The 115,343-nt window shown below is 73.4% G+C and carries 73 protein-coding genes (1 of these 73 cut by a window edge); 31 read left to right on the plus strand and 42 right to left on the minus strand.

The window, feature by feature from the left end:
* Positions 1-137: 137 nt before the first annotated feature.
* Positions 138-899, minus strand: coding sequence for a thioesterase II family protein (locus tag ACFYO5_RS08090; protein ID WP_388705568.1), 762 nt, complete (start codon positions 897-899; stop codon positions 138-140).
* A 267-nt stretch (positions 900-1,166) separates the two neighbouring features.
* On the opposite strand from ACFYO5_RS08090, the gene ACFYO5_RS08095 reads away from it, so the two are divergent.
* From ACFYO5_RS08095 to ACFYO5_RS08105, 3 genes are all read left to right on the plus strand, one after another.
* Entirely contained in the window at positions 1,167-1,847 is a 681-nt protein-coding gene (locus ACFYO5_RS08095; protein WP_388705570.1) for a DUF6875 domain-containing protein, read from the plus strand.
* Positions 1,844-2,707: a tryptophan 2,3-dioxygenase gene (locus ACFYO5_RS08100; protein ID WP_388705572.1), complete on the plus strand. Its 864-nt coding sequence runs from the start codon at positions 1,844-1,846 to the stop codon at positions 2,705-2,707. The genes ACFYO5_RS08095 and ACFYO5_RS08100 overlap by 4 nt, the downstream gene beginning before the upstream one ends.
* Positions 2,708-2,778: 71 nt before the next feature.
* Positions 2,779-3,819, plus strand: a complete 1,041-nt coding sequence (locus tag ACFYO5_RS08105) for a methyltransferase (protein ID WP_388705574.1) — start codon at positions 2,779-2,781, stop codon at positions 3,817-3,819.
* Between the two features lie 45 nt (positions 3,820-3,864).
* On the opposite strand, the gene ACFYO5_RS08110 is transcribed toward ACFYO5_RS08105, so the two are convergent.
* The 4 genes from ACFYO5_RS08110 to ACFYO5_RS08125 form a co-directional block, all read right to left on the minus strand.
* Positions 3,865-4,506, minus strand: a complete 642-nt coding sequence (locus ACFYO5_RS08110) for an LmbU family transcriptional regulator (protein ID WP_356563859.1) — start codon at positions 4,504-4,506, stop codon at positions 3,865-3,867.
* A 545-nt stretch (positions 4,507-5,051) separates the two neighbouring features.
* A complete protein-coding gene (locus ACFYO5_RS08115; RefSeq protein ID WP_388705579.1) occupies positions 5,052-5,933 on the minus strand; it encodes a siderophore-interacting protein in 882 nt (293 codons plus the stop codon).
* A 149-nt stretch (positions 5,934-6,082) separates the two neighbouring features.
* Positions 6,083-18,817, minus strand: coding sequence for an amino acid adenylation domain-containing protein (locus ACFYO5_RS08120; RefSeq protein WP_388705582.1), 12,735 nt, complete (start codon positions 18,815-18,817; stop codon positions 6,083-6,085).
* On the minus strand, positions 18,817-26,652 hold the full coding sequence (locus tag ACFYO5_RS08125; RefSeq protein WP_388705586.1) for an amino acid adenylation domain-containing protein: 7,836 nt from the start codon (positions 26,650-26,652) through the stop codon (positions 18,817-18,819). The genes ACFYO5_RS08120 and ACFYO5_RS08125 overlap by 1 nt, the downstream gene beginning before the upstream one ends.
* A 255-nt stretch (positions 26,653-26,907) precedes the next feature.
* Between ACFYO5_RS08125 and ACFYO5_RS08130 the strand changes: the two genes are divergently transcribed.
* The 5 genes from ACFYO5_RS08130 (at position 26,908) to ACFYO5_RS08150 (ending at position 31,531) form a co-directional block, all read left to right on the plus strand.
* A complete protein-coding gene (locus ACFYO5_RS08130) occupies positions 26,908-28,275 on the plus strand; it encodes a class I adenylate-forming enzyme family protein (RefSeq protein ID WP_388705589.1) in 1,368 nt (455 codons plus the stop codon).
* 135 nt (positions 28,276-28,410) lie between these two features.
* Complete coding sequence (locus tag ACFYO5_RS08135) at positions 28,411-28,656, plus strand: acyl carrier protein (protein ID WP_388705592.1); 246 nt, start codon at positions 28,411-28,413, stop codon at positions 28,654-28,656.
* Positions 28,657-28,767: 111 nt separating this feature from the next.
* A complete protein-coding gene (locus ACFYO5_RS08140; RefSeq protein WP_388705595.1) occupies positions 28,768-29,742 on the plus strand; it encodes an ABC transporter ATP-binding protein in 975 nt (324 codons plus the stop codon).
* Complete coding sequence (locus tag ACFYO5_RS08145) at positions 29,739-30,587, plus strand: ABC transporter permease (RefSeq protein WP_388705598.1); 849 nt, start codon at positions 29,739-29,741, stop codon at positions 30,585-30,587. The genes ACFYO5_RS08140 and ACFYO5_RS08145 overlap by 4 nt, the downstream gene beginning before the upstream one ends.
* 113 nt (positions 30,588-30,700) lie before the next feature.
* Positions 30,701-31,531, plus strand: a complete 831-nt coding sequence (locus ACFYO5_RS08150; protein ID WP_388705601.1) for a TetR/AcrR family transcriptional regulator — start codon at positions 30,701-30,703, stop codon at positions 31,529-31,531.
* Between the two features lie 118 nt (positions 31,532-31,649).
* Here the strand turns inward: ACFYO5_RS08150 and ACFYO5_RS08155 are convergent, their stop codons facing one another.
* The 5 genes from ACFYO5_RS08155 to ACFYO5_RS08175 form a co-directional block, all read right to left on the minus strand.
* Complete coding sequence (locus ACFYO5_RS08155; protein ID WP_388705604.1) at positions 31,650-32,054, minus strand: type II toxin-antitoxin system PemK/MazF family toxin; 405 nt, start codon at positions 32,052-32,054, stop codon at positions 31,650-31,652.
* Between the two features lie 557 nt (positions 32,055-32,611).
* Positions 32,612-33,727 carry an SIS domain-containing protein gene (locus ACFYO5_RS08160; RefSeq protein ID WP_388705607.1) on the minus strand — a complete coding sequence of 372 codons (1,116 nt, stop codon included), beginning with the start codon at positions 33,725-33,727 and terminating at the stop codon, positions 32,612-32,614.
* A 35-nt stretch (positions 33,728-33,762) separates the two neighbouring features.
* On the minus strand, positions 33,763-34,506 hold the full coding sequence (locus ACFYO5_RS08165) for an SDR family oxidoreductase (protein ID WP_356563880.1): 744 nt from the start codon (positions 34,504-34,506) through the stop codon (positions 33,763-33,765).
* A gap of 63 nt (positions 34,507-34,569) precedes the next feature.
* A complete protein-coding gene (locus ACFYO5_RS08170; protein WP_388705611.1) occupies positions 34,570-35,799 on the minus strand; it encodes a cytochrome P450 in 1,230 nt (409 codons plus the stop codon).
* A 102-nt stretch (positions 35,800-35,901) separates the two neighbouring features.
* Positions 35,902-36,855 carry a chlorinating enzyme gene (locus ACFYO5_RS08175; RefSeq protein ID WP_356563884.1) on the minus strand — a complete coding sequence of 318 codons (954 nt, stop codon included), beginning with the start codon at positions 36,853-36,855 and terminating at the stop codon, positions 35,902-35,904.
* Between the two features lie 453 nt (positions 36,856-37,308).
* Between ACFYO5_RS08175 and ACFYO5_RS08180 the strand changes: the two genes are divergently transcribed.
* From ACFYO5_RS08180 to ACFYO5_RS08210, 7 genes are all read left to right on the plus strand, one after another.
* Entirely contained in the window at positions 37,309-45,276 is a 7,968-nt protein-coding gene (locus ACFYO5_RS08180) for an amino acid adenylation domain-containing protein (RefSeq protein ID WP_388705616.1), read from the plus strand.
* Between the two features lie 2 nt (positions 45,277-45,278).
* Entirely contained in the window at positions 45,279-58,376 is a 13,098-nt protein-coding gene (locus ACFYO5_RS08185) for an amino acid adenylation domain-containing protein (protein WP_388705618.1), read from the plus strand.
* Positions 58,373-59,275: an alpha/beta hydrolase gene (locus ACFYO5_RS08190; RefSeq protein ID WP_388705621.1), complete on the plus strand. Its 903-nt coding sequence runs from the start codon at positions 58,373-58,375 to the stop codon at positions 59,273-59,275. The genes ACFYO5_RS08185 and ACFYO5_RS08190 overlap by 4 nt, the downstream gene beginning before the upstream one ends.
* Entirely contained in the window at positions 59,272-60,564 is a 1,293-nt protein-coding gene (kynU, locus tag ACFYO5_RS08195; protein ID WP_388705623.1) for a kynureninase, read from the plus strand. Before ACFYO5_RS08190 ends, kynU begins: the two co-directional genes overlap by 4 nt.
* A gap of 73 nt (positions 60,565-60,637) precedes the next feature.
* On the plus strand, positions 60,638-61,927 hold the full coding sequence (locus ACFYO5_RS08200) for a cation:proton antiporter (protein ID WP_388705626.1): 1,290 nt from the start codon (positions 60,638-60,640) through the stop codon (positions 61,925-61,927).
* A 138-nt stretch (positions 61,928-62,065) separates the two neighbouring features.
* Positions 62,066-62,278, plus strand: coding sequence for an MbtH family protein (locus ACFYO5_RS08205; RefSeq protein WP_356563896.1), 213 nt, complete (start codon positions 62,066-62,068; stop codon positions 62,276-62,278).
* On the plus strand, positions 62,278-62,841 hold the full coding sequence (locus ACFYO5_RS08210) for a hypothetical protein (protein WP_356563897.1): 564 nt from the start codon (positions 62,278-62,280) through the stop codon (positions 62,839-62,841). Before ACFYO5_RS08205 ends, ACFYO5_RS08210 begins: the two co-directional genes overlap by 1 nt.
* A gap of 120 nt (positions 62,842-62,961) precedes the next feature.
* On the opposite strand, the gene ACFYO5_RS08215 is transcribed toward ACFYO5_RS08210, so the two are convergent.
* Positions 62,962-63,597 carry a DUF6875 domain-containing protein gene (locus ACFYO5_RS08215; RefSeq protein WP_388705631.1) on the minus strand — a complete coding sequence of 212 codons (636 nt, stop codon included), beginning with the start codon at positions 63,595-63,597 and terminating at the stop codon, positions 62,962-62,964.
* Between the two features lie 207 nt (positions 63,598-63,804).
* Here ACFYO5_RS08215 and ACFYO5_RS08220 point away from each other — a divergent pair, with 207 nt between their 5' ends.
* Complete coding sequence (locus ACFYO5_RS08220; RefSeq protein ID WP_388705634.1) at positions 63,805-63,999, plus strand: ferredoxin; 195 nt, start codon at positions 63,805-63,807, stop codon at positions 63,997-63,999.
* Between the two features lie 23 nt (positions 64,000-64,022).
* On the plus strand, positions 64,023-65,333 hold the full coding sequence (locus ACFYO5_RS08225; RefSeq protein ID WP_388705637.1) for a cytochrome P450: 1,311 nt from the start codon (positions 64,023-64,025) through the stop codon (positions 65,331-65,333).
* Positions 65,334-65,368: 35 nt separating this feature from the next.
* Here ACFYO5_RS08225 and ACFYO5_RS08230 read toward each other — a convergent pair whose 3' ends face one another.
* The 6 genes from ACFYO5_RS08230 to ACFYO5_RS08255 form a co-directional block, all read right to left on the minus strand.
* Positions 65,369-67,105 carry an RICIN domain-containing protein gene (locus ACFYO5_RS08230; protein WP_388707138.1) on the minus strand — a complete coding sequence of 579 codons (1,737 nt, stop codon included), beginning with the start codon at positions 67,103-67,105 and terminating at the stop codon, positions 65,369-65,371.
* A gap of 107 nt (positions 67,106-67,212) precedes the next feature.
* Positions 67,213-69,348: a beta-galactosidase gene (locus ACFYO5_RS08235; protein WP_388705640.1), complete on the minus strand. Its 2,136-nt coding sequence runs from the start codon at positions 69,346-69,348 to the stop codon at positions 67,213-67,215.
* Positions 69,349-69,401: 53 nt separating this feature from the next.
* Positions 69,402-70,289: a carbohydrate ABC transporter permease gene (locus tag ACFYO5_RS08240; RefSeq protein WP_388707140.1), complete on the minus strand. Its 888-nt coding sequence runs from the start codon at positions 70,287-70,289 to the stop codon at positions 69,402-69,404.
* A gap of 77 nt (positions 70,290-70,366) precedes the next feature.
* Entirely contained in the window at positions 70,367-71,236 is an 870-nt protein-coding gene (locus ACFYO5_RS08245; RefSeq protein WP_388705643.1) for a carbohydrate ABC transporter permease, read from the minus strand.
* A 1-nt stretch (position 71,237) separates the two neighbouring features.
* A complete protein-coding gene (locus ACFYO5_RS08250; RefSeq protein ID WP_388705646.1) occupies positions 71,238-72,590 on the minus strand; it encodes an ABC transporter substrate-binding protein in 1,353 nt (450 codons plus the stop codon).
* Between the two features lie 375 nt (positions 72,591-72,965).
* Positions 72,966-74,108: a LacI family DNA-binding transcriptional regulator gene (locus tag ACFYO5_RS08255; protein ID WP_388705649.1), complete on the minus strand. Its 1,143-nt coding sequence runs from the start codon at positions 74,106-74,108 to the stop codon at positions 72,966-72,968.
* Between the two features lie 295 nt (positions 74,109-74,403).
* Between ACFYO5_RS08255 and ACFYO5_RS08260 the strand changes: the two genes are divergently transcribed.
* From ACFYO5_RS08260 to ACFYO5_RS08285, 6 genes are all read left to right on the plus strand, one after another.
* Complete coding sequence (locus ACFYO5_RS08260; RefSeq protein ID WP_356563913.1) at positions 74,404-75,204, plus strand: VOC family protein; 801 nt, start codon at positions 74,404-74,406, stop codon at positions 75,202-75,204.
* Between the two features lie 651 nt (positions 75,205-75,855).
* Positions 75,856-76,365: a hypothetical protein gene (locus ACFYO5_RS08265; protein WP_356563915.1), complete on the plus strand. Its 510-nt coding sequence runs from the start codon at positions 75,856-75,858 to the stop codon at positions 76,363-76,365.
* A 77-nt stretch (positions 76,366-76,442) separates the two neighbouring features.
* The gene (locus ACFYO5_RS08270; RefSeq protein ID WP_388705653.1) at positions 76,443-77,990 is read left to right on the plus strand and encodes a flotillin family protein; all 1,548 of its coding nucleotides are present in this window, start codon (positions 76,443-76,445) and stop codon (positions 77,988-77,990) included.
* A 343-nt stretch (positions 77,991-78,333) separates the two neighbouring features.
* Positions 78,334-78,471 (plus strand): hypothetical protein, encoded by a 138-nt coding sequence (locus ACFYO5_RS08275; RefSeq protein ID WP_388705655.1) that lies wholly within the window; start codon positions 78,334-78,336, stop codon positions 78,469-78,471.
* Between the two features lie 318 nt (positions 78,472-78,789).
* A complete protein-coding gene (locus ACFYO5_RS08280) occupies positions 78,790-79,869 on the plus strand; it encodes a helix-turn-helix domain-containing protein (protein WP_356563921.1) in 1,080 nt (359 codons plus the stop codon).
* A gap of 1,139 nt (positions 79,870-81,008) precedes the next feature.
* Positions 81,009-81,209, plus strand: a complete 201-nt coding sequence (locus tag ACFYO5_RS08285) for a CxxxxCH/CxxCH domain-containing protein (RefSeq protein ID WP_356564089.1) — start codon at positions 81,009-81,011, stop codon at positions 81,207-81,209.
* A 624-nt stretch (positions 81,210-81,833) separates the two neighbouring features.
* Here the strand turns inward: ACFYO5_RS08285 and ACFYO5_RS08290 are convergent.
* Both ACFYO5_RS08290 and ACFYO5_RS08295 read right to left on the minus strand, forming a co-directional pair.
* Entirely contained in the window at positions 81,834-82,088 is a 255-nt protein-coding gene (locus ACFYO5_RS08290; RefSeq protein ID WP_356563923.1) for an EF-hand domain-containing protein, read from the minus strand.
* Positions 82,089-82,217: 129 nt separating this feature from the next.
* The gene (locus ACFYO5_RS08295; protein ID WP_388705658.1) at positions 82,218-83,033 is read right to left on the minus strand and encodes an SAM-dependent methyltransferase; all 816 of its coding nucleotides are present in this window, start codon (positions 83,031-83,033) and stop codon (positions 82,218-82,220) included.
* 198 nt (positions 83,034-83,231) lie between these two features.
* Between ACFYO5_RS08295 and ACFYO5_RS08300 the strand changes: the two genes are divergently transcribed.
* The 3 genes from ACFYO5_RS08300 to ACFYO5_RS08310 all read left to right on the plus strand — a co-directional run bounded on the left by ACFYO5_RS08300 (position 83,232) and on the right by ACFYO5_RS08310 (position 87,244).
* Positions 83,232-83,915 (plus strand): hypothetical protein, encoded by a 684-nt coding sequence (locus ACFYO5_RS08300; protein ID WP_388705661.1) that lies wholly within the window; start codon positions 83,232-83,234, stop codon positions 83,913-83,915.
* A gap of 607 nt (positions 83,916-84,522) precedes the next feature.
* The gene (locus ACFYO5_RS08305) at positions 84,523-86,583 is read left to right on the plus strand and encodes a discoidin domain-containing protein (protein ID WP_388705664.1); all 2,061 of its coding nucleotides are present in this window, start codon (positions 84,523-84,525) and stop codon (positions 86,581-86,583) included.
* A 64-nt stretch (positions 86,584-86,647) separates the two neighbouring features.
* The gene (locus ACFYO5_RS08310) at positions 86,648-87,244 is read left to right on the plus strand and encodes a TetR/AcrR family transcriptional regulator (protein ID WP_388705667.1); all 597 of its coding nucleotides are present in this window, start codon (positions 86,648-86,650) and stop codon (positions 87,242-87,244) included.
* Between the two features lie 15 nt (positions 87,245-87,259).
* Here the strand turns inward: ACFYO5_RS08310 and ACFYO5_RS08315 are convergent, their stop codons facing one another.
* The 13 genes from ACFYO5_RS08315 to ACFYO5_RS08375 all read right to left on the minus strand — a co-directional run bounded on the left by ACFYO5_RS08315 (position 87,260) and on the right by ACFYO5_RS08375 (position 100,857).
* Positions 87,260-88,495, minus strand: a complete 1,236-nt coding sequence (locus tag ACFYO5_RS08315) for an ANTAR domain-containing protein (RefSeq protein WP_388705670.1) — start codon at positions 88,493-88,495, stop codon at positions 87,260-87,262.
* Between the two features lie 133 nt (positions 88,496-88,628).
* Positions 88,629-89,537, minus strand: coding sequence for a glycosyltransferase family 2 protein (locus ACFYO5_RS08320; protein WP_388705673.1), 909 nt, complete (start codon positions 89,535-89,537; stop codon positions 88,629-88,631).
* Entirely contained in the window at positions 89,534-90,442 is a 909-nt protein-coding gene (locus tag ACFYO5_RS08325; RefSeq protein WP_388705675.1) for a glycosyltransferase family 2 protein, read from the minus strand. The genes ACFYO5_RS08320 and ACFYO5_RS08325 overlap by 4 nt, the downstream gene beginning before the upstream one ends.
* Complete coding sequence (locus tag ACFYO5_RS08330) at positions 90,420-91,409, minus strand: glycosyltransferase family 9 protein (protein WP_388705678.1); 990 nt, start codon at positions 91,407-91,409, stop codon at positions 90,420-90,422. Before ACFYO5_RS08330 ends, ACFYO5_RS08325 begins: the two co-directional genes overlap by 23 nt.
* Positions 91,406-92,824, minus strand: a complete 1,419-nt coding sequence (gene rfaE2, locus ACFYO5_RS08335; RefSeq protein ID WP_388705681.1) for a D-glycero-beta-D-manno-heptose 1-phosphate adenylyltransferase — start codon at positions 92,822-92,824, stop codon at positions 91,406-91,408. The genes ACFYO5_RS08330 and rfaE2 overlap by 4 nt, the downstream gene beginning before the upstream one ends.
* The gene (locus ACFYO5_RS08340; RefSeq protein WP_356563941.1) at positions 92,821-93,462 is read right to left on the minus strand and encodes an SIS domain-containing protein; all 642 of its coding nucleotides are present in this window, start codon (positions 93,460-93,462) and stop codon (positions 92,821-92,823) included. Before ACFYO5_RS08340 ends, rfaE2 begins: the two co-directional genes overlap by 4 nt.
* Positions 93,459-94,694, minus strand: coding sequence for a glycosyltransferase (locus tag ACFYO5_RS08345; protein ID WP_388705685.1), 1,236 nt, complete (start codon positions 94,692-94,694; stop codon positions 93,459-93,461). The genes ACFYO5_RS08340 and ACFYO5_RS08345 overlap by 4 nt, the downstream gene beginning before the upstream one ends.
* The gene (locus tag ACFYO5_RS08350) at positions 94,691-95,653 is read right to left on the minus strand and encodes a glycosyltransferase (RefSeq protein ID WP_388705688.1); all 963 of its coding nucleotides are present in this window, start codon (positions 95,651-95,653) and stop codon (positions 94,691-94,693) included. Before ACFYO5_RS08350 ends, ACFYO5_RS08345 begins: the two co-directional genes overlap by 4 nt.
* Complete coding sequence (locus ACFYO5_RS08355; protein ID WP_388705691.1) at positions 95,650-96,657, minus strand: glycosyltransferase family 9 protein; 1,008 nt, start codon at positions 96,655-96,657, stop codon at positions 95,650-95,652. Before ACFYO5_RS08355 ends, ACFYO5_RS08350 begins: the two co-directional genes overlap by 4 nt.
* The gene (locus tag ACFYO5_RS08360; protein WP_356563949.1) at positions 96,654-97,211 is read right to left on the minus strand and encodes an HAD family hydrolase; all 558 of its coding nucleotides are present in this window, start codon (positions 97,209-97,211) and stop codon (positions 96,654-96,656) included. The genes ACFYO5_RS08355 and ACFYO5_RS08360 overlap by 4 nt, the downstream gene beginning before the upstream one ends.
* On the minus strand, positions 97,208-98,203 hold the full coding sequence (locus tag ACFYO5_RS08365; protein WP_388705694.1) for a glycosyltransferase family 2 protein: 996 nt from the start codon (positions 98,201-98,203) through the stop codon (positions 97,208-97,210). Before ACFYO5_RS08365 ends, ACFYO5_RS08360 begins: the two co-directional genes overlap by 4 nt.
* Entirely contained in the window at positions 98,200-99,834 is a 1,635-nt protein-coding gene (locus tag ACFYO5_RS08370) for a carbamoyltransferase (RefSeq protein WP_388705697.1), read from the minus strand. Before ACFYO5_RS08370 ends, ACFYO5_RS08365 begins: the two co-directional genes overlap by 4 nt.
* A 33-nt stretch (positions 99,835-99,867) precedes the next feature.
* Positions 99,868-100,857: an NAD-dependent epimerase/dehydratase family protein gene (locus tag ACFYO5_RS08375; RefSeq protein ID WP_388705700.1), complete on the minus strand. Its 990-nt coding sequence runs from the start codon at positions 100,855-100,857 to the stop codon at positions 99,868-99,870.
* 380 nt (positions 100,858-101,237) lie between these two features.
* On the opposite strand from ACFYO5_RS08375, the gene ACFYO5_RS08380 reads away from it, so the two are divergent.
* Positions 101,238-101,801, plus strand: a complete 564-nt coding sequence (locus ACFYO5_RS08380; protein WP_388705703.1) for a hemerythrin domain-containing protein — start codon at positions 101,238-101,240, stop codon at positions 101,799-101,801.
* Between the two features lie 417 nt (positions 101,802-102,218).
* Positions 102,219-103,463: an MFS transporter gene (locus ACFYO5_RS08385; RefSeq protein ID WP_388705706.1), complete on the plus strand. Its 1,245-nt coding sequence runs from the start codon at positions 102,219-102,221 to the stop codon at positions 103,461-103,463.
* 460 nt (positions 103,464-103,923) lie between these two features.
* On the opposite strand, the gene ACFYO5_RS08390 is transcribed toward ACFYO5_RS08385, so the two are convergent.
* From ACFYO5_RS08390 to ACFYO5_RS08400, 3 genes are all read right to left on the minus strand, one after another.
* Positions 103,924-104,466: a hypothetical protein gene (locus ACFYO5_RS08390; RefSeq protein ID WP_388705709.1), complete on the minus strand. Its 543-nt coding sequence runs from the start codon at positions 104,464-104,466 to the stop codon at positions 103,924-103,926.
* Positions 104,467-104,664: 198 nt separating this feature from the next.
* The gene (locus tag ACFYO5_RS08395; protein ID WP_388705711.1) at positions 104,665-105,399 is read right to left on the minus strand and encodes an NADPH-dependent F420 reductase; all 735 of its coding nucleotides are present in this window, start codon (positions 105,397-105,399) and stop codon (positions 104,665-104,667) included.
* Between the two features lie 135 nt (positions 105,400-105,534).
* Complete coding sequence (locus tag ACFYO5_RS08400; RefSeq protein ID WP_388705714.1) at positions 105,535-106,131, minus strand: TetR/AcrR family transcriptional regulator; 597 nt, start codon at positions 106,129-106,131, stop codon at positions 105,535-105,537.
* A gap of 490 nt (positions 106,132-106,621) precedes the next feature.
* Here ACFYO5_RS08400 and gndA point away from each other — a divergent pair, with 490 nt between their 5' ends.
* Positions 106,622-108,064, plus strand: coding sequence for an NADP-dependent phosphogluconate dehydrogenase (gene gndA / locus ACFYO5_RS08405; RefSeq protein ID WP_388705716.1), 1,443 nt, complete (start codon positions 106,622-106,624; stop codon positions 108,062-108,064).
* 125 nt (positions 108,065-108,189) lie between these two features.
* Here the strand turns inward: gndA and ACFYO5_RS08410 are convergent, their stop codons facing one another.
* The 3 genes from ACFYO5_RS08410 to ACFYO5_RS08420 form a co-directional block, all read right to left on the minus strand.
* Positions 108,190-109,635, minus strand: coding sequence for a glyceraldehyde-3-phosphate dehydrogenase (locus ACFYO5_RS08410; protein ID WP_356563968.1), 1,446 nt, complete (start codon positions 109,633-109,635; stop codon positions 108,190-108,192).
* Positions 109,636-109,709: 74 nt separating this feature from the next.
* Complete coding sequence (locus ACFYO5_RS08415) at positions 109,710-111,113, minus strand: MFS transporter (RefSeq protein WP_388707144.1); 1,404 nt, start codon at positions 111,111-111,113, stop codon at positions 109,710-109,712.
* Between the two features lie 145 nt (positions 111,114-111,258).
* The gene (locus ACFYO5_RS08420) at positions 111,259-111,660 is read right to left on the minus strand and encodes a DUF3291 domain-containing protein (RefSeq protein WP_388705719.1); all 402 of its coding nucleotides are present in this window, start codon (positions 111,658-111,660) and stop codon (positions 111,259-111,261) included.
* Between the two features lie 122 nt (positions 111,661-111,782).
* On the opposite strand from ACFYO5_RS08420, the gene ACFYO5_RS08425 reads away from it, so the two are divergent.
* The gene (locus ACFYO5_RS08425) at positions 111,783-112,400 is read left to right on the plus strand and encodes a MerR family transcriptional regulator (protein ID WP_388705722.1); all 618 of its coding nucleotides are present in this window, start codon (positions 111,783-111,785) and stop codon (positions 112,398-112,400) included.
* A 196-nt stretch (positions 112,401-112,596) separates the two neighbouring features.
* The gene (locus ACFYO5_RS08430) at positions 112,597-112,989 is read left to right on the plus strand and encodes an SseB family protein (RefSeq protein WP_356563976.1); all 393 of its coding nucleotides are present in this window, start codon (positions 112,597-112,599) and stop codon (positions 112,987-112,989) included.
* A 60-nt stretch (positions 112,990-113,049) separates the two neighbouring features.
* On the opposite strand, the gene ACFYO5_RS08435 is transcribed toward ACFYO5_RS08430, so the two are convergent.
* From ACFYO5_RS08435 to ACFYO5_RS08450, 4 genes are all read right to left on the minus strand, one after another.
* On the minus strand, positions 113,050-113,439 hold the full coding sequence (locus ACFYO5_RS08435) for a MarR family winged helix-turn-helix transcriptional regulator (protein ID WP_388705725.1): 390 nt from the start codon (positions 113,437-113,439) through the stop codon (positions 113,050-113,052).
* A gap of 142 nt (positions 113,440-113,581) precedes the next feature.
* A complete protein-coding gene (locus ACFYO5_RS08440; protein WP_356563980.1) occupies positions 113,582-113,935 on the minus strand; it encodes a VOC family protein in 354 nt (117 codons plus the stop codon).
* Between the two features lie 171 nt (positions 113,936-114,106).
* Entirely contained in the window at positions 114,107-115,138 is a 1,032-nt protein-coding gene (locus ACFYO5_RS08445) for a LacI family DNA-binding transcriptional regulator (RefSeq protein WP_356563982.1), read from the minus strand.
* A protein-coding gene (locus tag ACFYO5_RS08450) for a carbohydrate ABC transporter permease (protein ID WP_388705729.1) crosses the window boundary here: on the minus strand, positions 115,135-115,343 show its final stretch. 697 nt of this gene lie beyond the right edge of the window; the window shows 209 of its 906 coding nt (coding positions 698-906); its start codon lies beyond the right edge, outside the window; the stop codon is at positions 115,135-115,137. Before ACFYO5_RS08450 ends, ACFYO5_RS08445 begins: the two co-directional genes overlap by 4 nt.

Consider the following 115,343-nt stretch of genomic DNA (forward strand, 5'->3'; position numbering starts at 1 on the left):
GGCGCCCACGGCGCCCACGGCGCCCACGGCGCCCACGGCGCCCACGGCGCCCACGGCGCCCACGGCGCCCACGGCGCCCACGGCGCCCACGGCGCCCACGGCGCCCCCCGCCCAGCTCCCGCGGTCCGCCGGAGTCGTCAGCGAGGGTCCGCCGTGGGGGACAGCGTGAGGTGGCTGCGCAGGATCTCGCACACCCGGTCGCGTCGGGCGTCCAGGAAGAAGTGGTCGCCGGGCAGTTCGTGGAGCGCGAAGTCGTGGCGGGTGAGGCCCGACCAGGCGGCGACCTCCGACACCCGCACATACGGATCGGCCGTACCGGTCAGCGCCGCGATCGGGCAGTCGAGGGCGGGCTCGTCGCCGCGACGGTACCCCTCGATGGCCCGGTAGTCGGCCCGGATGGCGGGCAGCAGGACGCCGAGCAGCTCACGATCGGCGAGGATGGCCGGGTCGGTGGCGCCCAGGCGTTCCAGCTCCGCGGCCAGCAGGTCGTCGGGGAGGGAGTGGATGCCGCGGTCGCGCCGGGCCGAGGGAGTGCTCTGGCCGGAGACGAAGAGGCTCCGCAACCGGTGGCCCCGGGCCTCCAGCCGTAGCGCCGCCTCGTAGGCGACGGCGGCCCCCATGCTGTGGCCGAAGAAGGACAGGGGCCGGTCCAGGAGCGGGAGCACCGCGTCGGTCACGCTGTCGGCCAGCTCGCCGACACCGTCGACGAGCGGCTCCTGGAAGCGGTCTTGCCGCCCCGGATACTGGACGGCGAGGATGTCGACGTCGGGTGCCAGCGCCGCCGCCATCGGCCGGTAGTACGCCGCGATGCCCCCGGCGTGGGGGAAGCAGAGGAGCCGCACCGGCGCGTCCGGCGCGAGACCGAAGCCGCGGATCCAGGGATTCACCGGGATGAGCACGTGTTCTCCGAGGTGTTTCGGGGAATGGTGGGCGCCGCTATTCCATGATTGCCGCCGGATGCATTCTGTGTCCCGCCGGCGGGACACACGCAAAAATTCTGCCCCGCGCGGGGCCCGTACCGACGTGCGCTTCGCTTGATGCGTCTTTCCGGCCGCCGATATGGTTTTGCGAGCCAATAGGTCGGCGCGGAGTACGTCGGTGAACACCTGCGCTCATTTCTTCATGATGCCGTCGGAGGGAAATCGACAGTAATGTCAATCGATGTGTTGGCAGTCGACGTCGGGAAAGCCCTCGACAGCGTCGACGAATGGCTCGGTTCCTATGTCACCCAGCCGCACGAGCAACTCGGCCGGTCCGGCGCGGTGTGTCCGTTCGTGGCGCCCGCCCGACGGGTCGACGCGGTCGAGACGGCGGTGCGGCTGGTGGGCCCCGCCGCCAGTCTCTCGCTGGTCAAAGAGGTCATCCGATGCGGTCTGGACGAGTTCGAACAGCTCGAATGGCGGACGTCGAACCGGTCGCTGCGGTCGCTGCTCATCGTGCTGCCGGACCTGCCGCCCGAGGCGTTCGGGCTGCTCGACGAGGCGCACGCGCAGGTCAAGACCGAGAGCGTCGAACGCGGCCTGATGATAGGCCAGTTCCATCCGGAGTGTGACGAGCCCGCGGCCCGCAACCCGGCCTTCCAGGTGAGCCGGTCACCGGTCCCGCTGGTCGCGGTGCGGGCGATGGCGGTGCACGACATCCTGTTCCTGGGGGCGAGGGCGGACTGGTTCGCCCAGTACCACCGGCGTTTCGGCCCGCGGTACAGGTCCCGGCCGGACGGCATCGGCCCGCTGCTGACGACGATGTACCACAAGGCGCTCGCCCTGCACGGCCCCGGTGAGGGCCCGCGCCCGGCGGACACCGCCCATCCCGGTGCGCGGCCGCGGACCCGGAGGGACGCCGGATGACCGCCGCGCGACCGGGTGAGGACGTGCACGGCGCGGCGGGAACGACACGCTGCCCCTACGGCGGTGAGGCGGAGGCGCCCCCCACGGCATACGCCGAGTACGCGGGGATGGACGCCCTGCTCGCGTTGCAGCACCCCCGTACGTCGGCGGCCACCGAGCCCGGCTTCATCATCATGAGCCAGGTCATGGAACTCCTCTTCAAGCTTCTGCGCATCGAATTCACGACGGCCCGCGACCGGCTGGCCGACGACGACGTGGACGCGGCGTTGTGGACGTTGCGCCGGGCCGGTTCGGTGCAACGGGTCGCACTGTCGTCGTGGGACTTCTTCAGTGCGATGACCCCCGTCGAATTCGCCGAGTTCCGCGATGTGCTGGGCACGGCCTCGGGTTTCCAGTCCGCCTCGTACAGGCGCCTCGAATTCCTGCTCGGCAACAAGAACGCCCGGCTGGTGCTGCCGCATCGCGACGCGTCGAGTCACGAGGCGGTGCACCGGCAGTTGTACGAGCCCAGCCTGTACGACGCCGTGCTGGCCCTGCTGCGCCGTCGCGGCCTTCCTGTCGCGGACGCCGCTCTGGCGCGTCCGTGCGAGGCGCCGTACGAGCCTCACGACAGTGTCGAGCGGGCCTGGCGCGAGGTGTACGGGAACAGCGCCGAGCACCACACGCTGTTCCTCCTCGGAGAGGCGCTGACCGATGTCGCCGAGTCCTTCGCCCGGTGGCGCTACACGCACCTGACGGTGGTGCAACGCATGCTCGGGGCCAAACCCGGCACGGGCGGCACCGAAGGCGTGCCGTGGCTGGAGCGCATCAGCGGCCACCGGTTCTTCCCCGAGCTGTGGTCCGTACGGTCGCTCCTGTAGCGCCGGCCGTCGGCTGCCCGCGGATCCTCGCCGTCACCTCATCGACCACCGACCCCACGAGGGAGCCCATCATGGCCAAGGCCGGCCCCGTCGACCACGAGGACCTGACCCGGATCCTCTTCGGCGCCTCCGCCTTCCACCTTCTGCACGCCGGCTGCGAACTCGGCCTGTTCACCCTGCTGCACGAGGAGGGACCGCTGACCACGGAACAGGTGTGCGCCGGGCTGAAGCTGGAACCGCGGGCGGCGCAGATCCTGTTGCTGGGCACCACCTCGCTCGGCCTGACCGTCCGCCACAGCCGGCGCTACCTGAACGCCGAGCTGATCGACTCGATGATCACCGACGGCACGTGGACCATCATCGGGGACATCGTCCGGTTCGAGGACCGGATCGCGATGCCGGCCGCCGCCGACCTGGTGGAGGCGCTGCGACAGAACACCAACGTGGGTCTGCGCCGTATTCCGGGCGAGGGTGGCGACCTGTACCACCGGCTGGCGTCCCAGCCGGAACTGGAGGCGCTGTTCTACCGCTGCATGCGCTCCTGGTCGCGGCTGTCCAACCCGATCCTGGTGGACCGGGCCGATCTCGGCGGAGTGTCCAGGGTGCTGGACGTGGGCGGGGGCGACGGGGTCAACGCGATCGCCCTCGCGGAGGCCAATCCGGGGACGTCCTTCACGGTGGTCGATCTGCCCGGCGCACTCGACATCGCGAGCCGCAGGATCGCCGAGCGCGGCCTGGACGGCCGTGTCGCGGTGCGGGCCGGCGACATCTTCGCGGACGACTTCCCGGCGGGCCACGACTGCGTGCTGTTCGCCAACCAGCTGGTCATCTGGTCGCCCGAGCAGAACGCGGCCCTGCTGCGCAAGGCGTTCGACTGCCTGCCGCCGGGCGGCCAGGTGCTCATCTTCAACGCGTTCTCCGACGACACGGGGGACGGGCCCCTGTACGCCGCGCTCGACAACGTCTACTTCGCCACCCTGCCGGCGTCGGACAGCACCCTCTACCACTGGGGGCAGTACGAGGAATGGCTGCGCGACGCCGGCTTCCAGCGCGTCGAGCGGCTGCCCGGCAGGACGTGGACGCCCCACGGTGTGCTGCGCGCGTGGAAGTAGGGAGACGAAGGGGCGGGACGCGGAGGGCGGGTGCTCCCGTCGTGGCTACCCGGGAAGGCTGGCCAGCGCCGCCTCGTCCAGGGCCCGGAGCACCCACTGCTCGAACTCGTCACCGGAGAGTTCGGCCGCCTTGCGCCACCGCTGCACCCGCTCGGCCGGGGCGCTGAGCTTGGGCAGGAAGTCCTTCGGCGGATCGCTCTTGCCGTCACCCTGACGGTGGGAGCGGATGTTGCGGCGCAGTTCGTTGCGCGACCAGTTGAACTCGTCGGCCAGGTCGAGCCACTTGTCCTGCTGATCGGGGGGGAGGGAACTCACCTCGGCGTGATGCTGGAAGCTCAACGTCTCGCGGCGGCGGCCCAGTTCGAACTTGCGGGAGACCCAGGCGTAGTTGCGCAGGGTCTGGTAGTCGAGTCCGCAGGCCTCGATCGCGCGCAGATACCGGTCGGAGAACTCCTCCTGTCCGTACACCAGCCAGTCGCCGAGGCACCAGGACGAGGAGTCGACGATGCGTGAGATCTGGGAACCGACGTGCTGCCATCTCTCGAAGGTGAGGGCGGCGGGGATCCTCAGCCCGACGCGTGTGGTGAGGATGTCCTTGCCTGGACGCCCTCCCTCGGTTCCGTTCCTCCGAAGGGGCGCGCTGGTACGCGGACGGTTCCGCTGAGCGCGGTCCACGGAGTGCTGCATACGAACCTCTCTTCCGGCGTTGGTCATGCCTCTGGTGGTGCAGAAGCCGCGTGGTTGAGGTGATTCGGGCGACGGTCGTTTGGAGGCGTCGGCTGGGCGCCGGATGCCGACCGCGGCCGTGCGCTGGAGCGGCCGAGCGCCGGGGAGGGCGTTCGGCGCGCATGGGTGTCGTTCTCGGCGATGGCAGCCGAGTGAGGGGCTGCGAAAAGGGAAGCCCGTCGCCGTGAATTCTTCGCTAATGGACGCGAAATTGCGGACGGGTCGGATCGCCCAGGTTGATCGACGTCAAAGGAGACACCCCCGTGAAAATGCCGCCGACCGAACGATGCCGAGGAAACGTATCGCCGAGCGGCGGAACCGAGTGGTTATGCCATGTACATATTATCGGATCCCTGTGGACGGTGGGTTGAGCGTAGCAAGAAATTCCGATTACCCACACGGGGCGATGATCGATTGGCTTGATTCCTCTCCGCGGGGTTGACGGCGCCGGAATGCGAACGACCGGGAGGCGCGGGCGCTGCGCCTCCCGGTCGGGGAGGGGTGGGTCAGGAGGACTGGGCCTGCGCCTCCGCCAGGCGCTCCTGCGCCTCGGCGAGATCCTCCGGGGTGGGGGCGTCGTCCTGGGTCAGCTTCAGGCGCCAGTAACCGGAGAACTCGATCCGGCTCTTGGGCAGGCCGCGATCGTCCACCAGGTGCCGTCGGATCCGGCGCACCAGACCGGCCTCGCCGGCGATCCAGGCGAAGCCCTCGCCGTCGGGCAGGGTGGCGGCCCGAACCGTTTCGGCCAGTGCCTCGCTGTGTCCGGGCTCGGCCGCGCCACGGTGCAGCCACGTCGTGGTCAGGTCGGCCCCGGTGGTGAAGGGCTGCTCGTCGGCCGCGTCCTGGACCTCGACGAACGCGAACGCCCGCTTGCCGGGCGGCAGGCTCTCGATGATGGTCGCCATCCCGGGGACGGCGGCGTCGTCACCGGCCAGCAGGACCCAGTCGGCCTCCTCGACGGAGGAGGACAAGGGCTTGGGGCGGGCGAAGTAGTCGGTGGGCCCGAACACCCCCAGGCAGTCGCCCTCCCGCGCGTTCATCGCCCAGCGCGTGGCCGGTCCGGCGTGCCGGTGCAGGACGAAGTCGAAGGTGAGGGAGTTCGTGGCCGGGTCGTGCGCGCGGATCGTGTAGCTCCGCATCCACGGCCGCTCGTCCTCCGGGATGGCGCCGTACGCCTGGTACCACGTCGTGAGATCGGTGGTCGCGGTGACCTCCGGCAGTACCGGCCGGGATTGTCCGGGACGGGGAAAGTAGAGCTTGACCTGTTGGTCGGCCTCTTCGAGGGAAAAGCCCCGCACATCGTCGCCGGTGAGAGTGATGCGTGCCATGTGCGGGGTGATCTGCTCTGTCCGGCTGACGTGCAGGAGCCAGATCGGCAAGCTGTTCATGGATTCCTTCGCGCGATCGGGGCGGATGGCGAGGGGGCCGTCGCCCGGCCGGTGACGCCGCCCCGGCCGTGACGTCTCCCCCGACCCTCTTGCCCGCAACACTTTACGCCATAAGGAGCTGCGGGCGCAGGCCCGCGCGGCGGCAGCGGTCAGTCCCGGCCGTCGGCGTGGGCGGCGATACTCTCCCCGACCAGCCGGCCGATCGCCTCCAGGGAGACCTCCCGGTTCAGCAGGGTGCCGTGCTCGCCCGGCAGATCGTGCCGCTCGACGCGCCCCTCCACATGGGGCAGCCACGCCCGGTACGTCTGCGCCGGCTCCTGCTGGTCGGCGGCGGTCAGCAGCAGGAGGTCGCCGCTCAGACGCTCGGGAACGTAATCGATGAGCAGACGCGTGTTGTTGGCGGAGATGTCCATGATCGCCCGCAGCTGCTCCTCGCCGAGGTTCGCCAGCGCGCTGCCCCGCTGCCGCAGGATCTCCCTGGTGCGCTCGAACGTCAGCCGTTCCCCCTCGCCGAGGGCGAACGACTCGTCGACGAGCCCCACGAGATAGCTGAGATGGTCGTGCAGATCGTCCTCGTACAGCTCCGGGACGTCGTCATGGGTGAGCCCCTTCCAGCCCGGGCAGACGTCCAGGACGGCGAGCACGCCCACGCGCTCCCCGCGCCGCTGCAACTCCACGGCCACCGCGTAGGCCGCCAGCCCGCCGAAGGACCAGCCGAGCAGGTGATAGGGGCCCGACGGCTGCACCCGCTGGATCTCGTCGGCGTAGTCGACCGCCATCGCCTCCAGCGTGTCCGGACGGGGCTCCGGCCGGCCCAGACCGCGCGCCTGGAGCCCGTAGACCGGCCGCTCGGGGTCGAGATGCTTCAGCAGACCGGCGTACGACCAGCTGATTCCGCCGCCGGGATGGACGCAGAACAGCGCCTCGCGCCGACCCCGCGGGCGCAGCGGCAGCATCACCTCGTAGCCGTCGCCCGCGTCACCGGCCTGGAGGCGGCCCGCCATGCCGGCCGGAGTCGGCGTCTCGAACAGCGCCCGCAGTCCGACCTCGACGCCGAAGGCCGCGCGGATGCGGGCCTTGAGCCGGGCCGCCAGCAGCGAGTGGCCGCCCAACTGGAAGAAGTCGTCGTCGACCCGGACCCGGGGCAGGCCGAGCACCTCGGCGAACAACGCGCACATCAGCTCCTCCTGCGGCAGCCGGGGAGCGCGGCCGTCGGAGCCCGCGTCGAGGTCCGGCGCGGGCAGCGCCGAACGGTCCAGCTTGCCGTTCCCCGTCAGCGGCAGCCGGCTGAGCGGCACCACCGCGCTGGGCACCATGTACTCCGGCAGGTGCCGACGGGCATGATCGAGCACACTCCCCACCAGCGCGCCCGCCGCTCGCGCCGTCAGTGGCGCCCGCACCCAGCGGGTCAGCGGAGCGCCGGCGTCCGGCGGGGACCCGGGCCGGTGCAGGTCGACCACCGGGCCGGGGACGTCCGGCTCGGTGAACACCACGTCCAGACGGCAGGGATCGGCCGACCACGTCACGTGCGCGGCGAGCCCGAGCCGGCCGGCCAGGTCGTGCACGGCCGTGAGCGGCGGTGCGTCCGCCGGCACCTCGGGATCGTGTTCGTGGATCGCCGCCGCGACGGCCGCGTCCTCGACGAGCCGCTCGTTCGGCACCCCGGTGACCCGCAGCGGCGACCGCGACCGGCGGAGCGATTCCTCCAGCCCGGCCAGCCCCGTCGCGTCGTCCCACCCGACGACGGGCACATCGCGCGCCGAGGTGAGCGGCGTACCGCCGTGCTTGAAGAGCGTGACGTCGTAGCGGTACCGCGTCAGCTCGTTGGCCGAAGCGCCCTCCTTCACCTCGACCCGGGCACTCCCGAGCGCGTCCAGGTGCTCGCCCAGCACGGTGAACAGCTCCGGTGCGACGAGGAGTTCCTTCTCCATCACCAGAGCGCGTTCGACGGCCCGGCGCAGACTGGCGCGGTCGTGCCGGTCGTGCACCCTGCGGGCCAGCGCCGCGGAGGTGAGCATGCGGTGCAGACGCAGGTTGCGCACATCGCCGACGAACAGCGCGCCCCCCGGGGCCAGCAGCCGCAGGGCGGACTCGACGACTCCCACCAGGTACTCGGCGCTCGGGAAGTACTGCACGATCGAGTTGAGCACCACGGTGTCGAAGTGCCCTTCCGGCAGCTCCCCGGTGTCGTGCGCGGCCAGGACCCGCAGCCGCACCCGGTCCCGCAGCTCCGGATCGCGCCCCACATGGGCGCGCAGCGTCTCGACGACCGACGGCGAGAAGTCCGTCGCCCAGTACTCCTGCGTGTCCCGGGCGAGCCGCGACAGCAGCAGGCCGGTACCGGCGCCGATCTCCAGCACCCGGCGCGGCCGCAGCCGCCGGATCCGGGCGACCGTCTCCCGACGCCATTCACGCATCTGCTCCAGCGCGATGGGCGCGGAGTCGTAGCTGCTGTTCCAGCCCGAGAAGTCCTCGCCGAACGCGGCCGTCGGCGCGGCGTACAGGGACTCGTAGATTCCCCGCCACGCCTGGACCTGGTCCTGCTCGGCCGTCTCGTCGTGGCCCGCGGCCTCCGGGTCGGCGACCACGTAGGCCACCAGGCGCGGGTCGGCCGGCCGGTCCTCGCGGACCAGCACCGCCGCCTGCCCCACCCCCGGATGGCGCAGCAGCACGCTCTCCACCTCGCCCGGCTCCACGCGGAATCCGCGCAGCTTGACCTGGTCGTCCCCGCGCCCGACGTAGTCCAGCGCGCCCTGCGCCGTCCACCGCACCAGGTCCCCGGTCCGGTACATGCGCGCGCCCGGCTTGCCGAACGGGTCGGCGACGAACCGCCACGCGGTCATGCCGGGCCGGCCCGCATAGCCGCGCGCGAGACCGGTGCCGGCGATGTACAGCTCGCCGACCACCCCGGGCGGGACCGGGCGCAGATCGGTGTCCAGCACGTACAGCCGGGTGTTGGCCATCGGGCGTCCGATCGGCACGGACGTGGCGTCGGCGGGCAGCGCGTCGACCGGCCAGCTCGCGGCGAAGGTGGTCGTCTCGGTCGGCCCGTACCCGTTGACGACGACCAGGCCGGGGCAGCTCGCCCGCACCGTGCGCACCGCGTGCGGGGACACCGCCTCACCGCCCGTCCACACCTGCCGGACCCCGGCCAGGCACTCGGGCATGGTCTCCGCGACCAGGGTGAACAGGGAACTCGTCAGCCACAGGCCGGTGACCCGCTGCCGCACGATCGTGTCGGCGAGCGCGTGCAGGTCGAGATCGCCGTCCGGGCCGATCACGAGCGTGCCGCCGGTGAGCAACGGCACCCACAGCTCGTACGTCGACGCGTCGAACGCCGGCGAGGAGTGCACCGCCACCCGCAGCTGGGCCCCGGTGCGCCAGCGCGGGTCGGCCGCCAGCTCGGCCACGTTCCGGTGGGTGACGGCGATGCCCTTGGGGCTGCCGGTGGAGCCGGAGGTGTACATGATGTACGCCAGATCGTCCGGACCCGGTCGCTCGGCCGGGGCCGGCAGGCCCGCGTCCCGCTCCGGGACGAAACCCTCTCCGAGGTCGGTGCCGACGCGGACGACCACGGTGCCCTCGGGAAGCGACTCCGGTGCCGGAGCCCGGTCGGTGATCAGAACCCGGGCCCCCGTCTCGGCCATCACCGTCCGCGCCCGCGCCGCCGGATAGCGCGGGTCGAGCGGCACGTAGGCGGCGCCCGCCCGCAGGATGCCGAGGACGGCGGCGACCATGCCGGGAGAGCGCGGCATGAGCAGCGCCACCGTGCTCGCCCGGCGCACACCGCGGCGCGCCAGCGCCGCCGCCACCTCCTCGGCGGCGTCGCGCAGCGTCCCGTAACCGATCTCCCGCTCGCCGTGCACCAGGGCCGGTGCGTCCGGATGCTCGGCCGCCCGGGCGTCGAACAGCTCCGGCAGACCGGCCTCGACCGTCGGCCGGTCGGTGTCGTTGTGCCGCTCCAGCAGCAGGCTCTCCCGCGCGGTGAGCAGATCGACCGAACCGATCGCCCGGTGCGGCGCCGCCACCAGGGACGTCAGCAGCCGTACCCAGCGGTCGAACAGGTCGGTCACCGTGCCGGCGTCGTACAGGTCGCTCGCGTACTCGACGACACCGCTGATGCCCTGTGCGCGGCCCGTGCCGTCCAGGTGCTCGGACAGGCTGAAGAACAGGTCGAACTTCGAGGAACCCGTACGCCCCGGCGCGATGTCGACGCGCAGCCCGGGCAGCTGGAAGGAGCCGGCCGGCGCGTTCTGGAGGGCCAGCATCGTCTGGAAGAGCGGGTGCCGGCCGAGCGAGCGCGGCGGGTTGACCCTCTCCACCAGGTACTCGAACGGCACGTCCTGATGGGCGTACGCGCCCAGCGCGGTGTCGCGCACCCGGGCGATCAGCTCCCGGAAGCTGGGCCGCCCCGAGGTGTCGGTGCGCAGCACCAGCGTGTTGACGAAGAAGCCCACCAGGTCGTCCAGTTCCTGATCGGTCCGCCCGGCGATCGGGCTGCCGATCGGGATGTCCGTGCTGCCGCTCAGCCGCGACAGCAGCGCCGCCAGCCCCGCCTGGAGCACTATGAACACCGTCGAGCCGGACTCCCGGGCCAGTTCCGTCATCCGCTGGTGCAGCTCCGCACCGATGCCGACCCTGACGTAGTCGCCCCGGTAGGAGGACACGGCGGGCCGCGGGCGGTCGGTGGGCAGCCGCAGCTCCTCCGGCAGGGCACGCAGCCGCCGCACCCAGTACTCCAGCTGTGTGGCGAAGAGGCTGTCCGCGTCGCCCCGGTCGCCCAGCAGGTCGTTCTGCCACAGCGTGTAGTCGGCGTACTGCACCGGCAGCGCCGCCCATGACGGGGCCTCGCCGCGGCACCGCGCCTCGTACGCCTGCGCGAGGTCGCGGGCCAGCGGGTTCAGGGACCAGCCGTCACCGGCGATGTGGTGGACCACCAGGAGCAGCACGTGCTCCTCGGCGGACAGCGCGAACAGCCTTACCCGCAGCGGCGGTTCGGCGGCCAGGTCGAAACCCTGCCGGGCGGCGGCGTCCAGCCGCGCGGACAGGCCGTCCCGGTCGGTGGTCACCACCTCCACCGCCGGCGCCGCCTCCGCCGGGTCCAGCACCCGCTGCCACGGCACCCCGGCGCTCTCCGGGAACACCGTGCGCAGGCTCTCGTGGCGGGTCACCACGTCGGCGAGGGCCGCCCGCAGCGCGGCCCGGTCCAGCGCCCCGGTCAGCCGCAGCGCGAGCGGGATGTTGTACGTCGCGCCGGGCCCCTCCATCTTGTGGATGAACCACAGCCTGCGCTGGGCGAAGGACAACGGCAGCCGCCGCGGCCGCGTGCGGCGCTCGAGCCGCAGCCGGCCCGGCGCGGCGGTGTCCAGCCGTGCGGCCACCGCCGCGGGGGTGGCGTTCTCGAACAGCGCCCGCAGGGCCAGTTCCACGCCGAACGTGGCGCGGATCGCGGCGATCAGCCGGGTGGCGAGCAGCGAGTGTCCGCCCAGCTCGAAGAAGTTGTCGTCGGCACCCACCCGGGGCAGGCCCAGAACCTGCGCGAACAGGTCGCAGACGATCTGCTCCTGCGGGGTGCGCGGATCGCGTCCGGTGCCGCCCGCGGTCAGCACCGGCGTCGGCAGCGCGGCCCGGTCCAGCTTGCCGTTGGCGGTCAGTGGCAGCGCGCTGATCGGCACGAAGGCGCTGGGCACCATCGAGGCCGGCAGGGTCCGCTCCACGTGCCGGCGCAGCCGCGTCATCAGCGCGCCGCTGGTACGCGGCACCATCGGGTCGTTGGTGAGAGCCGACAGCGCGGTGCGCGGACCGGGAGGGGACACCGGCGGACAGGTCCCGGTGAGGGGGGCGTCCCCGCGGGCCAGGACGAAGTCGACCAGGCGCGGATGCGACGACCAGGCCGCCGCCGTGCGGTAGCCCAGCTCCGCACCCAGCCGGTGCAGGTCCGCCAGATCCACGGCCGGCGCGGGCACCACCGGGCCGTCGCCGGTGCGGATCGCCTCGGCCAGGGCCAGCTCGGCCGCGACACGGTCGTGGGGGACCCCCGTCAGCCGCAGCCGCTCCGGCCGCCGCTCGCTCAGCCGGGCGCGCAGGGCCGCCAAGTTCCCGAGGCCGTCCCAGGGCACCGCGGGGGCGTCCCGGACGTCGGTCGTCCGCGCGTCACGGTGGTGCAGCGTCACGTCGTAGCGGTACCGGCTCAGCTCGTTGTCGTAGGAACCCTCCTTCAGCGACACGCCCACCGCGCCGATGTCCGGCAGGCGTTCGGCGACCGCGGCGAAGAAGTCGGGGTCGACAAGAAGTTCCTTCTCGGTCATCAGGTCGTGCTCGACCTCCCGGCGCAGCACGGCGAGGTCCGGCGGTCCGGACATCCGGTGGGCCTGTACGCCGGCCTTCAGCGCCCGCAGCAGCCGTACGTTGCGCACGTCACCGACGAACAGCGTGCCGCCGGGCGCCAGCAGGCGTGCCGCCGTGGTGAGGACCTCGGCCAGATGGTCGGCGCTGGGGAAGTACTGGACGACGGAGTTCACCACGATCGTGTCGAAGTGCCCGGTGGGCAGCCCGCTCGGATCGTGCGCCGCCTGCACCCGCAGCGTGACCCGCTCCCGCAGCGTCTCGTCGGCCGCCACGTGCCGCCCGAGTTCGCCGATGACGTGCTCGGAGAAGTCCGTGCCCCAGTACTCCGCGCAGTGCGGCGCGATCCGGGACAGCAGCAGGCCGGTGCCCACGCCGAGTTCCAGCACGCGGCGCGGCCTCAGGTCGAGAATCCGCCGCACCGTGGCCGCCCGCCACTCCCGCATCTCGGGCAGCGGCAGGGGCTCGCCGGTGTAGCTGCTGTTCCAGCTGGCGAAGTCCTCGCCGAACGGCGCCTTGGCGGCCCCGGCGTACACCGAGTCGTACAGCACCCGCCAGTCCTCCAACTGGTGCTGCTCCGCGCCCTGTTCCCGCCCGTCCGGGGCGTCGCCGGGCACGACGTAGGCCACCAGCCGCCGGTCGCCCGGCCGGTCCTCGCGCACGGCGACGGCGGCCTGCCGCACCCCGGGCTGCCCGTCGAGGGCGCGCTCGATCTCGCCCAGCTCGATCCGGAAGCCGCGGAGCTTGACCTGGTCGTCGGCGCGGCCGAGGAACTCCAGCTGCCCGGCCCCGGTCCACCGGGCCAGATCACCGGTGCGGTACATCCGCTCGCCCGGCGCCCCGTGCCGGCAGGCCACGAAACGGGAGGCCGTCAGACCGGCCCGGCGCAGGTAGCCGTGGGCCAGACCGGTCCCGGCGAGATACAGGTCGCCGACGACACCGGGCGGCACGGGCCGCAGCCGCGCGTCGAGCACGAACGCCCGCGTGTTGTCGATCGGCGTGCCGATCAGCGGGGGCCGCCCGCCCGTCTCCCGGCTCGCGGTCGACCAGATCGTCGTCTCGGTCGGCCCGTACAGGTTCAGCACCTCGCCCAGCCCGGCCAGGGTCGCGGCGAGCCGCTCGGGCAGCGCCTCGCCACCGGTGAGGACACGCAGCCCGCGCAGCGGCGCCGGATCGTGCGCCACCAGCGTCTGCCACAGCGACGGAGTCGCCTGCATGACGGTGACGCCCTGCGCGGACACCCACTCCAACAGCGCCGACGGCTGCCGCACCACGTCGGGCGGGGCGAGGACGACCCGGGCGCCCCGCAGCAGCGGCAGCCAGATCTCCAGGGCCGCGATGTCGAACGACACCGTGGTGACGGCCAACAGCCGGTCCTCGGGGGTGAGGGGTACCAGCCGGCCCATCGCGTGCAGGAAGTTGACCAGCGCCTCGTGTGGCACGACCACACCCTTGGGGACGCCGGTCGACCCGGAGGTGTACAGGACGTACGCGGGTTGCTGGGGCACGATCCGCACCTGCGGCGGGGCCTCCGCCCCCGCCCACGATGCGTCCTCGGCCGGCGGGTCGTCCAGCGTGATCCGCGGCAGCTCCCCGACGTCGGGCACCAGCTTGCCGGTGGACCCGGTGGTCAGCAGCACCGCGGGCCGGGCGTCGCGCAGCATGAACTCCAGCCGGGACGCCGGGTAGGCGGTGTCCAGGGGCAGATAGGCCGCGCCGGTCTTCAGCACCGCCAGCAGTGCGACGGGCAGGAGCCGCGTGCGCGGCAGCGCGAGGGCGACCACCGTGCCCGGCCCGCCGCCGTGCGCCAGGATCCGAGCGGCCAGCCGGTTCGCCCGCTCGTCCAGCTCGCGGTAGGTCAGCTCGGCGCCGTCGGCCACCACGGCGACGGCGTCGGGCGTCGCCGCCGCCCGCTCCTCCAGCAGCCGCGGCAGCGGCTCCGGCGCGACCGGCACCGCGGTGTCGTTCCACGCGCGCAGGACCCGCTCCCGTTCGGCGGGCGTCAGCACGTCGACGTCCGCGATCGGCCGGTCCGGGGTGTCCACGACGGCGGTCAGCAGCCGCCGCCAGCGTGCGAACAGGGCCCGGACCGTGGCCGGTTCGTACAGGTCGCTCGAGTACTCCACCGCGCCCTGGATGCCGTCCGGTGTCCCGTCGTCCGTCCTGCGCTCCACGAGGCTGAAGAACAGGTCGAACTTCGCGGTGCCGGTCCGCGCCTGGGAGACGGCCACCTCCAGGCCGGGCAGCGCGAACCGGCCCTCCGGGGCGTTCTGCAGCGCCAGCATCACCTGGAACAGCGGATGATGGGCCAGCGAGCGGGCCGGATTGAGCACCTCCACCAGGTACTCGAACGGCACGTCCTGGTGGGCGTACGCGTTCAGGGCCGTCTCCCGCACCCGCCTCAGCACCTGTGTGAACGTCGGGTCGCCGGAGGTGTCGGTGCGCAGCACCAGGGTGTTGACGAAGAACCCGACGAGATCGTCCATGGCCTGGTCGGTGCGCCCGGCGATCGGGCTGCCGATCGGGATGTCCGTGCCGCACCCCATCCGCGTCATCAACGCGGCGAGACCGGCCTGGAGCACCATGAACACCGTGGTGCCGTTGCGCCGGGCCAGCTCGGCGAGGGCGCGGTGCAGGTCCGCGTCCAGCTCCACCTCTACGTAGTCGCCGGCGTAGGACGCGGCCACCGGGCGCGGCCGGTCGCCCGGCAGGGTCACCTGCTCGGGCAGCCCCTCCAGCGTGGTCCGCCAGTGGGCGACCTGCCGGGCCAGGAGACTGTCGTCGTCGTCCTGCTCGCCGAGCAGGTCGTTCTGCCAGAGGGTGTAGTCGGCGTACTGCACGGGCAGAGCGCGCCAGCCGGGTTCCCTCCCCTCGGCGCGGGCCGCGTAGGCCCGGGTCAGGTCGGCCGCCAGCGGGCTCAGCGACCACCCGTCGCCGGCGATGTGGTGCAGGACGAGCAGCAGGACGTGTTCGTCGGGCGCGAGCGCGAACAGCTCGGCCCGCAGCGGGCCCTCGGAGTCCAGCAGGAAAGCGTGCCGGGCCGCCGCCGTGAGCAGGCCGGACAGGTCCTCCTCGGCGGCCCGGGTGACGGGCAGCGGCGGGACGGCCCGCTCGGGGGCGAGGACGCGCTGGGTGGGGACGCCGCCGGCCTCCGGGAACACGGTGCGCAGGCTCTCGTGGCGGGCGACGACGTCACCGAGGGCCGCCCGCAGGGCCGCGTGGTCGAGGGCGCCGGTGAAGCGCAGCGCGAGCGGGATGTTGTACGTGGCGCTGGGCCCCTCCAGCTGGTGCAGGAACCACAGGCGCCGCTGGGCGAACGACAGCGGCAGCGCCTCCGGGCGGTCCCGCCGGGTCAGTGCCGGGCGGGCCGGGCCGCCGTCGTCCAGCCGCTGCGCCAGCGCGGCCGGGGTGCGGGCCTCGAAGACGGCGCGGACGTCGGTCCTGGCGCCGAAGGTGGCCCGGACGCGGGCGGCGAGCCGGGTGGCGAGCAGGGAGTGGCCGCCGAGGTCGAAGAAGTCGTCGTCGGCTCCGACCCGGGGCAGACCCAGGACCTGCGCGAACAGATCGCACAGGATCTGCTCCTGGGGGGTGTGCGGGTCCCGGCCGGTTCCGGCGCGGGTGAGGTCGGGCGCGGGCAGGGCGGCGCGGTCGAGCTTGCCGTTGGGGGTGAGGGGGAGGGCGGCCAGGGGCACGACGGCAGCGGGGACCATGTAGTCGGGCAGCCGGTCCCGCAGGAAGCCGCGCAGGTCGTGCGGGTCCGGAGCGCGGTCCGCGACCGGCACCACGTAGGCGACCAGCCGCCGGTCGCCGGGCTGGTCCTGCCGGGCGAGCACGGTGGCCTGCGCCACGTCGGCGTGTTCGGTCAGCGCCGACTCGATCTCGCCGGGCTCGATGCGGAACCCGCGGATCTTCAGCTGGTCGTCGGCGCGGCCCAGGAACTCCAGGTGCCCGTCCGGCGTCCAGCGGGCGAGGTCGCCGGTGCGGTACATGCGCTCCCCGGGCCGGCCGTAGGGGTCGGCGACGAACCGCTGGGCGGTCAGCGCGGGCCGGTTGAGGTAACCGCGGGCCAGGCCGACCGTGTTGGTGTACAGCTCGCCGGTGGCGCCGGGCGGCACCGGGCGCAGGGCGTCGTCCAGGAGGTAGACGCGCACGTTGTCGATGGGCCGGCCCAGGGGCGCGGTGGCGGGCCAGCCGGCGGGGTCGGCGGGCAGGGTGTGGGCGGTGAGGACCTGTGCCTCGGTGGGCCCGTAGTGGTTGTGCAGGCGGCGGGGGGCGTGCTCGTGGAAGTCGCGCAGCCGCCGGCTGAGGGTGAGCGCCTCGCCGGCCTGCGCGATCTGCCGCAGGGACGCCACGGGCAGGCCCGCCTCGGTGGCCGCCTCGGCGACGGACTCCAGGACGGTGCTGGGGGCGAAGATCTCGTCCACCCGGTGGTCGGTGAGCCAGGCAGCGAAGCGCCCGGGGTCGCGGCGCGTGTCCTCGTCGGGCACCACCAGCGTCTTGCCGAACAGCAGCGCGGAGAGGACCTCCTGCACGGACACGTCGAAACTGATCGCGGTGAACTGCGCGGTGCGGGTGCCGGGGCCGCCGCCGAGCTGGTCGTGGTGCCAGCGCAGCATGTTCGCCACGCCCAGCCCGGTCATCTGCACCGCCTTGGGCCGGCCCGTCGACCCCGACGTGTAGATGACGTACGCCGGGCTCGCGAGCGTCAGCGGGTTCGTCCGCCCGGCGGGGGAGGGGTCGGTGTCCGGGCCGTCCTCGATGACGGCGGCGGTGCGCGGATCGTCCAGGACCAGTACGGGCGTCGGATCGTCCTCGGGTATCGCGGCCCTGGTTCGCGCAGTGGTGAGCAGGACGGCCGGGCGGGCGTCCGCGAGCATGTACCGGATGCGTGCGGCCGGGTGGTCGGGGTCGAGCGGCAGATGGGCGGCACCGGCCTTGACGACGGCCAGGATGGCGACGATGTGGGTGGGCGAGCGGTGCAGGGCGAGCGCGACGACGCTCTCCGGTCCGACACCGCGCCGGATCAGGGTGTGCGCGAGCCGGTTGGCGCGGCGGTTCAGTTCCGCGTACGAGAGGGTGACGTCGCCGAAGCGGACGGCGGGCGCGTCCGGGGTGGCGGCGACCTGGGCCTGGAACCAGTCCGGCAGCAGCGGCAGCGCACCGTCGCGCCGGGTGTCGTTCCAGGTCTCCAGCAGCAGGCGGCGTTCCTCGGCGCTGGTGACGTCCACCCGGCCGGTGAGGGTGCCCGGGTCGTCGGCCACGGCGGTGAGGACCAGGCGCAGCCGGTCCAGGAGCGCCTGGGCGGTGGCCCGGTCGAAGAGGTCGTCGCGGTGGTCCAGCCGCAGGTACAGCCGCCGGCCCGGCGCGGCGACGAGGGTGAGCGGATAGTGGGTGGCGTCCCGGCCCCGTTCCAGGGCCGGAGCGACCCGCACCTCGGCGTCCAGCCCGGCGGCGACGTCCTGGGCGGGGCCGTCCCACGGATAGTTCTCGAACACCATCATGGAGTCGAACAGCTCCGGTACACCCGCCGCCCGCTGGATGTCCGACAACCCCACATGGTGGTGCGCGGTCAGCGCGGACTGGCTGCGCTGCACCTCGCCGATCAGCTCCGCCAACGACCGCTCCGGCGCGATCCGCACCCGCACCGGGACGATGTTGATGAACAGGCCCACCATCGATTCGACGCCGGGCAGCTGCGGGGTGCGGCCGGAGACGATGGCGCCGAAGACCACGTCCCGCTGTCCGGTCGTGCGGCTGAGCACCAGCCCCCACGCGGCCTGGAGCAGGGTGTTCACCGTGACCCCGAGCCGCCGCGCCCGCGCCCGCAGCGCCGAGGTCAGTTCCTCGGACGCCTCGGCCACCACCCGTTCGGGCAGCCGGGGGACACGCGCCGGATCGGCCGGGGCCAGCCGGGTCGCCTGGTCCACACCGGCCAGTTCCCGCCGCCATGCCTCCTCGGCCGCCACCCGGTCCTGCCGGCCCAGCCAGGCCAGGTAGTCCCGGAACGGCGTCACCCGCGGCAGCGCGGCGGCGTCCCCGCCACCGGCGTACAGGGTGAACAGCTCCCGCACCACGATCGGCGTCGACCAGCCGTCCAGCAGGATGTGATGGCTGGTCAGCAGCAGACAGTGCCGGTCCGCCGCCAACCGGACCAGCGTGAACCGCAGCAACGGGGGCCGCGCCAGGTCGAACCGGCGGCGGTGGTCCTCCCGCCCCAGCCGGTCCAGCTCCTCGCGCGCTCGCGCCTCCGGCAGCCGGCTCAGGTCCACCTCGGTCCACGGCACGCTCACCTCGGCCGGGATCACCTGCACCGGCTGGCCGTCCGTCACCTGCGGGAAGGCGGCGCGCAGATTGGGGTGCCGGGCCACCAGCGCCTGCGCCGCGGCGCGCAGCCGCTCCGCCTCCAGCGGACCCGTGAGGTCGAAGACCTGCTGCACCATGTACACGTCGGGGCCGTCCACGTCGTACAGGGCGTGGAAGAGCAGGCCCTCCTGCATCGGTGTCAGCGGGAGGATGTCGACCAGATCGCCGCGGGTCATTACCGAGTCCTCCACATGTCCTCGAGCTGTTCGACATCGTGCTGAGCGAGTCCGACGAGCGGGAAGTCGGACGGCGTGAAGCCGCCGACCCCTTGCCGGGAACCGTGCCGCACCAGGCCGCGCAGGGCCTGGAACCAGTACTCCGCGACGGCCCGCGCCTCGGGCTCGGGCCACATCCCGGGGGCCCGGCTCCAGGAGGCCGTCAGACGCGGCCCGTCCGGGTGGTCGCGGACCACCGCGTTGACCTCCAGGCCGTGCGCCAGGGGGAGGGCGGCGTCGGCGCCGCCGACCAGTCCGATCTCGTCCGCCACCCGCCACCCGGGGTGCTCCCGCACGATCGGGGTGCCGGGAGCCGGGAACCTGCCCACGTAGTTGAAGCCGATCTGCGGGACGGCCGCCCCGGCCAGGTCCTTCGCGGTGGCGGCGTTCAGATGACGGAGCAGACCGAAGCCCCTGCCGTGCGCGGGGACGGCGCGCATCTGCTCCTTGACCCGCTTGACCGCGGATCCGGTGCCGGGCGCACCGGCGGTCACGTCCTCCCACGCGTGGGCGCCGGGATCAAGCCGGACCGGATACAGGCTGGTGAACCAGCCCACGGTGCGGGACAGATCGAGAGCGCCGTCGTCCTCGTCGCGGCCGTGTCCCTCCACGTCGATCAGGACGGCGCTGTCCTCGCCGCGTCCGCGCTCGCGGCGGAAGTGGCCCAGCGCCAGGGACAGGGCGGCCAGCAGCACGTCCTGGACCCCGGCGTGGAACGCGGTCGGCACGCTGGTGAGCAGGGGCTCGGTGACATCGGGCGGCAGGGTGGTGGTCAGCTGCCGGGCGCCGCCGGTGACGTCCCGTACGGGGTCCAGGGCGCGCACGGTCAGCAGGGGGTCGGGTTCCCGCACCGTCCGTGTCCACCAGGCCAGTTCGCCCACCACCTCGGGCTGCCGGGCCCGCGTGTGCAGGGTGTGGGACCAGGTGCGCAGGGAGGTGCCGACGGGCTGCGGCGGGGACCCGGTGAGCGCGGCCAGCAGGTCCGGCACCAGGATGCGCCAGGACACCCCGTCGACCACGAGGTGGTGGATCACGATCAGCAGTCGGCCCTCGCGGCCGGGCCCGGTGTCGAACCAGACGAACTGGGCCATCCGCCCGTCCCGGGGGGAGAGCCGGCCCGTCGCGGCCTCGGCCTCCCGCTCGATCACGGTCCGCAGCACGTCGGCGGAGGGCTCCGGCACGTCGACCACCTCGACCAGGTCGGCCGGGTCGACGGTGTCCTCGGGGCGGATCTCCAGGGCCCAGCGCTCCGCCTCCGGGCCCTGCGTCAGGCGGGCGCGCAGCGCGGCGTGATGGCCGGTCAGCGTGGCGACGGCGGCGGTGAGGCGTTCCCGGTCCAGGCGGTCCGGTGTCCGCAGCAGCAGGGACTGGGAGAACCGGTCGATCGGGCCGCCGCGGTCCTGGAGCCAGCACATGATCGGGCTCGGCGGGACCGGCCCGTCGCCGGATCCGCCGTCCTCGGCCGGGGCCGGGGCCGTCAGGTCGCCGAGGGTCTCCGCCAGGCGCGCGGCCGTACGGTGCTCGAAGACGTCCCGCACGCCGGCGTCCAGGCCCGCGGCGCGAGCCTGGGAGACGAGCCGGATCGACAGGATGCTGTCGCCGCCGAGGGCGAAGAAGTCGTCGTCCGGGCCGACCGGGTCCAGGCCGAGCACCTGGGCGACCAGTTCGCACAGCAGCTTCTCGCGGGGCGTGCGGGGCTCCCGGCGTTCGTCGGCGACGGGCAGGGCCGGTTCGGGCAGGGCCGCCCGGTCGACCTTGCCGTTGGGAGTCAGGGGCAGTTCGGGCAGCGGGACGAAGGCGGAGGGGACCATGTAGCCGGGCAGCCGCTCGGCGGCGTATGCCCGCAGCGCGGCCGGGTCGGCGCCCGTCACCGCGTAGGCCACCAGCCGCGGACCGCCGGTGGGGTCCGGGCGGACCAGGACGGCCGAGCGGACCACGTCCGGATGCCCGGCGAGCACCGCCTCGATCTCGCCCGGCTCGATCCGGAACCCGCGGATCTTCACCTGGTCGTCCGAGCGCCCCGCGAACTCCAGGACGCCTCCCCCGCTCCAGCGCGCCAGGTCGCCGGTGCGGTACATCCGGGCGCCGGGCGGGCCGAACGGGTCGGCGACGAACCGCCGCGAGGTCAGCGCGGGCTGTCCGAGATAGCCGCGGGCCAGCCCGGAACCGGCGATGTACAGCTCGCCGACGACCCCCTCGGGCACCGGGTGCAGACCGGCGTCCAGGACGTACGTCCGGGTACCGGCCAGCGGCCGGCCGATGGGCACGGTCGGGGCGTTCGGTGCCGGGGCGCGCGTCGGCTGGCAGGTGGCGAAGGTGGTGGTCTCCGTCGGGCCGTAGCCGTTGACCACCACCGTCCCGGGGCAGGCGGCCAGCACCCGGCCGACCGCGGTCGCGGACAGCGCCTCGCCCCCCGCCCACACCTGCCGGACCCCCGCGAAGCAGCCGGGGTCGTGCTCGGCCATCACGTCGAACAGCGCGGCGGTCAGCCACAGCCCGGTCACCGCCGAGCCCGTGATCAGCCCGGCCAGCGTGGGAACGTCGAGGTCGCCGGCCGGCGCCACCACCGTCCGACCGCCGCGCAGCAGCGGCACCCACAGCTCGTAGGTGGAGGCGTCGAACGCCAGTGGCGAGTGGAGCAGCACGCGGTCGTGCGCGGCGTCCGACCAGCAGGGGTCCGAGGCGAGCGCGGCGACGTTCGCGTGGGTGACGACGATCCCCTTGGGCCGCCCCGTCGAACCCGAGGTGTACATGACGTAGGCGGCGTCGGCGGGTGACGCCGGGATGCGGAGATCCGCCGCCGGTCCGGCCGCCAGCTCGGCGACCGTGGCCGGGTCGTCGAGTGCGAGGCGGGGGACGCCGTCGAACGGGGGCGCGTCCATGCTGGTGACGAGCAGGGCGGCGCCGGTGTCGCGCAGGATCAGCCCGGTCCGCGCCGCGGGGTGCCGGAGGTCCAGCGGCACATAGGTGCCTCCCGCCTTGAGGACCGCCAGGATGGCCACCACCGCGTCGACGGACCGGTCCAGGCGCACGGCGACGGCGTCGCCCCGTCGTACGCCGCGGGCCCGCAGCGCGTGGGCGAGCCGGTTGGCCCGGGCGTTCAGGGCGGCGCGGGTCAGCTCGGTGTCTCCGGCGACCAGCGCCGTCGCGTCAGGATCGGCCGCGACGAGCGCCTCGAACAGCGCCGGCAGGGTCAGCTCCGGCACGGGATGGCCGGCACCGGTGCCCTGACGGAGCATCCGCCGCCGTTGTGCCGGGGTCAGCAGGCCGATGTCCGTGACGGGGGTGTCGGGGGCGGTGACCGCGGCGTCGAGCAGCCGTACCCAGCGGTCCCACAGCGTCCGGACCGACTCCGGGTCGAACAGGTCGTCGGCGTACTCCACGAGCCCGTGGACCCCGGCGGGCCGCCCGTCGCCGTCGTACTCCTCGGTGAGGCTGAGGAACAGGTCGAACTTGGCGGTGCCGGTGCGGCCCAGTTCCGAGCGCACCTGGAGTCCGGGCAGCTCGAAGGAGACGTCGCCGGCGTTCTGGAGCGCCAGCACGACCTGGAAGAGCGGATGGTGGGCCAGCGAACGTGAGGGGGCGAGGACGTCGACCAGATGCTCGAACGGGACGTCCTGGTGGGCGTGGGCGGCCAGCGCCGCCTCCCGCACCCTGGCCACGAGTTCGGTGAACGACGGGTTGCCGGAGGTGTCGGTGCGGATCACCTGGGTGTTGACGAAGAGGCCCACCAGGTCGTCCAGGGCCTGGTCGGTGCGGCCGGCGATCGGGGTGCCGACGGGGATGTCCTCGCCGGCACCGAGCCGTGACAGCAGGGCCGCCAGGCCTGCCACGAGCACCATGAACAGGCTGGCGTTGGCTTTCCGGGCCGTCTCCAGCAGCCGCCGGTGCAGGTCCGCGCCGAGTTCGGCGGCGAGGTGGTCGCCGCGGTGCGAAGCGATGGCGGGCCGCGGGCGGTCGGTGGGCAGGTCGAGGCGGTCCGGCAGGCCCGCCAGTTGCCGCGTCCAGTACGCGACCTGGGCGGCGAACACACTGTCGGCGTCCTCCGGGTCGCCGAGCAGGTCGCGCTGCCACAGGGTGTAGTCGGCGTACCGCACCGGCGGTTCGGGCAGGTCGGGCCGTTCACCCCGGCTGCGGGCGCCGTAGGCGGTCGCCAGGTCGCGGGAGAGCGGGCCGATGGACCAGCCGTCCGCGGCGATGTGGTGCAGGACGATCAGCAGGACGTGCTCGTCGGCCGAGAGCGAGATCAACTCGGCACGCACGGGCGGCTCGGCGGCGAGGTCGAACCGGCGGCGCGCCGCCTCGGCCACCCGGTCCGCCAGCTCCGCCGGGTCACCGTCCCGCTCGGTGAACGGTGTCCGGACCGTGGGCAGCACGACCTGGTACGGGTCGCCGTCCCGCTCGCGGATGACGGTGCGCAGGCTGTCGTGCCGGGCCACCACGTCGCCCAGGGCGGCGCGCAGCGCGGCCCGGTCCACCGTTCCGGTCAACCGCAGCACGAACGGGGTGTTGTACGTGGCGTCGGGCCCGTCCAGCTGGTGCAGGAACCACAGCCGCTTCTGCGCGAACGACAGCGGCAGCGGCACCGGGCGGGGGCGCCGGGTGAGCGGCGGCCGGGCCGGCGCAGCGCCGTCCACCAGCCGGGCGATCGCGGCCGGCGTGGCCGACTCGAACAGGGTGCGCAGGCTGAGTTCGACGCCGTACGTCGTCCTCAGCCGCGCGGTCAGCCGGGTCGCGAGCAGCGAGTGGCCGCCCAGGTCGAAGAAGTTCTCGTCGGCCCCGACCCCGTCGACGCCGAGGACCTCGGCGAACAGTGCGCACAGGACCCGCTCGCGCGGTGTCCGGGCCGGGCGCTGCGGACCGCGCGCCGACGGCCGGCCCGCGGCGGGCAGCGCGGCCCGGTCCAGCTTGCCGTTGGGCGTGAGGGGAAGCAGGTCGAGCGGGACCACCGCGGCCGGCACCATGTGCTCCGGCAGCCGCTCGCGGACGAACGCGCGCAGGTCGTCCGGCCGCACCAGGGCTCCCGCGGCCGGTACCACGTAGGCGATCAGCCGGTCGTCGTCGAGCCGGTCCCGGCGCACCAGGACGGCGACCTGGGCGACGCCTTCGTGCTCGGCGAGGGCCGCCTCGATCTCGCCGGGCTCGATGCGGAACCCGCGGACCTTCACCTGGTCGTCGGACCGGCCCAGGTACTCCAGCAGTCCGTCGGCGTTCCAGCGCGCCACGTCCCCGGTGCGGTACATGCGGCTGCCGGCCGGTCCGTAGGGGTCGGCGACGAAGCGCTGTGCGGTCAGCCCCGGGCGGCCCAGATAGCCGCGGGCCAGCCCGGCTCCGGCCACGTGGAGTTCGCCGGGGACACCGGGCGGTACGGGTTGCAGACCCGGGTCCAGGACGTAGGTGCGCAGGTCGCTCAGGCCGGTGCCGATGACGCTCGCCTCCGCCGCGGCGGCCCGGTCCCGGTCCAGGTCGAGCCGGGTGACGTGCACGGTGGTCTCCGTGATGCCGTACATGTTGACCAGCGCCGGCGCGGTGTCGGGGTGGCGTTCGTACCAGGGGCGCAGCCGGTCCGGGCGCAGCGCCTCACCGCCGAAGACGACCGTGCGCAGGGCCAGGCGGTCCCCCCGCGCGGGATCCTCCCGGTCGGCCCGCATCAGCTGGTAGAAGGCGGACGGCGTCTGGTTGAGCACCGTCACCCCCTCGTCGGCCAGCAGCCGCAGCAACCTCGCCGGTGTCCGGCTGACGTCGTACGGCACGACGACCAGGCGGCCCCCGTGCAGCAGCGCGCCCCAGATCTCCCAGGTGGAGAAGTCGAACGCGGCGGAGTGGAACAGGGTCCACACGTCCCGCTCGCCGAAGGCGAACCCTTCCCGGGTGGCGTCGAACAGGCGGACCACGTTGTGGTGGGTGACGAGGACGCCCTTGGGCCGGCCGGTGGAACCCGAGGTGTAGATGACGTACGCGGGATGGCCGGGCGTGAGGGGGTGGGTCCGGTCGGCGTCGACGGGATCGGCCGTCGGCTGGGCTCCGAGCAGGTCGGCGGTGGCGGTCTCGTCCGGCACGAGCGTGTTCGCGCCGGACGGCAGCGACGGTGCGGTGTCCCGGTCGGTGACCACCAGTACCGGCGCGGCGTCCGCCAGCATGAACGCCAGTCGCGACTCCGGGTAGGCCGGGTCCAGCGGCAGGTAGGCCGCGCCCGTCTTGGTGACGGCGAGCAGGGCGACGACCAGTTCGACGGACCGGGGCAGGGCCACCGCGACGATCCGCTCCGGCCCGGCCCCCCGGGCGGTCAGCAGGTGCGCGAGCCGGTTCGCCCGGGAGTTCAGCTCCGCGTAGGACAGCCGGGTGTCACCGAGCGAGACGGCGGGGGCGTCGGGGGTGGCACGGACCCGCGCCTCGAACGACTCCGGCAGGGTGGCGTGGCGCGCGGGGACCGCCGCGGCCGGGGGCGGCAGGAGCCGGCGGCGCTCCGCCGCGGTCAGCAGGTCGATCCGGCCGACGGGGGAGTCCGGGTCGACCTCGGTGACCGCCTCCAGCAGGGACACGAACCGGTCCTGATGGTCCGTCAGCTCCTGTGCGTCGCAGACCTCGGGGTGAGCGGTGAGGTCGACCTGGAGCCCGGAGCCGTCCCGCCGGTCCCACACGGCGATCGCCAGGTCGCCCACCAGGCCGGAGGACAGGTTGTGCACGGTCGCGGGAAGTTCGCCGAACCGCAGGTCGTAGTCGAACGACATGACGTTGACCAGCGGCGCGTACCGGGCGGCCGCCCGGTCCGGCGACGCGATGTCCCGGTGCAGGTCCTCACCCCGGTACCGCTGGTGGGCCACGACGTCACGGACCCGGTCGCTCACCTCCCGCACCAGCCCGGCGACGCTCAGGCCCGGCCGCACCGGTACCCGCAGCGGCAGGACGTTGGAGGTCATGCCCGGGGTCTGGCGCACCACGACGTCCGTGCGCGCCGCGACGGGCAGACCCACCACCACGTCACGGGCGCCCGTCATCCGGTGCGTGTACGCCGTGGCCGCGGCGATCGCGAGCTGCGACCAGGGCACCCTGGCCCGGCGCGTGATCTCCCGGATGCGCTCCAGGCGGGCCTGGCTGATCCGGGTGGTGGCGCGCAGCAGTTCCGTCGGCGTGGTCCGCGACGGCACGACCAGCCGGGACGTCTGCGGCCGGTCGGCGAACAGGTCCGTCCAGAACGCCCGGTCCCGGGTGAACTGTTCGGAGGAGCGGTAGACGGTGTCGCTGTGGACCAGCCGGCGCAGGGAACCGAAGGGCGACGCCCCGCACGGCCGCCCCTCGGCGAGCGCGGTGTAGACCGCCGCCACCCGCCGGGCGACGAGCTGCGCGCCGAAGGCGTCCATGACGATGTGGTGGTAACTGTGGTACCAGATGTGGCGGTCCGGGCCGAGACCGATCAGCGCGTGCCGGAACAGCGGCCCGCGCGCGAGCTCCATCGGCCTGCGGATGTCCCGCTCCATCCACGCCGTCGCCGCCGCCGACGCGTCGGGCCCGCCGCCCACGTCGACATACGGCAGCGGCCAGTCCGTCACGTGCCGTACGGTCTGCCGGGCGTCGTCGCCGGATTCGGCGAACCGGGCGTGCAGCGCGTCGGCCTCGCCGACCGTCTGCCGCAGCGCCCTCTCGAACAGCGCGGCATCGAGCGGGCCGTCGATCCGCACGTATTCCCCGACCCGGTAGACGCTGTTCGTCGATTCCAGGCGCTGCTCGGCGAACCAGATCTCACGCTGTGCGGCCGACAGGGGCAGAATCGCACCATCGGGCTCACGACCAGACAATCTTCAGCCTCCGGTTGCGTAGCGCCGCCTGATTTCCATATGTCGGCGGGAAGAATGCAAACGGTTGTTGTGCATACCGGTGTTCCCGCTGTCCGGGCACGGCCCGAACCTAACACGGAGGTACGCAGAGTCAATGGGGCGAGCAGGCCCGCGGGCAGTAGTGGTTGTCCCGCCGGCGGGACAGTGATTTTCCCTCTGGTCCATCAATAATCGCCCTGCTAACTTCCCGATTCTTCCAGCTGGTGAGGGAGAGGCATGGCAATCGCATCCTGGTGGGGTGAATCATTGCTGGGTGCCGGAACGGACCGGCATCCCTGGGCTATTTCTCGCACCGAGGAATCGAGGTCGGAACTGCGCTCGGCGGTGGCCGCGCTCGCTCGCGCCTTCGGCGATCACGGAATGGGCGAGGGCAGCACGGTCCTGCTCCGGATGAGACCGAGCCTCACCTATGTGCGGGTGCTGCTCGCCCTGTGGAGCCGGGGCGTCCAGGTCCTCCTGGTCGATTTCCGGTCGACGGCCGCCGAGTACGAGCCACTGGTCGAGCTGCTGCGGCCCCAGTACGTGATCGACTCGGACGGGCACGCCGGACCGGCGACCGGCTTCGAGGAGGAGGTCGCCTTCCGCGTCGGCTCCCGGCCCTCCGGGGTGCCGGCCGCGTCCGACGCCTGCCTCGTCCAGTTCAGCTCCGGCTCGACCGGCCGGCCGAAGGTGATCGGCCGCACCCCCGAGTCGCTCCTCGCCGAACTGGACCGTCACGCCGCTCTGCCGGAACTGCCCGGCGCCGGCGACCGCCTGGTGGTGCTCAACTCCCTCGTGCACACGATGGGGCTGGTCAGCGGGGTGCTGTCCGCGCTGCGTCAGGGCGCGACGGTGGTGGTGCCGCCGCTTCCGACGCCGTCCGAGATCCTGCGGGCGGCCCGGGAGACCGAGGCGATGGCGATCTACGGGGTGCCCGCCCACTTCGAACTGCTGACCAGGACCACCGAGGCGCCCCCGCTGCCCGCGCTCCGGCTGGCGGTGACCGGCGGGGAACGGCTGCCCGTCGAGGTGTACGAGGAGTTCCACCGCAGGTACGCCGTCCCCCTGAGCCAGGTGTACGGCGTGACGGAGACCGGCCTGCTCGCGGCCGGGCTGCACGGGCCGCGGCCGCCGGTGCTGGGCGCCACGGTGCCCGGCGTCGAGACGAGGATCGTCGGCCAGGAGCTGTGCGTACGCCTGGACCGGTCGCCGTATCCGCTCGACGACCAGCCGGACCGGTACGTCGACGGGTGGCTGCGCACCTTCGACCGCTTCGCCGTGAACGACGCCACCGGCGAACTGAGCATCCTCGGCCGGCTGGACTCGCTCGTCACCATCGGCGGCCTCAAGGTCGACCTCGCCGAGGTCGAGTCCGTCCTGCGGGCGCACCCCGCGGTCGCCGAGACGGTGGTGCTCCACCACGAGGTGATCGAGGCGTACGTCGGGGGCGAGGCGGCGCCGGAGGCGAGCGAGCTGATCGCCTGGTGCCGGGAGCGGCTGAGCCCCGTCAAGGCGCCCAAGCGGTTCTTCGTCGCCCGCGCCCTGCCCCGCAACAGGACCGGAAAGCTCGTCCGCGACCGGATCGCGCTCCGGTCGGCCCTGTGACCCGACCCGGATCCGCGCTGTCCCGACCCGGACCCACTCCGTGTCCCGACCTGGGTCCGCCTGTGCTCCGACCTGCGCCCGCCCTGTGACCCCACCCTGCGTCCGTCCTGTGACCCGACCCGGAGGAAATGGCCAGTGATCAGCAAGGATGAGATCAGGGAGATCCTCTCCCAGAGCCGCTCGTTGGCGCTGCCGGCCGACGTCGGCGACGACGGCGAGTTCGTCATGGACTCCTTCACGATGGTCGCCCTGCAGGCCTCCCTGGAGGACCGCTACGGCATCCGTCTCGACCCCCGGTTCGAGGAGCTGCAGACGCTGAACTCGGTCAACCAGATCCACGCGTATCTGCTCGACCGCTTCCCCGATCACCTGGCCCGCTGAGGCGGTCGCACCCCCTTCCGCCCTTCCTGGACCTGGCGCGTCGTCGGCGCCGGACAGGGAGGGCGTGCTAACGTTTTACGCTGTAATGAGATAGCGGAAGGGGGGAGTGGCATGAGTGCGGACGACGCGGACCGGGTGACGCGGCCCGCCATCGAGGTCACCGATCTGCGCATGAACTACGGGTCGACGACCGTGCTGCACGGGGTGACCTTCCAGGTCGCCCGAGGCGAGGTCGTCGCGCTGCTGGGTCCCAACGGCGCCGGGAAGACGACCACGATCGAGATCCTGGAGGGCTTCCGGATGCGCTCCGCCGGCGACGTGCGGGTCCTCGGCACCGATCCGGCGCACGGCGACGAGGCCTGGAGGGCCCGTCTGGGCGTGGTCCTCCAGTCCTGGCGGGACCACGCGAAGTGGCCGGTGCGGGAGTTCCTCGCGCACTACGGCTCCTTGTACGCGCCGTACTCCACCGAGCGGATCACCCGTCCGCGTGACGTGGACGAACTCCTCGACGCCGTCGGACTCGCCCAGCAGGCCGACCGGCGCGTCGGGCAGCTGTCCGGCGGCCAGCGGCGCCGGCTCGACGTGGCGATCGGCATCGTCGGCCGCCCCGAGGTGCTGTTCCTCGACGAGCCGACCGTGGGCTTCGACCCGGAGGCCCGACAGGAGTTCCACGAGCTGGTGCGCCGGCTCGCCGGCATCGAGGGCACCACGATCCTGCTGACCACCCACGACCTGGACGAGGCCGGGAAACTGGCCGACCGCATCGTGATCCTGGCCAAGGGGCGGATCGTGGCCGACGCCACCCCCGGGGAACTGGTCCGGCAGGTGGAGACCGGCGCCGAGGTGCGCTGGGTCCGCGAGGGCGAGAACTTCACCGCCTCGACCCGGACGCCGACCCGGTTCGTGCGTGAGCTGTTCGCCACGCACGGCGCCGGCATCGACAAGCTGGAGGTCCGCCGCGCCACCCTGGAGGACACCTACCTGGCGATGGTGCACGCCACCGAGTCGGGCCGGGACGACGCCGGGCTCCCGGTGCTGGGCGGGCCCCGTGCGGACGCGGAGCGGGTGGCGGAGGTGTCGTCATGAGCGTGACCGCGACCGCGGCCGCCGTACGCGGCGGGCTGACGGCGGGTCGGATCGAGATCCGCCAGTCGCTGGCCAACGCACAGGACGTCCTCGGCATGCTGTTCATCCCGGCTGTCCTGCTCGTCGTCGCCCTGTTCCGGCGCGGCTCCGACATCGGCGGCACGAGCTTTTCGCTCGGCTCCACGACGCTGGCCGGCCTGCTGGGCCTGACCCTCGCCTTCAACGGTTTCCAGGCCGTGGCCTTCAACCTGCTGATGGAGCGCGAGGACGGCACGCTGCTGCGGGCCAAGGCCGCCCCGAACGGCATGATCGCCTATCTGACCAGCAAGATCGTCCACTCGGCGGCGATGACGCTGATCACCACCGTCCTGCTGCTGGTGCCGGGCCTGCTGCTGTTCGACGGGGTGAGCCTGGACACCGCCGGCTCCTGGTTCACGCTGGCCGCGGTGCTGGTGCTCGGGATGCTCGCCACGATGCCGGTCGGCGCGGTCCTGGGCTCCGTGCTCACCAGCCCGCGCAACATCGGCGTCGTCATGTTCCCCCTCCTGGCGCTTTTCGGTGTCTCGGGCATTTTCTTCCCGATGACCGAGGCGCCGGAATGGCTGCAGTGGGTCGCTCAGCTGTTCCCGGTCTACTGGCTCGGGCTCGGTATGCGCGCCGCACTGCTTCCGGACGAGTTCGCCGCCGTCGAGATCGGGAATTCCTGGCGGTATCTCGAAACATTCTGCGCACTCGGCGCATGGGCCGCCATCGGTCTATTCCTGGCGCCCGTGGTACTGCGTCGAATGGCGCGCAAGGAATCCGGCTCGGCGATCGAGGAGCGCCGGAAAGCGGCCATGCAGTGAAAAACCGGTGCGGGACCGTCGCGAGTTTCGGCGGCCCCGCCCGAAGGCCGGTCACCGAGTGGCCGTACGGTAAGGTAATGACGGCCCGGTTCGGTACCAGTCAAGGGGATGTGGTGGTGGTTTTCGCCGGTCAGGGGGATCTCCGTCGCTCCTTGGTCCTGCTGTGGCGCACCCCCGGCGAGGCGGTCACCCGGAGCGGTCCGGGGCCCCGGCCCGGACTGACCGTGGACGCGATCGTGGACGCCGGTATCGCCATCGCGGACGCCTCCGGAATCTCCGCGGTCTCCATGCGCGAGGTGGGCAAGCGCGTCGGGCGCACCGGAATGGCGCTCTACACCTACGTGCCCAGCAAGGACGAGCTGGTCGACCTCATGTACGACCGCTCCCTCGCCGAACTCCCCACCGACTACGACCTCGCGGACGGCTGGCGCGCCGCGCTCTCGGCCTGGACGCACGACTACTGGGCGTTCTGCCTGCGCCACCCCTGGACCCTGCGGGTCTCCCAGGCGCGCCCCGTCCTCGGGCCCCACGAGAACGCCATGCTGGAGACAGTCCTGCGCATCCTCTTCGCGACCGGACTGGGCGCCCACGTGGTGCGGCGGGTCGTCGGCACGCTGATCAACCACGTCCGGGGCGCCGCGCAGACCGTGGTCGACTCGCGGCAGGCCGCCGCCGCGACCGGGGTGTCCGACGAGGACTGGTGGGCCGCCCGCTCCGCGGCGTTCGAGGAGGTCGTGCCCGACTTCGCCGAGCGCTTCCCGACGATCGTCCGGCTGGCCAGGGAGGCCGCGACGGCGCCGCCCGATCCGCAACAGCCGTATCTGGAGCGGGAGGCGACCGAGACGTTCGACGCCGGACTCGCCGTCCTGCTGGACGGCATCGAGGCCATCGTCCGCCGCGGCACGCGGGAGCCGCGCGAGGAGCGGGTGCCGGAGGGCGCCTAGTACGCCAGCCGTGGATCGTGATCCCGATCGTGAGGGGCGTCGAGGCGGCAGGTGGCCGGCGTGGATCGTCTCGTCCGGGATCGCCCATGCCGTCGCGGGCGTCGGGCTCCTTCTCTCCCTACCGGCGTTCACCGAGACGCAGGGCGTCCCTGGCCTCGCTGAGCTTCGCGGTCGTTGCCGGGGTCCACTCCTGCGCTTGTTCAGCGCGTCGTAGGGCATCGTCGATCTCGCTGAGCTTCCCGGCGGACAGGACGGCCGCCCGCTCCATCAAGTCGTCCCGGGACACCGTGGTCAGCCACGTGCAAGGGGTGAAGCCCGGACGCGGGAACGCCAGCCGCAGCACGCCTTCGAACGGCAGACCCTCACTGGGGCCGACCATCACTTCGATGCCCAGACCGCTCATGTCGACGCCCGCCGGAGCGACGACCTGCATCACCCGGATACCGGACGTGTCGTCTCCCGACAGCAGTACGACCAGCCTCCGCTCGTCGAACTGGACCCACCAGACCTCGCCACGTCGCACAAGTCCTCCAGACCTAGGACGGCAGGCAGACGCCGCGCGAGCCTGACGCGCCGGGGAGACGGGTGCGGCCGCTGTCGATCATCGGTGTGTGAGGACTGAAGATCATGCGGTGGCCGCAGGTCACACCCTAGACCCTGCCTGCCGGCAGGAGGAGTTCGAGGGCCTGACGAGCCGGATGGCGGGACGGTTCACGCGGGTCGAACCCCGGCGCCGGGCCCGGAAGCCACCTGGTCCACGACGACGGACGGGAACGCGACGACAAGGCCGGGAACCCGCGGTCCGGATCGCGCGCCTCACGGGCCCTGGCGGTGTTCCCCTCGGCCGCCGGGCGGCTCGTGCCTCGCGGGGCACTCGGGGCGTCTCGCCGACGGTGCGGGGACGCCGGTGCCGGGTGCCGTTCGCCGATCCGGACGTCGGGGGTGTCTCGCGGACGGTGCCGTGCCGCCGATGTCGGGTGCCGTTCGCTGATCCGCACGCCGGGAACGGCTCGCCGACGGTGCCGCGCCGGCGGCGCCCGGTGCCGCTCGCCGATCCGGGCCGGTCGACCAGAGGCCTGCCTAGCCCGATGTCTTCGCCGTCCCGGCCTCGGCCAGGATCGAGGTCGTGTGGTACCACGGGTTGCCCGCGGACTCGGAGATCAGATCGCGGGACCTGGTGTCGTAGAGACGGCCCAGATGCAGCGCCGTGTGCTGGACGAACTCCAGCGCGGTGAAGTACTTGCGCATGAACGTCGGCTGGTCGAGGGAGAACTCGGTCACCGTCACGTTGCGGTTCTGCGGGATGTCGCGGCTGAGCAGCCGGACGAGGTTGTCCGTCTTCTGCCGCGTGTAGGCGTCGTCGTCGCTGTCCCGGAAGATCAGGACGCTGTGCCGACGGTCCGGATCGGACAGCGTGGCGACCTCGCTGTGGCAGAACTCGTGGAAGAAGTTCCGCGTCGCCGGCGCCATCGCCATCTCGTTGAAGTGCATCTTGGCCAGCTTCAGCAGGCTCATGTACCACTTCGGGGACGCCAGCATGATGATGTTCGCGTCCTTCGAGCGCAACGCGGTCGCGCGGGCCTGCTCCTCCAGCGCCGGCGTGAAGTCCGTGGCCAGCTGGCCCGCCAGGGCCGCCACCTCCGCCCGGTGGTCGTCCCTGATCAGCCCCAGCCTCGGGAACATGTCGAGCAGGATCGCGAAGTACTGGCCGACGTGGAACAGCGGGTACTCCCGGTCCGGTTCGCTCAGTTCCCACCGCGCCACCGACACCCCGGCCCGCCGGCCCAGCTCGGCCAGCCGGCCGCCGGAGGTCAGCAGCAGCGTGCGGTGGTACCGGTCCGCCAACTGGTGGAAGACCCGGACCGGTTCCTCGGAGTGGCCGCTGTAGGAGCTGATGATGAACAGCGTCCCCTCGTCGTCGACCACCGAACGCGGGACCAGATAGGGGAAGTCGTAGTCGTTGAAGACCAGGACCTCCACTCCCGCACCCGAGGCGTTGAGGAAGGTTCCGATCACGTCGGAGACGATGGCGGAGCAGCCCATCCCGGAGAAGACGATGCGGTGGAACTGGCCGCTCTCGATGCGCTTGCGCAGATCGGGGGTGACCTCGGCGAGGGAGTACTCGCCGGACTTGAGGAAGTCGGAGCGGTACCTGATCTTGAGGAAGTCGGCATACCGGTCGAGGCGTGCGAACATGAAAGGCTCTTCTCTCTCGGACAGGGCGGTGACCGCTACCACATGAACTGGCCACCGTCGACGATGAGTTTCTGCCCGGTGATGTAGCGGGCCCCGTCACCGACGAGGAACTCCAGGGCGTCCGCCATCTCCTCGGGCGAGCCGATCCGCCCCTGCGGGATCTCGGCGAGCAGCTCGGCGCGCGCCGTCGGATCGGCGACCCGGTACCGGGTGCGCATCTCCTCGGTGTCGATCATTCCGGGAATCAGGCAGTTGACCCGGACCGCCGGGGCCAGCTCCAGCGCGAGGCACTTGGTCAGATGCAGCAGTCCCGCCTTGCTCGCGCAGTAGTTGACCCCGTTCAACCGGGGCCGGATCGCCGTCGTCGCCCCGATGTTGACGACACTGGCCCCGCCCTCCAGAGCGAGCATGGCCGGGGCGAACGCCTTGGTCAGATGGAACGGTCCGGACAGGTTGGTGTCGAGCACCTGCCGCCAGTCGTCGTCCGACATCTCGAGGAACGGCCCGTCGATGTTGCGGCCCGCGTTGTTGACCAGCACGCGGGGCGCGCCGTGCGCGGAGAGCACCCGCTCGGCGAAGGCGGCCACCGCGTCGGGGTCGGCCACGTCCAGCCGGACCGTCTCGACCCGGTCGCCGAGTTCCTCGCTCAGCAGGTCCGCGGCGGCCTTGTCGGCGCGGTACACCGCGACGACGTGGTGGCCCAGACGGGCCAGGCGCCGGCTGAGCGCGACCCCGATTCCCTTGGTTCCTCCGGTGACGACAGCGGTGCGGTTCGGCATGGTCCTCTCACCGTTTCCTCGGAGCGTCGGCGGACGGGTGCGCGTACGGGGCCCGCGCCCCGGTCATCCGAGGACGACCGGGAGTTCGCGGTAGCGGGTCCACAGCGGCATCGGCTCCAGGGCGAGCCGGTCGCGGTCGACGGCGAGCGAGAGGCCGGGATGCCGCTCCACCAGCACCTGGAGCGCGACCCGCGCCTCCATGCGCGCCAGGTTGGCGCCGAGACAGAAGTGCACGCCGTGGCCGAAACCCAGGTGTGGATTGGGGGAGCGGGTGATGTCGAAGCGCTCCGGCTCCTCGAAGACCGCCGGATCCCGGTTCGCGGCCGCGAGCAGCGGCAGCACCGACGCCCCCGCGGGCACGGTCTGCCCGTGCCACTCGATGTCCTCGATCGCGGTGGCCGGCCGGGTGCCGGTGATCGGCGGCAGATAGCGCGCCACCTCGTCGACCGCCGACCGCCACAGTGCCTCGTCGTCCGGCGCGGCACGCAGTAGGTCCAGCTGGTCCGGGTGGTCCAGAAGGGCGGCCACCGCGTTGGTGATCAGGTTGTAGGTGGTCTCGTAGCCCGCCGTCACCAGGCTGAACACCATGGCCACCAGCTCCGTGTCGTCCAGCCGGTCGCCCGCCTCCTCCGCCTCGATGAGGCCGGCGACGAGGTCGTCCCCCGGCTCCGCCCGCTTGCGGGCGACCAGGTCGCGGGTGACGGCGACGAGGTCGCGCACGTGCGCCTCCCAGTCCTCCCGGGAGCCGCTGAACCCGCTCATCAGGGCCGTGACACCCTGCTGGAAGCGGACGCGGTCCTGCTCGCCGACGCCGACCAGGTCGGCGATGACGGTGTAGGTCACCGGGAGCGCGAAGTCCTGGCGCAGGTCGATCGGGCCGTCCTCGGCCCGCAGCGCGTCCAGGCGCCGCTCGGCGAGCACCCGCACCTGCGCGCCGAGATGCTCGATCCGCTTCGGCGTGAAGGGCGCCGCCACCAGGGAGCGCAGCCTGCGGTGTTCGTCCCCGTCCTTCATGTCCAGCGTCGAGCTGACCAGTCGGATGTGCTCGGGGATCTCCACGCCCGGCGGAGCCCCGTAGGGGGACCGCAGCAGACGGGGATCGGTGAGCATCGCCTTGCAGTCGGCGTAGCGGGAGACCACCCAGACGTCCTGAGCGAACGCGCCGAAGTCCAGTCGGACCTGCCCCAGCGGGGCGTTCTCCCGCAGCCAGGCGTAGTGGGCGGGCTGGTCGGCGGCGAACTCCGCACCCCCCATGACGATCGGCAGGGTGACGGTGCTTGGTGTGACGGTCATGCAGGTGCCCTCCTCCAGGCAGTGGTGCGCGGCACGGGCCGGCCGGCGGCGCACCCGCGGGGCGCTCCCTCCGGTCGGCCGGGTGGTGCGGGGTCCGCCGGCTCAGCCCAGGAACTCCGAGACCGGGGTGCCGCGCAGCGACTCGCGCAGGATCTTGTTGTGACCCGTGTCGTCCTCGCCGCTGACCAGGACCGCGCCCCACTTGTCGAGCGGGATGCTGCCGCCGTACTCCTCGACCCGGTCGGTGTCCGGGTAGACGCGCACGCTGGTGGGGACGTAGCGGGTGGCGAAGCCCATCCGGTGGCTCTTCGTCGTGACGTTGGGCAGTGACGCGTGCATCAGGGTGGACCAGAAGATCACGCACTGGCCGCGCTCCATCACCAGGTGGAAGGCGTCCTCCTCGGAGGGCCTCCAGTCCGGGTCGATCTGGAGCTGGCGGTAGTCGTAGCCGAAGAAGCCGCGCGGAACGCCGTCCTTGACCTTGGAGTTGATCTGCGACGTGTCGTAGGTCATCCGCTTGGTCTCGTCGTAGTTCATGCGGTGGTGCGAGCCGGGGATGACCTCGAGGCAGCCGTTCTCCCGGGTGGCGTCGGTGAACGCCGTCCACACCGTGATGGTGCCCTTGCCGAACTCGGTCTCGGTCTCGCCGGGCCACAGGATCTGCGGCTTGCCGCTGGCGTTGGCGAAGGTGTCCGCCTGGTGCCAGTCGGTTCCCTCGTCGCCCGGGTACTTCGGGAAGAACTCCGTCCGCCAGCACAGCACGTTGGGGCCCAGGATGGACGCGACCCGTTCGGTGATCCTCCGGTTGCACACGTGCCGCATGAGCAGGTCGACGTCGAGGTGGCGGTCGTAGTTCGCGATGTTGGTCGCGCCCGACATCGCCTCGTCGACCGGGTACGCGGCGTGCGAGCGGTCGAGGACCTCACGACGGGCCTGGCGCCACAGCGCGTCCATCTCCTCCGGGGTGTAGATCGTCAGCGGGCCGATGTAGCCATGTTCCCGGAAGAACTCCAGCTCGGTTTCGGAAAGCTGCCACTGCTGAGTGTCAAAGGTCATTCTGAATACTCTCCGGATACGTCCTCGAATTGCTGGCGGACGATGAGCGGGACGCGTCGGTCAAGACCGTGGCGGAGGGGTGACGAATTCTCGACGTCCCGGTGCGCTCGGTATCGGCGTGATCGGAACCTAGCCGAGCACCCGAATCATTGTCGACGCGGCCGCCGACCGGCAAGAGCGTCATCCTGTCCCGCCGGCGGGACATCGCGGACACGTCCACGCACCACGCATGACCTGCTCGGCGGGCCCCGGCGCGGCAGTCGAGACCCGTTTCCCGCCGCGTTCCCCGGGCTTGTGACGGGGGCCGAAGCGCAGTTACGTTCGGCCGGAGCGAATTAGCTGTACCGCTTATTCATTCCCCGGCCGCCCGTACCGGCCTCTATTCGCCGGCTGATTCGGTTACCGGGTGGTTCCGCGCTTCCAGTAGGAAAATCTCGGAGGTCGTCGATCTTGTTGAACGCCGACACAATGCTGCCCCTGCTGGCAGCGCAGCGTGAGATCTGGTTCGCCGAACAGAGGCTGAGCGACGGCAACTCGGTGTATCAGGTCGGCGAGTACGTCGATGTGCAGGGTGAGTTCGACACGGGGACCTTCGAGCGGGCGCTGCGGTCGGTCGTCGCCGGCCTGGACACCGTGCACAGCCGCTTCCACCAGGAGCGCGGCAGGGTCGGGCAGACCATCGACCCGGACCGTCCGTGGGAGTTGCGCACCGTCGACCTGTCCGACGCCGCCGATCCGCCGGCCGAGGCCGACGCGTGGATGCGAGCGGAGCTGGCCCGGCCGACCGATCTCGACGGCGGCCCGCTGTTCCACTTCGCGCTGCTGCGCCTCGGCCCCGAGCGGCACCTGTGGTATCAGAACTACCACCACATCGCCATGGACGCGTACGGTTCCTCCCTGGTCTCACGCCGCGTGGCCGAGGTGTACACGGCGCTCACCGAAGGGCGCGAGCCCGGACCGGACCCGTTCGGCTCACTGCGCGAACTGGCCGACGAGGACGCCGCCTACCGGTCCGCGCCGGCCTTCCAGCAGGACCGCGACTTCTGGCTCGGGCAGTTGGGCGGCCGGGCGGCACCCTCCCCGCTCGTCAGCCGGTCCCGAGGGGCGTCCGCCGAGTTCCGCGGCGCGACGCGCTGGCTGCCGGAGGAGCGGTTCGAGGCCGTTCGTCGGACCGCCCGCACCGTCCGGGTGCCCTGGCCGGTGGTCGTCACGGCCGCCGTGGCGCTCCATGTCCAGCGGCTGACCGGGGACGAGAACGTCCTCATCGCGTTCCCGCTGTCCGCCCGGGCGAGCCAGCTCGCCCGGCAGACCCCCGCGAACCTCGCCAACGTCCTGCCACTGCCGCTCACCGTCCGCCCGGACATGACCGTCACCGCCCTGCTGGAGCACGTCGCCGAGCAGATGGCCGCGGCCGTGGCCCACCAGCGCTACCGGGGCGTGGACCTCCAGCGGGACCTCGGCATGGCCGCGGCCACCTCCCTGCTGCCGGTCGTCAACGTCATGTCGCACCCGTACGACCTGCGGTTCGGCGCGGCCCGCGGCACGATGCGCAACCTCTCCTCCGGCCTGGTGGGCAACCTGCTGTTCATGATCTGGGACCGCCAGGACGGGCAGGGCCTCCAGATCGACGTCAACGGCCGCGACGACCTGGGACTGGCCGACCACCGCGACGCGTTCACCGCGACGCTGGAGGCGCTGACCGCCACGGACCCGGCCCAGCCGCTGAGCGGCGTCGGCGGCTCCGCCCCGGTGTCCGAAGCTCCGGTGTCCGAAGCCGCGGTGTCCGCGGTCCCGGTGTCCGAAGCCGCGGCGTCCGAAGCCGCGTCCGCCCCGGCGTCCGCGGCCCCGGCGTCGCAGGCCACGGCTCCGGCGTCCGCGGCGGCCACCGCCGTTCCCGCCGCGGCCACCGTGCCCGACCTGTTCGCCGCGCGGGCCGCCGCCACCCCGGACGCCCCCGCGCTCACGGCGGACGGCACGACCTGGTCCTACCGGGAACTCGACGAGCGGTCGAACCGGGTCGCCCGCGCCCTCATCGCACGGGGCGTCGGTCCCGAGGACGTCGTCGCGGTCGCGCTGCCCCGGTCCGCGGACCTCGTCCTCGCGCTCCTGGGCGTGCTCAAGTCCGGCGCCGCCTACGCCGCCGTCGACCCCGACTATCCGCCCGCCCGCATCGCGTACATGCTCCAGGACGCGGCACCCAAGCTGCTGATCACTTCCTCGACGGCCGGGATCACCACCGACACGGACCATCTGCTCATCGACGCCCCGGAGTTCCTCGCCGATGCCGATGCCGATGCCGATGCCGCCGCCGATCCCGATCCCGATCCCGATCCCGCCGCCGACGACCGCCGGCCGGTGGGCGCGGACGAACGGCTCCGGCCGCTGGAGCCCGGCTGCCCCGCGTACCTCACCTACACCTCCGGGTCCACGGGCCGCCCGAAGGGCGTGATCACCTCCCACGAGAACGTCGTCCGCCTCTTCACCGCCACCCGCGACCAGCTCGGCCACGGCCCCGACGACGTGTGGACGCTGTTCCACTCGGCCGCCTTCGACTTCTCCGTCTGGGAGATCTGGGGCGCCCTGCTGCACGGCGGCCGGCTGGTCGTCGTCCCCTTCGAGGTGAGCCGCGCGCCCCAACGGTTCCTGCGGCTGCTCGCCGACGAGCGGGTGACCGTGCTCAGCCAGACGCCGTCGGCGTTCTACCAGCTGATGGCCGCAGACCAGGAACTGCCCGAGGTCGGCCGCCGGCTGCGGCTGCGCACGGTGGTCTTCGGCGGCGAGGCCCTCCAGCCCGCCCGCCTCGACGACTGGCGCCGCCGCCACGGCACCACCGGACCCGCGCTGGTGAACATGTACGGCATCACCGAGACCACCGTGCACGTCACCCACGTCGAGCTGGGTCCCGAACACGGCCCCGACAGCGTGATCGGCGTCCCGCTCGCCGATCTGACGGTCCATCTGCTCGACGAGCGGCTCCGGCCGGTGCCGGTCGGCGCGATCGGCGAGATGTACGTCCACGGCCCCGGTCTGGCCCGCGGCTACCTCGGACGGCCGGGACTCACCGCACACCGGTTCGTCGCCGACCCGCACGGGCGGCCCGGCCTGCGCATGTACCGCACCGGCGACCTGGCCCGCCGCGACCCGGCCGGCCGCCTCACCTTCGTCGGACGCGCGGACGACCAGATCAAGGTCCGCGGTTTCCGCATCGAGCCCGGCGAGATCGAGGCCGCGCTGGCCGAGTGCCCCGGAGTGGCGCTCGCCGCGGTCGCCCGCACCGAGGAACGGGAGGACGACCAGCGCCTGGTCGCCTTCGTCGTCGCCGAGGACGGCGCCGACCCCGGGCCGGAGGAGATCAAGGAGGCGGTCCGCGCCCGCCTGCCCGAGTACATGGTGCCCGGCCGGATCGTCCGGCTCGACGCGCTGCCGCTGACGGCCAACGGCAAACTCGACCGCGCCGCCCTCACCGCGGCCACGAACCCCGCGCCGGCGCCCGCCGACGGCGCACTCTCCTCCCGGCTCGACATCATGCGCGCGCTCTTCGCGCTCGTGCTGGACGAGCCGGAGGTCGGCCCGGACGACGACTTCTTCGACCTCGGCGGCCACTCGGTGCTCGCCACCGCGCTGATCACTCGCATCCGGTCGACGTTCTCCGCCGAGATCGACCTGCGCGTCCTGTTCGACGACCCGACCCCGCGCGCCGTGGCCGCGGCTCTCGACGACGCCGGCCTGGGCCGCCCGCCCCTGGTCGCACGGGAGCGGCCCGCCGATCTCGATGCGTCGTTCGCGCAGCGCCGCATGTGGTTCCTCCAGCAGATGGACGGCCCCGGCTGCGCCTACAACATCCCGTCGGTCCTGCGGATCGACGGACCGCTGGACGCCGCCGCCCTGAGCGCGGCCCTCGGCGACGTCGTCGCCCGCCACGAGAGCCTGCGGACCGTACTGCCCTACGTCGACGGCCGCCTCCTCCAGCGGGTCCTGCCGACCGTCGCGCCCGCCCTGCACGCCACCCCCGTCACCGAGGCCGAACTGGAAGAGCGCCTCGCCGCCGGCGCCCGCCGCGCTTTCGACCTCGCCGTCGAACCGCCGCTGCGCGCCGAACTGTTCACCACCGGCGCCGGTGCCCATGTCCTGCTGCTCGTCCTGCACCACTCGGCGTGCGACGCGACGTCGATGCGGCTGCTCGCCCGCGACCTCGAGCGCGCCTACGCCGCCCGGGTCACCGGCCGCGCCCCCCGGCTCGACCCGGTGCCGGTGCGCTACGGCGACTACACGCTGTGGCAGAACGACCTGCTCACCGCGGACGGTGCCGGCGGCGGCCTCCTGGACACGCAGGTGGCGTACTGGCGCGAGCAGCTGGCCGGACTGCCCGAGCAGACCGAACTGCCCACGGACCGACCGCGGCCCGCCGTCGCCTCCTACACCGGCGACCACATCGCCGTCTCCCTCGACGCGGGGCTGCACCGCCGGCTCGTCGACCTGGGCCGGGCCTCGGGCGCCAGCCTCTTCATGGTGCTGCACGCCGGTCTCGCCGCTCTGCTGTCCCGGCTCGGCGCCGGTGACGACATCGCCGTGGGCAGTCCCGTCGCGGGCCGTCCGGACGAGGCGCTGGAGGACGTGGTCGGCGCCTTCGTGAACACCCTCGTCCTGCGCACCGACCTGTCCGGCCGGCCCGCCTTCGCCGACCTGCTCCAGCGGGTGCGGGAGACGGCCCTGGCCGCCTACGCCCACCAGGACGTCCCCTTCGAGTACCTCACGGACGTCCTCGCGCCGGAGCGTTCGCCGGCCCGCCACCCCCTGTTCCAGGTGATGCTCGGCCTCCAGGACACGGCGCCCGCGGGGGAGTTCACCCTGCCCGGCCTCACCGTCTCCACCGAGCTGGGCCGCACCGGGACCGCCAAGTTCGACCTCTTTTTCTGCCTGGTCGAACGGCACACGGAGGACGGCGCCCCGGCCGGCCTGGAAGGCTACGTCGAGTACGCCTCCGACCTGTTCGAACCGGGGACCGCGCGCACCCTGTTCGACCGGTTCGCACGGCTGCTCGCCGAGGCCGCGGCCGACCCGGCCCGCCCCGTCGACCGGTTCGACCTGCTCACGGCCGAGGAACGCACCCGTCTGCTCGCCCTGCCGGCCCCCGGCGCGGCGGACCTGCCCGAGGCAACCGTCACCGGCCTCTTCGAGCGGCAGGCCGCCGCGACCCCGGCCGCGCTCGCGGTGTCGGCGGACGGCCGCGACCTCACCTACGCCGACCTGGACACGCGCGCCAACCAGTGGGCCCGCGCCCTGGCCGGGCACGGCGTCCGCGTCGGCGACACCGTCGCCGTGGCGCTGCCACGCTCACCCGAGTCCGTGGTCGCGCTGCTCGCCGTACTCAAGGCCGGCGCGGCCTACGTACCGATCGACCCCCGGTACCCGGCCGCCCAGGTCGCCACGATGGTCGAGGAGACCCGGCCGAGGATCGTGCTCACCTCCCGTGACTTCGACGCGGCCAGGCTGCCGGACACCGCGGTGCCCCGCCTCCTGCTGGACGAACCGGACACGGCCGCCGCACTCGCGGCACAGGACACGGCCCCACCCGATCCCGCCACGCGCGGCCCGCTGCACCCCCTCTCCGCCGCTTACGTCATGTACACCTCCGGCTCGTCGGGCCGGCCCAAGGGCATCGTGGTGACCCACCGCGACGTCGCCGCCCTGGCCACCGACCCGCGCTTCGGCGACGGGGTCTGCGCCGACGTCCTCGCGCACTCGCCGGCGGCCTTCGACGCGTCGACGTTCGAGACCTGGGCGCCGCTGCTCCGAGGCGGCCGGCTGATCCTCGCACCGCCGCACGAGCTGGACGCCGAGGAGTACGCGGAGCTGATAACCCGTCACCGGCCCAGCGCCCTCTGGCTCACCGCCGCACTGTTCGCCGTGGTCGCCGAGTACCGGCCCGACTGCTTCGCGGGCGTCCGCCAGGTGTGGGCCGGCGGGGAGGAGATCGCGCCGTCGATGGTCCGGCGGGTGCTCGACGCCTGTCCGGACACCACCGTCGTCAACGGCTACGGCCCCACGGAGACCACCACCTTCGCCACCAGCCACGCCGTGCGCGCCCTCGCGCCGGACGCCCGCACCGTGCCGATCGGCCGGCCCCTCGCCGGCATGCGCGCCTATGTCCTCGACGCCGGTCTGCAACCGCTGCCGCCGGGCTCCACGGGCGAGCTGTACCTGGCCGGCGCCGGGGTCGCCCGCGGCTACCTCGGCCGGCCCGCGGGGACCGCCGAGCGGTTCGTCGCCGACCCGTACGGTCCGGCGGGGGACCGCATGTACCGCACCGGTGACCTCGCCCGCTGGACGCCGGACGGAGTCCTGGAGTACCGGGGGCGCACCGACCGTCAGGTCAAGCTCCGCGGCTTCCGCGTCGAACCCGGCCAGGTCGAGGCGGTCCTGCTGGAGCACCCGGCCGTCGCCCAGGCCGTGGCGGAGGTCCGCCGCGAGGGCGAGGGGGAGGCGCGGCTCGTCGCCTACGTCGTACCGGCGGAGGGCGCGCGGCCCACCGTCGAGGCGCTGCGCGCCTTCGCCGGGCGGCTCGTGCCGCAGTACCTGGTGCCCCACCGGATCGTCGTGCTCGACGCCCTGCCGGTGACCGCGCACGGCAAGCTGGACCGTGCGGCCCTGCCCGCGGTCGCCGCCGAGCCGGGCGGACGCGCCCCCGCCGGACCGGCCGAGCACCTGCTCTGCGCCCTCATGGCCCGGGTCCTCGGGCGCGACGAGGTCGGCGCCGACGACGACTTCTTCGCCCTCGGCGGTGACAGCATCTCCGCGATCCGGCTGGTGAGCGCCGCCCGCGGCGAAGGACTGACCTTCACCGTGCGGGACGTGTTCGCGCACCGGAGCGCGGCGGAACTGAGCCGGGCCGCCGCGGCGCCGGGCGCCACCCCGGACGGCGAACCCGCCGAGACCGGGACCGGCCCGGTGCCGGCCACCCCCATCGTCCACTGGCTGCGCGAACGCGGAGCACCGGTGCACCGCTTCGCCCAGTCCCTGCTGCTGTCCTGCCCGCCCGGCCTCTCCCGGGACGCCCTGCGGGCCGCCGTCCGCGCGCTGACCGACACCCACGACGCGCTGCGCCTGAGGCTGGCGGACCAGGACGGCTCCTGGACCCTGGAGATCCGGCCACCCGGTCAGGATCCCGACGCCGACCTCGTGCACCGCGTCGACGCGTCCGGTCTGGACGCCGCCGGCCTCGCCGACCGGGCCCGCGCCGAGGTCTCGGCCGCGGCGGACCGGCTCGACCCGTACGCCGGACGGATCGCGCGGCTCGTCTGGTTCGACCAGGGGCCCCGGACACCCGGACGCCTCCTCCTCGTCGTCCACCACCTGGCGGTCGACGGAGTCTCCTGGCGCGTCCTCGTCGACGACCTGGTCCAGGCGTACACGCAGGCGGCCGCCGGCCGCGCACCGGTGCTGCCGCCCGTCGCCACCTCGCTGCGCCACTGGGCGCGGCGTCTCACCGCGCAGGCCACGGAGCCCCAGCGGCTGGCGGAACTGCCCCGGTGGATCGATGTCCTCGACGGCCCCGACCCGCTGCTGACGGCGAAGCCGGCCGACCCCCGGATCGATCTCGCCTCCGACACCGTCGACATCGTCACCACCCTCCCGGAGGAGCTCGTAGGCCCCCTGCTGACGAGCGTCCCCGCCGCCTTCCACTGCGGCGTCGAGGACGTGCTGCTGACGGCGCTCGGACTGGCCGTGGCCGCGTGGCGCCGCGACCGCGGCGACGAGCCGGCCGACGGCGTGCTCGTCGACGTGGAGGGCCACGGCCGCGAGGACGTGGTGGCGGGCGCCGACGTGACGCGGACGCTGGGCTGGTTCACCACCATCCACCCGGTCAGGGTCGACCCCGGCCGGATCGGCTGGACCGAGGTGACCGCCGGCGACCCGCGGCTGGGAGCCGCCGTCAAGCGGGTCAAGGAGCAGGCGTGCGCGGCGCCCGACGGCGGCATCGGCTTCGGACTGCTGCGCCACCTCACACCCGGCTGCCGCGAGGTGCTCGCCCGCCTCGGCATACCGCAGATCGGGTTCAACTACCTCGGACGGTTCGCCGCCCCGGGCGCCCCGCTGGGCGGTGAGCCGGGCTGGGGCATGGCCCCCGAGGGGGTCATGGTGACGACCACCGACCCCGGCCTGCCCGTCGCGCACGGCCTGGAGGTGCACGCCGTCGTGCGGGACGCCCCCGCCGGCCCCCGGCTGACCGTCACCTGGACCGGAGCGGGGCGGCTGTGGTCCGACGCCGACCTCACCGACCTCGGCGGGCGGTGGACGACCGCCCTCGAAGGCATCGTCCGGCACGCCCTCGCCCCGGACGCGGGCGGCCACACCCCCTCCGACTTTCCGCTGGCCGACCTGACCCAGAACGACATCGACGACGTCGAAGCCGCGTGGTGACCATGGTGAAACCGTCCCGCCTGGAAGACATCCTGCCGCTCAGCCCCATGCAGGAAGGGCTGCTGTTCCAGACCGAGTACGACCGCTCAGGTCCGGACGTGTACGCCGTGCAGCACACCATCGAGGTCGAGGGCCCCCTCGACGCCTCGCTGCTGCGCGGCTGCGCCGGGGCCCTGATCGGCCGGCACGCCGTCCTGCGCGCCGGCTTCCGCCGGGCCCGCTCGGGGCGCTCCCTCCAGGTCGTGGCGCGCTCCGTGCCACTCCCGTGGACCGAGTCCGACCTCGGCGGCCTGCCGGCCGCGCGGGCGGCAGCGGAGGGCGAGCGCCTGGCGGCGGCGGACTTCGCCGAACGGTTCGACCTGTCGAAGCCGCCGCTGATCCGCTTCCGGCTGCTGAGACTCGGCCCCCTCCGCCACCGGCTCGTGGTGACCAGCCATCACCTGGTCCTCGACGGCTGGTCGACCCCCGTCCTGCTGCGCGAACTGTTCACCCTCTACGCCGACGGCGGCGCCCCGCGCTCCCTGCCGCCCGTCACGCCGTACAAGGCGTACCTCGACTGGCTGGGCCGGCAGGACCGGCGCGCGGCCGGGCGGGCGTGGCGCACGGCGCTGGCCGGAGTGGACACGGCGACCCGCGTCGCGGCGGCCGACCCCCGCTCCCCGCAGCTCCCGGACCGCCTCGTCCGGCCCGCCGGCGTCCGGCTCACCGCGGCCCTGGAGGAGACCGCCCGCCACCTGGGCGTCACCCTCAACACCGTCCTCCAGGCCGCCTGGGGGATCGTGCTGGCCCGGGCGACCGGGCGCCAGGACGTCGTCTTCGGCGCGATCGCCTCCGGCCGGCCTCCGGAGCTGCCCGGCGTCGAGTCGATGGTCGGCCTGTTCATCGCGATGCTCCCGGTACGGGTGCGCTGGGCGCCGGCCGAGTCGCTGCGCGACCTGCTGACCCGGTTGCAGGCCGAGCAGTCCGCGCTCGCCGACCACCACCACCTCGGACTGACCGGCATCCAGGAGGAGGCACCGGTCGCCGACCTCTTCGACACCGCCGTGGTGTTCGAGAACTACCCCTTCGCCGACCGCGCGTTCGACGCGGGCGACGTCCGGTTCCGGCTGACGCTCGGCGCGAGCCGCGACGCCACGCACTACCCGCTCACCCTGCTCGCCGCCCCGGGCGAACGGCTCTACCTGCGGCTCGACCACCGCGCCGACGCCGTCGACCGGAGCGCCGCGCAGACCCTGATGGACCGGCTGCACCAGGTGCTGCGCGCCCTCGCCGACGACCCGGACCGCCCGGTCCGCGCGGTGGACGGGCTGCTCGGGCGCGAGCGGCGACTGGTCCTCGACCGGTGGAACGCGCCGGACGACGCCCCGGAGGCTGCCGGAAACGGCGGTCCGGGCGACGCCTGGCAGGCTGCCGGGAACGGCGGGCTCGATCACGCGTGGGAGGCTGCCGGGAAGCGTGCGCCGGACGATGCCCCGGAGGCTGCCGGGAACGGTGGTTCGGGCGAGGCCTGGCAGGCTGCCGGGAACGGCGGGCTCGATCACGCGTGGGAGGCTGCCGGGAAGCGTGCGCCGGACGACGCCCCGGAGGCTGCCGGGAACGGTGGTTCGGGCGACGCCTGGCAGGCTGCCGGAAACGGCGGGCCCGATCACGCCTGGGAGGCTGCCGGAAACCGCGCGCCCGACGATGTCCCGCAGGCCGCCGCGCACGAAGCGGAGGCGCACGTCCCCGAGCTGTTCGAGCGACAGGCCGCCGCCCACCCGGACACCGTCGCGGTGATCGGCGACGGCCGGCAGCTCACCTACGCCGAACTGAACGCCTCGGCCAACCGGCTGGCCCGCGAACTCGTGGCGCACGCCGCCGGCCCGGAGACCGTCGTCGCGCTCGTCCTCCCCCGCTCCCCGGAACTCGTGGCGGCGGTGCTCGCCGTGCTGAAGGCGGGTGCCGCCTACCTGCCGGTCGACCCCGAACAGCCCACGGCCCGCGTGGAGTTCCTCCTGAAGGACGCCCGACCGCACCTGGTGCTCACCCACGCCCGCCTCGCCGAGCAGCTGCCCGCCGGACCGCCGCCGCTGGTCCTCGACGACCCGGACACCCGGGCGCGCGTCGCCGCCCGCGAGCCCGGCGACCTGTCCGCCGCCGACCGCATCGCCCCGCTGACCGTGGACTGCCCGGTCTACGTCATGTACACCTCCGGCTCCACCGGGACGCCGAAGGCCGTCGTCATGCCCGGCGCGCCCCTGGTCAACCTGATGCGCTGGCACCACCGCCGGATCGGCGCGGAGGCCGGAGCCCGGGTCGCGCAGTTCACCGCGATCGGTTTCGACGTGTCGGCGCAGGAGATCCTCTCGGCGCTGCTGGCCGGCAAGACGCTGGTGATGCCGGACGACGAGACCCGACGGGACGCCGCGCGCCTCGCCGCCTGGCTCGGCACGATGGAGATCACCGAGCTGTACGCGCCCAACCTCGTCCTCGACGCGGTCGCCCAGGCCGCCCTGGAGCAGGGCCTGGACCTGCCGTCGCTGCGCCACGTCGCCCAGGCCGGAGAGGCGCTGACCCCGTCGGCCGCCCTGCGCGCGTTCTTCGCCCGCGTCCCCGGCCGGCGCCTGCACAACCACTACGGGCCCACCGAGACCCACGTCGTCACCGGTACGACGCTGGCGCCCGAACCCGCGGACTGGCCCACGGCGCCCCCGCTCGGCCGCCCGGTCACGCGCACGCGCTGCTACGTCCTCACCGCCGACCTGCGGCCCGCCCCGCCCGGCGTGCCGGGCGAGCTGTACGTCGGCGGCGCGGCCCCGGCCCGCGGGTACCTGCGCCGACCGGGTCTGACGGCCCGACGGTTCGTCGCCGACCCGTTCGGTGAGCCCGGCGCGCGCGTGTACCGCACGGGCGACCTCGCCCGGTGGACCGAGGACGGCGAGCTGGAGTACCTGGGCCGCGCGGACCACCAGGTCAAGATCCGCGGCTTCCGGGTGGAGCCGGGCGAGATCGAGGCGGTCCTGACCCGCCATCCCGGCGTCGGCGCCGTGGCCGTCGTCCCCTCGACGGACGGCGGCCACCAGCGGCTCGTCGGCTACGTCGTACCGGCTCCCGGGTCCGCCGTGGCGGTGGAGGAACTGCGCCGCCTCGCGCAGGACCAGCTCCCCGAGTACATGGTGCCGTCGGCTTTCGTGCCGCTGGACGCGCTGCCGCTGACCCCGAACGGCAAACTCGACCGCGCAGCCCTGCCCGCACCGCAGCGGAGCGCCCCGGCCCGTGCCGGGCGCACACCGCAGGAGCAGATCGTCTGCGACCTGTTCGCGCAGGTGCTCGGGCTGCCCCGGGTAGGCGTGACGGAGAGCTTCTTCGACCTGGGCGGGCACTCGTTGACCGCCACCCGGCTGGCCGCCCGCCTGCGCCACACCTTCGGCGTCGAGCTGGGACTGCGCGACCTGTTCGAGTCGTCCACCCCCGCGGCGGTGGCCGCCCTGCTCGGCACGGCGGGCCCGGCCCGGCCCGCGCTGACGCGCCGGCCGCGCCCCGGAGCGCTGCCGCTCTCCTACGCCCAGCGCCGGCTGTGGTTCCTGCACAAGATGGAGGGGCCCAGCCCCACGTACAACATCCCGATGCAGCTGCGTCTGACCGGCGACCTCGACCACGCGGCCCTGGAAGAGGCGCTGGCCGACCTGGTGGGCCGCCACGAGAGCCTGCGGACCGTCTTCCCGGAGGTCGGCGGAGTCCCGTGCCAGCGGATCCTGCCGCCGGAGGAGGCGGCACCACGGCTGGACACGAAGGCCGTCGGCGAGGACGAACTGCCCGACGCGCTGCGCCACGGCGCCCGCTGCGCCATCGACCTGATGACCCAACCGCCGCTGAGGGCCCACCTGTTCCGCACCGGCCCGCGCGCGCACGTGCTCCAGCTGGTCATCCACCACATCGCCGGGGACGGCTGGTCGCTCGCCCCGGTGGCGTCCGACCTGGCCCGCGCCTACGCCGCCCGCACCGCCGGGGCCGGCCCGGACTGGGACGAACTGCCGGTCCAGTACGCCGACTACACCCTGTGGCAGAACGAGATCCTGGGCGAGCAGCGGGACCCCGGCAGCCTCCTCGCCCAGCAGGTCCGCCACTGGAGCGACCGGCTCGCCGACCTCCCGCACGAGCTGGCGATGCCCACCGACCGGCCCCGCCCAGACGTCGCCTCCTACCGGGGCGACTACCTGACGGTGGAGTGGGACGCCGACCTGCACCGGGCGCTGGACGCCCTGGCCCGGCGCTGTGGCGCGACCCTCTTCATGGTGCTCCAGGCGGGCCTCGCGGCCCTGCTGTCCCGGCTCGGCACGGGCCACGACATCCCGATCGGCAGCCCGATCGCCGGCCGCGCCGACCAGGCCCTGGACGACCTCGCGGGCTTCTTCGTCAACACCCTGGTGCTGCGTACCGACACCTCCGGCGAGCCGACCTTCGAGGACCTGGTCCGCCGGGTCCGCTCCACCGCACTGGACGCGTACGCCCACCAGGACGTGCCGTTCGAATACCTGGTGGAGGTGCTGAACCCGCCCCGCTCCCTGGGCCGCCATCCGCTGTTCCAGATCATGTTCGCCCTCCAGAACGCGCCGGAGGCCCGGTTCCGGCTGCCCGGTCTGGAGGTCGAGGTGTCGTCCGGCCGGACCGGCACCGCCAAGTTCGACCTGTTCTTCAGCATGGCCGAGCACCGGGACGACACCGGCGCGCCGTCCGGCATCGAGGGCGCCGTCGAGTACGCCACCGACCTGTACGACCCGGACACGGTGCGGAGCCTGTTCCGCCGGTGGACGCGGCTGCTCACCCAGGTCGCCGCCGACCCCTCCCAGCGGCTCGGCCGGATCGACGTGCTGGACGCCGCCGAGCGGCGGACGCTGCTCCACGACCGCAACGCCACCCGCGCGGAAGGGGAACGGCCGCCGTTCACCGAGCTGTTCGCCGCTCAGGCCGAACGGACGCCGCACAGCGTGGCGGTGGTGGCCGACGACGAGGAACTCACGTACGGCGCGCTGCACGCGCGGTCGAACCGGCTGGCCCAGGTGCTCGCCCGGCACGGAGCCGGACCGGGCCGGCTGGTCGCCGTGGCGCTGCCGCGCTCGGCCGACCTGGTCACCACGCTGCTGGCGATCGCCAAGACGGGCGCCGCCTACGTCCCCCTCGACCCGGCCCACCCCACCGCGCGGACCGCGCTGATCCTCCGCGAGGCGCGGCCCGCGCTGGTCGTGGGCACCGGGGCGTCACTGGCCGACCTGCCCGGTGGGGGCACGACCTCGCTCCCCCTCGACGACCCGCTGCTGCGGGCCGCCGTCGCCGAGGCGCCCGACGAGGCGCCGGGTGCGCGCCCCGGACCGCTGGACGCCGCGTACGTCATCTTCACGTCCGGCTCCACCGGCCGCCCCAAGGGCGTCGTCGTGGAGCACGGCGCGCTGACCAACCTCCTGCTCGGCATGGGGGACCTCGTGCCGATGGGGCCCGAGGACGCGCTGCTCGCGGTGACGACGATCGCCTTCGACATCGCGGCCCTGGAGATCTGGCTGCCGCTGACCGGCGGCGCGCGGGTGGTGCTCGCGGCCGAGGAGACGGTCGCCCGGCCCGCCGCCCTGGTCGAGCTGATCCGGCGGACCGGCGTGACCGTGGTCCAGGCGACGCCGTCCTGGTGGCAGATGGTCGCCGCGCACGACCTCGACGCGTTCGACGGACTGCGCGTCATGGTCGGCGGCGAGGCGCTGCCGGGGCCGCTGGCCGCCCGCCTGCGGGAGACCGGCCGCGAGGTGCTCAACGTCTACGGGCCCACCGAGACGACGATCTGGTCCACCGCCGCCTCACTGACCGACCGCACCGACACCGTCATCGGCCGCCCGATCCGCAACACCCGCGTCTACGTGCTGGACGAGTCGCTGCGCCTGGTGCCCCCCGGCACGCTCGGCGAGCTGTACATCGCCGGCGACGCACTGGCCCGCGGCTACCTCGGCAGGCCGTCCCTGACCGCCGGGCGCTTCACCGCGGACCCCTACGGCCCCGCCGGGACGCGCATGTACCGCACCGGCGACCTGGTCCGCTGGACCGCCGACGGCCACCTGGAGTTCGCGGGCCGGACGGACCACCAGGTCAAGCTCCGCGGCTTCCGCATCGAGCTGGGCGAGATCGAGTCCGCCCTCGCCGCCCACCCGGAGGTCGCCCAGGCGGCGACGGTGGTCCGCGAGGACCGGCCGGGCGACCGACGCCTGGTGGCGTACGTCGTGCCGGACGCCGGCCACGCGTCGCCGGACACCGGCCGGGAGCTGGAGCACGACCGGATCGACGCCTGGCGGGACCTGTACGACACGGTCTACGCCGCCGCCGGCCCGGTCCCCCTCGGCGAGGACTTCGCCAGCTGGAACAGCAGCTACGACGGCCGGCCGCTGCCGCTCGACGAGATGCGCGAGTGGCGCGACCGCACGGTGGAGCGCGTCCGCGAGCTGCGGCCCCGGCGCGTACTGGAGATCGGCGTCGGCACCGGCCTGCTGCTGTCCCGCCTGGCCGCCGACTGCGAGACGTACTGGGGCACCGACATCTCGCCCTCGGTGATCGACACCCTGCGCGGCCACGTGGCCGCCGACCGGGAACTCGCCGAACGGGTGCGCCTGCTCGTGCGGCCGGCGCACGACGTCGAGGGACTTCCCGAAGGGCACTTCGACGTCGTCGTGCTGAACTCGGTCATCCAGTACTTCCCGCACGCCGACTACCTCGAACGCGTGATCGGCGGCGCCCTGCGCCTGCTCGCCCCGGGCGGTGCGGTCTTCCTCGGCGACGTACGCGACCTGCGCCTGCAACGCACCTTCGTCACCGGCGTGCAGGCCGCCCGCGGGCGCGCCCACGACAACCCCGACGAGCTGCGCCGGGCCGTGGAGCACGGCGTGCTCCTCGAGCAGGAACTCCTGGTCGACCCGGACCTCTTCACCGTGCTCCAGGGCAGACTGCCCGACCTGACCGGCCACTCCGTCCAGGTACGGCGGGGCAGGGCGCACAACGAGATGACCCGCTACCGGTACGACGTCGTCCTGCGCAAGCAGGGCCGCCCGGTGCACCGGATCACCGAGGCCGGACAACGGCCCTGGCCCGCCGACGGGCCGGCCGGGCTGGCCGCGCTGCTCGGCGGCGAACGGCCCGCGGCGGTGCGCGTCACCGGCATCCCGAACGGCCGCATCGTCCACGAGGCGGCCCTGGCGCAGGCGGTGCGGGAGGGCACCCCGCTGCCCGGCACGCCGGCCGGCGGTGTCGAGCCCGAGGAGCTGTACGACCTGGCGGCCGCCCACGGCTACCGGGTGTGGGTCACCTGGTCACCGTCCGATCCCACCGCCCTGGAGGCCGTCTTCGCCGACGCCGCCGCGGCCGCGCCCGTGGACCCGGCGGCCGGGCCGCCGGCCGGCCTGTACCGCTCGGCGGTCTCCCCGTCCTCCCGGGCCCCCCTGTCGTCGTTCACCAACAGCCCGATGACCGCGCGCGACACCGGCGCCCTCGTCGGCCGGCTGCGCGAGCACCTGCGCGGGCGGCTCCCCGACTACATGGTGCCGTCGGCGTTCGTCCCGCTGAACGCCCTTCCGCTCACCCCCAACCGCAAGCTGGACCGCACCGCGCTGCCCGCGCCGGACCTCGTCGTGAGCGGCTCCTCCCGCGAGGCGCGCACACCGCAGGAGCACATCGTGTGCGACCTGTTCGCCCAGGTCCTCGGCCTGGCGCGGGTCGGCGTGCACGACGGCTTCTTCGACCTGGGCGGCCACTCGCTGCTCGCCACGCAGCTCGTCGCCCGGCTGCGGGCCATGTTCGGCGTCGAACTGCCGCTGCGGGTCCTGTTCGAGGCGTCCACCCCGGCCGGTGTGGCCGCCCGCCTCGACGAGGGCGACGCGGCCCGTCCGGCCCTGGAGCGCCGGCCGCGCCCGGAGACGCTGCCACTGTCGTACGCCCAGCGCCGGCTGTGGTTCATCCATCAGATGGAGGGCCTGGGCGGGATGTACAACATCCCGCTCGGCCTGCGGCTGACCGGCACGCTCGACAGGCAGGCCCTCCAGGCCGCGCTCACCGACGTCGTCGCCCGCCACGAGAGCCTGCGCACGGTCTTCCCGGACGACGGGGGAGTGCCGCGTCAGGTGATCCTCGCCCCCGAGTCGGCGAAGCTGGTCCTGCACGACCGGGCGGTCACCGAGCGGGAACTGCCCGCGGCGCTGGAACGGGCCGCCCGCTACCCCTTCGACCTCGCGACGCAACCGCCCATCCGCGCCGACCTGTTCCGGCTCACCCGTGACGAACACGTCCTGCTGCTGGTGGTCCACCACATCGCCGGGGACGGCTGGTCGCTCGGCCCGCTCGCCGGCGACCTGGCCCGCGCCTACGCCGCCCGCACCGCCGGGGCCGGCCCGGACTGGGACGAACTGCCGGTCCAGTACGCCGACTACACCCTGTGGCAAAACCGGCTGCTCGGCGACCACGACGACGCTGACAGCCTCCTCGCCCGCCAACTCGCCTACTGGAAACAGCAGTTGGCAGGCGCTCCGGCGGCACTGGAGCTGCCCACGGACCGGCCCCGGCCGACGGTGGCCTCCTACCGGGGCGACTACGTCACCGTACGGATCCCGGCCGCGCTCCACGAGCGGCTGGCCGACCTCGCACGGCAGAGCGGCGCGACCCTCTTCATGGTGCTCCAGGCGGGTCTGACCGCCCTGCTGCACCGACTCGGCGCCGGCACCGACATCGTCACCGGCAGCCCGATCGCCGGACGCACCGACCAGACCCTGGACGAGCTGATCGGCTTCTTCGTCAACACGCTGGTGCTGCGCACCGACCTGTCCGACGACCCCACCTTCGAGGACCTGCTGGCACGGGTCCGCGAGACCGCCCTGGCCGCCTACGCGCACCAGGACGTGCCGTTCGAGTACCTGGTGGAGAAGCTGAACCCGCCGCGCTCGCTGGGCCGGCACCCGTTCTTCGGCGTCATGTTCGCCCTCCAGAACGCCTCCGAGCGCACCTTCCAGCTCCCCGGGCTCAACGTGGAGATCGCCCAGGGGCGCACCGGCACCGCCAAGTTCGACCTGTTCTTCAGCCTCGCCGAGCGGCGCGGCACGGACGGCACGGCCGACGGCATCGCCGGTGTCGTCGAGTTCGCCGGTGACCTCTACGACGCCGCGACCGTACGCGACCTGTTCGCCCGCTGGGTGCGGCTGCTGGAGTCGGCGGTGGCCGGTCCGCGGCGGACGGTGAGCGGCCTGGACCTGCTGGCCGCCCACGAGCGGCACGAGATGCTCGCCGCCGCGTCCGGGCCCGCCGTCGCGACCCGCTCGGCCGGACTGCCCGAACTGTTCGCCGAGCGGGCCGCGGCCACCCCCGACGCCGTCGCGGTGTCCGACGGCGACAGCGCCCTCACCTACGCCGAACTCGACGCCTGGTCCGCGCGGCTCGCCGCGGTACTGGCCGACCGGGGCGTCACCCGCGGCAGCGCCGTGGCCCTGCTGATGCGGCGCTCACCCGCCCTGGTCGCCACCATCCTCGCGGTGCTGCGCGCGGGGGCGGCCTACGTCCCGCTCGACTCCCGCTACCCCGCCTCCCGGCAGCGCCTCGTCCTGGCGGAGACCGGCAGCGCCCTCCTGCTCACCGACCCCGCCTCGCGCAACGGCCTGGACGACTTCGGGACCCCGGTGCTCGTGCTCGACCCGCGGCCGGACCACCGCACGGACTCGGCGCCGCCCGCGGTGCGCACCGACGGCGACGACGCGGCCTACATCATGTACACCTCCGGTTCGACGGGACGCCCCAAGGGCGTGGTCGTCACCCACCGCAACATCGCCGACTTCGCCGCCGACCCCTGCTGGCAGGGCGGCGCCCAGCGCCGGGTGCTGCTGCACTCGCCGCTCGCCTTCGACCTGTCGACGTACGAACTGTGGGTGCCGCTGCTCACCGGCGGACGCATCGAGCTGGCCCCGCCCGGCGACCTCGACGCGCCCACCCTCGCCGATGTCATCGCACGGCGACGGATCACCTCGCTGTGGCTGACCAGCTCCCTGTTCAACCTGATGGCCGACCTGGAGCCGGGCTGCTTCGCCGAGGTCGAGCAGGTGTGGGCCGGCGGCGAGCCGGTGTCCGTCGCCTCCGTGCGGCGGCTGCTGGAGGAGCACCCGCGGCTGCTGGTGGTCGACGGCTACGGCCCCACCGAGGCGACGACCTTCGCCAGCTACCACCCCGTGCCCGCCGCCGACGCCGCCGCACTCGGCACGTCGGTGCCGATCGGGCGGCCGATGGCGAACATGGGCACCTATGTGCTCGACGCCGCGCTGCGGCCCGTCCCGCCGGGCGTGGTCGGCGAACTGTACCTGGCCGGCACCGGGGTCGCCCGCGGCTACCTGGACCGCCCCGGACTCACCGCCGAACGGTTCGTCGCCTGCCCCTACGGGCCGCCCGGCCTGCGCATGTACCGCACCGGCGACCTGGCCCGCTGGACCCCGGACCGGGTGCTGGAGTACGCCGGCCGCGTCGACCAGCAGGTGAAGCTCCGCGGCTTCCGCATCGAGCCCGGGGAGGTCGAGGCCGCCCTGCTCGACCACCCCGGAGTCGCGCAGGCCGCCGCGGTACTGCGCCGCGATCTCGCCGAGGAGGCCCAGCTGGTCGCCTACGTCGTACCCGGCACCGCCGAGCGGGACCGGCGGGTGGAGGCCGAACAGGTCGGCGAATGGCTCCAGGTGCACGACTCTCTGTACGGAGCCGGGCAGGACGCCGCCCTCGGCGAGGACTTCACCGGCTGGGTCAGCAGCTACGACGGCCGGCCCATCGCCGGGCACGCCATGCGCGAGTGGCGCGAGCGCACCGTCGAACGCGTCCGGGAGCTGAACCCCGGCCGCATCCTGGAGATCGGCGTCGGCACCGGTCTGCTGCTCGCCCGGCTGGCCCCCGACGCCCGGGAGTACGTGGCGACCGACTTCTCGCCGACGGTGGTCGAAGCGCTGCGGCGCCGGGTGGCGGCCGACCCCGCCCTGGCGGGCCGCGTCCACCTGCGCACCCAGGCCGCGCACGAACTCGCCGGCCTGCCCGAGGGCCACTTCGACACCGTCGTCGTCAACTCGGTGGTGCAGTACTTCCCGAACGCCGGCTACCTGACCGAGGTCCTCGACACGGCCATGCGGTTGCTCGCCCCCGGCGGCTCCGTGTTCGTCGGCGACGTACGCAACCTGCGGCTGCTGGACGCCTTCACCGTCGGGGTGCAGGCCGCCCGGACGGGCACGCGCGACCTGTCGGCGCTGCGTGACGCCGTCGCCCAGACGGCCCGGCTGGAGAACGAACTCCTCGTCGACCCGGACTACTTCACGACCCTGCGGGACCGGCTGCCGGACCTGGACACGGTGTCCGTACGGCTCAAGCGCGGCCGGCACGACACCGAACTGACCCGCTTCCGCTACGACGTGGTCCTGCGCAAGCGCGACGGCCGCCCCGGCCCGGCCCTGGCCCCGGAGACCGTGGACTGGGCGGCGACGGCCGGGCACGCCGCGGTGGCCGGGCGGCTGGCGTCCACCCGGCCCGCGGCCCTGGTCGTCAAGGACGTGCCCAACCCCCGCGTCGCCGCCGACGTGGCGCTCGCGGGCGCCCTGCGCTCCGGCGAGCTGTCACCCGCCCCCGACGCCGACGCCCCCGACGCCACCGTCGACGACTGGTACGAGCTGGGGGAGCGGCTGTCGTACCGGGTCGCGGTCACCTGGTCGGACACCGCCCGCGACCGCGTCGACGTGGTGTTCGCCGACGCCACCGCCCTGCGGGGCGCCCCGGACCCGCTGCCGGCCACCCTCGGCGCCGCGCCGCCCGCGCCCGGCGCACCGGAACCGGCGGCGCGCTTCACCAACGACCCGACCGCCGCCCGCGGCGACGCCGCCCTGGTGGCGTCCCTGCGCGAGTTCGCCCAGGAGCGGCTGCCCGCCTTCATGGTGCCGTCGATGTTCGTCCCGCTGGAGGCGCTGCCGCTGACCCCGAACGGAAAGCTCGACCGGGCCGCCCTGCCCCGGCACGACCCGCGCACCGGCACCACCGCCCGGTCCCCGCGCACCCCGCACGAGCAGGTCGTCTGCGAACTCTTCGCCGAACTCCTCGGCGTCCCCTCCGTCGGGCTCGACGACAACTTCTTCGACCTCGGCGGGCACTCCCTGCTCGCCACCCGGCTCATCGCCCGGATCAAGTCGGCCTTCGGCGTGGACGTCGGCCTGCGCACCCTGTTCGAGTCGCCGACCCCCGCCGGGGTGGCCGGCCGGCTCGACATGGACGACTCCGACAGCGGCTACGACGTCATCCTGCCGCTGCGCGCCACCGGCAACGAGCCGCCGCTGTTCTGCGTGCACCCCGGCGGCGGCATCGGCTGGTCCTACACGGGCCTGATCCGCCACCTCGACCCGGACGTCCCCGTCTACGCCGTGCAGGCCCGCGGGCTGGCCCGGCCGCAGGACAGGCGCCCTGCCTCCATGGCGGAGATGGCCGCCGACTACGCGGACCATCTGGAGGCCACCTGCCCCGACGGGCCGTACCGCCTCCTGGGCTGGTCGTTCGGCGGACTCGCGGCACACGCCCTCGCCACCGAACTGCAACGGCGCGGCCGGACGGTGGAGTCACTGACCGTCCTCGACGTCCACCCCGGCTGGCTCGGTCTGACCCACGACGACGTGCCACCGCTGGACGACGAGGACATGCGCCCCCACCTGGAGTACCTGATGCGGCTGGTCGGTCTCGATCCCGACCTGTTCGACGAGGAGGTGTTCGTCTTCGACGAGGTCATGAAGCTGCTGCGCGGGCGCGGCAGCGCCCTGGGAGCCCTGGACGAGGACCGGCTGCGCGCCATCGTGGCGATCTCCGCCAACAACAACCACCTGATGATCGACTACCGGCCCGCGGTGTTCGACGGGGACATCCTGCTCCTCGCCGCCACCGACCAGCACAGGCCGGAGGCCACCGCCGCCGCCTGGGGCCCGTACCTCACCGGCGAGGTGCGCACCCACGTCGTCCCCGGCGACCACGGCACGCTGCTGTCCCGCCCGGGCTCCCTCACCCGGGTCGGCGCCGTCGTCTCCGCCGCCCTGCGCGGAACGGACGCCTCATGACCGCGCCGACGCCGCTGACCGGGGCCCGGCTGGACCGGGCGTACTCGCCGAGCCACCTGGTCCCGAGCCTGCGCCACTACCTGGACGAGTACGCCGCCCGCAGCGCCGAGGCCCGCCGCGCCCCCGGTGTGCGCACCGGACTGCGCTACGGCCCGGGCTCCGCCGAGCGGCTCGACTTCTGGCCCGCGCGCCACGGACCCGCCCCGGTGCAGATCTTCGTGCACGGCGGCAACTGGCAGGCCCTCACCGAGCGCAGCTCGGCGTTCGCGGCCCCCGCCTTCCGCCGCGCGGGCGCCGCGTTCGCCGCCGTGGGATACGGTCTCGCCCCGGCCACCGAACTGGACGAGATCGTGGCCAGTGTCCGCCGGTGCGTCCGCTGGATCCACGGGCACGCCGCGGACCTCGGCGTCGACCCGCGGCGGCTGCACCTCAGCGGCACCTCGGCCGGCGCCCACCTCGCCGCCATGGCCCTGGTCCCGGCCGGGCCGGGCGAGCCCGCCGCGGGCCGACTGCTCGCCGGCGCCGCCCTGCTCAGCGGGATCTACGACCTCGAACCCGTCAGCCGCTCCTACGTCAACGAGGCGCTGCGGCTGGACGCCGACGCCGTCCGCCGCAACAGCCCGCCGGAGCTGCTGCCGGACGAGCTGCCCCCGGTCGTCCTGGCGCGCGGCGGCGTCGAGACCCAGGAGTACGCGCGCCAGCACGATCTGATGGCCGACGCCCTGCGCCGCCGGGGCGCGCTCGCGGGGAACGTCGTGGAAGCCCACCGCAACCACTTCGACCTGCCGTACGACCTCGCCGACCCGTCGACGCCGCTCGGCCGCGCGGTCCTGGCACAGATGGGGCTCCCCGACCACCGGGCCGACCCCGACGACCGATCCGCGGAGGCGACGGCATGACGACGAGCACACCCACGTCGGTGGCGAGCCGCTTCGACGGCACCCGCGAGGAAGCCGAACGCCTCGACCGCGCCGACCCGCTCGGGTTCCTGCGCGACCGGTTCGTGCACGCCGAGCCCGACCTGCTCTACCTGGACGGCAACTCGCTGGGACGTCTCCCGGCCGACACCCCGGACTTCGTCGCCGACGTGATCCGGCGCGGCTGGGGCCGCGGCCTGATCCGGTCCTGGAACGACTGGATCGACTGGAGCCGGCAGATCGGCGACCGCCTCGCGGAGCACGTCCTGGGAGCCGGGCCGGGCGAGGTGGCGCTCTCCGACTCGACCACCGTCAACCTCTACAAACTGGCCTGGGCGGCCCTCGACCTCGCCCCCGGCCGGCGCGCCCTCGTGGTGGACGCCGACGACTTCCCCACCAACCGCTACGTCGCCCAGGGCCTGGCCCGCCAGCGCGGCCTCGACCTGCGCCTCGTGCACTCCGACCCGGACCGGGGTCTCGACCTGGAACGGTTGAGGGCCGTCCTCGACGACGAGGTGGCGCTCGTCGTCCTGTCGCACGTGGCCTACCGCAGCGGGGCGCTGGCCGACATGGCCGCGGTCGACGCCCTCGCCCGCGAGGCCGGGGCACTGGTGCTGTGGGACCTGTCGCACGCCGCCGGAGCCGTGCCCGTCCGGCTCGCCGAGGACGGCGCCGACCTCGCGGTCGGCTGCACCTACAAGTACCTCAACGGCGGCCCCGGCTCGCCCGCCTTCCTCTACGTCCGCCGCGCGCTCCAGCGGCGGCTCCGGCAGCCCATCCAGGGCTGGTTCGGGCAGCGCGACCAGTTCGCGATGGCGGCGGACTTCGACCCCGTCGAAACGGTCGACCGGTTCCTGACGGGCACGCCGCCGATGCTCTCCACCGCCGCGCTCGTGCCCGCGCTCGCCCTGGTCGAGGAGGCTGGGATCGACCGGCTACGGGCCAAAGGGAAGCTGCTCGGAGAGCTGGCCGTGGACCTCGCGGCCCGCCGGCTCGCACCGCTCGGCTTCCGTCTGGCCTCTCCCCGGGACCCCGACCGGCGCGGCTCGCACCTCACGCTGTGGCACCCGGACGCCTGGCGGATCTGCCGGGCGCTGGCCGACGAGGCGGGCGTCGTCTGCGACTACCGGGAACCGGACCGGCTGCGCATCGGGCCGTCCCCCGCGTACACCCGCTTCACCGACGTGTGGGACGCGTTCGACCGGACCGCACGCCTGGTGGAGAGCGGGCTGCACACCCGGCTGCCGCGCGAGAAGGCGCGCATCACCTGACACCGCGGCCGTCCGCGAGGACGGGCATCGCGACAGCAGATCACCGAACGGCATCAACGGGAGCGTACGGCTTGTGAGTACCCAACAGGTGTCCATGCTCTTCCTCGCCCTTGCGTCGATCTCGCTGCTGGCGTTCGCCGCCGGCGGCCTGGCCCGGCGGTTACGGCAGCCGCCGGTCATCGGCGAGGTGCTCCTCGGGGTGCTGCTCGGCCCGACGCTGCTGAACGGCGCCATCTCCTCCACCCTGTTCCCCGAGGACATCCGGCCCTTCCTCACCGCCCTCGCGAACATCGGCGTGGCCCTGTTCATGTTCGCCGTCGGCGCCGAACTGGAGGCCGGTCTGATGCGCGGACGCCGGGTCGTGGCCGGCACCGTCGCCGTGGGCTCCATCGCCCTGCCCTTCCTGCTCGGCACCCTCCTCGCCCTGTACCTGTTCGACCGTCATCCCACCGACGACCGGACCGGCTTCGTGCTGTTCATGGGGGCGGCGATGTCCGTCACCGCGTTCCCGGTGCTGGCCCGCATCCTCACCGACCGCGGCATGCAGCGCACCTGGCTGGGGACGGTCGCGCTGGCCTGTGCCGCCATCGACGACGTCCTGGCCTGGACGCTGCTGGCCGTGGTGGTGGCGATGAGCGGGGCGGGCACCGGCTCCCAGTGGCTCCTGCTGCTGTTCGTGCCGTACGTCGTGCTGATGCTCACCGTCGTCCGGCCGCTCCTGCGCCGCCTCCTGGAGCACCGGCGGCTCGCCGGCCCCGGCAGCCCGGCCGCGATGGTCGTCACCCTGGCCGGCCTGCTGGGGTCGGCCGCCTTCACCGAGTGGATCGGCCTGCACTTCATCTTCGGCGCCTTCGTCTTCGGCGCGGTCATGCCGCGCGGCACCGGGCGGGGGGAGGCGCCGGACGTCACCGGCCAGGTCCGCGAGCGCATCTCCGCCCTGAACGACTTCCTGCTGCTGCCGATGTTCTTCATCGTGGCGGGACTGAAGGTGGACCTGTCCGGCATGAACGGCACGGACCTCGTGGAACTCGGCCTCATCCTCACCATCGCGGTCGGCGGCAAGTTCGTCGGCGCGTTCGTCGCGGCCCGTGCCGCCGGGATGAAGAACCGTCCGGCGAGCGCGCTCGCCGTGCTGATGAACACGCGTGGCCTGACGGAACTCATCATCCTCACCGTCGGGCTGCAACTGGGTGCCCTGGACGGCGAGCTGTACTCCGTCATGGTCGTGATGGCACTGGTCACCACGGCGATGACCGGGCCCCTGCTGCACCTCATCTACCCGGTGCCCCCGGCACCGGCCCCCAGCACCCCCGCGGCTGTCCCGCCGGCGGGACGGACGGGTGCGGGACAAGAGACTTCCTGACCTGTCCCGCGCCGGATAATGTGAATGCGGAAAACGCGCCGACCGGGTAATGGCCGGCGTTGTGCGAACCTCATTCCGCCGCCGCGGTTTTTCGCGAGAGAAATGCGTGTGTCCGCCGCTCTACTGAGGGAGCAGAGAATGTCCAATCCTTTCGACGACCCCGATGGCACGTTCCTCGTGCTCGTCAACGAGGAAGGCCAGCATTCACTCTGGCCGGCCTTCGCCGAGGTGCCGGCGGGCTGGACCGTGGCCCTCACGGAAACCGACCGGCAATCGTGCCTCGACTATGTCGAGGAGCACTGGACCGATATGCGTCCGCTCAGCCTCGTACGCCAGATGGGAGCAGCGTGATGGGCGACACCGTCGAGCGGTTCCTGCTGACCGAGGACGATCTGGAGGAGTCGTTCTTCGGCGAGGAACCCAGCGTCGCGTACGACCCCGTCTTCCTCTCCGGCGACGAGTCCGGCCGGGTTCTCATCGACCTGATCAACACGCTCACGCACGGCTCCCACCCGGAGGCGGTGGACCACGCCGCCGGCCTCTACACCAACGTCGTCGGGTCGGTGGTCTTCCACCACGTCGCCCGGTTCCGCGACGACGCCGCGCGACGGATCCTCCAGGAGTTCGTGGACGCGCTCCACAAGTGCGACGCCTACCGGATCCAGCTGAACGACGGCATGGAGTTCGACGTCACCAAGGCCGCCGTGGAGCCGCTCGACGGAAGCCCCGGCGACGGAGTCGTCACCCGGTGGGTGACGACCTCGGACGGCTACCGGATCGAGGGTTCCTGGGCGGTCGCCGTCAGCGGTGACCTCCTCTCGTTCGTCAACGTGCGCCTCCCCGACCCGACCGGGATCCACCGGCTGGCCCGCACCGCCCTGGAGCGCGCCGCGGACCCGGCGGCCTCCGCCTGAACCGCGACACCCGAGTCCACCGGCAGCGACCGGGCCCGGCGCCCGGTCGCGCGCGGAGCACGAGGCGGCGGGCCCGGACAGCGGGCCCGCCGCCTCGGCGTTCCCGCCGCCGGCCACCCGCTACGTGAGGTAGCCGTAGGTCCGGGCCGCCCGCCGGTAGTGCTCCACCCGGAACCGGTCCTCGGTCTCCATGGCCTGCGGTGTGTAGAACTGGCCGAACTTCTCCCGGTACTTCTCGAACCAGTGCCGGTGCTCCGCCAGGAAGAAGATGTCGTGCAGGGCGATCGCGCGGATCGCGAGCACCGGCACCGGCGCCCTGCTCACGGCGAAGTCCGGGTTCCTGGCCGCCGGGACCTCACAGTTCTCGTGGAACTGGCCCACCATGAGGCCCTGGGCGACGAACTCGTCCTTCACCCGTGACTGCGCCTCGTCGAGCAGCTTCGTGTCCTCGGCGCGCAGGTCGGGCAGGGCCACGACCAGCGCCCGCAGCATGGGATTGCGGCCCTGCCAGGAGATGAGCCCGTACTCGCGCAGACTGCTCCGCGCGATCTCCTCGACGAGTTCGAGGGTGGGCGAATGCCCGACGGACCGCACCCGTATCTCCATGGTCCGGTTCTTGCGCGAGGGGGCGACGAACGGGCAGATGGGGCCGATGCGGCCGATCTCCGGATGGCGGGCCGAAATGTACTCGGTCAGCCACGAGTCGACGGCGGCGAGCGTGGAGTCAATGCTGACGGCACTTTCACCGGAACTCATGAAACGCAGCCTCTCAATCAGCGCCGGCGGGCACGATGTGTCGTCGGCCTGTCCCGCTGGCGGGACAAGCCGAACTGGCCCGGAGTAAGCAGGGACAAGATTGCCCGATCGAAACTCGCTGCACTAGCGTCGGCCGTACGGTGCCGATATTGATGGCACAGAAGAATTCGTGTTCCTACTCTCCGAAGAATGAGAGGAGCCGCACACGTGCGCATCAGCATCGACCGAGAAGGCTGTATCGGCAGCGGTCAATGCACATTGACCGCTCCCGCCCTGTTCGGCCAGGACGACATGGGAATCGTGTACGTGCTGCCCGAGGGTGCGGAGGGAACGAGCGACCCCTCGGTTCGCGAGGCCGAACAGGCCTGTCCGGTGCAGGCCATCACCGTCGCCGAGGACTGAGACACGAGGAGAAGCCGAAGCCCATGTCCACGTCTCCCCCCGTTCCGCAGAAGGACCTCGACGCCGGACCGCACGCGATGCACCCGGACCTCATGGCCGACCCGTTCGGCGGCTACGGACGACTTCGGGAACGGGCGCCCGTCGTGCACGGACGCTACCTCGACGGCACCCCGGCCTGGTTCGTCACCCGCCACGACGACGTCCGCGCGCTGCTGCACGACCGCCGACTGGTCAACGCGCCGGCCTCGGTGCCCGGTGCGGGCGACGACGACCCGCGGCTGAAGATGATGGACATGCTCGCGATCCCCGACGAGCTACGTCCCTACCTGCTCGGCTCGATGCTGGACACCGATCCGCCGGAGCACACCCGGCTGCGCAAGCGGGTGCTGCGCGAGTTCACCGCGCGGCGGGTGATGGACATGCGGCCCCGGATCGAGAAGATCGCCGGCCGCCTCCTGGACGGCCTGCCGGGGCACACCGTCGACGGGGGCGCCGACCTGCTCGCGCACTACGCCTATCCGCTGTCGATCCAGGTCATCTGCGACCTGGTGGGTGTTCCGGGGGCGGACAGCGACAAGTGGCAGCAGTGGGGCGAGGACCTGATCGCCATGCGGCCGGAGCGGCTCGCGACCTCGTTCCCCGCCATGATCGAGCACACCCACCGGCTGATCGGCAGACGCCGGGCCGACCTGGGTGACGATCTGCTCAGCGGACTCATCCGGGGACAGGGCGAGTCGGAGGGCGGCATCAGCGACGTGGAGCTGGTCACGTTCGTGGTGACCCTGGTCCTCGCCGGCCATGAGACGACGGCCCACCTCATCAGCAACGGCACCGCCGCCCTGCTCTCCCACCCCGCGCAGCTCGACCACCTGCGGTCCCACCCGGAAGCCATGCCCGGTGCGGTGCACGAGCTGATGCGGTGGTGCGGTCCGGTCCAGACGAGCCGGCTGCGCTACGCCGCCGAGGACATGGAGATCGCCGGCACCCGTATCCCGCGCGGTGACGCCGTCCTCCTCGTCTTCGTCTCGGCCAACTTCGATCCGCGCCGCTACACCGACCCCGACCGACTCGACCTGACCCGCCACCCGCCCGGCCAGGCCGAGAACCACCTCGGATTCGGCCACGGAATCCACTACTGCCTGGGCGCCTCCCTCGCCAGGCTCGAAGCCGAGATCGCGTTCGGGGCGCTCCTGGACCGCTACCCGCGCATCCGGCTCGCCCTGGCGCCGGCGGAACTGGAACGGCGCGAGCGCATGCGACTCCCCGGACAATGGCGCCTGACCCGGCTGCCGGTGGTTCTCGGACCCACCGCCGGGACGGCCCCCGACCGGTGAACCGCGGCGGGCGCGCCGGGCGGGCGCCTTCCCGGCTACCCCTCGAGGTCCCAGTCCTGTGAGCCGTCCCCGGCCGCGTTCTGGAGGGTGAGCGGGGCACCGGCGGAGGCGCCGGTCAGGTACAGGCCCGTGTTCTTGACCGACTGGAACCGGTAGTGGCCGTCGTCGGTCCTGACCAGGTTCCAGCTGCCGGTGCTGCTGTCGTCGACCCACTGGCCGATCCGCTGGCCGGCCGTCGCGTCGCCGGTCCAGATGGCCGCCGCGCGGCCGCCCGACTTGTTCAGCAGGGTCACGCCGCCGTTCGGCTCGGTCACCACGTGCCAGTACTGGGTGTCCTTGTTCGCCGCCGAACCGGACGGCTCCAGGCGGACGTCGGGGACGTCCGCGTTGCCGATGTTGGCGTCGTTGGTCCGCCCGCCGGTGCCGATCACCTGGCCGGTCCTCCGGTTCACCAGCCGGTGGTAGGCGCCGGCGGAACGGCCGAGGTCGACCTCGGCGTAGGCGATCTGCGACACACCCTGGTTGTTGAGGATCGAGATACGGCCGGTGCCCCGGACGTACTGGAGATTGCGGCTGTATCCGGCCCGCGAGGTCGTCTGGTACTCCTTCCAGACGCCGTCACTGCGGCCGCTCTCGTTGACCCACACGTTGCCGCTGCCGGCGGCGTTGTAGACCAGGCGCCCGTCCGGGAGGCGGATCACGACGGGGCTGCCTCCCGTCGCGAGGGGACGCGAACCGGTGTCGACCGGCAGGGAGGTGACGGCCTCACCCGTGGCGGAGCCGCGGTAGAACCTCAGCGGGTCGTCGGCGACCACGTACCGGGTGTTGGCGCCCCCGCCCCAGTACTCGAGGGTGAGCAGCCACCTGCCGTCCGTCGTGCGGACGACGTTCGTCATGCCCGGCCGCCCGCCGCCGATCTCCGTCTTCCCGCCTCCCATGTCCTGCGTCGACCCGGCGACGTCCACCACGGGGGCGCTCCAGCGGGCGGCACGCCCGTCCCATGTCCGGTGGGCGAGGATCTGCCCGTGCGAGTCCGGGGCGGTGTCGTTCGCGGGGTCGAGCCGCGGAACGCCCGTGACCGGGTCGAAGCCGACGTAGTCGTTCTCGTCGGAGTAGAAACAGACCAGCCGGCCGTTGTGGACCATCAGGTACGGCTCCCAGAGGGGGTCCACCTGCCGGTGGGTGTTCGCCGCCGCGATGTTCTGGCCGACCGCGCCCGCGCTGCCGCCCTGCCATCCACCGGTCGCGATGACGTTGACGACCTTCCAGGTCCGGCCGTCGTCGGTGCTGGAGTACAGGGCGATCGCCATGTCCGCGCGGTCGCCGTCGTTGGACGGCGTCCAGTCCGGGTCGGCGGCCTTGTGCTCCGTGTAGTAGGCGTCGTCCCCCGACACGACACTCGCCAGGAGTAGCGTGCCGGCCTTCAGGTTCCCCACCTGCTGCGGAAGGACGTAGAGGTACGGGTTGGTCCAGTTGCTCGTGTACTTCGCGTACTGCGGGTCGCTGGAGAGGTACGCCGGTGCCTTGACCTCGGACAGCGGCTGCCACGTCGTCCCGCGGTCGTCGCTCCTGTACACCGGGAGGGTCTGTCCGTCGGCGCTGCCCGTCCGCGGCACGACCGTGGACTTCTCGAACGACGCGACCAGCCGCCCGCTCGGCAGCTGCGCCGACTTGGGGTAGACCGCGCAGTTGCCCCGCCCCTTCAGACACGGCTCGTCGCCGAGCTGGTAGACGGTCCCGCCCGTCGGGGCGTAGGCCTGCGCGGTGCCCATGGGTATCGCCAGCAATGCGGACGCCGCGACGAAAGTGCCCAGCGCTTGCCCTGCTCTTGTGCTCTTCATAGCCCCTCCTCTGGGGGTGGCCGGGTGATGCCCGGCGGTCAGGAGACGAGTACGCGTACGTCCCAGGCGCCGAGGTGCAGTGGTGTGCCCGCGGGGACGGAGGTGCCGTCGAGCGCGTCGGAGAGGTCCACCGGGGCCTGGACGCCGGCCGGTTCCCAGCTCCAGTTGTGGACGACGTGGACGCGCCTGCCGTCGGGGGAGGTGCCGGTCGTCGCGGTCACGGAGGCCGGGAGGTCCTGCCACGGACTGCGGGGGGCGGGTGCCATCCACCCGGCCAGCGCGCGGGCGAGGTCGCGGCCGGGGACGGTGCCCACGCAGGTGACGCGGCCCGCGCCGTGCGGGCGGGTGGTGACCGCGGGCCAGCGGCCGAAGTGCGGGTGGTCGTAGGACACGAGCACGTCGGCGTCGGTGACGGTCAGGCCGTCCGCCCAGAGCGTCGCCGTCGCCCCCTCGGGGAGGTCGAGCGGTCCGCCGGGCGCCGGGCGCACCGGGACCTCCCGGACGAGGTTGCTGAACTCGTCGTAGGAGACGCCCGCGGCCTCGGTGAGACGTCCGGGGGCCGCTTCCCGCCGGGCGCGGGCCTCGTGGTCGGCGTACCCGGTGCGCGGGCCGACCACCAGGTGGCCGCCCGCGTGGGCGTAGGCCGCGAGCCAGTCGAGGGTCGAGTCGGCGGCGAGGTACAGCGCCGGGACGACGAGGACGGGATGACGGCGGACGGCCTCCTCCGGGGCCGGGCCCTGCCTCTCTCCGCGCGGGTCGTGCAGCTGGCGGGCGTGCACGATGCGCACCTGGCGGCCGGTCTCGAAGGCGCCGCGGTAGAAGGGGTCGAAGATGCGGTGGTAGGCGGCCGGGTCCGGTTCGCCGTCCGGCTCGGCGAGCGGCGGATACTTCTGCATGAGCCACTTGCTGGGGGTCGAGTAGACCATCGTGATGTCGGCGTCCGGTTCGAGCCCGGCGACGAGCGCCCCGGCCGTCTCGAACTCGGCGCCCAGACGCGCGAGTTCGGCGTACGTACGCCCTGGCTGTCCGGTGTGCGGCAGGACGCCGCCCCAGTACGTCTCCGCGCCGAAGTGCAGCGTGTTCCAGTGCCAGTACTCGATCATGCGGGCGCCGCGGGCGACCAGCGCCCAGGCGGCCTGCCGCCACTGTCCGTCGTAGGCGGGACGGTTGTCCCAGGGGAAGCCGATGGAGCCCGCGTTGGTCTCGGTGACCAGGAACGGCTCCTGGCGCGAGGAGAACATCCAGTCGGCGGTCTGGTACAGCGCCGGAACCCCCGTGGTCTGCCAGATCTGCCGGTGGACGTCGGGGGTGCGGTCGGGCAGCAGCAGACTGTCCTGCATGCCGTAGTACGGGTTGCCGGAGGCGATGTCGAGGCGGTCGGTCAGCTCGTCGTCCTCCACCGCGGGCCGGGTGTAGGAGATGCAGGTGGTCACGAAGTGCTCCGGGCGGGCGTACTCCCGGACGATGTCGGCCTGCCAGCCGATGAACTCGGTGACCTGACGGGCCTGGAACGCGCGCCAGGCGACGTCGTACTGCGGCTGCGCGTTGCCGTCCGGCGTCCACAGGTCCGCCCAGGTGGACAGGCGGTGCGACCAGTAGACCAGCCCCCACTCGCGGTTGAGGGTCTCGACGTCGCCGTAGGTCTCGCGCAGGTGGTCGACGAAGCGCTGGAAGACGCCGTGGTTGTGCAGGAGTTCGTTGCCCGGCTCGTTGTCGACCTGGAAGCCGATCACCGCGGGATGGTCGGCGTACCGGGCGACGACCTCGCGGATGACCCGCTCGGCGTGGAAGCGGAACGCGGGGTGGGTGAAGTCGACCTCCTGCCGGGCACCCCACCCGATGCGTTCACCGGTGCGCCGCTCGCCCGTGATCTCCGGGTACTGGCGGGCCAGCCACGGCGGTACGGCGTACGTCGGCGTCCCGAGGACGACGGAGATGCCGCGCTCGTGGGCGCCGTCGAGGACGGGCTGGAGCCAGTCGAGGTCGAACCGCCCGTTCGAAGGCTCCCAGGTGGACCACACCGACTCGCCGACCCGGATCACGGTGACATGCGCGTCGGCCATCAGATCGAGGTCGGTCTTGAGGCGCTCGTCGGGGCGCTCGGTGCCGTACGGGGGCCGGTACTCGTGGTAGTACGCGGCACCGAAGAGCACGCGGGCGGGCAGATCCGCCATGAAGGGAACCTCCGGGAGAAGGGTGAGGGGAAGTGACGTGAGACGTGCGGGCGTTACTGCTTGACGCCGCCCGCGGCCAGCCCGCTCTGCCAGTACCGCTGGAGCAGCAGGAAGGCCACGACGAGCGGGATGATCGAGAGCATGGAGCCGGTCACGACCAGCGCGAGCATGTCGCTGCTGGAGCCGGCCCCGCCGTTCTGCGCCTGCGCGGCCCAGGACGACAGACCGACGGTGACCGGGTACAGGTCCGGGTCGTTCAGCATGATCAGCGGCAGGAAGTAGTTGTTCCAGGTCGCCACCAGGGTGAACAGCAGAACCGTCACCAGGCCGGGACCCAGCAGGCGCAACACGATGCGGAAGAAGATCCGGGCCTCGCCGGCGCCGTCGATCCGGGCGGCCTCCAGGAGACTGTCGGGGACGGCGTCCTGGGCGTAGACGCGCATGAGGTACAGGCCGAACGGGTTGACGAGCGAGGGCAGGATGACGGCCCAGGGCGTGTTGACCAGGCCCGCCTGGGCGAAGAGCAGATAGGTGGGGATCGCCAGGGCGGTGGTCGGGACCATGACGGCACCGAGGACCAGGTTGAAGGCGACCCGGTCGCCTCGGAAGCGGAACTTGGCGAACCCGTACCCGCCGGCGGCGGCCAGCAGCGCCGCTCCGAGCGAGCTGACGCCGGCGTAGATCACCGTGTTGAGCAGCCAGTGCGCGAAGACGCCGTCGTCCTGGGCGAAGGTCGCCCTGATGTTCGTCAGCAGCTGCGGTGCGTGCGAGAACCACAGGCCGAAGCTGCTGAACAGGTCCTGCGTGCTCTTGGTCGAGGCGATCAGGAGCCAGAACAGGGGGAGCAGGAAGTAGGCGAGGACGGCCAGCATGGCGATCGTCAGGGGAGTGCTGCGGCGGGCCGTGTGCTTCCCGCCGGGCGCGGCGGTCGGCGGCTCCACCGCCTTCGGAGCGAGCGTCGGCGCCGGGGTCGAGGGGGGTACCCCCTGGTCGGGTGAAGCCGAGAGCTTGGGGGAGGTCACGGGGTCCTCCTGCGGTTCGCGGTGAGCAGGACGCCGTAGGAGGCGACCACGATGACCAGGCCGAGGAGGAAGGACACCGTGGCCGCGTAGTTGACCTGCTGGCCGGTGAAGGCGAGGGAGTAGGCGTAGAGGTTGGCGGTGTAGGAGCTGCTGATGACGTCCGGGGCGACCTTCATCAGCAGGTTGGGCTCGTTGAACAACTGGAAGCTGCCGATCACCGAGAACAGCAGGGTCAGCATCAGCGCCGGGCGCAGGGCGGGCAGCTTGATCGACCAGGCGGTGCGCCAGGCGCCGGCCCCGTCCATGGCGGCGGCCTCGTACAGCTCCTCGGGGACCGTGCGCAGCGCGGCGTACAGAATGATCATGTTGTAGCCGACGAACTCCCAGGTCACGATGTTCGCCAGGCTGCCGAGCATCCAGCCCTCGCTGAGGAAGTCGGGCACCGGCAGGGACAGCTTCCGGCTCAGCTGGGCGAACGGTCCGAAGTCCGGTCCGTAGAGATAGCCCCACATGAGGGCGGCGACCACGCTCGGCACGGCGTACGGGACGAAGATGCCGAGCCGGATCACGCGCGCGAGGCGGAGCAGGCCGCTGTCGAGAGCCAGCGCGAACGCCAGCGCCAGCGCCAGCATCAGGGGGACCTGGATCACGAAGAACAGGGCGACGCGTCCGAGGCCGTGCAGGAGCTGGGGGTCGCTCAGCGCCGTGACGTAGTTGTCGAGGCCGACGAACGCCGTCCCGCCGATCAGGCGTTCCTGGAACAGACTGAGGTAGGCGGCGTAACCGAGCGGGGCGAGGAAGAGCAGGAGGAACAGCACCATGAACGGGGCGACGAACAGGGGTCCCGCCGTACGGCGACGGCTCATCTCAGCCCCCCTTCACGGTGAAGCCCTGGCCCTTGGCGTACGTGGTGAGCCGTGACTGCCAGGTGCCGAGCGCGCGGACGGTGTCGGTCCGGTCGGCGAGGGACTTGCCGACGGTCTCGGTCCAGTCGGTGGCCGCCTGGTCGAGGAACGGGGGCCATTGGAAACCGGAGTCGACCGTGGAACCGATGTCGGCGAACAGCTGGTTGACCTTCTGGCCGCCGTAGAACGACGGCGCTTGGCCGATGAACTCGGCGTCCGTGAGCAGGGCCTTGGTCGCCGGGAAGAAGAACTGCTCGGTGGCGAACATCCGGGCGCTGGCCGGGTCGCTGTTGAGGAACTGCGCGAACACGGCCGCCGCTATGGGGTTCTTGCTGGAGCGGACGACCGCGGTGGTCGAGCCGCCCCAGTTGCCCGAGCTGGGCTTGGCTGGGTCCCACTGCGGCAGCGGGGCCGCCCGCCACTTGCCCGCGGTGGCCTTGGCGGAGCCGGAGAGGAAGACCGGTCCCCAGGCGGCGGTGATCCAGGTGGCGTACTTGCCCTTGTTGAGGGCGGCGTACCAGGCGTCGGTGAAGTCCGGCTCGACGCCGATGACCCCCTCCTTCGCGAGCCCGCCCCAGTACTCGCCGAGCTTCCTCGACACGGCGTCGTCGACGCTGATGGTGATGTCGCTCTTGCCGGACGTCACGTAGGGCCTGGCGCCCGCCTGCCACTGGAGGCCGTGCCAGGCGGCGGCCTGGTTCGCCGCGAGGTTGGTGAGGTAGACGTCGGGGTCCGCCTTGTGGAGCTTGCGCGCCGCCGCCGCGAACTCGTCCCAGGTCGTGGGCACGTCGATGCCGTGCTCGTCGAAGATGTCCTGCCGGTACAGCATGCCCATCGGGCCGGTGTCCTGGGGGATCGCCCACACCTCGCCGCCCGGTCCGCCGACCTGGCTCCACGTCCAGTCGACGAACTGTCCCTTGAGCGCGTCGGCGCCGTACGGCCGCAGGTCCAGCAGGCTGTCGGTGATGGTGAACGTCGGAATGGCCTGGTACTCGATCTGGACCATGTCCGGGGCGCCGCTGCCGGCCTTCAGTGCCGTACGCAGCTTGGTGTACTGCGGGGTGCCCTGGCCGGCGTTGACCACCTTGACCTTGACGGCCGGGTACTTCTTCTCGAAGAGCGCGACCTCCTTGGCGATGTCCGGGACCCACGTCCAGAACGTCAGCTCGGTCGGCGTCCCCATCGCCTGGTCGATGTCGGCCCGACCGACCGGCTCGGTGGCGGCGGGGGATCCGCCGGAGTCGCCGCCGCACGCGGTGAGGGCGGCACCGAGCGACAGGGCGCCCGTCGTGGTGAGGAAGAGACGACGGCTCATCCGGGAAGGGCTGGGCGAAGACGCGGAAAGGGACATGGTGGACTCCCGCCGGTGGCATGGGTGACAGGCACGCCGGGCGTGGGCGTGCGCAGGAGGTGAGGGAGGGCAGCGGTCGCGACGACCGGGGCTCGAACGCCCGCCTGGTCGGGTGCGGGTCCGGGGGACCGGTGCCGACGGGCGTTCCGAGGAGAGCGAAGGGATGGGAGGGGGCAGCCGAGGCGGATGCGGAAGCCTGGCTCGGCGGGCCTGCCGGATCAGGGGCGGCAGGTGCCGCCCGGGCAGGGACCGCCCGCGGGGGTGGGACGCTGCCGGTACGGGGGCTCGGCGTGCGCGCGGGCGCCGCCGGGCTTCGCCGTCCGGGTCGGCCTGGGGTGGTCAGTGGCGGTCGGGCGGGCCTCCGTCCGGGAGCGGGGCGGAGGGCGTGCCTCCGACGACGGGGGAGGGGGTGCGCCCTCCGCCGGCCGGGGTCGTCCGGTCCGGCGGGGGCGCGGTCGAGGCGCGGACGACGAGATCGACCGGTGGGTCGCTCGACGGCAGCGGGTCCGCCGCCGGGTTCTCGACGGCGTGCACGAGACGCTTGAGCCCCTCCTGCGCCACGGTGTCGAACGGCTGCCGGACCGTGGTCAGCGGAGGGGTCACGTACGCGGCGACCGGTACGTCGTCGAAGCCGACGACGCTGATGTCCTCCGGCACCCGCCGGCCGGCCTCCGCCAGGGCACGGATCAGGCCGATCGCCATGTCGTCGTTGGCGGCGAACACCGCGGTGACGGTGGTGTCCCGGGCGAGTTCGTGTCCCGCCCGGTATCCGGACGCGGCCGACCAGTCGCCCTCGGCGACCGGTGGTACGTCCCTGCCGTGCGCGGTCAGCGTCGCGCGCCACCCGTCCAGGCGGTCGCGGGCGGCGAACCAGCGCTGCGGCCCCGCGAGGTGATGGACCGTCACGTGACCGAGGTCCAGCAGGTGCTCGGTGGCGGTGCGCGCCATCATGTCGGCACCGTCCCCCGCGGTCAGCACCGTGGGCGCGGCCACCGCGGAGGGGGCGCCGAGGACGAGGACCGGCACGTCGACGCGGAGGGACACCTCGCTGTCGGTGTCCTCCTCGTCGATCGGCTCGGAGATCACGATGCCGTCCACGCCCTGGTCGAGGAGCGAGTCCACGGCGCCCGCGATGCCCGCCGGGTCACCCTCCATCGTGTTGACCACGCGCAGGGCGTAGCCGGTGTCCCGGACGGCCCGCTCGACACCCATGAGGAGTGAGGCGGGACCGTACAGTGCCGTGCCCAGGGTCACCACGCCGATCGAGCGGGTCCGTCCGGAGGCCAGCGCGCGGGCGGCGTTGTTGCGCCGGTACCCGAGCTGTTCGGCGGCTTCGAGGACCCGTCGGCGCACGTCGGAGGAGACGTACTGCTCGTCGTTGAAGACCCGCGAGACCGTCTTCTGCGAGACCCCGGCCAGGTGGGCCACGTCCACGCTCCGCGGCGCCACGGAGCTGGTGCCCCGCCCTGTTCCTCGCGTCATGGTGTGTCTCCCGGTGGCCGCACGGTCGAGCCGATGATGTCGGACGCCGGCGTCACTGACTGCGCAGTCATGTCTGCGGTGTCATGTCTGCGCTGTCATGCCGACGGGGACATGTCTACGCAGTCATACGGGCGTCGTCAAGGGAACGGAACGTATTCGTCACGCGGTGGACACCGGGTCCGACAGCCACGCGGTGGACACCGAGGTTCCGACGGTCGCGCCGCCCGGCCGACGCGCGCTTGGCGGAGGCCGGTGTCACGCTGAAACGACACAGGATCTGCGAAAGGGACCAGCCGTGATCACCACCGACCTCACCCCCGGTTCCCCCTGCTGGCTCGACCTCGGCGCCCCCGACGTTCGGGCCGCGGCCGACTTCTACGGCGCGGTGCTCGGCTGGAGCTTCGAGCCCATGGGCGAGGGCGGGGGCATGGAGGGCGGGATGTTCCAGAAGGACGGCAGGACCGTCGCCGGGCTGGGAAAGCTCTCCGAGGAGGGTGCTCGCTCGGCCTGGATGATCTACTACACCGTCACCGACGTGGACGCCACCACCCGGGCGGTGGAGGACGCCGGTGGCACGGTCCGGGTGGCCCCGAGGGACCTCGGTGAATGGGGGCGGATGGGGCAGTACACCGACCCGTCGGGCGGCCAGTTCGCCGCCTGGCAGCCGGGGGAGCAGGCGGGCTTCGAGCTGGCGGACGACGCGGGCGCACTGTCCTGGACCGAGCTGTACACGAGCGACGCCGCCGCCGCGAGGCAGTTCTACGGGGCCGTCTTCAACTGGCGGTTCAGCGACATGGAGATGCCGGGCGGCGGGGGCACGTACACCCTCATCACGCCGGACGGGCTGTCCGAGGACCGGATGCAGGGCGGGCTGATGGAGCTCGCCGAGGAGGACCTCTCCCTGGCGGGTGGGCGGGCGTACTGGCACCCGGTCTTCGGTGTCGCCGACTGCGACGCCGCCGTGGCCGCGGTCACCGACAACGGCGGCAGCGTGCAGATGGGCCCGGTGGACGCCGAGGGTGTCGGCCGCCTCGCCGTCTGTCTCGACCCTTCGGGGGCCGATTTCGTGGTGCTCACCCCTGCCCCTCCGGCCTGAGCGCCCCGCCCCCGGGTCCACGGCGGGACGGGACGGCGGCGCGCCGGTTTCCGGTTCCGTCGTGCCGGCCGGCGGGTGTGACGGAGGGTGGTGACGGCGATCCCGACGGCGTAAGCATGGCCGCGCACCGATCCCTCGAAGCTTCCGACGGCACCGCCGCGCACCGACCCCTCTAGGTGCCCGACCGCGCGGCCGCGCACCTGCCTCCTTGGGTGTCCGGCGGTGCGGTCGTCCTCGGTCCCGTCCGCCGGGTGGTCGCCCTCAGGAACGACGGGCGCCGCGTGCGCGGAGCCGCCGACGCCCTGGGGCACGCCTGCGGCGCCATCAAGGCGCAACTGGTCCTGTCGGCGAAGGAGTTCGTGACCGCTGTGGGAGCGGCCGGGTCGACCGCCGTGGGAACACCGGTCGGACCGACGCCGAGTTGTCGCTGTCGCTGTCGCTGTCGCCGCCGTCCACGGCCACCGATTGCGCGTCAGGCGGCAGGCCGTACCCGTCGGCTTGGGGCCATGGGGTCAGGGCCCGCATCACATCCCTTCGACGGCATCGAAGCGGCGTGAAGATTGCCGGATCGCGGCAGTGAACACCGCGGCATGCCCGTGTCAGGATCTCGTCGGGCCGGAGAACGGCGACAGGGCGAAGGGGGCGGCGCGGATGACCTGGTTACTCGGACTCGGTCTCACGGGGGTCGCGCTGCTCGCCCTGGCGCTGATCTTCGACGGGGTGCTGGACGGCGTACTCGACGGTGTGCCGGGTGGTTTCCTCGACGGGTGGCTGTCACTGCCGGTCGTCGCCGGATTCGTGGCGGCCACCGGCTTCGGCGGGGTCCTCGCCACCGGGGCCACGGGCGCCGGCCCTCTGGCCGCCACCGGCTTCGGCGCCGTCCTGGGGACGGCCACGGCGTGGCTGACGTACCGTTTCAGCCGCGCCCTGATGCGTGAGCGGAGCGCCGTCACACCCCGCGGGGACGACCTCGTCGGCACCGCGGGCAGTGTGGTCACCGACATCCCCGCGGGCGGCTTCGGCGAGGTGCTGCTGCGTCGTGCCGGGCAGCCGGTGAAGTTGGCGGCGCGCAGCGCGGGGCCGGTGGCACGGGGCACCGAAGTGTGGGTGGAGGCGGCGCCGACCGCGACCTGCGTCCTGGTGCGCCCCGTGGACCGCTGAGCCGCGCCGTTCCCTCCTCCGGCCTTCGGGCTCTCCTCTCGACCTTCCTTTCTCGTACCTGATTCGGGGGCACCGCCATGAGTTCAGTCGTCCTTGCCGTCGTGGGAGTCGTCGTACTCCTCGTCCTGTCGGCGCTCTCCGTGATCACCAGGTACAAGGTGGCCGGACCGAGCGAGGCGTTCATCATCACCGGGCGGCGCGGGAAGAAGGCCACCGATCCCGAGACCGGGCGGGTGTTCACCGACAACAGCGGCCAGAAGGTCGTGGTCGGCGGCGGGGTCTTCGTCGTGCCGTTCGTGCAGCAGAAGTTCACGCTCGATCTGTCGTCCCGGCACATCCCGGTGGCGGTGCGCGGAGCGGTCACGCTGCGCGGCATCAAGGCCAACCTCGAAGGCGTCGCCATCGTCAAGGTCGGCGGCACCGAGGACTCGATCCGCGCCGCCGCCCAGCGCTTCCTGATGCAGCAGGACGGCATCGTCGGGTTCACCCAGGAGGTGCTCTCCGGTGCGCTGCGCGCGATCGTGGGCCGGATGTCGGTCGAGGACGTCATCCGCGACCGGGCCGCGTTCGCCGGCCAGGTAGCCGAGGAGGCGGAAGCCAGTCTGTCCGGGCAGGGACTCGTCCTGGACGCCTTCCAGATCCAGGACATCACCACCGAGGGTTCCTACCTGGAGGACCTCGGCCGTCCGGAGGCGGCCCGCGCCAAGCAGGAGGCCGACATCGCCGAGGCGGTCGCCCGGCGCGCCGCCGAACAGGCCCGGCTGAAGGCCGAGGAGGAGATCGCCGTGGCGCAGCGCACCTTCTCCCTCAAGCAGGCCGAGATCAAGGCCGAGACGGACGCGGCCGCCGCCCAGGCCGACGCGGCGGGACCCCTCGCGGAGGCCGCCCGGCAGCAGGACATCCTCATGGAGCAGGAGAAGGTCGCCGAGCGCCGGGCCGCGCTGAAGGACCGTCAGCTCGACACCGAGATCCGCAAGCCCGCCGACGCCCAGCGGTACGCCGCCGAACAGGAGGCCGAGGCCCGTCGGGTGTCCCGCGTCAAGCAGGCCGAGGCCGAGCGGTCGGCGGAGATCGCCGCCGCCCAGGCGGAGGCGGAGCGGTCCCGGCTCACCGGTGAGGGCGAGAAGCAGCGGCGCGGCGCGCTGGCCGAGGCGGAGGCCGTCGAGGGGCTCAGGAAGGGTGAGGGCGAGCGGTCCCGGCGGGCGGCGATCGCCGAGGCCGTACGGCTGGAGGGTGAGGCCGAGGCGGCGGCGATCGGCGCCAAGGGGGCGGCCGAGGCGGAGGCGATGCGCAAGAAGGCGGAAGCCTTCGGGCAGTACGGCGACGCGGCCGTCCTCCAGATGCTCGTCGAGGTGCTGCCCGAGGTCGTCGCCAAGGCGTCCGAGCCGCTCAGCGCCGTAGAGAGGATGACGGTGATCTCCACGGACGGGGCGGCCCGCATCCCGCGGGCGGTGGCCGACAACGTCGCCCAGGGACTGGAACTCCTCGGCTCCACCACGGGAATCGACCTCGCCGAACTGCTCAAGGGCATCACCCACCGTGGCTCCACGACGGACGAGCGCCCGACGGCGGTCCCGGCGTCGGCATCGGCCTCGCCCAACGCGAAGGTGAAGATCACCGGTTGACGGTGACACCCGTCCCACACCCCGGTCCGCGACGCACCCCGGCAGGCACCGGCAACGCCTGCCGGTTGTGGCGTTTGCCTCCCAGCCCCCGCTGGAAATAAGCCTGTTGGGCCTCGGATCGGGAGCCGCTGGTGACGTCGGCGGGCCGAGCCGATGCCCTGCGGACGACCGGATCCCGGAAGGGCCGCGCTCCGGTTCGCCCTGGGAGGGGAGGAGCGTCGTGCCGCCATCCGACGACGAGTGCCCGGGCGTTCTCGAAGGACGGCCCGCGCCCGACGATCCGTGCCCCGCACGGCCTCGCGGGCGCCGTCGCACCGGGGCCCGGTGGACGCTGGCGGCCGGCATGGCCGCCCTGGTCACCGGCGTCGTCCTGGCCCAAGGCCTGCTCATCGCCACGGGACTGGTCCTGGCCGGCATCGGTGTGCAGATGTTCGACGCCCGGGGCGTGCCTGGAGAACTCCCCGAACGGCCCACCGACTGATACCCGCCGGCCCCACGGGACGCACGGCCCCAGCGGATACACCGGCCCCACGGGACGCACGGCCCCACCGGAACCACAGCCCCACCGATCGAATCCACCGCCCGAAACCCGCCGAACTCACCGCTCGGGTCCGTCGTTCGCACCGATGGATCCTCCGACCGAGAGCGTTGCCACGTACGGGGTTCGCGCGCCGTCGGCGAGGATGGGGGAGCGTACCTGCCGCATGCCCCGGCCCGGCACCCGGACCGGCCGACCCGGTACCCGCCCTTCGTCCGCCGCCGTCCGGATGCCGCCCGACCCGGCGCCTAAGAAAGGGACTTGACCATCCACACCACATCCGCCGAGCCGTTCCTGGACGGCTTCAAGAAGATACTCGCCGAGGCCGCGACCACGGGCCGTCGTCTGACCCGTGACGAGATCGAGTCCCGCCGGGCCCTCGGCGCGAAGGCGGCGGAGGCCGGACACGGCTGGCGGACCCTGGTCCGCGCGCATCTGAGCGCGAGCCGGGAGGACTGGCCGCGAGCGGCCGACCCGGACCGTGTGCTCGCCGTCGTCGAACAGGTGGTGGACGCCTTCGCCGACGGCTACGAGCGGGCGCAGCGGCTCGTGGTGCGCAAGGAGGAGGCGGCACGCCGTGAGTTCATCGACGACCTGCTCCACGGCCGCGGCGACCCCGGCCGGCTCGCGGCCGGCTCCGAGCGGTTCGGGCTGCGGCTGTCGCGCGCGCACGCGGTCGCCGTGGCCGAGGGGCCGGAGAAGTACGACGAGACCGACCCGGTGCCCCGGCAGGTGGCCGACGAGTTGTTCGGCCGCTTCGAGAACCGGCGCATCCTGTTCACCACCAAGGACGGCCGGATGGTGTGCATCGCCCCGGGCGACCAGGACGAGGTCCTCTCCCACTTCGCCCGGTACGCACACACCGTCAGCGGTGGCGCCCAGGTCGCCGTCGGCCGGCCCAGACCGGGCCCGACCGGCATCGGACACAGCTACGAGGAGGCCCTCAACGCCCTGGACGTGGCGCAGCGCATGGGTTTCGACGAGCCCTTGCTGCGCGCAGCCGACCTGCTGGTCTTTCCCGTGCTGGCGCGGGACCGGCAGGCCCTGATGGACCTGGTGCACAGCGCCCTCGGCCCCCTGGAGCGGGCCCGAGGCGGAGCGCGCCCGCTGGTGGAGACCCTGATCGCCTACTTCGACTCCGGCTGTGTGGCGGCCGCGACGGCCCGGAGCCTTTCCCTCAGCGTGCGGGCGCTCACCTACCGGCTGGCCCGCATCCACACGCTGACCGGCGCCGATCCCACCGACCCCGCCCACCGCTACACCCTGCAGACCGCGGCCATCGGCGCCCGCCTGCTCGACTGGCCGGCGCGACCGCTGCACCCCGACCCGACCGCGCCGTAGAAGCCGTCGAAGCCGCATGTGCCGCACAAGCCAAGAGGCATAGAGTCCACGGCAGGCGGAGAAGCCATAGACGCTTGAGAAGCCGTGGACGCCGTTGAAAGGCGTAGGGACGCGGGCCGGTGCGCTCACGCCCGCCGCCTCGCCGGCCGGTGTCCGGGACGGGCCAGGTCGTGCTCCCCGGGCGGATGGAACCACTCCGTGTCCTCGGACCACGCCTCGCGGGCGGCGCGGTCGCGCAGGCGGCGCCGGCCCCGTCCGTCACCCGGTCATCCACGCCGGCACCGTGGGCCGCACCGCCTCCGCCACGCGGACCAGCGCCGCGTCGTCCCGGACCGTGCCCTCCTCGCGCGGAGATCCCCGGACCGGACCGGACCGCCCGCCTCCGCCCTCAGTCCACCGGCCAGGTGTGCACCGGGGCGTTGAGATGCATGTACTCGATGTACTGCCGCGTCATCCGCCGCAGGGCCTCATGGCGGCCGATGCCGGGGGCGGCGGCGAGACGGTGGAACATCTCCTTCTGCCAGACCGCGCCGTTACGGGCGGTGACGCACCTCTGCTCGATGACGCCGAGCAGAGGCTCCCGCCAGCCCGTGTCCATGCCGGACAGCTCGAGGCCCCGATGCGCCAGCGGCAGCAGCCGCCGCAGGACCAGTTCGGGCAGCGGCACCTCGCCCGTCCCCGGCCAGTACAGGCGCGCCTCGATGCCGTGCCGGGCCGCCGTGTGCAGGTTGTCCTCCGCGGCCGCGAAGGACATCCGGGACCACACCGGCCGCTCCTCCTCCACCAGGGCGCGGGTCAGACCGTAGTAGAAGGCGCCGTTGGCCAGCGTGTCGGCGACGGTGGGGCCGGCGGGCAGCACCCGGTTCTCCACCCTGACGTGCGGGGTGCCGTCGGCGACGGCGTAGACCGGGCGGTTCCAGCGGTAGATGGTGCCGTTGTGCAGGGTCAGCTCGGCCAGCTCCGGGACGTCACCGCGCTCCAGCGTCTCCGTCGGATCCTGCTCGTCGCAGAGCGGCAGGAGTGCGGGGAAGTAGCGCAGGTTCTCCTCGAACAGGTCGAAGACGCTCGTGATCCACCGTTCCCCGAACCACACCCGGGGCCGTACCCCCTGCACCTTGATCTCCTGCGGCCGGGTGTCGGTGGCCTGCTCGAACAGGGGGATACGGGTCTCGTGCCACAGTTCCCTGCCGAACAGGAACGGCGCGTTGGCGGCCAGTCCGGTCTGGACCCCGGCGATGGCCTGTGCGGCGTTCCAGTACGCGGGGAACTCCTCCGGGTCGACCTGGAGGTGGAACTGGGTGCTGGTGCACGCGGCCTCCGGAGTGATCGTGTCCGCGTAGGTGCGCAGCCGGTCGACGCCGTCCACCTCGATCCGCAGGTCCTCGCCCCGGGCCGCGAAGACCTGGTCGTTGAGCAGCCGGTAGCGGGGGTTCTCCGACAGCGCGGACTCGCCGATGTGCTCCTGCCGCAGCGTGGGCAGGATGCCGACCATGATCAGCTGCGCGCCGACCGACCTGGCCCGCTCGTCGGCGTGGTTCAGCGCGGCGCGGATCTCGGACTCCCACGCGTCGGGGCCGCCCTCTGTCAGACGGCGCGGGGGCACGTTGATCTCGAGGTTGAACCGGCCCAGCTCGGTGGCCCAGGCCGGGTCCGCGATCGCTTCGAGCACGTCGTTGTTGCGCATCGCCGGCTCGGCCGCGTCGTCGACCAGGTTCAGCTCGATCTCCAGCCCGACCCGGGGCTGCTCGGACGCGAACCGTGCCTCACGCAGCATCTGGGCGAACGCGTCGAGGCACTCCTGCATCTTGATGCGGTACCGGCGCCGGTCCTCACGGGTGAAGACCATCGCCGGGACGTCCCGTCCCATGGGGCCTCCCGGGGCTCCGGGTCTGTCCTCGGACAGCTTCCACTCCAGCGTCGCACCACCGGGCGGCCCCGACCACGTGAGCGAGGGAGGCCCGGTGTCAGCACCAGCCGAAGCGGCGGTCCACGACGGCCGAGAACTCCTCCAGGGTCAGTACCGCGTCCCCGTTCTGGTCGGCGGCGTCGAACAGGGCGGAGGAGGCGTCGGCATCCCCCAGGGCCCAGGTCGGCAGAGCCCCGGAGGCGACCAGGGTCGGACCCTTGGTCCGCAGCGCGGTGATCACCTCTTCGCGGGTCAGCGTCCCGTCCGCGTCGAGGTCCAGTGCCTCGAACAGTGTGCGCGCCTTGTCACTCATGATGATTCCCCGTTCACGATGCCTGCTCGTTCCCCCGCGGCCGACGGGCGGGGAAGACCCCGGCCCGTCGCTCCCGGACGACAACGCTCGCGCTCCCGTCCGGGTTCCCCGCCGTCGGCACCGTACCGGTCAGGGCTTGCGCGCGAGACCTCCGTGCTCGGCGATGATCTCCGGGGCGGACGCGGAAGGGTCCGGCCGCCACAGGGGCACGGAGACGACGCCGGGCTCGATCAGCTCCAGCCCGTCGAAGAACGCGGTGATCTCCTCGACGGTCCGCAGGTTGTACGGGACGGCGCCGCTGGAGTTGTAGGCGTCCTGCGCCGCCTCGAAGACGGGATCGACGCCTCGGGAGCCGTCGTTGATCGAGAGGTAACTGCCCGACGGCAGCGCCCCCATGAGCCGGGTCACCAGCTCGCGGCCCCGGTCGGCATCGGCGACGTGACCCAGGATGTTGCTCAGGATGAGGGCGGTGGGCCGGCTGAGGTCCAGCGTCTCGGCCGCCGCCGCCAGGATGCGGTCGGGATCGAGGACGTCGGCGTCGATGTAGGCGGTGGCGCCCTCGGGGGTGGAGTAGAGCAGGGCGCGGGCGTGCGCCAGGACCATCGGGTCGTTGTCGACGTAGACGATCCGGGCCTCCGGCGCGATCCGCTGGGCGACCTCGTGGGTGTTCTCGGCGGTCGGCAGGCCGGTGCCGATGTCGAGGAACTGCCGGATGCCCGCCTCGGACACCAGATAGGTGATGTTGCGACGCAGGAACGCCCGGCTGCTGCGGGCGATGGTGACGATGCCGGGGAAGACGGCGGTGTAGGTGTCGCCGGCCTCCTCGTCGACGGGGTAGTTGTCCTTCCCGCCGAGCCAGTAGTTCCAGATCCGGGCCGAGTGCGGCACCGAGGTGTCGATCTTCTGGTGCACCGACGATCCGGGCGTCGTCGCTGAGTCGCTCATGGGTGGCGTCCGTCTTTCAGCCGAGGCGTGCAGGTTCCACCGCACAACGTACGTCCCAACGGGCACACCGCGCACACCAGTTCACCCCTTCGCCCGATCGTGTCGCGTGACGTCCCCCCGCGCGGGCGCCACGTGTGACGTGTCGTCAGTCGGCCGTCCGGGTGCCGGCACCGGCATCTCCTGTGCTGCACTGGTCGGATGGAAGCGCGCGTGGTCGGGGTGGACATCGGTTCGGTGGCGCGGGAGCGGTTCGCCTGGGCGGCGATCGACGCCCCGGCGCCGACGCTCGCCGGGCAGGGGAGCGACCCGGAGACGGCGGTGCGGGCCCTGGCCGAGCGCCTGGCCTCGGGCGGCCGGGCCGCGCTGGTCCTGGAGGCGCCGATGTCCGTTCCGGTACCGGCGGCGGACCGGGCCGACGGGTGGGCGGCGCTGGGCCGGGCGCGGACGGGCGAGGGGAACCGGGCGTGGTCGGCGGGCGCGGGCGCGGGGGCCCTGGCCACGGGGCTGGCGCAGGCGGGATGGCTGCTGGCCCGGCTGGCCGCGACGGTTCCCGGCGCGAGGGCGACCACCCGGCCGGACCGGTGGGCCGCACCGCACGGCCCGCGGCTCCTCCTGGCCGAGGCGCTGGTGTCCGGCGCGGGCAAGCCCGTGCCGACGGCCGGCGACCCGCACGCGGCCGACGCCGAGGCCGCGGCCCGCGCCCTCGCCGAGCGCCTGCCCGGCCTCCCTCGCATCGCCACGGACGTCCGCTGCGCCCCGCACGGCTCGCTGAACCTGCTCGCCGCCGCCGCGCTGTGGGCGGGGCTGGACCTTCCCCAGGACGAACTCCGCACCGACGTACTGGTGTTGCGCGCCAGCCCGGCACCCCCCGCGGCCGGTTGAGCGGACCCCCGCCCACTTCGCCGGGGCTCCCGCCGCCGACGTGTGGCAGCCGGTGGTCCGCCCTGCCGGCACCCCCCGCGGCCGGTTGAGCGGACTCCGGCCCTCTTCGCCGGCGCTCCCACCGCTGACGTCGCAGCCGGTCGTCCGCCCTGGCGGCACCGCCCACTTCGCCGGGTGCCCCCGCCCGACGTGTCGCAGCCGGTCGTCCGCCCTGCCGCCACCGCCCCCTCCGCCCCGTTGCCTCCCTGGACGGCCGTCGCGGGCCCCGCGCCCCGACTGCCCAGAGGCTGTGCCCCGCCTGGCCCGGCCGTGCCCCGCGCCCCAACCGCCCAAATGTGCCCCGCCCCGCCCGGCCGTGCCCCGCGCCCCGGCGGCCCGCTGGACGCCCGCGCAGCCGCATCGTCCGGCCCTGGGCGCCCGTATCCGCCCCAACCGCCCCGCCCCATCAGGTCGGTCGTCCCGGACCCTTGACTCGTAACCCGCCAGTGGCGATCCTCGACCATATCTTGCGCGGTCATGACAATCCCGTGTGGGTCGTGGGCGTCCTCGGATCCCTGGCGCCCCGGCTCGTCGACCGCGCGCTCCCGCCGACCGAGGGACGTGGGCAGTGACCGACGCCGAACGCCCGTACCGCAGACACCGGCAGATCACCGTCGTGTCGTTGCTCCTTCTCGTGCTCTCCATGACCTTCGGCCCGACGCCGAGTTCGGCGTCCGGCGCCGACTGGTGGAACCCGACCGCACGGCCCACGCCCGACTCCCGGATCAACGTCACCGGCGCGCCGTTCACCGGCACGAACGCCCAGGGGGAGGTGCGCGGCTTCGTCGACGCGCACGACCACCTGTTCGCCAACGAGGGCTTCGGCGGCCGGCTCATCTGCGGCAAGGTCTTCTCCGGGGCGGGCGTCGCCGACGCCCTCAAGGACTGTCCCGAGCACTACCCCGACGGTTCCCTCGCGGTCTTCGACTACATCACCAAGGGCGGCGACGGCCGGCACGACCCGGTCGGCTGGCCCACCTTCAAGGACTGGCCCGCCCACGACTCGCTGACCCACCAGCAGAACTACTACGCCTGGGTGGAGCGCGCCTGGCGCGGCGGCCAACGCGTGCTCGTCAACGACCTCGTCACCAACGGCGTGATCTGCTCGGTGTACTTCTTCAAGGACCGCAGCTGCGACGAGATGACGTCGATCCGCCTCCAGGCGAAGCTGACGTACGACCTCCAGGCCTACGTCGACGCCATGTACGGCGGCACCGGCAAGGGCTGGTTCCGCATCGTCACCGACAGCGCGCAGGCCCGCCAGGTGATCGCGCAGGGCAAACTCGCGGTCGTCCTCGGCGTCGAGACCTCGGAGCCGTTCGGCTGCAAGCAGGTCCTCGACATCGCGCAGTGCGGCAAGGAGGACATCGACAAGGGACTGGACGAGCTGTACGCGCTCGGCGTGCGCAGCATGTTCCTGTGCCACAAGTTCGACAACGCGCTGTGCGGCGTCCGCTTCGACGAGGGCGGCCTCGGAACGGCCATCAACGTCGGGCAGTTCCTGTCCACGGGCACCTTCTGGAAGACGGAGAAGTGCACCGGCCCGCAGCACGACAACCCCATCGGCACCGCGGCCTCCGCGGCCGAGAAGGACCTGCCGGCGGGCGTCGAGGTGCCCGCCTACGACCAGGACGCCCAGTGCAACGTCCGCGGACTCAGCGACCTCGGTGAGTACGCTGTGCGCGGCATGATGAAACGCAGGATGATGCTCGAGATCGACCACATGAGCGTCAAGGCCACCGGCCGCGTCCTCGACATCTTCGAGTCCGCCTCCTACCCCGGCGTGCTCTCCTCGCACAGCTGGATGGACCTCAACTGGACCGAGCGGGTCTACGGCCTCGGCGGCTTCGTCGCCCAGTACATGCACGGCTCCGAAGGGTTCAGCGCGGAGGCGAGGCGCACGGACGCCCTGCGCGACAAGTACGGTGTGGGCTACGGCTACGGCACCGACATGAACGGCGTCGGCGGCTGGCCGGCCCCGCGCGGCGCGGGCGCCGCCCACCCGGTCACGTACCCCTTCCGCAGCGTCGACGGCGGTTCCGTCATCGACAGGCAGACCACCGGCGACCGCACCTGGGACCTCAACACCGACGGAGCCGCCCACTACGGCATGGTGCCCGACTGGATCGAGGACATCCGGCTGGTCGGCGGCCAGGACGTGGTCGACGACCTCTTCCGGGGAGCCGAGTCCTACCTGGACACCTGGGGCGGCACGGAGGCGCACCAGGCGGGCGTCAACCTCGCCAAGGGCGCCGCGGCGACGGCCAGTTCGCAGGAGTGGAGCGTGTTCACGAGCTACGCGGCCGACCGCGCCGTGGACGGCGACCTCGGCACCCGCTGGGCCGGCGACTGGAGCGACGACCAGTGGCTGCGGATCGACCTCGGCGCCACGAACCTGGTCGGACGCGTCACCCTGGACTGGGAACGGGCGTACGGGAAGTCGTACCGGATCCAGCTCTCCGCCGACGGTGAGAACTGGCGGACGGCCTGGTCCACGACGTCCGGTGACGGCGGCCTGGACACGGCCCGCTTCGCCGGCACCCCGGCCCGCTACGTCCGCGTCCAGGGCGTGGAGCGCGGCACGCAGTGGGGGTACTCGCTGCGCGAGGTCGGCGTGCACAGCCGCTGACCTCCTCCCATCGGCCCGCCCGCCTCACCGCGGGCGGGCCGCCACCAGCCCTAAGGACACGCACATGGCGCGGATGCCGTCGGCCGAACGGCGCCGGCAGCTGACGGAGGCGGCGATCCGGGCGATGACCCGCGACGGCGTCGCCCGGACGACGACCCGGTCCATCGCCGCCGAGGCGGGCGTGTCCCTGAGCGTCTTCCACTACTGCTTCGACTCCAAGCAGGCCCTCGTCGAGTCCGTCATCACGACGATCACCGACCACTACGTCACGGTCGTCCGGGAGGCCATCCGGCCGCGTGCGACGCTGGAGGAGACCGTCCGGGCCGGCTTCCAGGCGTACTGGGACCACGTCCGCGCCCACCCCGACGAACACACGCTGACCTACGAACTGACCCAGTACGCCCTTCGCCAGCCCGGATTCGAACATCTCGCGCGCCGCCAGTACGAGCTGTACGCCGACACCTACGCCGAACTCATCGAGCAACTGCGCGCGAGCGCGGACTTCCGGCTGGGCGTGCCGGTCCCCGTCCTGGCCCGCTACCTGGCCGCCATGACCGACGGGCTGACCCTCAACTACCTGGTCCTCGGCGACGACGCCGGCTGGAACGACATCCTGGACACCGTCACCGCCCACGTCGCGGGCCTGGTGCGGTCCCCCTGAAGGGCGTCGCCCGGCTCAGGGGCGGGCGACGCGGTGCAGATGGTCGAGAGCGTCGGCCACCACGCTCCGCCGGTACCAGTCGTGCCAGGTCGCCACCGTGTGGGCCAGCGCCTCCAGGGCCCGCTCCTGGGGGCCGGACAGCCACCGCCCGGCCGCCGGCCAGTGCGCGGAGACCACCCCCACACCGGTCCCCGCGCCATCGACCAGCGGCGCGCAGTACAGGGACCGCGTCCCCTCGGCCAGCAGCGCCTCCCGCATCCGCGCGTCGGCGAAGACCGGGTCCGTCGCCACGCTCTCCACCACCACGCGGCGCAGCGTCGCGCGGGCGACGGTGCACGGCGCCCGGACGTGGGACACCTCGGCGAACACATCCGCGAAGGCCTCGCCCAGATTGCACCGCGCCTCCAGCACCAGCGTGTCCTGGGCCTCCTCCACGCACAGCAGGTCCACGGAACGGGCGCCGGTCACGGCCAGCGCCTCGCGGGCCGCCGCGTCGAGCACCCGGCGCCGTTCCACCGGCGACACGTCGGCGCGTGCGAGGAACGGCGCCGCGGGCACCGGCGGACGGTCCGACCGGACGGACGCCCGGCCCGGCGGTGGAGTGGTCACCACCGCCGAGGCGAGCACCCGGACCGGCACGTTGCAGTGCTGGGAGGCGCTGCTGAGCAGGTCGAAGGCGACCGACGCCGTCGGCAGCCCGTACCGTTCCAGGAGGATCCCCTGAGCCACTCCGATCAGCGCGGAGCTGCGCAGCTTGGCCCGCAGCCCGCGTAGTTCGGCGAGCGGGTCGCCGCCCGCCGGGAGCGGCGCGGGATCGGCCGGAACCGGGGGCCCGCCCGTGTCGGGGGCGGCCCTGAGGCCCTGGAGCGCCGACTCCACCGTGGGGTGCGGCCGGATGCCCGGCAGCCCCGCCAGCCGCAGGGCCTCCCGCACATGCGGTCGCGGCTGCACGATCGGCAGCGGACGGCCCGCCGCCGCGAGACCGCGGGTGACCTGGTCGAGGGCGCGCACGGCCGCCGCGCTCGACAGATGCACGTCCGTCATGTCGAGGACGGCGTGCGTCTCGGTGACCTCCGCGCGCGCCAGGTGCGAGGCGAGCGCGTGGGAGAAGTCGTCGGCGTTGGAGGCGTCCAGGGTGCCGCGTACCTGAAGGAACGTGACCTGCCCCAGGCTCTCGCCGTCCAGCGGCGAGGCCTTCATCATCAGCGGGGCGGGCGGTGAGCCGGCCCGGCAGGGCTGATCGGACATCATGAGGAGAGGCGCCTCCCGATACGGATGGATGACCAGCCGGCCGCGTCCTGACCGAAGGCGTCCACCATGCCCAGCGCCGACGGCCGGATGCAACGACCCCAGGCGCCGTGTCCGCGTCCGCGGGCCCGCACGCTCATCCGACGTACTGGCGTGCGGGCGACGAGCGCCGGGCCCGTTCCAGCAGGGCGATCCGGCGTTCGATCTCCGGCGGTACCGGCGCCCGCTGCCTCAGCACCCAGGGCAGTCCGGCCGCCGCGTGCGCGAAGGCGCGGACCGAAGCGGCGTCCCGGGGCACCGTGAGCGCCAGCCGCGCCGTACGCCGCAGCGCCGACGGCAGGGGGCGGCGCAGCCAGGTGAACCACAGCGTGTTGCGCAGGCCCAGGATCCGGCGGGCCGTGCTGTCCCGCAGCAGCGAGGCCTGGTGATGGACGGTCAGCTCCTCGACGTAACTGAGCCACCAGCCCTGCCGCAGCAGATCGGTGGCCAGGAGTTCCTCCTCGCCGCCGAGCCACAGACCGGGGTGGAAGCCGCCGGCGCCGCGGAAGGCGTCGACGCGCAACACGGTGGCCGCCGCGAGGAAGGAGCCCAGGGCCGGCCCCGGCAGGTCGTCGGGACCCGTCAGGGGGGATTCCCGGAGTTCCTCGACGACGGGGTCCTCGGTGCCGCCCGGCTCCACCACGATCCGGGCGGTGACGGCGGCCAGCCGCCCTCCCGCGTCGAGCAGGTCCGCCGCCCGCCGCAGACTGCCCGGCTCCCACCAGGTGTCGTCGTCGCAGAACGCCACGTACGGCGTACGGACGTGTCCCACGGCCAGGTTGCGTCCGACGGCGCCGAGATTGGTCCCCGGCTCCAGCAGCACGACCTCGGGGAAGTCACGGCGCACCGCTTCGGCCGTCCCGTCGACCGAGGCGTTGTCGGTGACGATCACCAGCGGCCGCTCGGGCAGCTCGCACAGGCGGGCCAGGGTCCGCAGGAGTTCGTCCCGCCGGTTGTGGGTGATGACCACGACCGTCGTGCGGTCGTCCTCGGCCGGATCGCTCATACCGTCCTCCGTTCCGCCGCGACGGATCGCGGCCGGTCCAGCAGCCGGGCGGCCCGCTCCACCCGCGTGGGCAGCGGACGGCGCCGGGCGAGCGCGGCGGGCAGCCGTACGGCGACCTCGCGCAGGGCGCGGCGGGCGCCGGGCTCACCGCTCACCGCCGAGACCGCCAGCCGGGCGCCCGCCCGCAGCGCCACCGGAAACGGGCGGCGCAGCACCAGGGTCAGCACCTCGTTGCGCCGCACCTGGTGGCTGCGCCCGCCGCGACCGCCGGGCTCGGGATGGTGGCGGGCCGTCAGCGAGGGCTCGTACGTCACTCCCCAGCCGCCGGCCGCGAGATCGTAGGCGAGCAGGGTCTCCTCGCCGCCGAAGAAGAGCAGCGGGTGGTATCCGCCCGCGTCGAGGAAGGCGTCGCGGCGCGCCACGCAGGCGCACGCCAGGAAGCCCAGCACCGGCTGGCCCGGCAGGTCGGGCTCCCACGGCAGGGGCGAGGCCGCGAGCACGTCGTTGAGGGGGTCCTCGGCCCGCTCGGGACCGACGAGGGTGCGCGCGGCGACCAGGCCCAGCCGGGGACTGGCGTCCAGGAGGTCCGCCGCCCGCCGCAGACTGCCCGGCTCCCACCACGAGTCGTCGTCGCTGAACGCCACGTACGGGGTGGCGGCCTCCCGGACCGCGAGATTGCGGCCCACGGCGCCGGTGTTCGCGCCCGGCCTGATGAGACGGACGGCCGCCGGGTGCGCGCCCACCACCTCGCGGGTCGCGCCGTCGGAGCCGTTGTCGACGACGATCACGGGCGGGCGCTCCGGCAGCGCGGCCAGCGCGTCGAGGGTGCGCAGCAGGCTTCGCGGCCGGTCGCGGGTGATCACCGCCACCGTGATCCGGCCGTCAGGGGCGGGCTGGGGCGACACGCGTCTCCGCTCCCCTCTCCGATGTGGTGCGGCCGCGCCGGAGGAGCGTTCGCGCCGCGGTGACGGTCTCGTCGACGTCGATGCGCAGCAGCCGGGGGTCGGGCACGTCGGCGTGCGGATCGCCCGGCGGTCCCGGTTTCCACAGGGCGAGATGACGCGGCGAACGCGGCGGACCCCACAGACGCGGCGCCACCGGCCCGCAGAGCGTCACGGACGGCGTGGCGTGCGCCACGGCCAGATGCGCGAGTCCCGTGTCGCCGCTCACGACCAGCGCGGCACCCGCGACCAGCGCCGACAGCTCGCCGAACGGCAGACCGCCGCACAGCGCGTCCCGCTCCGGCAGCCCCGCCCGCCCGGCGACGTCCAGGACCAGCGCGTCCTCCGCCGGACCACCGGTGACGACGACCCGGTGGCCCTCCGCGCGCAACGTCCGCGCGAGGGCGGCGTAGCGCTCGGCGGGCCAGCGCCGGGCCGCGGACTCCGCCCCGGGATGCACCACGACGGCCCCCGGCGCGGGCGAGTCCGCCGCCGGCGGGGGCAGCCGCACGTCGGTGGGGTCGGCGGGGATGCCGTAGGCCGCCAGGAAGCGGCACCACCGGTCGCGCTCGTGCTCGTCCGCCCGCCACTCGGGCGGCGGCGGGTCGGGCTGGGCGAAGGCCAGCAGCAGGCCGGGGCCGACGGCGGCCAGCGCGTCACGGCTCTCCGGCCCCTTGCCGTGCAGGTCGACGGCGACCTGCGGCGGCGGCCCCGTCCAGTGCGTCAGGGACGGCACGCCCCGCCGCGGCGCCTCCGCGGGGAGGACGCTGTCCACCGCGCCGGTGGACAGCGCGGCCTCGCGCAGCGCCGGCGGCAGCGCCAGCACCACCTCGTGCCCGGGGAAGGCCCGGCGGACACCGCGCAACGCGGGCACCCCGGCGAGCAGATCGCCCAGCCCCAGCGCCCGCAGCACCAGAACCCGGGGTGTCACCGGTTGCCCCGTCCGTGCGCCAGCCCCACCGGCCGCGGGGACCGCGCCGCCCTCTCCGCGATGCCGGTCGTGGAGCGGCCGTCCAGATAGGGGAAGAGGACGACCTGCCCGCCCCAGCTCTCCACCAGCGAGGCTTCCGGCAGCCGCTCCAGGGCGTAGTCGCCGCCCTTCGCCCAGATGTGCGGGCGCAGTTCGGCGAGCAGCCGCTCCGGGGTGTCCTCGTCGAACACGGCGACCGCGTCCACGCACTCCAGCGCGCGCAGCACCCTGATCCGGTCCGCGACCGGCACCAGCGGCCGTCCGTCGCCCTTGCGGCGGCGCACGGACGCGTCCGAGTTGACGCACACCACCAGGCAGTCCCCGGTACGGCGGGCCGCCTGGAGCAGTGCGACATGGCCGGCGTGCAGCAGGTCGAAGCAGCCGCCGGCGGCCACGACGGTCCCGCCCGCGGCGCGCACCCGGGCGGCCGTGCGCAGCGCGTCGTCCGTCGGCTCGGCGTCCACCGCCGGAGGCGCCGGCACCGGCGGCGCGGACACCGCTCGGGCGCCGCCCTCGGCGACGTACCGGGTCGCGGCGTGCACGGCGCCGCGGACGGCGGCCTCGGTGAGTTCGCCGTCGGCCAGCAGCCCGGCCGCGGCCGCCGCGAACCGGTCCCCGGCGCCGCAGGCGTCACCGTCGGCCGTCACCGGCGACGGCACCAGCAGCGGGGTGTCGCCGTGCGACAGCAACGCGCCCCGGCCGCCCAGCGTCACGGCGACGGAGGCCGCCCGCCAGGCCCGCACGAGCGTGTCGGCGTCCCGGGCCGCCGTCTGGAGCGCGCCCGCGCCCTCGGGCGGTTCGTCACCGGCGAAGCCGCGCGCCTCGCTCGCCGACGGCGTGACCAGCCGCACCCCCGGCACCGGCCGCTCCCCGCGCGGATGCGGATCCCACACGACGGGCACCCTGGCCGCCGCGGCCGCCAGTTCCTCCCGCAGTACCTCGGCGGTGCCGCGGCCGTAGTCGGCGACGAGGATCGCGCCGGCCTCGGCGACCGCACGGCGCGCCTCGTCGGTCGCCTCCCCGGCCCGGCCGTCGCCGTCGTCCAGCCGCAGCAGCGGCGTGCCCTCCGCGAGGACGCGGGTCTTGCTGGAGAGATCGCCGGTCAGCGGCAGCCGCACCAGCCGCACCCGGCCGCCCAGCGCGCGCACCAGACAAGCACTGGACTCGTCGTCGCCGAGCGCGGCCACCAGGGTGACGGGCCTGCCGTCCGCCGCGGCGAGCCAGGCCGCGAGGGCCGCCCCGCCGGGCCGGGTGGTGCGCCGGGCGGCGCTCACCACCGGCACGGGCGCGTCCGGCGCCAGCCGCTCGGCCCGTCCGCACAGATCGTGGTCGAGCAGCGCGTCGCCGACGACGAGCAGCGGCGCCGGGGCGCTCATGCGCCGTCCCTTCCGGCCGGGTCCGCCCACCGGTCCGCGTTCCGGCCCCGCCGCTCGACGGCCAGGCGCCGCTCCACGCTCCGGTCGAAGGACTCGCAGAGCATGTGCACGGCGACCAGGTGCAGCTCCTGCACCGTGGCGGACGTGGCCCCCTCCACGCACAGGGCCTCGTCCACCGCCGCCTCCAGGGGGTTGGGCGCCGGACCGGTCAGCGCCCAGACGGTCATGGCGAGGCGGGCGGCCTCCTTGGCCGCGACGAGCAGGTTCTCGCTCGCGCCGCTGGTGGACAGCAGCATCAGCACGTCCCCGGCCCGGCCGTGGGCGGCGACCTGACGGGCGAAGATCTCCTGCACGCCGTAGTCGTTGGCGATGGCCGTGGTGGAGGACGTGTCGGCGTGCAGGGCGAGCGCGGAGAACGCCGGGCGGTCGTCGCGGTAGCGGCCGACGAGTTCGGCGGTCAGGTGCTGGGCCTGGGCGGCGCTGCCGCCGTTGCCCGCGACCAGCAGCCGGGAACCGGCCCCGAGCCGGTCGGCGAGGCCGGCGCCCCACCGGTTGAGCACGGGCGTGGCGTACTCGCGGAAGCCCGCGAGGGCCTTCATCAGGTCGTCGCAGTGAGTGACGTCGGTGGCGAGTTTCATCGGACGACTCCCGAGAGCGAGGGGACGGAGGAGACGGCGCTGTAGACCCGGGCCACCCCGTCGGCGACGCGATCCCAGGTGTAGCGGGCGAGGACGCGGCGCCGGCCCGCGGCGCCGTACCGGGCGAGCCGGGCGGGATCGTCGAGGAGGTCGCGGATCGTCGTGGCGAGGTCGTGGTCCTCGTCGGGTGGCACGAGGACGCCCGTGACGTCGTCGACGACCGTGTCGAGCTGGCCGCCGACGGCGGTGGCCACGACGGGAGCACAGCACGCCATGGCCTCGACGGGGACGATGCCGAACGGCTCGTAGCGGGGCAGGGACAGCACCAGGTCGGCGCCGGACATCAGCTCCGGCATCCGGTCCGGGCGCACCCCTCCGAGGAAGGTCACCCGGTCGGCCACCCCGTGCTCCTCGGCGAGCGCCCGCAGCCGCTCCGCCTCCGGTTCGGCGCCCAGCAGGGCGTGCTCGGGCCCGCCGGCGATGAGAAGTTCGGCGTCGGGGACGCCGGGCAGCGCGCGGATCGCCCGGTCGAAACCCTTGCGGGGGACGAGCCGGCCGACCGACAGCAGCCGACGGGGCGCGGAGGCGGACCGCCGGGCCCCGGCCACGGGCGCGAACTGCACCGGGTCCACTCCGCAGGGGACGACGCGGACCCGGTCGCGCGGCAGGCCCATGGCGATCAGCTCGGCCACCTCGTCCTCGCAGGTGGCGATGATCCCGGCGCACTCCCGCCCCACCGCCGACTCGATGGCGACGCGCTGCGGCGGACTGGTGTCGGCGGCCCCCTGATGACGCTTCTTCACCGTGCCGAGCGCGTGGTACGTCTGCACCACCGGCACCCCCAGGGCGCGCGCCCCGGAGACCGCCGCCATCCCGGACATCCAGAAGTGCGCGTGCACCACGTCGGGTGGCTCGGCCGCCCACTCCTGCGCCAGCCACGCCCCGAACTCCGGAATGTACGGCAGCAGTTCGTCCTTGGGTATGGGGGCCGGGGGTCCGGCGGGCACATGGACCACCTTCACCCCGTCCGACGTCGTGACCCGCTCCGGCAGCCTGGGGTCGTCGCGGCGCGTGTACACGACGACCTCGTGGCCCCGGCGGGCCAGCTGCCCGGCGAGCTGGGCCACGTACACGTTCTGTCCGCCCGCGTCCGGGCCGCCGAGTTCGGCCAGGGGGCTGGCGTGCTCGGAGACCATGGCGACGCGGCCGGCGGTGGGGTGACTGGGGCTCATCGGGTGACCTCCTTGATCAGGCGTTCCCAGTCGTCGCGGAAACGCCGTTCTCCGTAGCGGGCCTGAACCGCGGCCCGGCCGGCCTCCCCTGTCGCGCGGGCGTACGCGGGGTCCGCGGCCAGGCGGCGCACGGCGTCCTCCAGCACGTCGAACCGGTTGGAGACCACCCCCGCCCCCTCGGGAACGGCCTCGCGGACCTCGGTGGTGTCCAGCGCCACCACGGGCATCCCCAGGAACATGGCCTCCAGCAGCGACAGCCCCAGCGACGTCCAGCGGATCGGGTGCAGGTAGAGGCGGCAACGGGCCATCGCCGGGTGCAGTTCGCCCTGCGGCAGGTCCCGGCTGCGGCAGCTCTCGGGCGGCAGCCCGAGGCGCTCGGCGAGCCCTTCCGTGCGCATGCCGAACACGTCCAGCGGCACCTGGCGGGCGAAGCGGGGCAGCAGATCCGTCCCGGTGGTGCGACCGCGCCGCACCGGCTCGTTGACGACGACCGCGGCACGGTTGTCCTCACCCGTCCACAACGGGCCCGGGTCGATGATGCCGTGCTCGATCACCGTCGTCGGCGCCCGCCCGTTGTCCCACATCAGACGGTTGAAGTGGGTGACGTGCACGACCGGTATGTCGGTCCGGTCGGCGAGCGGGTGGCGGGTGTCGACGGCCGACTCGTGCGGGCTGTTGTGCTCGACGTACACCGCCGCGACGTCGACACCGGGCCGGCGGCCCGTCCACTCGTGGGCCAGTTCCAGCTCGTGCGGGCGTTGCAGCACCATCAGGTCGATGTCGGCTCCGCGCAGCTCCTCGGGAGCCGCCTCACGGACCGTGCGCGGCCATTCCCACGTTCTGGCCCGCCCCAGCCCGTCCGGCCCGCGGTCGGGCGTCACCGGCACCAGGAAGGTGTACGGGCCCTGGACGAACGACGTCAGCCACGAGCCGTGCACATGCCAGACAAGAATGTTCATACGTGCTCCTCGAGCAGTTTCCGCACCGCCTGCACCACGTCCTGCCCGGTGACCTCGTCCAGGCAGGGATGGCCCGGCACCGGACAGTGCCGGGCCCTGCTGTCCGCGCAGGGCGCCTTCTGGTCGCCGAGCAGCACACTCGGCACGCCGTACGGCCCCCAGCGCTCCGCCGGGACGACCGGGGCGAACAGGGAGACCACCGGGGTGCCGACGGCCGCCGCCAGGTGCGCGGGGCCGGTGTTGCCGGACACCACGACGTCGGCGGTGCGCAGCACGCCCGCCAGCGTGCGCGGCTCGGTCCTGCCCCCGAGGTCCACCCCCGTCTCCCCGCTGACCCGGCGGGTGAGGTCCGTCTCGTCCGGCCCGCCGGTGACGATCACCCGGTGACCGGCGTCGGTGAGCAGCGCCACGGCCTCGGCGCAGCGTCCGGGACTCCAGGCGCGGGCGGGCGCGCTGGCACCGGGGTGGACGACGACGTACGGGCCGTTGCCGGTCAGCGCCACCGTGTCCGGCGGCGGCAGGACGCGCAGCCGTCCGTCGTCGCCGGGCGGCGGCGGGAATCCCAGCGCGGCGGCGGTGTCGAGCGCCGCCTCGGCCTCGTGCCGGCCGGGCAGCCGCCGGTGCCGTACGTCGAGGAGGCTGCCCGGGTGGTCGACGCTGTCGGCGCCGATCCGGCCGATCCCGGCCAGCCGCAGGACCAGGGCGGTGGGCAGCGGGCTCTGGTGGAACGAGGTCAGGACGAGGGCCACGTCGAACGCGGCCTCGCGCAGCCGCCGTACCAGCCCGTCGAGGTCCGCCGCCCGCACCGGGGGCGGGTCGACGCCCTCCCACGGCGCCGACCACACCAGGACCTCGTCGACGCCGGGCAGCAGCCGGGCGGCGGGTTCGCCGCGTGGACCGCACAGCATCGTCACCTGGGTGCTGCGGGCGGCGACCGCGCGGACGGCGGGCCCGGCGAGCAACACGTCGCCGAAGCTGTCGAGCCGTACGACCAATGCCCTCACAGCCGTCCTCCCCGGGTCCCCGCCAGCAGCCGGTTGACCGCCGTGAGCAGGTCGGGGGCGGTGGCGGGCGCCGCCTCGACCTCCTCGGGCAGGGTCACCGCCGTCGGGACCAGCACCCCCCGGGCGCCCGCCGCGCGGGCGGCCAGCACATCGGACCCGATGTCGCCGATGACCACACAGTCCTCGGGCGCCACGTCCAGTCGGCGGGCCGCCTCGATCACCAGCCCGGGACGCGGTTTGCGGCAGGCGCAGCCGTCGTCGGGCAGGTGCGGGCAGTACACCCACGTGCCGAGGCCGCCGAGCAGGGTGTCCACCCGGTCGTTGACGCGGCGCACGTCGGCATGGGTGAGCAGTCCGCGGCCGATGCCCGACTGGTTGCTGATCACTCCCGTCGCGATGCCCTCGGCCCGCAGCAGGTCCGTCGCCCGCCGCGCGCCGGGCAGCAGGCGGACCCGGTCGGGGTCGCCGTTGTAGGGGACGTCCTCGACGAGGGTGCCGTCGCGGTCGAAGAGGACGGCGGCGACCCGGACGAGGTCGGCGGTCGGGCGGCTCACGGCCGGCCTCCCATCGGCAGCGCCCGGCGGTGCCGCACCAGGCCGTCCAGCCAGTGGCGCACCGCGAGCGGCGGAATGACCACGCTGGTGACCGCCATGGTGGCGACCTCGTCCCGGGTCCGCGGGCCGGGCGCGATCCGGGCGGCGGCGAACTCGGCGGTGCCCGCCAGCCACAGCGCGCCGGCCGCGGCGGCGGCCCGGCGCCGGCCGGCCAGCGCGCACAGGGACGCGGTGAGGGCGGCGGACGTCACCAGGACGTGCCGGGGGAGCCGCCCGCGCGGTGCCTCGGCGCGCGACCACCAGTCCGGGCCGTGCAGCCGGTTCATCAGGACGTCGTCGGCGTTGCCGCGCTGGGCCCTCACCGACACCCAGCGGTCGGCCGGCCGCACCGGGTGCCGGGTCGTCCGCAGACCGCGCCGCAGCGTCCAGCCGGCCTCCAGGACGCGCAGCGCCAGGTCGGCGTCCTCCCGGAACGCCCGGCGGAACCGCTCGTCGAAACCACCCACACCGGCCAGCGCGGCCGTCCGGTAGGCCATGTCGGCGGTCGCCCAGGCCGCCTGCTCCAGTCCGGCCGTGCCGCGTTCCCAGTCCGTGGGCCTGCGGTCCTCGGGGAGCGGGACGGTCAGCCGGCCCTGGACGCCGCCGGTGTCCGGGCCGGCCGCGTCGAGATCGTCCGCCAGGAGCCGGGACCACTTCGGCAGCACCCGCACGTCGTCGTCGAGGAACACCGTCCACGGCGTACCGACCGTGCGCCAGCCGGTGTTGCGGGCGGCGGCGGGTCCGCGCCCGCCGCTGCGCAGGGTGCGCACCCGCCCGCGCAGCACGCCGGCCGCCTCCAGCGGCAGCTCCCCGGCCGGCTCCGGGCGGTCGTCGACCACGACGACCTCCTCGGGCGGATGGTCCGCGGCCGCGGCGAGGGCGCTCAGGCAGTCGGCGAGGCAGGGCCGCCCGATCGTGGGGATCACCACCGAATAGGCGGGCGCGTCCGTCATGCGAACACCTTCTTCCGCCGGACCGCGAACGGGCCGAGGGCGAGCAGGTCCACGGGCGCGGACCCGAAGCACTCCAGTGCGTCCCGCGGATCGTCGACCATCGGCCGTCCCGCGGTGTTCAGGCTGGTGTTGACCACCACCGGCAGCCCGGTCCGCCGCTCGAAGCCGTCGATCATCCGCGCCACCAGCGGCTCCTCCGCCCGGTCCACGGTCTGGATGCGGGCCGTGCCGTCCACGTGGACCACGGCCGGGATCCGGTCCCGCCACTCGGCGGCGACCTCGTGCACGAACAGCATGTACGGGCTGGGCATCGGCCCGTCGAACAGCTCCGGCGCCCGCTCCGCCAGCACCATCGGGGCGACCGGACGGAACTCCTCGCGGCCCTTCACCGCGTTGAGCCGCTCCAGGTTCTCCGCCCGCCCCGGATGGGCCAGCAGCGAGCGATGGCCGAGCGCCCGCGGCCCGTACTCGCTGCGGCCCTGGAACCAGGCCACGACACCGTCGCGCGCCAGTTCCTCGGCGACGGTCTCGGCGATGTCCGCGGGCTCCTCGTACGGTACGGCCGCCCGCTCCAGCCAGTCGCGCAGCTCGGCGTCGCTCCAGCCGCGGCCCAGGGCGGCCGTCGGCATGGCCTCCACGGTCTCCTTCTGGTGGGCGACGTGCAGAGCGGCACCCAGCGCCGTGCCCGCGTCCCCGGCCGCGGGCTGCACCCAGACCCGCTCGAACGGGCCCTCCCGGTACAGCCGGGTGTTGGCCACGCAGTTGAGGGCCACCCCGCCCGCGAGGGTCAGCACGTCCTCGCCGGTGCGCTCGTGCAGCCACCGCACCAGATCGAGCAGCACCTCCTCCAGACAGGCCTGCGCGCTGGCGGCGATGTCCGCGTGGTCCTGCGTCCAGGGGGCGCCGGCGGCGCGCGGCGGGACCAGCGACGCCCACGGGACGGTGCGGGCCCGGAAACCGCCCTCGCCGTCCGCGCGCACGTACTCGCGCAACCGGTCGAGGTGGCGCGGCGTGCCGTACGAGGCGAGCGCCATGACCTTGAACTCGTCGCTGCTGCGCAGGAAACCGAGGTGCTGGGTGAGGTCCTCGTAGAACAGGCCCATCGAGTCCGGCAGCGACTGGGAGCCGAGGACGGTGAGTTCGCGGTTCGCGTAGCGGCCCGCGAGGTGGGAGCCGCACTCGCCGCGGCCGTCGAGCACCAGGACGGCGCAGTCGGGGTAGGGGGAGGCCTGCCCGGCCGAGGCGGCGTGCGCGACGTGGTGCGGGACGAAGCGGACCTTGGCGGGGTCGAGGCCGGGCAGCGCCTCGGCCAGGAACTCGGGGGCGCGGCGCGCGTACTCCTGCCGCAGATGGTCCCACGGGTCGTTCAGGCCCAGCTGGTCCGCGGGGCGCGCGAGGTCGGGGTCGTAGGAGTAGGCGACCGCGTCCAGCTCGGACGGGTCGAGCCCGGCCTGCTCCAGGCACCACCGGGCGGACAGTTCGGGCACTTCCCAGGCGGAGAAGGGGACGGGGCGTTTGCCGTGCTTACGACGGCTGAAGCGCTCCTCCTCCGTCGCCGCCACGATCCTGCCGTCCATGACGAGCGCGGCGGCGGGATCGTGGAAGAGGGCGTTGATTCCCAGTACGCGCATGCGAAGCCTCCGGGGCGGGGTGGGGGGCGGGTCTCAGAGCTGCGGCACCCGCGTCGGCTGGGTCGCGGCGAAGTAGGCGATCGTGTGCTTGATGCCTTCCTCCCAGGGCACCCTGGGCGCCCAGCCCAGCAGCTCCCGGGCCAGCGTCGTGTCCGGGCGGCGCCGCTGGGGGTCGTCGACGGGACGGTCGACGAACTCGATCCGCGAGTGCGATCCCGTCAGCTCCACCACCCGGCGCGCGATGTCGCGGACCGTGACCTCGTCGGTTCCGCCGATGTTGACCGGCCGCACCGAGTGGCTCGCCGCCACCAGCAGGATCCCGTCCACCGTGTCGTCGACGTAGCACAGCGACCGCGTCTGACCGCCGTCGCCCGCCACCGTCAACGGCTCGCCGGCCAGTGCCTGACACACGAAGGTGGGGACCGCGCGCCCGTCGTGGGCCCGCATCCGCGGCCCGTACGTGTTGAACAGCCGGACGATGCCGGCGTCGGCGTCCCGGGCCCGGACATGGGCCGTGACCAGCGCCTCCGAGAACCGCTTGGCCTCGTCGTACACACTCCGCGGGCCGACGGGGTTGACGTTGCCCCAGTAGTCCTCGCGCTGCGGGTGCACCAGGGGATCGCCGTACACCTCGGACGTCGAGGCGAGCAGGAACCTGGCCCCGTCCCGCTCGGCGACGGCCAGCATGTTGCGGGTGCCCAGACTGCCGACGTCGAGCGTCTCCAGGGGCAGCCGCAGGTAGTCGGCGGGCGAGGCCGGACACGCGAAGTGCAGGACCAGGTCGTACGGCCCCTCCAGGCGCTCCGGGCAGTGCGCCGCGGACACGTCGCACTCGACGAACCGGAAGCCGGGGTGCTCCTCGAGGTGGGCGATGTTCGTCCGTGAACCGGACACCAGGTTGTCCGCACAGTCGACTTCGGCACCTGAAGCCAACAGACGCTCGCAGAGATGGCTGCCGAGGAAGCCGGCGCCGCCGGTGACCACGGCACGACGCCAGGGCAGGCGGGGGGTCGCATCATTCATGGGACGTCCTTCGGTCGCGTCCGGAGGCGCCAGGCCGAGGTCGGCGCGCTGATCCGGTGCGGCACGGGAGTGTGGGGAGGGGTGAGGGAGCGGGACGCGCCGAGTGCCGCGTGGCACTGCCGTCCCGGTCTGCCGCCGTTTTCCCGACGACACTGGCCGGGGTTCCCGAGTCAGTAGCTTTCACACGTTGATCCCTATTGTGCTCAGGTACCGACTGTCCCGCGACCGCGACGCAGAGGCGTCACCGGCCCAGGGCGTCCCGGCGCACGGCCCCGACGCGCCTCACCCGGTCGGCCCCGTGTCGGCCCCGCGGCGCTGGGCACCCGGCCCGTGGCGGGTCCGTTCCGGATCCGCTGTGCCGAGGCTTGGAGGTGAAGGACATGGGTCACGGTGGAAACGTCATCGACGAGCTGATGACCGATCATCGTGAGGTCGAGGAGCTGTTCGGCAGGATCGAGGCGCTGCCGTCCGGCCACAAGGACCGCAAGATGTACGCCGACCAGGTCACGATGGAGCTGATCAGGCACGCGGTGGCCGAGGAGGCCTACCTTTACCCGGCGGTGCGCGAGCACGTGGCGGGCGGGGACGCGCTGGCCGACAAGGAGCTGGTGGACCACGCCGAGGCCGAACAGATCATGAAGGACCTGGAGGGCTGCGAGGCGGACGACCCGCAGTTCGACCGGCTCGTCGGCATGCTGATGGGTGAGATCCGCGAGCACGTCGCCGACGAGGAGGGCAACCTCTTCCCGCGGCTGCGCTCGGCCTGCCCCCCGGACGCCCTGGACGACCTGGGCGACAAGGTCCGCATGGCGAAGAAGACGGCGCCGACGCGTCCCCACCCGTCCGCGCCGGACAAGCCGCCCGCCAACAAGATCCTGGCGCCGGGAGCGGGCCTGGTGGACAGGGTGCGTGACGCGCTGAGCGGGCGCGGCAAGCAGGGCTGACACCCCGGGGCCTCGCACACACGGGCCGCAGGACACAGCCGCGGAGCAGGGGGCCGGGTCCGTCGCCGTCGGCGACGGACCCGTCGGCATGCCCCCGGACCCTTGTGAGCAACCGCACTTGGGACGGCAACCACCGTACGGTCGCGCCCGGTTGGGCGTCGGAGGGCACCGCGGCGCGGGTGGGCCGGCGTGCCCCACCCGTCGCGTCTGCCACGATGGTCCGCGCCGTAACCGATCAGGTGGAGTGGCCGCGCAGCGCTGCCGGTGTTCCCCGGTTCCGCCGCCCCGTGACCTCCCCCTCGCACCCTCGGGTACCGCACTGTGTCCTCCCCGCCCCTCTCCGCGCCCACGCCTGCCCCCGGCACGCCCTCCCGGAACGCCGCGCGCTCGCCGTGGCGGTCCCTGAGGCACCCCAGCATGCGCTGGTGGTCCGTCGCCAACTTCGTGTCCAACGCCGGCACCTGGATGCAGCTCACCGTCCAGAACCTGCTCGTCCTGCAGATCACCGGGTCCGCCGCGGCCACCGGCCTGTCCATGTCCGTGCAGGCCGCGCCCGCGCTCTTCATGAGCCTCCTGGGCGGCGCCGCCGTCGACCGCTGGCCGCGCAAGGTGACGGCCGCCGTCAGCCAGGCACTGCTGGGCACGGTCGCCTTCACCACGGCCGTGCTCGTCGCCCTGGACCTGCTCTCCATGACCTCCCTGATGGTGCTGGCCGCCGTGACCGGCACGATCGCCACCGTCGACGGCCCCGCCTGCGCCCTGCTCGGCAACGACCTCGTGCCCGTGGAGGACGTGCCCTCCGCCATCGGGGTCGGCGCGCTCGTCCACAACGCGGGCCGGCTCGTGGGCGCGGCGCTGGCCGGGGTCACGGTGGGCTTCCTCGGCACGGCCGCCGCCTACGCGGCCAACGGGCTGTCGTTCCTCTTCGTCACCGCCGTCATCCCCTTCCTGCGCCCGGCGGCCGGCGCCGCGGTCCGCGCCGCCGGCCCCCGGACCGGGAAACGCGACGACATGACCATCCGGGAGGGACTGGCCTTCTTCGCCCGCCGGCCCCGCCTGGTGGCCCTCGCCGGGGTCACCGGCCTCAGCGCGGTCTTCGGCCGGAACTACGGGCTCACCCTCGCCGTGCTCGTCACCGGCCCGCTGGCCGGAGGGCCGGGCGCCTTCGGCACCGTCTCCACCGTCCTCGCCGTCGGCGGCATCCTGGGAGCCGTCGTCGGCGCCCGCCTGCGCCGGCCCTCGGTCCGGATCGTGGGCACCCTGGCGGCGACGGGCGCGCTGCTCCAGGTGGTGGCCGGGCTGTCGCCCTCGCTGGCCGTCCTGCTGGTGCTCGTGCTCCCGATGGCCGTCGTCGAATCCGTCTCCGACACGGCCGGCACCGCGGTACTCCAGACCGACCCGCCCCCTCACCTGCGCGGACGCGTACTGGGTGTGTGGAGTAGCATCGGCACCGTGTGGGGCCTCGGCGGCCCGCCGGCCCTGGGCCTGCTGATGGAACTCGCGGGACCGCGCGGCGCCCTGGTGACCGGCGGCCTCGTCATCGTGGTCGGCATCACCGCCGGCCACGCCCTGCGCACCCGCCGCACCCCGCGACCCGTACCGATCCCGACGCGGCCGGGGGAGGAGATCCCCGGCCGCGAGGCACTGGGGACGGCCGCCTGAGGGGACGCCTCGGCGGGCTCCGGCCGGGTGTCGACCGGGTGCGACCGCCGCGCCGCCGTCGTCGTCGGGCGATCAGTGCCTGCTGGGGCCCCAGCAGGTCGGGGTGGCGGAGGCCAACTGCGGCTTCGCGGTCGCGGGCGTCGGGGACGGCGGCCTGAGGGGACTTCCCGCGCGGGCTGGCCGGGTGTGACCGCCGCCGTCACCGCCGTCGTCAGGTGAAGTGGGCCGGGTGCGACCGCCGCACCGCCGTCGCCGTCGTCGTCAGGCGATCAGTGCCTGTCCGGGGCTGGAGCAGGGGTGGCGGAGCCGGGCCGCCGCTCGGCGGTCGCGGGCGTCGGGGACGGCCGCGTGACGGGACTTACCGGGCGGGCCGGCCGGGTGTCGACCGGGTGCGACCGCCGCCGTCACCGCCGTTGTCAGGCGAAGCCGGCCGGGTGCGACCGCCGCACTGCCGTCGTCGTCAGGCGATCAGTGCCTGTCCGGGCCCGAGCAGGTTCGTCAGCTGGGTGCCGTGCAGGTCGGACACGGGGGCCAGCAGGTCGGGGTGGCGGAGGAGGGCCGCCGCTTCGCGGTCGCGGGCGTCGGGGGCGAGCAGGCGGCGGAACTCCATCGGCACACCGGTCGTGTGATCGCCGCCGTCCAGGCCGGCCACCGCCAGCGCGGCCAGCTCCGGGTCGGTGAGCAGGCAGGCCGCCCAGCTCGCCACCACCTCGTCCACCCAGCTGCGCCAGGCATCCGGACCGTCGGCACCCGTACCGTCCGGGCCTCCGCCGTCCGCCTCCGTACCGCTGATCCAGTCCAGCCTGGCCGAGCCGCCCGGCCCCGCCAGGCCGACCAGCGCCGCGTCCATCACGGTCGGGTAGCGCAGCCACGCCGCGACGGTCACCGCCTGGCGGGCCTGCACCTCGCACAGGGCGGACGCGAACGCGCCACCGCAGGCGGGGTAGGCCCGCGTCAGCCAACGGGAGGTCGCCGCTATGAGTGGGGAGAGATCTGCGCGCACTGATGGCCGTCCGAGGTGCGTACGAGGGAAGGGACCGAAACCGTAGCCCGCGCCCCCCTCGCGAGGACATGGCCGAGCCCTCGGGGACGACGTGGTTTCGGCCACACGCGGCGCCCGTCGTCGTGGTCCGGTGGCGCGTCGAACGGCGGGGTGAGCGGGGAACGGCCCGGTCCGGGCCGAATCCGGCGCGGCGGGCTGTCAGTGGTGGGCGGAGCGGTTGATCTCGACGATCTCGTCCAGGGTGGGCGCGGAGGTGAGGGCGGCGAAGCGCTCCATCAGCCGGTCACGCGTGCGCGGGGCCTCGGTCCGGTCAGCGGCGGCCAGGGCGGACTCCAGTTCCTTCAGGTTCAGCTCGGTGCAGTAGGCGGGGGTGCCCGGCTGCTGGCGCCAGGAGTCGGCGAGCACGCCGGCGTCGAAGGGATCGAATCCGGTGTCGTCCACGAGGCGCATGGCGATGCGTCGTGCGTCTTCGGAGTCGCCCGCGACCGGGATGGCGAGGCGGCCCGGGGTCCCCGCCGGAACTCCCCTGGTCAGCTGGGTTTCGGCCAGGGCGGCGTTCCACGCCTTGACCACGGGGCGCCCCAGCCGCTCGGTGATCCACAGGCTCTCCACCTGTCCGTCGGCCACCGCCTCGATGTGCCCGTTGAGCTGCGGGTAGTAGTTGGAGGTGTCGACGACCACCGTCTCCCCGGCCACGGAGGCGAGCGGTCCGGCCAGTTCCGGTACGCGGTGGAAGGGGACGGACAGGATGATCACGTCCCGTTCCCGGACGCCGACGGCGGTGGTCACCGCGCGGGCGCCGAACTCCAGCACGTCCTCCGGGACGAACTCGGGGCCCCGGGCACCCGCCACCTGGATGTCGTGACCGGCCGCGCCGAGCCTGCGGGCCAGATTCCCACCGATCGCTCCGGTGCCGATAACAGTGATTTTCATGATGTGTCCCTTCGGAGGCCGCGCCGGCCTGAGGGCGGCGCGAGGTGATGAGTGTGCGGGATCGGTGCGGGCGGACATGGCGGTCGCGGTCGTTGCCGGAGACCCGGCGCCACGGCATCGGTGTACCGAGGAGCGCTACGCCTCGTCGTCCCGCTCGCGGTAGCCGCTCTCGATCAGTGCGCGGAGGCGGCCGAGCGACTCGGCGTCGGTGGCGCCGGTGCCGCTGATCCAGGCGACGGAGATCGCCGCGAGGAACAGGTCGTATCCCGTCACCGACGGGCGCACGTGCCCCGTCAGCTGCGCGGCCCGCACGTACCGGTCGGTGGTGGTGATGAGGATGTCGCAGGGAAGCGTGAGCGGGTTGCCGGGGTCCTGCGCCCTGGCCGCGGCCATGAGCGGCTCCGGCAGGCCGCTGAAGGAGCTGAAGTACTCCTCCATCGCCCGCAGCCACTGCTCCAGCGCCTCGGAGGCGTCGCCGAGCCGCTCGATGTCCGCCCGGCGGGCCACCAGCTCCTCGGAACGCGTCTGGAGCACGGCCGCCAGCAGCGCCTCCCGCGTCGGGAAGTGCCGGTACAGCGTGCCGGGCCCGACACCCGCCTCCTTGGCGACCGCCTCCAGGGAGGTGCCCACGCCGTACTTGAGGAAGTGGCGCTGCGCCGCTTCCAGGAGGGCCGCACGGTTGCGCTGGACGTCCGCACGGAGCCGACGGCCCTGCTGCTCCTCGGCGCTCACGCGTTCTCCCGCCTCGTCTGCGGCCGATGAAACGGAGGGGTCCTCCGAATCAACTCGAGGATAAAGCGGAGGATGCCTCCGGTCAAACCAACCTCGCGCCATGGCCATGGCCATCGCCTTCACTGACTCAGGACGTGGTCGGGCCGCCCGGCGCGACACCGAGCGCTTCGGCCGACAGGGTGCGCCAGTACGAGTACGAGTACGAGTGCGCGGGGGCCTCCGGTCCGGCGGCGCCTCGCCGGCAAGGTGTTCGCAAGCAAGGCGTCGGGGGTCAAGGCGCCGGGGGCGGGCAAGGCGTTCGCGGGCAAGGGGTTCGCCGGCTCCGTCCTCTCCGGCTCCCCGCTCGCCGCACCCGCCCGTGGCGCCTCCGCGACGGCCGCATCCGCGATCGCCCCCCTCGCCATCGAGAAGATCCGGCCTCCCAGCCGTATGTGGGGGCACGAGGGGCCGTCCGCCCCCGGCCGCGCCGTCGATCCAAGGGACTCGCCTCATGAACGCAACCGCCGCCATCGGTGTCACCGGTCTCGGTGTGATGGGCCGCAACCTCGCGCGGAACTTCGCCCGCAATGGCTACACCGTCGCCGTCCACAACCGCACCGCGGGCCGCACCCGTGCGCTCGTCGAGGAGTTCGGACACGAGGGCGCGTTCGTCCCGGCGGAGTCGGCGCGCGCGTTCGTCGCCGCGCTCGAACGCCCCCGCCGTCTGATGATCATGGTGCAGGCGGGCGCGGTGACCGACGCCGTCATAGACGAGTTCGCCCCGCTCCTCGAGCCCGGCGACATGATCATCGACGGTGGCAACGCTCACTTCGCCGACACCCGCCGTCGCGAGGAGGCCCTGCGCGCGCGGGGTCTGCACTTCGTCGGCACCGGCGTGTCGGGCGGCGAGGAGGGCGCCCTCGACGGGCCGTCGATCATGGTCGGCGGCTCCACCGAGGCGTACGACGTGCTCGGCCCGATGTTCGAGGCGATCAGCGCGCGGGTCGGCGGCGAGCCCTGTGCCGCACACGTCGGCACCGACGGCGCCGGGCACTTCGTCAAGATGGTCCACAACGGCATCGAGTACGCCGACATGCAGCTCATCGCCGAGGCGTACGACCTGCTGCGCCAGGTCGCCGGGTACACCCCGGCGGAGATCTCGGACATCTTCCGCGCCTGGAACCAGGGGCGTCTCGGCTCCTACCTGATCGAGATCACCGCCGAGGTCCTCGCCCACACCGACGAGGCCACCGGGCTGCCGTTCGTGGACATCGTGACCGACGCGGCCGGGCAGAAGGGCACCGGCCGCTGGACCGTGCAGACCGCCCTGGACCTGGGCTCACCGGTCACCACCATCGCCCAGGCCACGTTCGCCCGAGCCGCCTCCGGCCAGGCCGACCTGCGCGACGCGTACTCCGGACTGCCCGGCGGCACCACGCCCGCGATCAGCCGCACGGAGGCCGCCCGCTTCGCCTCCCAGGTGGAGCACGCCCTGTACGCCTCGAAGGTCATCGCCTACGACCAGGGCTGGAAGATGATCCAGGACGCGGCGGGCGAGTACGGCTGGAAGATCGACCTGGGCTCGGTCGCCCGCATCTGGCGCGGTGGCTGCATCATCCGCGCCTCCTTCCTGGACCGCATCCGCACCGCGTACGCCGCCGACCCCGAACTGGTCAGCCTGCTGGGGGAGATGGAGTTCGCGATGGAGATCACCGACGCCCAGGTGCCCTGGCGGGAGACGGTGGCCTCCGCGGCCCGCCGCGGCATTCCGGTCCCCGCGTTCTCCGCGGCCCTCGCCCACTACGACACCCTGCGCGCCGGCCGGCTGCCCGCCGCCCTGCTCCAGGGCCAGCGCGACTACTTCGGCGCGCACACCTACGGCCGTACCGACCGTCCCGGCGCCTTCCACACCCAGTGGGCCCAGCCGGGCCGCCCGGAGACGCCCTCGGAGTGAGGCCACGAGCCCGACCCACCTGTCCGGCCCGACCTGTCCGGCCCGACCAGTCGGCCCGACCGACCAGTTGCGGCCAGGCGGACCGGGCCGGACTGGTCGGTCGGGCGACGGGAGAGGCGGACGGGTCAGGCGCTCGGTGCCGGGAACGTCGGGTACTCGACGCCCGACACGTGCTGGACGACGCGGACGACCTGGCAGGAGTAGCCGAACTCGTTGTCGTACCAGAGGTAGAGGATCGCGTTGTCGCCCTCCACCTTGAGAGCCCCGGCGTCGACGATGGAGGCGTGGCGCGAGCCGATGAAGTCGCTGGAGACCGCGTCGGGGGCGCTGATGAAGTCGATCTGGCGCTTGAGCGGCGAGGTCAGCGACACACCCCGCAGGTAGTCGAGCACCTCCTCGCGGCCGGCCTCGCGGGCCAGCTGGAGGTTGAGGATCGCGATCGACACGTCCGGCACCGGCACCCGGATGGAACTGCCGGTGATCCGCGCGTCGAGGTCGGGCAGAGCCTTGGCCACCGCGGAGGCCGCGCCCGTCTCGGTGATGACCATGTTGAGCGGCGCGGAGCGGCCCCGGCGGTCGGACTTGTGGTAGTTGTCCAGCAGGTTCTGGTCGTTGGTGAACGAGTGGACGGTCTCCACGTGGCCGCGCAGTACGCCGTACTCGTCCGCCATCGCCTTCAGCGGCGGGACGATCGCGTTGGTGGTGCAGGACGCGCAGGACAGGATCCGCTCGTCCGGCTTGATCGTGTCGTGGTTGACGCCGTGCACGATGTTGGGGACGTCGCCCTTGCCGGGCGCGGTCAGCACGACCTTGTCGACGCCGGGACGCAGGTGCTTCGACAGTCCTTCGCGGTCACGCCACTTGCCGGTGTTGTCGATGAGGATCGCGTCGGTGATGCCGTACGCCGTGTAGTCGACCTCGCTCGGGTCGTCGGCGTAGATCACCTTGATCTCGTTGCCGTTGGCGACGATCGTGCTGTTGTCCTCGTCGACGGTGATCGTGCCCTGGAACTGACCGTGCACCGAGTCGCGGCGCAGCAGTGACGCCCGCTTGACGAGGTCCTGCTCGCCGCCCCCGCGCACCACGACGGCGCGCAGCCGCAGGCCGTTGCCGGACCCGGACTTCTCGATGAGCAGGCGGGCGACGAGACGGCCGATGCGGCCGAAGCCGTACAGCACGACGTCGCGCGGCGCGCCGCGCTCGATCCGGTGGGCGCCGGTGGCGCCGGCGACGGCCTCGGCGGTGAACTCCGGCACCGACAGGCCGTGGTCGTCCGCCCGGTACTGCTCGGCGAGCAGGCCGATGTCGATCTGGGACGGGCCGAGGTCGAGGGCGGTGAGGGCCTGGAGGAACGGCAGGGTCTCGGTGACCGAGAGTTCCTCACCGGCGATCTGCCGGGCGAAGCGGTGGGTCTTGAGGATGCTCACCACCGACTTGTTCACCAGGGAGCGGCTGTGCAGCAGGACGGTGACGTCCCGCTCCCGGTGGAGCTTCCCGATCATCGGGATCATCGACTCCGCGATCTCCTCGCGGTTCTTCCAGTTGGTGAACGAGTCGTCGTTGACAGTCACAGGATTCTCTTTCGAGCTAGGTGGCGCTCATATGCTAACCGCCACCTGTCCCGGTCGTTCAAGGACCCCCTCGGTCAGGTGTGCGGGGCTCGGGTGGTGTCCGGAGCCCCGTTCCCCGGCGGGCGGCCGACGGACCCTCGGGCCGTCTCGGCCGCGGCCCCGGCACCCGGCCGGCGTGGGATGCCGAGGGCGCACACCGCGCCCAGCATGACCACCGCGACGCCGACCCACACCGCGGGGCGCAGGCCGTCGACGAACTCCTGCGGCCCCCGCATGCCGCCGTGCGCCACGAACACCGTGCTCAGGACGGCGATACCGAGCGCGCCGCCGATCTCGCGGACCGTGGTGTTCGCCCCGGACGCCTTGCCCGCGTGCTCCTTGGCGACCGAGCCGAGGACCACCGCGGCCGTGGGCGCGAACACGAGGCCCATGCCGGTACCGGCCACGATCATCGGGGCGACCATGGCGGAGTACGCGGTGTCGGTGCCGACGACGAGGTTGTTCCAGCCCAGCCCCACGCCCTGGAGGAACAGCCCGAGCGCCATCAGCCGCCCGCCGCCCACCCGGTCGGTGAGCAGTCCGGCCACCGGGGCGACGAACATCGGCATCAACGTCCAGGGCAGGGTGCGCACACCGGCCTCCAGCGGAGTGCGGGGCGGTGCGATCTGGAGGTACTGGGCCAGCAGGAACAGCGAGCCGAAGACACCGAAGTACATCGTCGCGGAGACGAGGTTGGTGAGGGTGAAGGCCCGCACCCGGTAGAAGGACAGCGGCAGCATCGGCTGCGGGACGCGCGCCTCCCAGGCCACGAAGAGGGCCAGCAGCACCAGGCCCGCCGCGAACGCGCCCAGCACCGTGACCGAGGTCCAGCCGTCCGGCTCGCCGTGCACGATCGCCCACACCACGGCGCACAGACCGGCCGCCGCGAGGGCCATGCCGACCAGGTCGAGGCGGGCGCCGGGCAGCGAACTCTCGCGCAGCGCGAACAGCACCAGCGGTATCGCGATCAGACAGACCGGCACGTTGATCCAGAACATCCACCGCCAGTCCAGGCCCTCGACCACCGCACCGCCCACCACCGGGCCCATCGCCACGGCGAGGCCGCTCACGCCGGACCACACCCCCAGCGCCATGCCGCGCAGCCGCTCCGGCACGGCCTGGGACAGCAGGGTCAGCGACAGCGGCATCACGGCCGCCGCGCCGAGGCCCTGCACCGCGCGGAAGGCGATCAGCTGAGCGCTGGTGTCGGCCAGGCCGCAGCCCATGGAGGCCAGCGTGAACAGGGCGACGCCCACGACGAACACCCGTCGCCGGCCGAACCGGTCACCGAGCGCGGCCCCCGTCATGAGCAGGCAGGCGAAGCTGAGGACGTAGGCGTTGACGAACCACTGGAGTTCCTGTGGGTTCGCCCGCAGGTCGACGGCCAGGGTGTGCAGGGCCGTGGACACGACGAGGTTGTCGAGCGCGACCATGAACATGGGCACGCTGCAGGCGACGACGGCGAGCCACAGCGGCACGCGCCGCCGCTCGTCGTCCGGGGCGGCGACGGCGGGCCCGTCGAGCGCCGGGTGGTGGGAGACGGTCATGACGGGCTCTCTCCTCGGCGAGGGGCGGGGCGGGGTCTCAGGCACCGGTGCGGTCCTGCTCGGCGAGCCGGCGGCGGGCGTCCGCCCAGTCCAGGGGCAGCGCGTCGGCCCGGACCTGCCAGAACGTGAACGTCGAGCCCTTCATCGTGGAGCGCAGCCCGGTCATGATCGACCGGTGCGGTTCCGTCCGCGCGTACCGGTACAGCGCCTCCTCGTCCTCCCAGGCCGACAGGGTCCAGAAGGTGCGCCTGAGGGGCTGGGCGATGAGCGAGGCGCCGTACGCGCCCGGTGCGCGGGTGACCTGTCGCCACGCGCTGAGGGACTTCAGGAAGAACCGCGGTACGTCTTTCGGGGAGCGGACCTCGAAGCGGGAGGCCATGACGTGGACCTCCGCGTCCGGGGCGGGCTCGCCGAGCGTGGTCCAGGGCAGGGTGGGCATGGCTGCGGCCTTCTGTGAGAGAGGCAGGGCGGGGCTGAAGGACCCGTGGCGGATTGATTGGATACCTTCACTATCCATGTTAGACAGTAGAGGTATCCAATTTCTAGAGCGGAGCCGTCCCGATGCGCATTTCCGAGCTGAGCCGCCGCAGCGGTGTCTCCGTGACGACGATCAAGTACTACCTCCGTGAGGGCCTCCTCGCGCCCGGCCGGCAGACCTCGGCGACCCAGGCCGACTACGACGACGAGCATCTGCGCCGACTGCGCCTGATCCGTGCGCTGACCGGTGTACGAGGACTGTCCGTCACCACCACCCGTGAGGTGCTGGACGCGCTGGCGGCCCACAGCGGCGACACGCATCTGCTGCTGGGCCTCACCCTCGGCTCCGTGTCCCTGTCCGGCGAGTCCGCCGAACAGGATCCGGCGGCCGGTGACGTGGAGGCGCTCGTCGAGGAGCTGGGGTGGCACGTGCACGAGTCGGCGCCCGCGCGCGCCGTCCTCGCCGAGGCCCTGACCTCCCTGCGGTCGGTCGGCATTCCCATGGACCGGCAGACCCTGTTGCCCTATGCCCGTCTCGCGGAACGGATCGCCGTCCTCGACCTCGACGGACTCGACGGCCTCACCGACCCGTTGGAGGCGGCCGAACGCGCCCTGCTGGTGACCGTCCTCCTGGAGCCCGCGCTGATGGCCCTGCGCCGCATGGCGCAGGAGAACGAGTCGGCCCGGCGCCACGCTCGGTAGGAGCGTCGTCTCGCGGGGCGGGGCAGGGCAGGGCGGGGCGTGCGGAGGTGGGCGGCGGGCCGCGCGGGTCGGGGCGAGGGCCGTGGCGGACCGTGGCCGGCGCGGGGCGCAGGGCTTGGCCGAAAACCCGATTGCCCGTCGTCGGAACGGGGTACGCGAGGCCGGACCCGCCAACCACCGCTATCTGGGAGCTTCCATGGAGACACCCGCCCACGACACCACCGCCGCCACGAGGGCGCTGGACGCGCTGGCCAGGGACACCGGGGACACGGCCGCGCTGGACACCCTCGCGCACTGCGACGTCCTGGTGCCCGTGCCCGAGGACGCGACCGACGAGGACGTGACCAACCCCAGCATGCTGGCGCTGCCCGTCCTGGAGCAGCCGGGAACGACGCCGATCGTCCCGGTGTTCACCTCGGAACCCGAGATGGTGGACCTGCTTCCGGGGGTCGCCCGCTACCGCCTCGTCCCCCTCGGCGCACTCGCCCACCAGTGGCCGGAGGGCGACCTGTCCCTCTCCATCGACGCCGCCGGCGAGCACCCGCTGACCCTCACCTCGGAGGGGGTGCGCACGCTGCTGGCCCGGTAGTCACCGGGTGCGGCACCCGGCCCGGCGCGACGAGCCGGCCGGTCATCCGGATCGGACGGCTCAGCCGGCCAGCATCCGGGCCAGTACCGCGCGCTGGAGCGGCAGGACCTCGCCGTGCAGCTCGCGGCCCTTCGGGGTGAGGGCGACGTACACCCCGCGCCGGTCCTCCGCGCAGACGGAACGCTCCACCAGGCCGTCCTTCTCCAGCCGCCCTATGAGGCGCGACAGCGCGCTCTGGCTGAGGTGGACGCGTCCGACGAGATTCTGCACCCGGCACTGGTCGCCCGGCCGGGGTGCCTCGGTGGCGAGGATGTCGAGTACCTCGAAGTCGCTCGCCCCGAGACCGTGCGGATGCAGTGCGCGGTCGATCTCGCACGTCGTGCGCGCGTGCACCGAGAGGATGTCCCGCCACCGGCCCTCGAGGTCCGTTCCGGCCGTGTTCGCTGCCATACCTGCACGGTAACACCGAATTCCCTCTTTGTTTACCGTGCAACTAGTGCGGGCGCAACGAGTTTCGGGGCGCACCCGAGCCCGGTCGCCGCCACCCTCTCGGGCTACGGCGCATCGGCGGGCCGGGGGCGCGGCACGGGATTCAGGAGGCAGCGGGGTCCTGCGTGAGCCCCACGAGGTTTCCGTCGGCGTCCTTCACGAAGGCGATCAGCTTGCCGCCGCCGACGTCCTGGACGTCCTGGAGCACGTCGGCCCCCGCCTCCACCAGGGCCGCCAGCCGGACCCGGATGTCACTGACGTGCCAGTACGGCACCGGGCCGGTCATGCCCCTGGCGTGCCCGTTCGGGTCGAGCCCGACGTCCTGCCCGGCCGCCTTGAAGCCGACGTAGTAGCTCTCGTCCGCGTACGGCTCGACCTCGAGCAGTGCCCGGAACACGGCCTTCGCCCGGTCGAGGTCCTTGACGGGATAGATGATGGTCTGCAGGCCGGCGGTCATGACGCGCTCCTCGCTGGGGTGGGGACCGACGGTTGCCGTCGGTGCCTCCACGCTAGGCGGGCGCCGGCCGGGGCGCTTCTCCGATCCTGACCGTTCGGCGACCGTACGCCGGAACGCCGGGCCGGGGTCCCTGCCCGCGGGACCTCGCCGGCCGTCGGCCCCGGCCCACCGTCACGTCGACTCGCGTTCCACCAGTTCCGTCGGCAGGATCACCGCGGCCGGGTCCTCGCCGCCGATCTGGGCCAGGAGGACCCGCACCATCTCGCTGCTGATCCGGTCCCAGGGCTGGCGGATCGTGGTGAGCGCGGGGCTGGCGGAGGTCGCCGCGGGGGAGTCGTCGAAGCCGCCGACCGCGACGTCCTCCGGTACCCGGCGGCCCGCCTGCCGCAGGGCCGCCAGCACGCCCTGCGCCATCAGGTCGGACGCGACGAACACCGCGTCCAGGTCGGAGACCCGCGCCAGCAGCCGCTCGGCGCCCGCCTCACCGCTGGCCCGGCTGTAGTCGCCGGAGACGACGAGCCGCTCGTCGGCCTCGATGCCCGCCTCGGCGAGCACCTCCTTGTAGCCGGCGAGCCGCTCCACGCCGCCGGGGGTGTCCAGCGGACCGGTGACCACGCCGATCCGGCGGCGGCCCCGGGCGAGCAGGTGGCGCACCATGTCCCGGGCGCCGTCCCGGTCGTCGGCGGCCACGTAGCTCACCTTGGACCCGATGCCGATCGGCTTGCCGCAGGCGACGAGCGGCACGCCCGCCTCGCGCAGCTCGGTGGCGATCGGGTCCCCCGAGTGGCTGGACACCAGCAGCACCCCGTCGACGTGCCCGGCGGTGATGTACCGCGTGATGCGCCGCCGTTCGTCCTCGGTCCCGGCCAGCATCAGCAGGAGCGGGACGTCGTGCGCGGCCAGCGCCTGGGTGCAGCCCCGCAGCAGGACGTTGAAGTTGGGGTCCTCGAAGAACCGCTCCTGAGGCTCCGTCAGCAGGAAGCCGACGGAGTCGGAGCGGCCGGTGATCAGGGAGCGGGCGTGCCGGTTCACGACGTAACCCGTCCTGCGGATGGCGGCGTTGACCGCCTCCTGGGCCGACGGGCTGACGTAGTGGCCGCCGTTGAGCACGCGCGAGACGGTCCCTCGTGAGACTCCCGCCTCGCGCGCCACATCGTGGATCGTCGGCGGCTTGCGCCTGCCCCCCGCGTTGCTCATGGTCATGACTTTACGGCCCCGGACAGCAGGTCCAGGCTCCAGAACCGCTGAATGACCAGGAACAGCGCCACCAGCGGGATCACCGCGAGGAACGCGCCGGTGATCACCAGCGTGTACAGCGCCGGAGTGTTGGCGCCCTGCTCCAGCAGCGTGAACAGACCGAGCGTGATCGGGAACTTCTCGTCGTCGCTGAGCATGATGTACGGCAGCA

The sequence above is a fragment of the Streptomyces sp. NPDC006259 genome, assembly GCF_042870975.1.
Classification (GTDB): domain Bacteria; phylum Actinomycetota; class Actinomycetes; order Streptomycetales; family Streptomycetaceae; genus Streptomyces.

Coding starts and splice junctions, on each gene's coding strand:
- ACFYO5_RS08100 (WP_388705572.1), top strand. CDS start 1,844: ATGACCGCCGCGCGACCGGGTGAGGACGTGCACGGCGCGGCGGGAACG.
- ACFYO5_RS08105 (WP_388705574.1), top strand. CDS start 2,779: ATGGCCAAGGCCGGCCCCGTCGACCACGAGGACCTGACCCGGATCCTC.
- ACFYO5_RS08110 (WP_356563859.1), bottom strand. CDS start 4,506: ATGCAGCACTCCGTGGACCGCGCTCAGCGGAACCGTCCGCGTACCAGC.
- ACFYO5_RS08115 (WP_388705579.1), bottom strand. CDS start 5,933: ATGAACAGCTTGCCGATCTGGCTCCTGCACGTCAGCCGGACAGAGCAG.
- ACFYO5_RS08120 (WP_388705582.1), bottom strand. CDS start 18,817: ATGACCCGCGGCGATCTGGTCGACATCCTCCCGCTGACACCGATGCAG.
- ACFYO5_RS08130 (WP_388705589.1), top strand. CDS start 26,908: ATGGCAATCGCATCCTGGTGGGGTGAATCATTGCTGGGTGCCGGAACG.
- ACFYO5_RS08140 (WP_388705595.1), top strand. CDS start 28,768: ATGAGTGCGGACGACGCGGACCGGGTGACGCGGCCCGCCATCGAGGTC.
- ACFYO5_RS08145 (WP_388705598.1), top strand. CDS start 29,739: ATGAGCGTGACCGCGACCGCGGCCGCCGTACGCGGCGGGCTGACGGCG.
- ACFYO5_RS08160 (WP_388705607.1), bottom strand. CDS start 33,727: ATGTTCGCACGCCTCGACCGGTATGCCGACTTCCTCAAGATCAGGTAC.
- ACFYO5_RS08165 (WP_356563880.1), bottom strand. CDS start 34,506: ATGCCGAACCGCACCGCTGTCGTCACCGGAGGAACCAAGGGAATCGGG.
- ACFYO5_RS08170 (WP_388705611.1), bottom strand. CDS start 35,799: ATGACCGTCACACCAAGCACCGTCACCCTGCCGATCGTCATGGGGGGT.
- ACFYO5_RS08175 (WP_356563884.1), bottom strand. CDS start 36,855: ATGACCTTTGACACTCAGCAGTGGCAGCTTTCCGAAACCGAGCTGGAG.
- ACFYO5_RS08185 (WP_388705618.1), top strand. CDS start 45,279: ATGGTGAAACCGTCCCGCCTGGAAGACATCCTGCCGCTCAGCCCCATG.
- ACFYO5_RS08190 (WP_388705621.1), top strand. CDS start 58,373: ATGACCGCGCCGACGCCGCTGACCGGGGCCCGGCTGGACCGGGCGTAC.
- kynU (WP_388705623.1), top strand. CDS start 59,272: ATGACGACGAGCACACCCACGTCGGTGGCGAGCCGCTTCGACGGCACC.
- ACFYO5_RS08205 (WP_356563896.1), top strand. CDS start 62,066: ATGTCCAATCCTTTCGACGACCCCGATGGCACGTTCCTCGTGCTCGTC.
- ACFYO5_RS08210 (WP_356563897.1), top strand. CDS start 62,278: ATGGGCGACACCGTCGAGCGGTTCCTGCTGACCGAGGACGATCTGGAG.
- ACFYO5_RS08215 (WP_388705631.1), bottom strand. CDS start 63,597: ATGAGTTCCGGTGAAAGTGCCGTCAGCATTGACTCCACGCTCGCCGCC.
- ACFYO5_RS08225 (WP_388705637.1), top strand. CDS start 64,023: ATGTCCACGTCTCCCCCCGTTCCGCAGAAGGACCTCGACGCCGGACCG.
- ACFYO5_RS08230 (WP_388707138.1), bottom strand. CDS start 67,105: ATGGGCACCGCGCAGGCCTACGCCCCGACGGGCGGGACCGTCTACCAG.
- ACFYO5_RS08235 (WP_388705640.1), bottom strand. CDS start 69,348: ATGGCGGATCTGCCCGCCCGCGTGCTCTTCGGTGCCGCGTACTACCAC.
- ACFYO5_RS08245 (WP_388705643.1), bottom strand. CDS start 71,236: ATGAGCCGTCGCCGTACGGCGGGACCCCTGTTCGTCGCCCCGTTCATG.
- ACFYO5_RS08250 (WP_388705646.1), bottom strand. CDS start 72,590: ATGAGCCGTCGTCTCTTCCTCACCACGACGGGCGCCCTGTCGCTCGGT.
- ACFYO5_RS08255 (WP_388705649.1), bottom strand. CDS start 74,108: ATGACGCGAGGAACAGGGCGGGGCACCAGCTCCGTGGCGCCGCGGAGC.
- ACFYO5_RS08265 (WP_356563915.1), top strand. CDS start 75,856: ATGACCTGGTTACTCGGACTCGGTCTCACGGGGGTCGCGCTGCTCGCC.
- ACFYO5_RS08270 (WP_388705653.1), top strand. CDS start 76,443: ATGAGTTCAGTCGTCCTTGCCGTCGTGGGAGTCGTCGTACTCCTCGTC.
- ACFYO5_RS08275 (WP_388705655.1), top strand. CDS start 78,334: ATGGCCGCCCTGGTCACCGGCGTCGTCCTGGCCCAAGGCCTGCTCATC.
- ACFYO5_RS08290 (WP_356563923.1), bottom strand. CDS start 82,088: ATGAGTGACAAGGCGCGCACACTGTTCGAGGCACTGGACCTCGACGCG.
- ACFYO5_RS08295 (WP_388705658.1), bottom strand. CDS start 83,033: ATGAGCGACTCAGCGACGACGCCCGGATCGTCGGTGCACCAGAAGATC.
- ACFYO5_RS08300 (WP_388705661.1), top strand. CDS start 83,232: ATGGAAGCGCGCGTGGTCGGGGTGGACATCGGTTCGGTGGCGCGGGAG.
- ACFYO5_RS08310 (WP_388705667.1), top strand. CDS start 86,648: ATGGCGCGGATGCCGTCGGCCGAACGGCGCCGGCAGCTGACGGAGGCG.
- ACFYO5_RS08315 (WP_388705670.1), bottom strand. CDS start 88,495: ATGATGTCCGATCAGCCCTGCCGGGCCGGCTCACCGCCCGCCCCGCTG.
- ACFYO5_RS08320 (WP_388705673.1), bottom strand. CDS start 89,537: ATGAGCGATCCGGCCGAGGACGACCGCACGACGGTCGTGGTCATCACC.
- rfaE2 (WP_388705681.1), bottom strand. CDS start 92,824: ATGAGCGCCCCGGCGCCGCTGCTCGTCGTCGGCGACGCGCTGCTCGAC.
- ACFYO5_RS08340 (WP_356563941.1), bottom strand. CDS start 93,462: ATGAAACTCGCCACCGACGTCACTCACTGCGACGACCTGATGAAGGCC.
- ACFYO5_RS08345 (WP_388705685.1), bottom strand. CDS start 94,694: ATGAGCCCCAGTCACCCCACCGCCGGCCGCGTCGCCATGGTCTCCGAG.
- ACFYO5_RS08350 (WP_388705688.1), bottom strand. CDS start 95,653: ATGAACATTCTTGTCTGGCATGTGCACGGCTCGTGGCTGACGTCGTTC.
- ACFYO5_RS08365 (WP_388705694.1), bottom strand. CDS start 98,203: ATGACGGACGCGCCCGCCTATTCGGTGGTGATCCCCACGATCGGGCGG.
- ACFYO5_RS08370 (WP_388705697.1), bottom strand. CDS start 99,834: ATGCGCGTACTGGGAATCAACGCCCTCTTCCACGATCCCGCCGCCGCG.
- ACFYO5_RS08375 (WP_388705700.1), bottom strand. CDS start 100,857: ATGAATGATGCGACCCCCCGCCTGCCCTGGCGTCGTGCCGTGGTCACC.
- ACFYO5_RS08380 (WP_388705703.1), top strand. CDS start 101,238: ATGGGTCACGGTGGAAACGTCATCGACGAGCTGATGACCGATCATCGT.
- ACFYO5_RS08385 (WP_388705706.1), top strand. CDS start 102,219: ATGCGCTGGTGGTCCGTCGCCAACTTCGTGTCCAACGCCGGCACCTGG.
- ACFYO5_RS08395 (WP_388705711.1), bottom strand. CDS start 105,399: ATGAAAATCACTGTTATCGGCACCGGAGCGATCGGTGGGAATCTGGCC.
- gndA (WP_388705716.1), top strand. CDS start 106,622: ATGAACGCAACCGCCGCCATCGGTGTCACCGGTCTCGGTGTGATGGGC.
- ACFYO5_RS08415 (WP_388707144.1), bottom strand. CDS start 111,113: ATGTTCATGGTCGCGCTCGACAACCTCGTCGTGTCCACGGCCCTGCAC.
- ACFYO5_RS08420 (WP_388705719.1), bottom strand. CDS start 111,660: ATGCCCACCCTGCCCTGGACCACGCTCGGCGAGCCCGCCCCGGACGCG.
- ACFYO5_RS08425 (WP_388705722.1), top strand. CDS start 111,783: ATGCGCATTTCCGAGCTGAGCCGCCGCAGCGGTGTCTCCGTGACGACG.
- ACFYO5_RS08430 (WP_356563976.1), top strand. CDS start 112,597: ATGGAGACACCCGCCCACGACACCACCGCCGCCACGAGGGCGCTGGAC.
- ACFYO5_RS08435 (WP_388705725.1), bottom strand. CDS start 113,439: ATGGCAGCGAACACGGCCGGAACGGACCTCGAGGGCCGGTGGCGGGAC.
- ACFYO5_RS08440 (WP_356563980.1), bottom strand. CDS start 113,935: ATGACCGCCGGCCTGCAGACCATCATCTATCCCGTCAAGGACCTCGAC.
- ACFYO5_RS08445 (WP_356563982.1), bottom strand. CDS start 115,138: ATGACCATGAGCAACGCGGGGGGCAGGCGCAAGCCGCCGACGATCCAC.